The 115,343-nt window shown below is 32.3% G+C and carries 90 protein-coding genes; 60 read left to right on the top strand and 30 right to left on the bottom strand.

What is annotated here, in order from left to right; translation table 11 throughout:
- The first annotated feature begins 47 nt into the window (after window positions 1-47).
- From Q4548_RS10515 to Q4548_RS10475, 9 genes are all read left to right on the top strand, one after another.
- Window positions 48-827, top strand: coding sequence for a tetratricopeptide repeat protein (locus Q4548_RS10515; protein ID WP_303454665.1), 780 nt, complete (start codon window positions 48-50; stop codon window positions 825-827).
- Window positions 827-1,306 (top strand): 6,7-dimethyl-8-ribityllumazine synthase, encoded by a 480-nt coding sequence (gene ribH / locus Q4548_RS10510; protein WP_303454664.1) that lies wholly within the window; start codon window positions 827-829, stop codon window positions 1,304-1,306. Before Q4548_RS10515 ends, ribH begins: the two co-directional genes overlap by 1 nt.
- A gap of 73 nt (window positions 1,307-1,379) precedes the next feature.
- Window positions 1,380-1,664, top strand: a complete 285-nt coding sequence (locus tag Q4548_RS10505) for a hypothetical protein (RefSeq protein WP_303454662.1) — start codon at window positions 1,380-1,382, stop codon at window positions 1,662-1,664.
- A 13-nt stretch (window positions 1,665-1,677) separates the two neighbouring features.
- A complete protein-coding gene (gene mutL, locus Q4548_RS10500) occupies window positions 1,678-3,567 on the top strand; it encodes a DNA mismatch repair endonuclease MutL (RefSeq protein WP_303454661.1) in 1,890 nt (629 codons plus the stop codon).
- A 4-nt stretch (window positions 3,568-3,571) separates the two neighbouring features.
- Window positions 3,572-4,288, top strand: a complete 717-nt coding sequence (locus Q4548_RS10495) for a rhomboid family intramembrane serine protease (RefSeq protein WP_303454660.1) — start codon at window positions 3,572-3,574, stop codon at window positions 4,286-4,288.
- 1 nt (window position 4,289) lies between these two features.
- Complete coding sequence (locus Q4548_RS10490; protein ID WP_303454657.1) at window positions 4,290-5,132, top strand: rhomboid family intramembrane serine protease; 843 nt, start codon at window positions 4,290-4,292, stop codon at window positions 5,130-5,132.
- Window positions 5,133-5,137: 5 nt separating this feature from the next.
- Window positions 5,138-6,145, top strand: a complete 1,008-nt coding sequence (locus Q4548_RS10485; protein ID WP_303454653.1) for an endonuclease/exonuclease/phosphatase family protein — start codon at window positions 5,138-5,140, stop codon at window positions 6,143-6,145.
- A gap of 46 nt (window positions 6,146-6,191) precedes the next feature.
- Window positions 6,192-6,503 carry a hypothetical protein gene (locus Q4548_RS10480; RefSeq protein ID WP_303454650.1) on the top strand — a complete coding sequence of 104 codons (312 nt, stop codon included), beginning with the start codon at window positions 6,192-6,194 and terminating at the stop codon, window positions 6,501-6,503.
- A gap of 21 nt (window positions 6,504-6,524) precedes the next feature.
- Window positions 6,525-7,319 carry a carboxypeptidase-like regulatory domain-containing protein gene (locus tag Q4548_RS10475; RefSeq protein ID WP_303454647.1) on the top strand — a complete coding sequence of 265 codons (795 nt, stop codon included), beginning with the start codon at window positions 6,525-6,527 and terminating at the stop codon, window positions 7,317-7,319.
- On the opposite strand, the gene Q4548_RS10470 is transcribed toward Q4548_RS10475, so the two are convergent.
- Window positions 7,309-7,986 carry a DUF2461 domain-containing protein gene (locus Q4548_RS10470; protein WP_303454645.1) on the bottom strand — a complete coding sequence of 226 codons (678 nt, stop codon included), beginning with the start codon at window positions 7,984-7,986 and terminating at the stop codon, window positions 7,309-7,311. The genes Q4548_RS10475 and Q4548_RS10470 overlap by 11 nt on opposite strands.
- Before the next feature lie 193 nt (window positions 7,987-8,179).
- On the opposite strand from Q4548_RS10470, the gene Q4548_RS10465 reads away from it, so the two are divergent.
- Genes Q4548_RS10465 through Q4548_RS10455 form a run of 3 tightly spaced genes read left to right on the top strand, consistent with a single transcriptional unit; the run spans window position 8,180 to window position 10,887 of the window.
- A complete protein-coding gene (locus Q4548_RS10465; protein ID WP_303454642.1) occupies window positions 8,180-9,511 on the top strand; it encodes a cytochrome ubiquinol oxidase subunit I in 1,332 nt (443 codons plus the stop codon).
- Between the two features lie 3 nt (window positions 9,512-9,514).
- Complete coding sequence (cydB, locus tag Q4548_RS10460) at window positions 9,515-10,588, top strand: cytochrome d ubiquinol oxidase subunit II (protein ID WP_303454639.1); 1,074 nt, start codon at window positions 9,515-9,517, stop codon at window positions 10,586-10,588.
- A gap of 2 nt (window positions 10,589-10,590) precedes the next feature.
- Window positions 10,591-10,887 carry a hypothetical protein gene (locus Q4548_RS10455; RefSeq protein WP_303454636.1) on the top strand — a complete coding sequence of 99 codons (297 nt, stop codon included), beginning with the start codon at window positions 10,591-10,593 and terminating at the stop codon, window positions 10,885-10,887.
- Here Q4548_RS10455 and Q4548_RS10450 read toward each other — a convergent pair.
- From Q4548_RS10450 to Q4548_RS10405, 10 genes are all read right to left on the bottom strand, one after another.
- A complete protein-coding gene (locus Q4548_RS10450; protein WP_303454634.1) occupies window positions 10,884-12,182 on the bottom strand; it encodes an RNA polymerase sigma factor in 1,299 nt (432 codons plus the stop codon). The genes Q4548_RS10455 and Q4548_RS10450 overlap by 4 nt on opposite strands.
- Entirely contained in the window at window positions 12,125-12,583 is a 459-nt protein-coding gene (locus Q4548_RS10445) for a DUF1569 domain-containing protein (protein WP_303454631.1), read from the bottom strand. The genes Q4548_RS10450 and Q4548_RS10445 overlap by 58 nt, the downstream gene beginning before the upstream one ends.
- 12 nt (window positions 12,584-12,595) lie before the next feature.
- Window positions 12,596-12,937, bottom strand: a complete 342-nt coding sequence (locus Q4548_RS10440) for a YciI family protein (protein WP_303454628.1) — start codon at window positions 12,935-12,937, stop codon at window positions 12,596-12,598.
- A gap of 163 nt (window positions 12,938-13,100) precedes the next feature.
- The gene (locus Q4548_RS10435) at window positions 13,101-14,849 is read right to left on the bottom strand and encodes an ATP-binding protein (RefSeq protein ID WP_303454625.1); all 1,749 of its coding nucleotides are present in this window, start codon (window positions 14,847-14,849) and stop codon (window positions 13,101-13,103) included.
- 9 nt (window positions 14,850-14,858) lie between these two features.
- Window positions 14,859-15,884, bottom strand: coding sequence for an SIR2 family protein (locus Q4548_RS10430; RefSeq protein WP_303454623.1), 1,026 nt, complete (start codon window positions 15,882-15,884; stop codon window positions 14,859-14,861).
- A 175-nt stretch (window positions 15,885-16,059) separates the two neighbouring features.
- Window positions 16,060-17,877, bottom strand: coding sequence for a cytochrome-c peroxidase (locus Q4548_RS10425; RefSeq protein ID WP_303454622.1), 1,818 nt, complete (start codon window positions 17,875-17,877; stop codon window positions 16,060-16,062).
- A 69-nt stretch (window positions 17,878-17,946) separates the two neighbouring features.
- Window positions 17,947-19,509: a hypothetical protein gene (locus tag Q4548_RS10420; protein ID WP_303454618.1), complete on the bottom strand. Its 1,563-nt coding sequence runs from the start codon at window positions 19,507-19,509 to the stop codon at window positions 17,947-17,949.
- A gap of 261 nt (window positions 19,510-19,770) precedes the next feature.
- Window positions 19,771-21,603 (bottom strand): cytochrome-c peroxidase, encoded by a 1,833-nt coding sequence (locus tag Q4548_RS10415; protein ID WP_303454616.1) that lies wholly within the window; start codon window positions 21,601-21,603, stop codon window positions 19,771-19,773.
- A gap of 86 nt (window positions 21,604-21,689) precedes the next feature.
- Window positions 21,690-23,258, bottom strand: coding sequence for a hypothetical protein (locus Q4548_RS10410; protein ID WP_303454613.1), 1,569 nt, complete (start codon window positions 23,256-23,258; stop codon window positions 21,690-21,692).
- A 291-nt stretch (window positions 23,259-23,549) separates the two neighbouring features.
- The gene (locus tag Q4548_RS10405) at window positions 23,550-23,900 is read right to left on the bottom strand and encodes a 4Fe-4S dicluster domain-containing protein (RefSeq protein WP_303454610.1); all 351 of its coding nucleotides are present in this window, start codon (window positions 23,898-23,900) and stop codon (window positions 23,550-23,552) included.
- A gap of 76 nt (window positions 23,901-23,976) precedes the next feature.
- Between Q4548_RS10405 and Q4548_RS10400 the strand changes: the two genes are divergently transcribed.
- From Q4548_RS10400 to Q4548_RS10390, 3 genes are all read left to right on the top strand, one after another.
- Window positions 23,977-25,035 (top strand): acyl-CoA reductase, encoded by a 1,059-nt coding sequence (locus Q4548_RS10400; RefSeq protein ID WP_303454607.1) that lies wholly within the window; start codon window positions 23,977-23,979, stop codon window positions 25,033-25,035.
- An 84-nt stretch (window positions 25,036-25,119) separates the two neighbouring features.
- Window positions 25,120-26,178 carry a 3-phosphoserine/phosphohydroxythreonine transaminase gene (gene serC, locus Q4548_RS10395; protein WP_303454605.1) on the top strand — a complete coding sequence of 353 codons (1,059 nt, stop codon included), beginning with the start codon at window positions 25,120-25,122 and terminating at the stop codon, window positions 26,176-26,178.
- Window positions 26,179-26,208: 30 nt separating this feature from the next.
- A complete protein-coding gene (locus tag Q4548_RS10390; RefSeq protein ID WP_303454602.1) occupies window positions 26,209-27,159 on the top strand; it encodes a D-2-hydroxyacid dehydrogenase in 951 nt (316 codons plus the stop codon).
- Between the two features lie 67 nt (window positions 27,160-27,226).
- Here the strand turns inward: Q4548_RS10390 and Q4548_RS10385 are convergent, their stop codons facing one another.
- Window positions 27,227-28,150, bottom strand: a complete 924-nt coding sequence (locus tag Q4548_RS10385; protein WP_303454600.1) for a family 16 glycosylhydrolase — start codon at window positions 28,148-28,150, stop codon at window positions 27,227-27,229.
- A 201-nt stretch (window positions 28,151-28,351) separates the two neighbouring features.
- On the opposite strand from Q4548_RS10385, the gene Q4548_RS10380 reads away from it, so the two are divergent.
- Entirely contained in the window at window positions 28,352-29,014 is a 663-nt protein-coding gene (locus Q4548_RS10380; RefSeq protein ID WP_303454742.1) for a YggS family pyridoxal phosphate-dependent enzyme, read from the top strand.
- Window positions 29,015-29,067: 53 nt separating this feature from the next.
- Here Q4548_RS10380 and Q4548_RS10375 read toward each other — a convergent pair whose 3' ends face one another.
- The 3 genes from Q4548_RS10375 to Q4548_RS10365 all read right to left on the bottom strand — a co-directional run bounded on the left by Q4548_RS10375 (window position 29,068) and on the right by Q4548_RS10365 (window position 33,335).
- On the bottom strand, window positions 29,068-31,020 hold the full coding sequence (locus tag Q4548_RS10375) for a M1 family metallopeptidase (RefSeq protein WP_303454596.1): 1,953 nt from the start codon (window positions 31,018-31,020) through the stop codon (window positions 29,068-29,070).
- A gap of 148 nt (window positions 31,021-31,168) precedes the next feature.
- Window positions 31,169-32,374 (bottom strand): multidrug effflux MFS transporter, encoded by a 1,206-nt coding sequence (locus Q4548_RS10370; RefSeq protein ID WP_303454594.1) that lies wholly within the window; start codon window positions 32,372-32,374, stop codon window positions 31,169-31,171.
- 85 nt (window positions 32,375-32,459) lie between these two features.
- A complete protein-coding gene (locus tag Q4548_RS10365; protein WP_303454592.1) occupies window positions 32,460-33,335 on the bottom strand; it encodes an AraC family transcriptional regulator in 876 nt (291 codons plus the stop codon).
- Window positions 33,336-33,543: 208 nt separating this feature from the next.
- Here Q4548_RS10365 and Q4548_RS10360 point away from each other — a divergent pair, with 208 nt between their 5' ends.
- The 7 genes from Q4548_RS10360 to Q4548_RS10330 all read left to right on the top strand — a co-directional run bounded on the left by Q4548_RS10360 (window position 33,544) and on the right by Q4548_RS10330 (window position 39,825).
- Window positions 33,544-34,641 carry an exonuclease domain-containing protein gene (locus Q4548_RS10360; protein ID WP_303454590.1) on the top strand — a complete coding sequence of 366 codons (1,098 nt, stop codon included), beginning with the start codon at window positions 33,544-33,546 and terminating at the stop codon, window positions 34,639-34,641.
- Window positions 34,631-35,452, top strand: a complete 822-nt coding sequence (locus Q4548_RS10355) for an ion transporter (protein ID WP_303454587.1) — start codon at window positions 34,631-34,633, stop codon at window positions 35,450-35,452. Before Q4548_RS10360 ends, Q4548_RS10355 begins: the two co-directional genes overlap by 11 nt.
- 6 nt (window positions 35,453-35,458) lie before the next feature.
- Window positions 35,459-36,361 (top strand): tRNA (adenosine(37)-N6)-dimethylallyltransferase MiaA, encoded by a 903-nt coding sequence (miaA, locus tag Q4548_RS10350; protein WP_303454585.1) that lies wholly within the window; start codon window positions 35,459-35,461, stop codon window positions 36,359-36,361.
- 335 nt (window positions 36,362-36,696) lie between these two features.
- Window positions 36,697-37,146 (top strand): DUF4870 domain-containing protein, encoded by a 450-nt coding sequence (locus tag Q4548_RS10345; RefSeq protein ID WP_303454583.1) that lies wholly within the window; start codon window positions 36,697-36,699, stop codon window positions 37,144-37,146.
- A gap of 16 nt (window positions 37,147-37,162) precedes the next feature.
- Window positions 37,163-37,495, top strand: a complete 333-nt coding sequence (locus Q4548_RS10340) for a PadR family transcriptional regulator (protein ID WP_303454581.1) — start codon at window positions 37,163-37,165, stop codon at window positions 37,493-37,495.
- Window positions 37,496-37,499: 4 nt separating this feature from the next.
- Window positions 37,500-39,086, top strand: coding sequence for a PspC domain-containing protein (locus tag Q4548_RS10335; RefSeq protein WP_303454579.1), 1,587 nt, complete (start codon window positions 37,500-37,502; stop codon window positions 39,084-39,086).
- A 13-nt stretch (window positions 39,087-39,099) separates the two neighbouring features.
- A complete protein-coding gene (locus Q4548_RS10330) occupies window positions 39,100-39,825 on the top strand; it encodes a head GIN domain-containing protein (RefSeq protein WP_303454576.1) in 726 nt (241 codons plus the stop codon).
- A gap of 66 nt (window positions 39,826-39,891) precedes the next feature.
- On the opposite strand, the gene glmS is transcribed toward Q4548_RS10330, so the two are convergent.
- Together glmS and Q4548_RS10320 are read right to left on the bottom strand one after the other, a co-directional pair.
- Window positions 39,892-41,736 (bottom strand): glutamine--fructose-6-phosphate transaminase (isomerizing), encoded by a 1,845-nt coding sequence (gene glmS / locus Q4548_RS10325; protein WP_303454573.1) that lies wholly within the window; start codon window positions 41,734-41,736, stop codon window positions 39,892-39,894.
- Window positions 41,737-41,742: 6 nt separating this feature from the next.
- Window positions 41,743-43,731: a DUF4954 family protein gene (locus Q4548_RS10320; RefSeq protein ID WP_303454571.1), complete on the bottom strand. Its 1,989-nt coding sequence runs from the start codon at window positions 43,729-43,731 to the stop codon at window positions 41,743-41,745.
- A gap of 103 nt (window positions 43,732-43,834) precedes the next feature.
- Between Q4548_RS10320 and Q4548_RS10315 the strand changes: the two genes are divergently transcribed.
- The 3 genes from Q4548_RS10315 to Q4548_RS10305 all read left to right on the top strand — a co-directional run bounded on the left by Q4548_RS10315 (window position 43,835) and on the right by Q4548_RS10305 (window position 47,022).
- Window positions 43,835-45,052 (top strand): NupC/NupG family nucleoside CNT transporter, encoded by a 1,218-nt coding sequence (locus Q4548_RS10315; RefSeq protein ID WP_303454569.1) that lies wholly within the window; start codon window positions 43,835-43,837, stop codon window positions 45,050-45,052.
- A gap of 78 nt (window positions 45,053-45,130) precedes the next feature.
- Complete coding sequence (locus Q4548_RS10310; RefSeq protein ID WP_303454566.1) at window positions 45,131-46,030, top strand: UDP-2,3-diacylglucosamine diphosphatase; 900 nt, start codon at window positions 45,131-45,133, stop codon at window positions 46,028-46,030.
- 2 nt (window positions 46,031-46,032) lie between these two features.
- Entirely contained in the window at window positions 46,033-47,022 is a 990-nt protein-coding gene (locus Q4548_RS10305; protein WP_303454563.1) for a glycosyltransferase family protein, read from the top strand.
- A gap of 51 nt (window positions 47,023-47,073) precedes the next feature.
- Here the strand turns inward: Q4548_RS10305 and sucC (Q4548_RS10300) are convergent, their stop codons facing one another.
- Together sucC (Q4548_RS10300) and sucC (Q4548_RS10295) are read right to left on the bottom strand one after the other, a co-directional pair.
- A complete protein-coding gene (gene sucC / locus Q4548_RS10300; RefSeq protein ID WP_303454560.1) occupies window positions 47,074-48,270 on the bottom strand; it encodes an ADP-forming succinate--CoA ligase subunit beta in 1,197 nt (398 codons plus the stop codon).
- Between the two features lie 303 nt (window positions 48,271-48,573).
- Entirely contained in the window at window positions 48,574-49,770 is a 1,197-nt protein-coding gene (sucC, locus tag Q4548_RS10295) for an ADP-forming succinate--CoA ligase subunit beta (protein WP_303454558.1), read from the bottom strand.
- A 135-nt stretch (window positions 49,771-49,905) separates the two neighbouring features.
- On the opposite strand from sucC (Q4548_RS10295), the gene Q4548_RS10290 reads away from it, so the two are divergent.
- From Q4548_RS10290 to Q4548_RS10270, 5 genes are all read left to right on the top strand, one after another.
- Window positions 49,906-50,568, top strand: a complete 663-nt coding sequence (locus Q4548_RS10290) for an ABC transporter ATP-binding protein (protein ID WP_303454554.1) — start codon at window positions 49,906-49,908, stop codon at window positions 50,566-50,568.
- A 4-nt stretch (window positions 50,569-50,572) separates the two neighbouring features.
- Window positions 50,573-51,307 (top strand): 5'-methylthioadenosine/adenosylhomocysteine nucleosidase, encoded by a 735-nt coding sequence (locus tag Q4548_RS10285; RefSeq protein WP_303454552.1) that lies wholly within the window; start codon window positions 50,573-50,575, stop codon window positions 51,305-51,307.
- A 160-nt stretch (window positions 51,308-51,467) separates the two neighbouring features.
- Window positions 51,468-52,724, top strand: a complete 1,257-nt coding sequence (locus tag Q4548_RS10280; RefSeq protein ID WP_303454549.1) for a dihydroorotase family protein — start codon at window positions 51,468-51,470, stop codon at window positions 52,722-52,724.
- On the top strand, window positions 52,724-53,368 hold the full coding sequence (locus tag Q4548_RS10275; RefSeq protein ID WP_303454547.1) for an alpha/beta hydrolase: 645 nt from the start codon (window positions 52,724-52,726) through the stop codon (window positions 53,366-53,368). Before Q4548_RS10280 ends, Q4548_RS10275 begins: the two co-directional genes overlap by 1 nt.
- A 427-nt stretch (window positions 53,369-53,795) precedes the next feature.
- Complete coding sequence (locus Q4548_RS10270) at window positions 53,796-57,074, top strand: carboxypeptidase regulatory-like domain-containing protein (RefSeq protein ID WP_303454545.1); 3,279 nt, start codon at window positions 53,796-53,798, stop codon at window positions 57,072-57,074.
- A gap of 131 nt (window positions 57,075-57,205) precedes the next feature.
- Here Q4548_RS10270 and Q4548_RS10265 read toward each other — a convergent pair whose 3' ends face one another.
- Both Q4548_RS10265 and Q4548_RS10260 read right to left on the bottom strand, forming a co-directional pair.
- Window positions 57,206-57,367 carry a YqaE/Pmp3 family membrane protein gene (locus Q4548_RS10265; protein ID WP_303454543.1) on the bottom strand — a complete coding sequence of 54 codons (162 nt, stop codon included), beginning with the start codon at window positions 57,365-57,367 and terminating at the stop codon, window positions 57,206-57,208.
- A gap of 40 nt (window positions 57,368-57,407) precedes the next feature.
- Window positions 57,408-58,172: an MBL fold metallo-hydrolase gene (locus Q4548_RS10260; RefSeq protein ID WP_303454539.1), complete on the bottom strand. Its 765-nt coding sequence runs from the start codon at window positions 58,170-58,172 to the stop codon at window positions 57,408-57,410.
- 90 nt (window positions 58,173-58,262) lie between these two features.
- Here Q4548_RS10260 and Q4548_RS10255 point away from each other — a divergent pair, with 90 nt between their 5' ends.
- Genes Q4548_RS10255 through Q4548_RS10240 form a run of 4 tightly spaced genes read left to right on the top strand, consistent with a single transcriptional unit; the run spans window position 58,263 to window position 61,202 of the window.
- A complete protein-coding gene (locus tag Q4548_RS10255) occupies window positions 58,263-59,702 on the top strand; it encodes a TonB-dependent receptor (RefSeq protein WP_303454537.1) in 1,440 nt (479 codons plus the stop codon).
- Between the two features lie 13 nt (window positions 59,703-59,715).
- Window positions 59,716-60,258, top strand: a complete 543-nt coding sequence (locus Q4548_RS10250) for an RNA polymerase sigma factor (protein ID WP_303454535.1) — start codon at window positions 59,716-59,718, stop codon at window positions 60,256-60,258.
- A gap of 33 nt (window positions 60,259-60,291) precedes the next feature.
- A complete protein-coding gene (locus Q4548_RS10245; RefSeq protein WP_303454533.1) occupies window positions 60,292-60,765 on the top strand; it encodes a hypothetical protein in 474 nt (157 codons plus the stop codon).
- 2 nt (window positions 60,766-60,767) lie between these two features.
- Entirely contained in the window at window positions 60,768-61,202 is a 435-nt protein-coding gene (locus tag Q4548_RS10240) for a hypothetical protein (RefSeq protein WP_303454530.1), read from the top strand.
- On the opposite strand, the gene Q4548_RS10235 is transcribed toward Q4548_RS10240, so the two are convergent.
- Both Q4548_RS10235 and Q4548_RS10230 read right to left on the bottom strand, forming a co-directional pair.
- Entirely contained in the window at window positions 61,199-62,248 is a 1,050-nt protein-coding gene (locus tag Q4548_RS10235; protein WP_303454527.1) for a chorismate-binding protein, read from the bottom strand. The two genes, Q4548_RS10240 and Q4548_RS10235, sit on opposite strands and share 4 nt — an antisense overlap.
- A gap of 10 nt (window positions 62,249-62,258) precedes the next feature.
- Entirely contained in the window at window positions 62,259-62,672 is a 414-nt protein-coding gene (locus tag Q4548_RS10230; RefSeq protein ID WP_303454524.1) for a PaaI family thioesterase, read from the bottom strand.
- 79 nt (window positions 62,673-62,751) lie between these two features.
- Here Q4548_RS10230 and Q4548_RS10225 point away from each other — a divergent pair, with 79 nt between their 5' ends.
- Window positions 62,752-63,264 carry an IS1096 element passenger TnpR family protein gene (locus tag Q4548_RS10225; protein WP_303454522.1) on the top strand — a complete coding sequence of 171 codons (513 nt, stop codon included), beginning with the start codon at window positions 62,752-62,754 and terminating at the stop codon, window positions 63,262-63,264.
- Here the strand turns inward: Q4548_RS10225 and Q4548_RS10220 are convergent.
- Window positions 63,261-64,187 carry a GYDIA family GHMP kinase gene (locus Q4548_RS10220; RefSeq protein WP_303454520.1) on the bottom strand — a complete coding sequence of 309 codons (927 nt, stop codon included), beginning with the start codon at window positions 64,185-64,187 and terminating at the stop codon, window positions 63,261-63,263. The two genes, Q4548_RS10225 and Q4548_RS10220, sit on opposite strands and share 4 nt — an antisense overlap.
- Complete coding sequence (locus Q4548_RS10215; RefSeq protein WP_303454517.1) at window positions 64,187-65,458, bottom strand: hydroxymethylglutaryl-CoA reductase, degradative; 1,272 nt, start codon at window positions 65,456-65,458, stop codon at window positions 64,187-64,189. Before Q4548_RS10215 ends, Q4548_RS10220 begins: the two co-directional genes overlap by 1 nt.
- A 353-nt stretch (window positions 65,459-65,811) precedes the next feature.
- On the opposite strand from Q4548_RS10215, the gene Q4548_RS10210 reads away from it, so the two are divergent.
- Together Q4548_RS10210 and Q4548_RS10205 are read left to right on the top strand one after the other, a co-directional pair.
- Window positions 65,812-67,596 (top strand): peptide MFS transporter, encoded by a 1,785-nt coding sequence (locus Q4548_RS10210; protein ID WP_303454515.1) that lies wholly within the window; start codon window positions 65,812-65,814, stop codon window positions 67,594-67,596.
- Between the two features lie 55 nt (window positions 67,597-67,651).
- Window positions 67,652-68,122, top strand: a complete 471-nt coding sequence (locus Q4548_RS10205) for a DUF255 domain-containing protein (RefSeq protein WP_303454513.1) — start codon at window positions 67,652-67,654, stop codon at window positions 68,120-68,122.
- On the opposite strand, the gene Q4548_RS10200 is transcribed toward Q4548_RS10205, so the two are convergent.
- Genes Q4548_RS10200 through surE form a run of 4 tightly spaced genes read right to left on the bottom strand, consistent with a single transcriptional unit; the run spans window position 68,112 to window position 72,315 of the window.
- Entirely contained in the window at window positions 68,112-70,118 is a 2,007-nt protein-coding gene (locus Q4548_RS10200) for a ComEC/Rec2 family competence protein (protein WP_303454511.1), read from the bottom strand. The genes Q4548_RS10205 and Q4548_RS10200 overlap by 11 nt on opposite strands.
- Window positions 70,119-70,145: 27 nt before the next feature.
- Window positions 70,146-71,252, bottom strand: coding sequence for a lipid-A-disaccharide synthase (gene lpxB / locus Q4548_RS10195; RefSeq protein ID WP_303454509.1), 1,107 nt, complete (start codon window positions 71,250-71,252; stop codon window positions 70,146-70,148).
- Complete coding sequence (locus Q4548_RS10190; RefSeq protein ID WP_303454508.1) at window positions 71,253-71,543, bottom strand: hypothetical protein; 291 nt, start codon at window positions 71,541-71,543, stop codon at window positions 71,253-71,255. It lies immediately after the preceding gene.
- Entirely contained in the window at window positions 71,536-72,315 is a 780-nt protein-coding gene (surE, locus tag Q4548_RS10185) for a 5'/3'-nucleotidase SurE (RefSeq protein ID WP_303454506.1), read from the bottom strand. The genes Q4548_RS10190 and surE overlap by 8 nt, the downstream gene beginning before the upstream one ends.
- A gap of 135 nt (window positions 72,316-72,450) precedes the next feature.
- Here surE and Q4548_RS10180 point away from each other — a divergent pair, with 135 nt between their 5' ends.
- The 4 genes from Q4548_RS10180 to Q4548_RS10165 all read left to right on the top strand — a co-directional run bounded on the left by Q4548_RS10180 (window position 72,451) and on the right by Q4548_RS10165 (window position 80,233).
- Window positions 72,451-74,553, top strand: a complete 2,103-nt coding sequence (locus tag Q4548_RS10180) for a carboxy terminal-processing peptidase (protein WP_303454504.1) — start codon at window positions 72,451-72,453, stop codon at window positions 74,551-74,553.
- 6 nt (window positions 74,554-74,559) lie between these two features.
- Window positions 74,560-75,594, top strand: coding sequence for an ABC transporter permease (locus tag Q4548_RS10175; protein ID WP_408068632.1), 1,035 nt, complete (start codon window positions 74,560-74,562; stop codon window positions 75,592-75,594).
- A 108-nt stretch (window positions 75,595-75,702) separates the two neighbouring features.
- Complete coding sequence (locus tag Q4548_RS10170; RefSeq protein WP_303454499.1) at window positions 75,703-78,618, top strand: glycoside hydrolase family 2 TIM barrel-domain containing protein; 2,916 nt, start codon at window positions 75,703-75,705, stop codon at window positions 78,616-78,618.
- 283 nt (window positions 78,619-78,901) lie between these two features.
- Complete coding sequence (locus tag Q4548_RS10165) at window positions 78,902-80,233, top strand: PhoH family protein (RefSeq protein WP_303454497.1); 1,332 nt, start codon at window positions 78,902-78,904, stop codon at window positions 80,231-80,233.
- A gap of 63 nt (window positions 80,234-80,296) precedes the next feature.
- Here the strand turns inward: Q4548_RS10165 and Q4548_RS10160 are convergent, their stop codons facing one another.
- Complete coding sequence (locus Q4548_RS10160) at window positions 80,297-80,548, bottom strand: type B 50S ribosomal protein L31 (protein WP_303454495.1); 252 nt, start codon at window positions 80,546-80,548, stop codon at window positions 80,297-80,299.
- A gap of 120 nt (window positions 80,549-80,668) precedes the next feature.
- Between Q4548_RS10160 and Q4548_RS10155 the strand changes: the two genes are divergently transcribed.
- The 18 genes from Q4548_RS10155 (at window position 80,669) to Q4548_RS10070 (ending at window position 114,895) form a co-directional block, all read left to right on the top strand.
- Complete coding sequence (locus Q4548_RS10155; RefSeq protein ID WP_303454492.1) at window positions 80,669-81,697, top strand: glutaminyl-peptide cyclotransferase; 1,029 nt, start codon at window positions 80,669-80,671, stop codon at window positions 81,695-81,697.
- Window positions 81,698-81,702: 5 nt separating this feature from the next.
- Window positions 81,703-83,148 carry a hypothetical protein gene (locus Q4548_RS10150; RefSeq protein WP_303454489.1) on the top strand — a complete coding sequence of 482 codons (1,446 nt, stop codon included), beginning with the start codon at window positions 81,703-81,705 and terminating at the stop codon, window positions 83,146-83,148.
- Window positions 83,141-83,824, top strand: coding sequence for an SDR family oxidoreductase (locus tag Q4548_RS10145; RefSeq protein WP_303454486.1), 684 nt, complete (start codon window positions 83,141-83,143; stop codon window positions 83,822-83,824). The genes Q4548_RS10150 and Q4548_RS10145 overlap by 8 nt, the downstream gene beginning before the upstream one ends.
- 6 nt (window positions 83,825-83,830) lie before the next feature.
- Entirely contained in the window at window positions 83,831-84,421 is a 591-nt protein-coding gene (locus tag Q4548_RS10140; protein ID WP_303454484.1) for a SprT-like domain-containing protein, read from the top strand.
- Window positions 84,422-84,433: 12 nt separating this feature from the next.
- Complete coding sequence (locus Q4548_RS10135; RefSeq protein ID WP_303454480.1) at window positions 84,434-85,855, top strand: DUF389 domain-containing protein; 1,422 nt, start codon at window positions 84,434-84,436, stop codon at window positions 85,853-85,855.
- 36 nt (window positions 85,856-85,891) lie between these two features.
- Complete coding sequence (locus Q4548_RS10130; RefSeq protein ID WP_303454478.1) at window positions 85,892-86,383, top strand: TlpA disulfide reductase family protein; 492 nt, start codon at window positions 85,892-85,894, stop codon at window positions 86,381-86,383.
- Between the two features lie 432 nt (window positions 86,384-86,815).
- On the top strand, window positions 86,816-89,452 hold the full coding sequence (locus tag Q4548_RS10125; protein WP_303454476.1) for a hypothetical protein: 2,637 nt from the start codon (window positions 86,816-86,818) through the stop codon (window positions 89,450-89,452).
- A 294-nt stretch (window positions 89,453-89,746) separates the two neighbouring features.
- The gene (locus Q4548_RS10120) at window positions 89,747-92,896 is read left to right on the top strand and encodes a T9SS type A sorting domain-containing protein (protein WP_303454474.1); all 3,150 of its coding nucleotides are present in this window, start codon (window positions 89,747-89,749) and stop codon (window positions 92,894-92,896) included.
- Window positions 92,897-93,081: 185 nt separating this feature from the next.
- Window positions 93,082-97,182 (top strand): two-component regulator propeller domain-containing protein, encoded by a 4,101-nt coding sequence (locus tag Q4548_RS10115; RefSeq protein ID WP_303454471.1) that lies wholly within the window; start codon window positions 93,082-93,084, stop codon window positions 97,180-97,182.
- Window positions 97,183-97,460: 278 nt separating this feature from the next.
- Entirely contained in the window at window positions 97,461-99,038 is a 1,578-nt protein-coding gene (locus Q4548_RS10110; RefSeq protein WP_303454468.1) for a sulfatase-like hydrolase/transferase, read from the top strand.
- A 3-nt stretch (window positions 99,039-99,041) separates the two neighbouring features.
- On the top strand, window positions 99,042-101,408 hold the full coding sequence (locus Q4548_RS10105) for a glycosyl hydrolase family 95 catalytic domain-containing protein (protein ID WP_303454467.1): 2,367 nt from the start codon (window positions 99,042-99,044) through the stop codon (window positions 101,406-101,408).
- Between the two features lie 154 nt (window positions 101,409-101,562).
- Entirely contained in the window at window positions 101,563-102,192 is a 630-nt protein-coding gene (locus Q4548_RS10100; protein WP_303454465.1) for a hypothetical protein, read from the top strand.
- Window positions 102,193-102,263: 71 nt separating this feature from the next.
- Complete coding sequence (locus Q4548_RS10095) at window positions 102,264-103,697, top strand: T9SS type A sorting domain-containing protein (RefSeq protein ID WP_303454462.1); 1,434 nt, start codon at window positions 102,264-102,266, stop codon at window positions 103,695-103,697.
- Between the two features lie 352 nt (window positions 103,698-104,049).
- Window positions 104,050-107,220, top strand: coding sequence for a TonB-dependent receptor (locus tag Q4548_RS10090; RefSeq protein WP_303454460.1), 3,171 nt, complete (start codon window positions 104,050-104,052; stop codon window positions 107,218-107,220).
- A gap of 9 nt (window positions 107,221-107,229) precedes the next feature.
- Entirely contained in the window at window positions 107,230-108,915 is a 1,686-nt protein-coding gene (locus Q4548_RS10085; protein WP_303454458.1) for a RagB/SusD family nutrient uptake outer membrane protein, read from the top strand.
- 32 nt (window positions 108,916-108,947) lie between these two features.
- Window positions 108,948-110,234, top strand: coding sequence for a S9 family peptidase (locus Q4548_RS10080; protein ID WP_303454456.1), 1,287 nt, complete (start codon window positions 108,948-108,950; stop codon window positions 110,232-110,234).
- Between the two features lie 170 nt (window positions 110,235-110,404).
- Complete coding sequence (locus Q4548_RS10075) at window positions 110,405-112,222, top strand: alpha-L-fucosidase (RefSeq protein ID WP_303454453.1); 1,818 nt, start codon at window positions 110,405-110,407, stop codon at window positions 112,220-112,222.
- Window positions 112,223-112,270: 48 nt separating this feature from the next.
- The gene (locus Q4548_RS10070) at window positions 112,271-114,895 is read left to right on the top strand and encodes a sialate O-acetylesterase (RefSeq protein WP_303454451.1); all 2,625 of its coding nucleotides are present in this window, start codon (window positions 112,271-112,273) and stop codon (window positions 114,893-114,895) included.
- The last annotated feature ends 448 nt before the right edge of the window (window positions 114,896-115,343 follow it).

The raw sequence follows: 115,343 nt of genomic DNA, 5'->3' as shown, positions 1-115,343 counted from the left end.
TGTCCAACTCAGATTTAAAACTAATTATTAAAAACACCATATATTTCATGGCTACATATCAAAAAAGAGGTTACAAGAAGACGGTTGAAGTTGAAGATGCAGAAGTAATCGTAGACAACGAAGGAAACTCAGAGCACAGTACTACTGCAGAAGTATTTAACACATTAGACGAAACTGCAAATAAATCAGAAAAATGGATTGAAACCAACAGCAAACCGTTATTTATTGGGTTGATTGCTATTGTTGTCCTTATTTTTGGATACATGGGTTACACACAATTTGTACAAGCTCCAAAAGAAAAAGAAGCAGCAAATGCTTTGGTTTTTGCAAAACAAGAATTTAAAAAAGCATCTGACAGTGAAGATACTTCTTTGTTTAACGTTGCATTAGAAGGTGCCGAAGGTAAGTACGGATTGTTAGATATTGCAAGTAACTACGGAGGTACAGATGCTGGAAATTTGGCTAAATACTATGCTGGAATTTCTTACATGCAATTGAAAGATTACACCAAAGCAATTGATTTTTTAAAAGAAGTAAGTACTAAAGACCCAGTATTAAATACGGTAATTACAGGAAGTCTTGGAGATGCTTATTTAGCAAATGGTGATAGCAACGAAGCGTTGAACTATTACTCTGATGCTGCTCAAAACACAGAAAACAAAGCAGTTGCTCCTGTTTATTTGATGAAAGCAGGAAAATTAGCTTTGAGTTTGAAAGACTATAGCAAAGCTGAAAAGAACTTTGAGAAAATTCAAAAAGAATACCCTACTTCTACTGAAGCTAAAGACATAGAAAAATATTTAAACCAAGCTAAATACGCTAACTAATGGCTACAACAGATTTATCTGCATACGATAAAGAAAGTTTACCAAATGTAAAAGGGTTTAGATTTGGAATTGTTACTTCTGAATGGAATCCTGAAATAACAGAAAACTTAACTTTAGGAGCTATAGACACTTTGTTAGACAATGGTGTGGCAGAAGAAGATATTATTACCTGGAAAGTTCCTGGTAGCTTTGAATTGATTTACGGTTGCAAAAAAATGTTAGAAAGCAGAAATGTAGATGCTATCATTGCTATTGGAAACGTGATTCAAGGTGAAACCAAACATTTTGACTTTGTTTGTGATGGAGTTACTCAAGGAATCAAAGACTTGAATATTAAATATGATACTCCCGTTATTTTTTGTGTATTGACAGACAATAACAAACAACAATCTATTGACAGATCTGGAGGAAAACTAGGAAACAAAGGTATTGAATGTGCAGTGGCAGCAATTAAAATGGCAGAGCTAAACAAACGATAATTCCCTTTTAAATATCAAAACATTATTGTCGAATTTTTCGTAAATTTGACAATAATGTTTTTTATTTTACACTATGTTCAAAACTCCCTTTAAGCCAACAGGTCATTACGTTTTTGATTACAAACCTCGTTATTACGACGAGCGTAAAGAGCGTTTGGAAGCTTTGGAACAACGTTATAAAAACGAAAGATCCAAAGACAATAACGACGATGAGTATCAAGTTACATTGTCCAAAAACAATTTAAAAGGTGAATGGTCTAGAACCCGATCTAACGTAAAAGCAGATCAAAAATCTAACTTTAGACTTGCTTTGATCATTACAATACTCGCAGGTATTGCGCTCTATTTACTAAAATAACCCCAAATTTTTAATGCCTGACATTATACAATTATTGCCTGACCATGTAGCCAATCAAATAGCAGCTGGTGAGGTGGTTCAAAGACCTGCATCCGTAGTTAAAGAACTTTTAGAGAATGCTATAGATGCTGGTGCAAAAAATATTCATCTAATTTTGAAAGATGCTGGTAAAACCATTATTCAAGTTATTGATGACGGTAGTGGTATGTCTGAAACAGACGCTCGTCTTTGTTTTGAAAGACATGCAACTTCTAAAATTAGAGAAGCCGAAGATTTGTTCAACCTAACCACCAAAGGTTTTAGAGGTGAAGCGATGGCTTCTATAGCTGCCATTGCTCAAATAGAAATGAAAACCAAATTAGCGGATAAGGAGTTGGGAACTTGTATCAATATTGAGGCTAGTAAAATTACCAACCAAGAACTGGTTACCATTCCAGCAGGAACCAATACAGCGGTAAAAAACTTATTTTTCAACATTCCTGCTCGTAGAAACTTTTTAAAGTCTGATGCAGTAGAAACACGTCATATTATTGATGAATTTCAAAGAGTAGCCTTGGTTCATTTTGACGTTGCTTTTGTTTTGAATCATAACAATTCAGAAATTTTCAACCTTCCTTCAGGAAATTTAAAACAACGTATCGTCAATATTTTTGGTCATAAAACCAACGAACGTTTGATTCCTATTGATGAGGAAACAGACCTTATTAGTGTGCATGGTTTTATTATGAAACCTGAATTTTCTAAGAAAAAAAGAGGAGAACAATTCTTTTTTGTCAACGATCGTTTTATCAAAAGTCCTTATTTACACCATGCCATCAACGCTGCTTTTGACGGATTGTTAGAAAGAGGAAATCATCCAGGTTATTTTTTATATTTAAAAGTCCCTACACATACTATAGACATCAACATTCACCCTACCAAAACAGAAGTAAAATTTGACAATGAAAAAGTATTGTACGAAATTATTAGAGCGGCTGTAAAACATAGTTTGGGACAATTTAACATGATGCCCTCTTTAGATTTTACCAAGGACAAAAATCTAGAAACACCTTACGAATACAAAGATGCTCCTATAAAAGCACCCAAAATAGAAGTTGATCCTGATTTTAATCCTTTCAAAACAGAGAATTATTTCAATCCTTTTGAAGAAACTAAAAACAAACCATTGGCTTCATCAAACAATACTAAAACCAATTTTAGAGAAAATCATGCTTCTTCTAAAAAGAAAGAAGGGAATTGGGAAGCTTTGTATCACGGAATAGAATCCATAGCCAATACAGAAATTGATACTCAAAAACTGGCTCCACAATTGTTTGAAACAAAAGAAAGCAATCTTGTTAGAGACACTTTTCAAATTCAGAACAAATACATTTTATCCAATTTAAACACAGGTACTTATTTGGTTCACCAACATTTGGCACACCAAAGAGTTTTGTATGAAAATTTTTTAGCCAATATCACCGTTAAAGAAGCTTCTAGTCAACAATTGTTGTTTCCTATAAATATTAATTACAGTGCTCAAGAAATTCACATTCTAAAAAACATCAAAGAAGAATTAGAAAGTACTGGTTTTTTATTTGAAAGTATCACCAAAGATGCTGTTGTGGTTTCTGGAATACCAACAACTATTACAGAAAGTCAGATTAGCATGGTTTTTGAACAACTGATAGAAGATTTTCAACAAGACATACAAGAAAACAGTTTTAGCCAGTTGGATATGATTGCAAAATCTTTATCAAAAACTCTGGCAATTAGAACTGGAACCAAATTATCTGACACCGAACAAGAAAATCTAATTCAGGATTTGTTTGCCTGTAAAGAAGCAAACATCTCCCCTTTTAGAAAAAAAATATACACTAAAATTGACACCAAAAAATTGGATGCAATTTTTAACTTAGATTAACAACATGATTAAAATTCAAGAAACCATAAAACACCTCATTATTGTCAATGTTCTGTTTTTTGCAGCAACCGCATTGATTCAAAAATTTGATTTGTTTGAACTTTTTACCCTACATTATTTTGACCATCCTAAGTTTAGATACTGGCAATTTGTAACTGGTATTTTTATGCATGCGGGTATTGGCCATTTGTTTTTTAACATGTTGGGATTGTATTTTTTTGGTACTCCTATGATTCAACTTTGGGGAGAAAAAAAGTTTTTATTCTTCTATTTCTCCGCAGGAATTGGAGCTAGTTTGATTTTTTTACTAGAAAGAAAACTTGAATTTAACAACACTTTAAGTTCTTTGATGAATATGGGAGCTAGTAAAGAAGAAATCTACAGTTTGTTTAACGAAACCAAAATTTATAAAGACACCGCATTACAAACTGCAAACTCTATATACGGAACAAGACTGTTAGGAGCTTCTGGAGCTATTTTTGGATTGTTAGCTGCTTATGCATGGTATTTTCCAAATGCTAAAATTTATCTGTATTTCTTTATTCCTGTAACGGTAAAGTATTTTATTCCTATCATTATTATTGCAGATTTAATTTCTGGACTGACAGGTCAACCTATTTTAAGCCCTGTAAACACTGCCTATTTTGCACATGTTGGTGGTGCTCTTATTGGTCTGATTATTGCCATTGTTTGGAAAAAGAATCAACATAGAATTTATTAACATGAACCAAATTTTTTCACAACTCAAACAAAAGTATCAGACAGGAAGCCTTGTTGAGAAGCTTATTTTTGTGAATATTATAGTTTTTATACTCACCTATTTTATTGGAGGTGTGGGTAGTTTTTTTTACAACCAGAACAACTTCTTTTTAGATTGGTTTTCTTTGCCCGCTAATTTGTCTTACTTTATAGAAAGACCATGGACAGTGGTAACATATGGATTTTTACATGGAGATTTTTTTCACTTGCTGTTCAATCTGATTTACTTGTTTTTTATAGGAAATTTGTTTTTGGATTACTTTACACCAAAAAAACTATTAAATTTCTATTTGATGGGAACTATTTTTGGAGGGGTCTTATTTTTAGTTTCTTACAATTATTTTCCTGCTCTGCAAAACACACGTGCAACCTTGGTAGGAGCTTCTTCTGGAATTATGGCTATTTTGGTAGGATTGACAACGTATATGCCTAATTATGAATTGAAGTTTCGATTTATTGGTTTTGTAAAACTTTGGATTGTTACACTTATCTTTATTGGAATTGATTTGATCAGTCTTTCTGACAATAATACTGGTGGGCATTTGGCACATTTGGGTGGAGCTCTTTATGGTTTTCTTGCTATTTATTATGGAACCAGTTTTAAAATCAGCAATCCATTTAAAAAATTATTTCAAAAGAAAAGTCCTTTAAAAACAGCTTACAAGTCTAAAACCAACAAGAAAGCTGACACAACGCATGACACTCAACAAAAAATAAATGTAATATTAGATAAGATCAGTAAGTCTGGATACGAATCTTTATCTAAAGACGAAAAAGATTTTCTATTTCAACAAGGAAAAAAATAACATTGATGAAACGTTTAAATATTGTAGAAAAAATTCTTTTTTTTTTCAACACTATCACTGCACTTTTATTGCTTCTTACCTACGCAATACCAAATTTAGATCCAGAAAGATTTCCTATTATTAATCTTTTAAGTCTGCTGTATCCTGTATTTTTAGGGTTGAATTTCTTTTTTGCAATTTTATGGCTCATCAAACTAAAACCACAATTCTTACTTTCCTTATTAGTAATTGGTATTGGTTACAAACAGATCAACTCTTTCTTTTCATTCCATAAAAAAGAAGAACTAAAACAGACTGATGTAAAACTATTGTCATACAACGTTCGTTATTTTAATAGAGCACAATGGATTCCTTCTCCAAGTATTCAACCAAAAATTTATGATTTCATCAACAAACAACAGGCAGACATCGTTTGTATTCAAGAACACGACCACACACAAAACCCTAAAATAAAACTCCCAAAAGTAGGTCAAAAAAAAACAGGTCAAAATGAATTGGCTATTTATTCTAAATACAAACCCATACACACTGGATCTTTAGATTTTAAGAACACCGCCAATAATGTACTTTATGTAGACTTGCAAGTTAGAGATCAAATAGTCCGAATTTATAATGTACATATGGAGTCTTTTGGCTTGAAAACCGAAAAAAAATATTACGGAGACGAAGACAATACAGCACTATTGAAACATTTTAGAAATGTATTTGTAAAACAATCTGAACAAATAAAATTATTAAAAAACCATATTGACAATTGTCCTTACAAAACCATCATTGCAGGAGATTTTAACAACACTGCTTTTTCTTGGAATTACCACTATTTGATGGAAAACCGAAAAGATGCGTTTGTTGAAGCTGGTTCAGGTTTTGGGAAAACCTTTAATTATATATTTCCTTTAAGAATTGATTTTATTTTGCCCGATAACAACATGGAAGTTGGTTCTTTTGCCAACTACAATGTGAAACTTTCTGATCATTATCCGATAATGGCTAGAATAAATTTGAATAATTAGTATATTTGAGAGTATGAATAAACATATTTTTTGTGCATTAATTTGTATGTACAGCTCATTTTTGTTTTCTCAAGAAGAGACTTTAGAAGAGCCTTCAAAGAAATCCATATTTACAGATTTTAGAATACCCATCAGAGAAAATGTTGTGGAATCGGATTTGAGATACGATGGATGGAAAACAGATCCTGAGATGTATGCATTTAGATGCAGAGACAAAAAAAGAATACGATTGACACTTTGGTATTTTAACAAAGGTGACAACAGAACAAAAGGTTCAGAATTTGTAAACATTACACCTGCAGTAGGGAAATGTCAAAAAGAAGACCTTCAGTATTTTGACTCACCAGAAACAGAATAAAAATTTCATAAACACCCTATAATGAAAAAATTTTACATCACTTTTATAATTTGCATCTTATCCATCTCGTTTGGTTTTTCTCAAGACTTAATGAAATTCACCTTGAAAGGAAAAATATCAAACGCTATTGATAGTACCGCAATAGAAGGAACCACCCTTTTGAATATAACTAAGGTAGATGGAACCATATCTAACAAAAATGGATTGTTTGAAATTGACCTTCAAGAAAGTGATACTTTATTGATCTCTCATATTGGATTTGAGTCTATCAAATTAAAAATTACTCGTGATTTGTCTAAAGGGACAGAGTTGAATATTGAACTACATCCTAAAATAGAAAACCTAGAAGAAGTGCGAATTCACAAATTGATAGGAGTTTTAGAAATAGACATTAAAAATGTACCTAAAGACAAATACAATAGGATTCATATTAACGGACTTCCCCAAACTTATGAAATTCGAAAAAACAACAATTCTGTTTCCGGTCTTAGTGTTGGACAAGCGCTTACAAATCCTGTAGATTTTGTGTACAATCTATTTGGAAAAAAGCCTAAAAAATTGAGAGATTTAAAAGAGTTGAAAGAGAAAGATGCAACCCGAGAAATTTTAACCAACAGATTTGATAGAGAAATAATCTTAGATTATTTGCAAATGGACACTACAGAACTTACCGAAACACTTTCTGAATGCAATTATTCTGCTTATTTTATTAGCAAAGCTACAGATTTACAATTGATAGAAGCTGTTTTGGAATGTTACGAAAATCACAAAGCGGTAAGAGAAGGAAACACCTCTAAACAAGAAACTAAAAAATAGATTCTCCGTTTAAATCAGTGGTCAACACATCGCTCATATAATCTAAAAAGGGTCTTACAGCTCTAAATGCATACAGAACATCATCATAAAAATTCACAGACAAAACTTCTTCGTCTGTGAATTTTTTTAGCAATAAGAAATCTTTTTTTCTTAGTAACTCTATCGCTTCATGTTCTTTATCAAATCCTTTGGGAGCTGTTTTTAGAGTTTCACCATTATGAAAACCACTAAATATTTTTTGAATCTCAACTGTATTAATAATGCTATTTAATTCACTGGCATCTGTTTCGATTTCCTTTCTAATTCTATACAAATCCTCTTTGTTTGGCTGCCAAAAACCACAAGCTATAAAAGAAGCTCCTGGTGCTACCTCTACGTGATATGCACCTCTTAACATTTCTGTAGCTCTTTTGTAACTACAACTCCTATAAATCTTATACGGTGATTTGTCTTTAGAAAAACGTACATCTCTATAAATACGGTATGCTTTCATTTCTTCTATATCATCATTTTCTTTCAACCCGTCCATTACTTGTGCAAAAAAAGATTTCATATGCGCATCTTCCCGATCAAACCAAGCTTTATTTTCTGCAAACCATTCACGAGTATTGTTTTCTTTTAACGAGTTTAAAAACTTAAAAATGGAAGCATCTATTTGTATCGACATAGTATTGTGATTTAGATTTTTATAAAAGTACAAAATCTTATAAAAAAAGTTGATTTTATGTAACCAAAGTAGCATTTAAAAAAACCAAAACCCGTAAATTTATTGATATTATTTTAAACAAGAAATCCCTTGTTTTATAAACCTTTTCTGTCTAAAATAAATTTAATTTTTAACACTCTAAGTCTATTTCCACATGGAAGACATGATTTTTTACGATCGACTGCAATTTGCCTTTACGATTACATTCCACTACATTTTCCCACAGCTTACCATGGGACTTTCTTTGATTATTATTTTATTCAAAGGGTATTATCTAAAATCCAACAACGAAATTTACAACGATGCTGCTAAATTTTTCATGAAAATTTTTGCCATCAATTTTACCATGGGAGTGGTTACCGGAATTCCTATGGAGTTTCAGTTTGGAACCAACTGGGCAAAGTTTTCTGAATTGACAGGAGGTATTATCGGTCAGACTTTGGCTATGGAAGGAACGTTTTCTTTTTTCTTAGAATCGTCTTTCTTGGCACTTTTTATTTTTGGTGAAAAGTTAATGGGACAAAAACTGCATTTTTTAACCGGATTTTTTGTCTTTTTAGGTTCTTGGGCAAGTGGATATTTAATTTTAGCCACCAACGCATGGATGCAACATCCTGTAGGATATGAAGTTTTAGCAAACGGAAAATTTGTCTTGACTCATTTTTCAGAACTTTTTAGCAATCCTTGGTTGTTGCCTGCTTTTTTGCACAATCAAATGGCTTCTTTAGTTACTTCTTCTTTTGTAGTTGGTAGTATTGGTGCATTTTATTTGTTGATTAAAAAACACGAAGCTCACGGAAAATTATTTTTAAAAACAGGAGTAATTATCGGATTAATTTCAAGTCTTTTGGTCGCTTTTCCTACGGGAGATTTAAATGCTAAAAACGTTGCCAAATACCAACCTGCAGCTTTTGCTGCCATGGAAGGAATTTTTGAAACCGAAGAAGCAGGTGCTGAAATTGTATTGATTGGACAACCTAATATGGTAGAAAAAAAACTAGACAATAAAATAGCGGTTCCTAACATCTTAAGTTTTTTAACCTATCAAGAATGGGACAAGCAAATTATAGGAATGGATCATTTTGACAAAAGTGAATTACCAGACAACATCCCTGCGCTGTATTATTCTTATCACATTATGGTAGGACTGGGAACTATTTTTATTGGAATTATGGGAATTTCCATGTTATTCTTATACCGAAAAAAATTGTACAGTTTTAAACCTTTGTTGTGGACTATCTTATTCTTAGTCCCGTTTCCTTTTATTGCCAATTTAACAGGTTGGTATGTTGCAGAATTGGGGAGACAACCTTACTTAGTTTATGGATTGTTAAAAACGGTTGATGGAGTTTCTCCTACCGTATCTTCAGGAAACACTTTATTTACCTTGTTAGGTTTTGTAGCACTTTACATGCTTTTAGGATTATTATTTTTAGTCTTGGTAGGAAAAACCATTTACCACGGACCTCAACATCAAAAACACTAAACTATGGAAATCTTTTGGTTTATTATTATAGCATTATTTCTAGCCATCTTTTTTATTTTGGATGGTTATGATTTTGGAACAGGAATTATTCATTTATTTTTTGCAAAAACAGACAAGGACAAAGAAGTAATTTCTAAAGCTGCTGGTTTATTTTGGGATTCTAATGAAGTCTGGTTGGTAGCTGCTGGTGGATTGCTTTTTATGGCTTTTCCTACTTTATACGCTTCAGCTTTTAGTGGTTTTTATTTACCGTTAATTATTGTGCTTTGGTTGATTATTTTTAGAGCCATTGGTTTGGAGTTAAGAAGTCAAATAGATCATCCTATTTGGAGAACTATTTGGGACAAAGCTTTTGGAGTTTCTAGTTTATTACTAGCACTTTTCTTTGGTGTTGCGCTTGGTAATGTTGCCAGAGGAGTAAATCTAGGTGGTGTAGAAAATGGTGTTTCTGCTTACGAAGCTCATTATTTCTTTTTACCACTTTGGAACCCTAGTTTTAGTCCTTCTACCACTCACCCTGGAGTGATTGATTGGTTTACCATTGTGATTGGAATTATTGCTGTGGTTACGTTGGCTATTCATGGTGCCAATTGGATTATTCTAAAAACAAATGCAAGCATCAACAACAAACTAAAATCGGTGATTTTTAATTTGAACATTGCCTTGGCTGTATTGACTATTTTTTCTGTCAGTATTTGGCATATTATTGAACCTCATCCTTTAGCTAATTATTTAGAATATCCTGCTTTTTTAATATTTCCTATGGTTTATTTTATTGGGTTGATTGGGACTTTTTTTATCAAAAAATTCAAAAAAGAAGTTTATGGTTTTGCTTGTTCTAGCATTATGATTGTAGGTGGAATTACCTCTACCCTAGCAACAATGTTTCCTGTTTTATTACCTTCTACCAACGACACCAATCCTGGGTTAACTATTTACAATACAGCTACAAGTCAATACGGAATGTCTGTTGCTATTCCTTGGATGATTGTGGGAATTGTACTGATTATTATTTATTTTTTGGTTCAAAAGAAATTAAATGCAGGTAAGATAGACGATATGGATTACGGACACTAGTTATGACAGAAACATCTATTTCTTTATTAAGCATATTGGTTGGAATTTTAGGAGCCGTTTTTTTAGGCTTTCTAAAATCCAACCTCTCTTTGGGTATTACAGCCAATATTATTATTGGAGTTTTTGCCAGTATTTTTGTCATCAAAAGTTTTGGTAGGCTTGGCTTTACGCCCAATGATATTATGATCCATCAAAAAGTAAATTATTTTTTGTTGGGAGTCAATCTATTTATTTCTATTGTTTCGGGAATGTTAGGTCTTTTTGTGATTGCCAACATCAAAAGAAAATTGCCTAATTAAACGGTTGCTTGTTTTAACTTTTCTTGCAATAACATTTTTTCCTGTTCATTTTTGGTCAATTTTATAGCCAATTGTAAATGAAATCTTTCTTTTTGATTGTCTAGCCCTCTATACAATTCTGCCAAAAGAGCTTGATACAGTGGATTTCCTTTCAAATCAATTTTGATGGCTTCTTTTAAAGCAGTTATTTTATCCGTAGCCATCGCTAAGGCATAGGTTCTGTTCAAAGCAATGATAGGTGAATATTCTATTTGCAAAAGTCTATTGTACAATTGTAAAATACCATTCCATTTTTCTACCTGATCTACCTTTGTTCTAGTATGCCAAAAGGCAATACCTGCTTCTAAATGATATTTTGATATTTGAGCTCCTTTAGAAGAAAGATTCAAATAGAATTCTCCTTTTTCTATCAGTTGATGATCCCACTTTGTTTGATCTTGTTTCTCGTAAACAATCTGTACTCCTACTCCATCAAACCTCGCATTAAAACGAGAGGAATGAAAACAAAACAATCCCATTAAAGCATTTACTTTGGGCAAATTGGTGCTTTTATTTTCTGATAAAATGTACAGCAAACGCATGGCTTCTACACATAACTCTTTGCTAAACGTGTTTTTAGCGGTAGATGAATAATACCCTTCGTTAAAAAGCAAGTATAAAATAGACAATACATTATCTAGTCTGGTTTCCAAATTTACATGAGATGGAAAAGACAAGTCAATCTTATTTTCTCGTAACACAGCTTTTGCTCTATACAATCTTTTGTTGATGGTATCTTTGCTGCTTAAAAGTGCATTGGCGATTTCATCAATACCAAAACCACAAAGAATTCTTAAAGCCAATGCTATTTGAGATTCATTACTATTGATAGGATTGCACACCGCAAACAACATTTGTAGTTGACTGTCTTGTATGTTTTCTTCAGACAAATCTAACTCCCATTCTGTACTGTTTTCTTGTGTATTTTGGAGCTCTACAGCAATTTTGTCTGTAAATAATTGAGTTCTTTTTAAATAGTCTTTGGTTTTATTTTTGGCGACTACATACAACCAAGCGGTTGGATTTTCTGGAATTCCTTTGAGTCCCCAAGTTTCCGAAGCCAATAAAAAAGTATCGGTTGCAATGTCTTCTGCAACTTCTATATGAACCAGTCCAAACAATTTACAGAGTACAGAAATTATTTTTCTGTACTCTGTTTTAAATAATTGTGGTATGAGTTCTTTTTCTTGCATAAAGGTTACGCTCCAAACTGCTGTAAATGATGGTCTAAATGTTTGTAAAACATATTGTTCCATTCACTAACACTTAATATTCCAAAAGAATGAGATTCTTTGTTATCAAAATAAGAAGCTCCCAATTCTTGAGTTTTTCTAATGTAATCCACCAAACGTATTTTTTCTGCTTCAAAATTTTTAGTTTCTTTGATGACAAAAGCAGGAGCTGTTTGTCCGTTCTTTTTATAAGGAACTTCGTTGGTTACTATTTTTTTGATGAACGATTTTAAAATAAACTTCATAAAAAAATTAGGTTGTTCATGTTTGTCCTCATACACCATTTCGTAAGTAACATTACAGTGTGCCAACATTTGTGAAACGTTCATTTTTCCCCATAGCACTTTTGTTTCTGGTTGTAAATGGTTGATTCTTTCAATTACTTGTTCTGAAACTTCTTTGGTAAATATATTGGGTAAAGCCATCTTGTTTTTTATTTAATTGATTACCATTACATCTCTAACCTCAACTTTTCCTCCCATCAAGAGCGTTGGACAACCTTCGGAAAGTTGTACAGCACCAGACAAATCCTCTGCTTTTACAATAATATACCCGCCTACAATTTCTTTTACCTCAGCATAAGGTCCATCGCTTACCACTCCGTTGGCATTTACCGTTTGACCTTCGTACCCCAAAGCATTGGTGCTAACAAATTTTCCTTGTGCTGCAATACCTCCAATCCAATCTTGCCATTGCTGTATCATGGCTTGCATTTGTTCTGGTGATGGTTTTGGCTGATTGCTTTGCTCGTTTCTAAAAATCATCATAAATTCTGTCATAATTACTATTGTGTTTTGGTTTATACTTTTATAACGATTGAGGTTTTTAAAATAGGACAGAGTTTCTTTGTTTTTTTAATTGTATTGTCCTTATGATGTGAGTCCGTTTTCAACATGTGACAAATGATGATTTCTATGCCAAGTATACCTCCTATGGTTATTGTTATTTCGATTGCTTTCTTAATCCAATTACTGCACTTGAAATATCTTGTTCTGCCTTTTCATTACTCCATTCTTCCCAAAATTTAATTGTTGCACTTTGCGGTTTAATTGTTGGCTCATCTATTATTACTCTTGTTGGTAGAAGCGAAGAATCTCCAACTATTAATGCTTCTCCAATATCAAGAATTGGTAAAACATCGGTTAAACCAGAAAGATTATCAGGAAGAAGCCTTTTTATAACAGCTTGGTCTTCTGCATTTGATAGCCTTAATGAAATAAAGTTATTACATTGACTTAAAACAGTTCTGTTTACTTCTGCTGGACGTTGACTAATAACAGTTAAACTAACTCCGTATTTTCTACCTTCTTTAGCAATTCTTTCAAAATTCTTTAAACCTAATTCAGAAGCGGAATCTTGACTAGTTCGTTCTGGAATGTATAAATGAGCCTCATCACATAATAAACAAATTGGATGTCTTTTATCATTAGTTGTCCATTGTTGAACTGTAAATACGATTCTGGCAACTAATCCTATAACTAATGGTAAAACATCTGAAGGAACTTCTGAGAAATCAATAACTTTTACTCCTGCTTTTTTGTCATTGTTATTTGAACCTTGCATTAATAAATTACACAATTTATTTAACCAATCAATTTCAAGTTCGTCATTTGAAATTTGAAACATAAAACCAAGTCTTTTATCTTGACTTTTAGCCTCTAACCGTTGAATAAATCTGGTTAGTTTTCCATTAAAAGGGCCATCTTTTTCTGTATTTGCTCTTGCTCCGGGAACTCTTTCTGTATCTAATCTTTTTATTTCATTCAATACATTTTCCATTTTGTATGGAATAGGACTATCAATTGTGATGCTATCTTTAAAAGTTGTATCTCCAATACTTTCTAAAAACTTAATTTTTTCGTTAAAAACTGTTTTTGAAAAAACCATAGCTTGATTAGGGGCATTACTATCACTTCTATCTAACAACATAGCTAACATCTCTTCATATGTTAAAAGCCAGTAGGGAAGCATAAGTACATTATTTTCAAGGTTTCCTGTCTTACCTAAATCGGCTGGATTTGCAATTTTTAAATGTTGAATTCCATCAGATTTAAAACCTTCACCACTATATTCTCCGTGTATATCAAATAAAAGAGAATTAGCCATTGGAAGCTTTGCAATTTGTTCTACTAATTTGGCTACACACCAAGATTTCCCGGAACCTGTGCTTCCAACAATTACTGCGTGCCTTTGAAAAAGTTTATCTCCATCTAAAAATGCTTCTGCATTTTCATCAATTGAGTATTTACCCAAAGATAGGGGTACATCATAGTTTTCTTGTGAAGATATTGTTCTCATAAATTTGGTGATATTTTCCCCATCAATGGGAAAACAATTTGCTTCAATTTCAGGCACTGTGTCTAAAGTCCTTTTAAATACATTTTCTTTTTCTCCATGTTTATCGATTAATGTTCCAATTAAATTTACTTTCAGGATGTTTTCGGTAAGTAAGAAATTTGTCATTCCTAAATCCTCGTTTACTGGGTTTTCATCATCTGAAACTTTGCGAGTAATCCGACTGATTATACCAATTAAATGTTGTCCAGCTTTTGAACTTTTAACTGCAATTAAATGATTTACTTGAAGTTTACGAAGTTTATCCAATTCATCAACTTTTACAATAATTGTTGCAGTATCAACACTAAAAACAGTCCCGATGGTTGCAGATTCTTCAAATGTAAATATTGCCATAGTGATATTTTATGAAATTATTAGTTTTATATATTCTCCCAATTCCCAATAACTAGTATCTTTAATTGTTACTTCTCCAAATTTGGAAGAAAAAATTCTTGTATCTTTTAAATTGACTTCTTCAATAAGCATATAGTTTTTACAATTATTATCAATAATTGCTTGCTTAGTTTTTGGGGTAAGTTCTTTAGTTATTACTATGATAGGTTTATTGTTCTTTATTTGTGTAATAAGTTTAGGCTGAACGTGAATGTCATTAAAACCATAACCAATACAAATGAAACCATTAGCTTGTTCAATTTCAGTATCCGCTTGTGTTAAAATAGTTCTGTAAGGTTCGTTATGTGTTTCAGAGTATTTGCTCAAACCTGGGGTAACTATCAGTGGTCTGTAATCTTGAGGAATATTTCGCCTATTTGGTAATTGAATATTTTCATCTTCTTTAGATTTAAACCAATCTAAAGAACCGTGAACTTTCCAGATATTCACTTGTCCTTTATAACCTTTTAAAGATCCTAAATTATTTGATTGAATACTGTTAGAAAAATGCCCAATAGGGTTTTGAGAATAGCCAGTACAAATAACAGCTTTAGCTAGACTTGAAGCGTATTCAGCAAGTCGGTCATAGTTTGTCGTAATAATACTAACTTTTTTACCTGCTGTATCTAAAAAATGTTTAATTAGATTAGCCAACGGAAAATTAGTGTGATTAGTTATAAAATTTTCATAAGCTTCTAAGTCAGCTTTATTTACTAACTCCCAAGTTTTATTTACAATTTCTGAAAGTACATTTTCTCCTAATTGAAGTTTTGTTAGTGTTGTCTCTAAGTCACCTGTTTTGTCAAATTCGTCAATAAATTCGGTGAACTGACTTCGGTCATTAGAATCAGAAAAACTAATTGATTTTTTTATATAATCTCCTAAAACCCACATTGAAGGAAGTTTAAAAGGAACAGAAGCTCCACTACCAAGAATTATAAGAGGAATGTTATTTGTCCAAGATTGGATTTGTTTTAGTATTACTTCTTTTTCCATTTAACATTTTTTTTAAATACAAAACATGATATCTTATAGAATTTACAAGTATCATTTCTCTACTAAAATAACACAAATCCACTCCTAAATAACAATTGTTAAAACAATACTTACAAACAAAAAAAGGAACAGAAGTTTCCTTCTATTCCTTTTCCTATATGGCAAAACTGTTTACTTAATAAACTATCTCTTCTTGCACATCCGTTAACGTTTTCATAAAAGCAATCAAATCTTTTATTTCTTGTGCTGACAAGTCTAAATTGTCAAAAGGCAAGGTTTGGTTGGGAACGTGAAAACCTAAACCTGCTCCTCCTCCTTTGTTGTAAAAATCTAGCACTTCTTCTAAAGTATTGTACACACCATTGTGCATATAAGGAGCTGTCAACTCAATATTTCTAAGTGTGGGAGTTTTAAACATTGTTTTATGATATTCTTGTTGGTACATGTGGTAAAATCCTAAATCGGGATCTAATTCTTGATTGTTTTTTGTTTTAGGAACACCAATGGCTTCTTTTTCCGTATCGCTATAAAAAGGAGGCACCGTTCCGTTGGTTAGCGGAATAAAGTGACAAGTTGCACACAAAGCTTTCCCCATAAATAGATTAAATCCTCTTTTTTCGGAAACTGTAAATGTGTTTTCTTCTCCTCTAATGTTTTTATCAAATTTAGAACTAAAACCGTTTAAAGTAGCTACGTAAGAAGCAATAGCTCTTACAATATCGTGGTTGCTTTCAGGTACTTTTCCATAGGCTTTTTTAAACAAGTTTACATAAGTAGTATCTACCAATATTTGATCAGAAAACTGATGAACTGTACTATTAAATTCTTTATCGTTTTGAAAAACATTGCTAATTTGCTCGTTTAAATTTCCTGACTTTCCATCCCAGAAAAATGCTTTTTGAAAAATAGAATTGATCAATGTTGGCGAATTTCGAGTCAATGGTTTTCCTGAGTTGTCTAAAGAAAACTGAAGTCCATCCGCATAGCCTTTTTTAGGATTGTGACAGCTAACACAAGACAGATCTCTTGTTTTTGAAATGTTAGCATCGTTGAACAATTTTTTTCCCAAAGCAATTTGATTGAAAGTAGCATTTTGATTTTTTGGAGAGGCAAAATGATTGACATCCCAACTATTTTCTTCAAAAAAAGTAGGAGCATCTAAATTAAAAGGATATACACCATTGGGTTGCCACAAATCGCTCTTTTTTCTAATAGTTACCCAAAGTCTTGTGATAGGATTTAGATGATTTTTGATAAAATCGAACTTGTTAAAAGTAGCAATATTCTTATGATAATCTATGGTTTGAATAGCTTGATGTATCGATTTTACAAAGGTTGTATCTAAATTTTGATCTTTACTTCGTATAATTGTTTGAATGCTTTTTTGATAAACAAACAACAAACTTTGTAAAGACGTTTTTGCCTCTGTAACACCCCACTGACTTACAGGAGTATCAAAACCCGCCATAGAAAAACTTACAATTCTAAGCAATTGCTGATGTGTGGACAGAAAAAAACGCTTGGCATCTAACTGATAGTACACCATTTCTTTTCTTACTTTTTCTAACGTTCCTTTGATAAAGTTTATATTATCCTTCCATTCTTGAGATGTTGTTTCTCCTAAAAAAATAGATTCTTCTAATGTTTGCAATCCTACGGGAGGCAATATTTTTCCACTATTTTCTCTAAAAACAGGCAAAGCAGGACCATTTACCCGATGTCCTGATTTGGGATTTAGATAAGACAAATAAGGCTCACTTTTTTTAAACGCTGTTCGTATGTTTTTAAAAACAGTAACGTTGTGTTTAGAGGTTCTGTCAATACTATCTAAATTAGCTAGCAATACAAGTGTACTGTCTAAATTATTTAGATAATATTGTTGAACCATGCTCCAATCTACACCCTGTTTAGGCTGTTTTTTTTGTTTGTATGAACATGCTGTAAACGTAAAAAGCAACATACTTAAAAGTCCAAATAATTTTAATTTCATCATGTAAAGGGGTTAAAAAAATAGTTCCCAAAAGAGAATTTTGGGAACTATTGTCTATTTAAAATTATTTAATTACTGAGGCAATCCTCTTAAAATTAGAATTTGAGAAGCTCTATCAGCCTCACCAGGTCCATCATGACCGTCTAACGCTTTAAAAGCATTGTCTTGCCAGTATTTTACCTGAATATTTAATAAGAAAGTTCCTGGTACACCTACTTTTTCAGACACGTCTGTTAACGCACCAAACTCTCCGCTTTCTACAATACTTAAACTATTATTTCCTAAAGATTTAACTTTTAGATCTAATACCGTTTTTACATTATCACCCGCTAAATCTGCTTGATAAATAGCCGCAGAGTGTCCTCTGTTCCAAGTTCCTCCATTAGGATCTTCTTGAATGTACACGTAGTTTTCTGTAACACAAATATTATCAGGACTTTGCAAAGGTCTTAAATATCCTTCTTTTCCTAAATCGCTATCGTTACCACTAATAAGTTTGGTTAATTTACCTGTTAACGGAGAATCTTCATCCAACTCTAATTTGTATACAGTTCCTTGATCGTTTACGGTTCCTCTACCTGCTCCTTTACCTGTTACAGCAAAATAAATATTACGAGCATTGGCATCGCTTCCTTTTTGGTAATCTAAATCTTCCATTCTTACAAAAGAAGTAGCAAACAACGTGTTTTTGTAATAGTTAGATGTTTCGTTAGTGCTTAAATTTTTAGCATTTGGAATTTCTAAAAATTCAATATCGTATGATTGTTTCAAATCAAAATCACTTTCATCATGTCTTTCTGCATCAGGAGCACTAATTACTCCACCAGTACCATCAGAAATTTGTTTTGTTCTTAACACATACACTTTTCCATTGGTTCTGTCTGCATCTCCATTTTCTGAAAAATACAAGATTGGTTGTCCACCATCTAAATCATTTCCTCCTAAAATTACTGTTTTTCCTGGGTAAGTATTTTTAGGTAATGGCACAGCATTTTCCCATAAGAAATGTCCTAATGCTTTGTTTCCGTAATCTCCTGTTGGGTTTGGAGTTTCTACTCTTGGATCCAACTCTTTTACCACATTACTAATAGATTCTTCAGAAGCAGACAAAAACACGTCTTTATCTCCACCGTGAATCTCTTTTTCCCACATGGTTCCAGAACATTGTCTAGAATAATCTGCCACCCCAGAGTTTAACAAATAATCACCCGAAAGAGGATTTAAATTATTGTCTAAACGCAAACGAGCTGTGGCTTTTGCATCTTCACAGTTTACTACATAAATAAATCCATCACCAGATGCTTCATGAATCAATCCTGCACCATCAACTGTACTCGCAATTTGAAAGTTTGATTCTCCGATAACATCTACAGAAGTTAACAAAGAATAAGCTTTTACTGAAGAAGAAAATTCTGGATAAATGTTTACCAACGGCTCAATAAGAGATTTGTTGTAAAACATTTCATTGTCTTCTAGAGTTGGAGTTAAATCTTGTCCATCTTGTCCGTCTTTTCCATCTTGACCGTCTATTCCGTTTTCTCCATTTAAACCATCTAATCCATCTTCTGAACAGCTAGTAGTTAATGTAGCTAGTGATATACACGCTAGTAATAAGGGTAATTTTAAAATTTTCATTATTTGTTGTTTTTTAAAGTTTGGTGGCAAATCTAATTTTCAACAAATGCTAAAAGGGGTAAAATAGTATCATTAAGTGTACTATTGCTTCAATTTATCGTTCTTATTATACAAAAAATAGTACTATACATACATTAACACTAAGCTAACATTCAGGTAGTTTTATATTTACAAAGTAGTTTTTAAAAAAACAATACAAAACAAAAAAGAGAAATCAGTTTTTAAACCCATTTCTCTTTTAAGTATCCTTTTATATTGTAATTAATACATTTCTTGGGGTACATCGGTTAAGGTCTTCATAAAAGTAATAATGTCTTTTATTTCTTGTTCAGACAAATCTAAGTTGTCAAAAGGCAAGGTTTGGTGTGGCACATCAAAGCCTAAACCAGCTCCACCTCCTTTGTTGTAAAAATCCATCACCTCTTCTAAGGTATTGTACACACCGTTGTGCATGTATGGAGCGGTTAAAGCAATGTTTCTAAGGGTTGGCGTTTTAAACATTCCATTATGAATCTCTTCTTCAAACACCCAGTAAAAACCTTTATCTTCATCTAACTCTTTATTTTTTCCTGTTTTAGGAACTCCTATAATTTCTTTTTCTGTTTCACTAAAAAACGGAGGTACCGTTCCGTTGGTTAAAGGCATAAAATGACATGTAGCACATAAGGCTTTTCCCATAAACAGGTTGAATCCTTTTTTTTCTGAGGGGGTAAATGTGTTTTCTTCTCCTCTAATGTTTTTATCAAACTTAGAACTAAACCCTTTTAAAGTAGAAACATATACCGAAAGTGCTCTTACTACTTCTTTGTTCTTTTTAGGAACCACTCCGTAGGCTTCTTTAAACAAACTATAATAGGTAGTGTCTTTTAAAATATTTCCTGAAAATTGATGTACTTGAGAGTCAAACTCTTTTTTGTTGGTAAACACGGAATTTATTTGACTTTCTATATTGGTGGCTCTACCATCCCAAAAGAATGCTTTTTGATAAATACTATTGATTAATGTTGGAGAATTACGCTCTAATTCATGTCCCATATTGTCTTTTCCTAAAGCCAAACCATCAGAATATGCTTTTGATGGTAAATGACAGGTAGCACAAGCCATATTTCCTTTGCTAGATAAATTTTTATCAAAAAATAATTTTTGTCCCAAAGCAATTCTTTCTTTGGTTGGATTTTTATCATTTGCTGCCAAAAAATGATTCACGTTAAAGCTATCTTCTTCAAAAAAAGTAGGAGCATTAAAATTGTACGGATAATATTTAGAATTACTTTCCCACAACTCACTTGTTTGTCTAATAGCTACCCAATTTCGGGTAATAGGATTTAAATAGTCTTTTATAAATGTATAACGATCAAAAGTTTCAAAGTCTGAATCTTGATGAATAAAGTCAATCGCATCTTTTATGTTCTCTACAAAAATACTGTCTAATTTTTTGTCTTTTTGTTGAATGATGGATTGAATAGACAACACATAAACATCTTCTAAACTTTTAAGAGACAAAACAGATTCTTGAATACTTGTTCCTGTGGTAGGAGTATCAAACCCAACCATAGCCAAACTAACCAAACGCATAATTTGTTGATGCGTTCCTATAAAAAAACGTTGCGCATTTAATTCTCTTTCATTTATACTATATCTTAAATTCTCAAAAAATCCTTTTTGAAAATAAATTTCTCTTTCAAAATCAGCTTTATGAATTTCATCTGCATAAATCGTTTCTTCTAATTTTTGCAAACCCATCGCTTGAATAACCTTACCACTATCATCCTTATAAAAAGGCAATGCGGGTCCATTAGCTCTATGTGTGGTTTCTGGATTTAAGACTCCTGCATAAGCTTCTGCTTTTTTAAACGAATTTCTTACGTTTTGAAAAAGTGTCTTTGTTTGTTGTGTTCCTAATCCTACTTTGTGTAAAGAATCTAACCAAACTAATGCTTCATCTATGTTTTGCAAATAATACGCATCTGCTTTTTCCCATAACTGATGGTAAGGTCTTGAGGATTCTACTGTTTTTTGATTTGAATTCTTTTTACAAGAAACAAATACAGATAACATTAAAATGTAGATGAATGGATGATAAATAAATTTCATGAAAATTAATATTGATAAAGACAAAAAGAGTCTTTGTCAGCTTTAACACCGACAAAGACTTTATATTATTAAGTATGTTCTAAAAACTATCTAGGCAATCCTTTGATGATGACAATTTGAGATCCTTCTAAGTAAGGTTCTCCTGAACCAATCCATGGGTGCTCTAAAGATTGAGTACCTCCATCAACACCTGCAAATTCAGTACTCTGCCAGTAGTGAGGTTGTAATGCTAACATAAATGTATCTGGTTCACCTACTTTGTCAGAAATATCTATTAAAGAACCAAATTCACCACTTACTCCAGTTGATTTATCAATTGCTAAATCTTGACGTACTACCAATTCTAATACTTTTTTAGGATTGTTTCCATTTAAATCAGATTGATAAATGTATGCTGCATGGTTTCTATCAAAAGAGTTAGGATCTTCTTGAGTATAAATATAGTTTTCTGTTACACAAATGTTATCAGGGCTTTGTAACAAATCTAAATTACCGTCTCCATTGTTAATTCCTGAAGTGTTACCACTAATTACTTGTGTTAACTTACCTTCTAATGGGTTGGTAGCATCTAATTCTAATTTATAAACTGTTCCCCAGTCATTGTAAGTACCTTTACCTGGTCCACGTCCTGTTACAGCAAAAAACACATTAGATGCATTTGCTTCAGCACCTTTTTGGTAATCTACATCTTCTACTCTCATAAAATGAGAAGCATTTACATCCTCACAAGCTGTTTCCATTTCTACTTGAGTTAAAGAAGCTCCGTTTACAATTTCTACAAATTCTGCATCGTAAGTCTCTTGAAAATCAAAATCAGATTCATCATAAGTTGTACTTGCAGCAGCATCTATTACATTACCAGCTCCATCAGAAACTTGTTTTACACGCAATACATAAATTTTACCACCCGTTAAATCTGCATCTCCATTTTCTGAATAATACATAATTACTTGACCTTCAGAATTAGAAGAATCATCATCTCCTCCAATAATAACTGTTTTACCTGCATATGTGTTTTTAGGCAATGGAACTGCATTTTCCCATTCAAACTCTCCCAATGCTGGTAAATTAAAATCAGCCGTTGGAGTTGCAGTTTCTACCAAAGGATCAATTCCTTTTACTTTAAAGTGAAAAGCTTCAGAAGCAGATAAGAATAAATCTTTATCTCCACCGTGAATGTCTTTTTCCCACATAGTACCAGAACACTGACGAGCATAATCTGCAACGCTAGAATTCAATAAATAAGTAGCATCTGTTATATTAAAATTTTGATCTAATGTTAGTCTTCCTACAGCAAAATGATCTTCAAAGTTTACTACATACTCATACCCAGTATCCGTCTTTAATAAACCTGCACCATCTGCACCACCACCAATTCTAAAATCTTCTCCTCCAAAATTTAATACATCGCTAGAACTTACCAAAGAATAAGTCTCAACAAAGTTAAACTGAGAATCCATAGCCACTAATGGCTTTAAATTAGATTTGTTTTCAAAAATGGTTTCAGTAGTTGGAGGTGTAAAATCCTGACCATCGGTTCCGTTGGTACCGTCTACTCCATTTTCTCCGTTAATTCCGTCAATTCCATCTTCTCCACAAGAAATTGCCATGGCAGCAATTAAAGCTAATGATGATAATTTTAATAATTTTTTCATTTTAAAAAAGTTTGTTTTGTTTTTGATACCACAAACTTAATTACACATCAAAACAAACCATGTAAGCTCACATTTAACAAATCCTACTCTTATTGTTAGTTGAATGTAAAGTTTGTTAACGAAACCTTACCCTAACAAATTTACAATTGTTATAAACTCAAATTGAGCAATACTTTAGCCATGTTAACCACCAATCAAATAGTATTTAGATTGAATAAAAACATTTACATCTGGCACAAAAAAAACTCCAAATAAAAATATTTGGAGTTTTGTAAGCTTAAAATTTTAAAGTTAGTCTTTGTGTAAAAATGATTGTTTTGCCAACAATTCATCTTCAGACTCTACTACTTCTTCATCAGGCACACAACAATCTACTGGACAAACAGCAGCACATTGTGGCTCATCATGAAAACCTTTACATTCTGTACATTTATCTGGTACTATATAGTATACTTCATCAGAAATAGGCTCTTGTTCTTCATCCGCATTTCCAGAGTTTCCGTTAGGTAGCACAAAATCTCCTTCCAAAGAAGTACCTTCAGAATATTTCCATTCCTCAGCTCCTTCATATATTGCATTATTTGGACACTCTGGTTCACAAGCCCCACAATTAATACATTCATCCGTTATTATAATTGCCATCGTTCTTTTTTCTTTAAATTTGTGCCACAAAAATAATACTTTTTGCATTCATTCAAAAACCACAAACTAACTTATAATGAGTTTAGATAAGAGAAAAAAAGCATTTGTAACTTTAGGGAAATTTTTACAACAATTTAAAAAAGATCAAATTGTAAAAAAAGACAACGTTCCACACAACGATTTGTTTTTTGATGCTTTTGCATTGCAAATAAAAAGAGCCGAAGAATACAACAGTTGGTTTACCCAAGAAAACGTTTTGTTTTCTATAGAAAGCTGGAGCAATGCTTTGACAGAATCCAATATAGAAAAGTGGCTTGAATCTTATAAAATTCCAGATACAGCTAACAAAACCATTGCCGTTATTATGGCTGGTAATATTCCGTTGGTAGGTTTTCACGATTTTTTATGTGTAGCCATCACAGGAAACAAAGTTTTAGCCAAACTATCTTCTAACGATAAATATTTTATTCCTCTAATAGCCAAATATTTGGAATATGTAACTCCTAGTTTTAAAGGATCTTTTACGTTTACCGAAGAAAAATTACAAAATTACGATGCTGTAATTGCCACAGGTAGCAACAACACTGCCAGGTATTTTGATTATTATTTTGGAAAATATCCAAATATTATAAGAAAAAGCAGAAATGCTGTTGCCATTTTAGACGGAAATGAAACGCACGAACAATTAGAAGCTTTGAGTGATGATATTTTTAGATATTACGGATTAGGGTGCAGAAGTATTTCTAAAGTTTTTGTTCCTAAAGGGTATGATTTTGACAACCTATTTAAAGCGGTTTACAAACACAAAGAAATCATCAACTATACCAAATACGCAAACAATTACGATTACAACAAAGCAGTCTTCTTAATGAGTCTTTTTAAAATTCAAGAAAATGGTTTTTTAATGCTCAAAGAAGATGAAAGTTATGCATCTCCTATTGCTTGCTTGTTTTATGAAACTTATGATGATTTATCTAGCCTAAAAAAGAAGCTAAAAGCAGATTCTGAAAAAATTCAATGTATTGCAACCGAGCTTTCTATTGAGGATTCTGTAAAATTAGGTACCACACAAAGACCTAAATTATGGAATTACGCAGATAACATAGATACTATTGAATTTTTGTTAATATCATAAAAAATCAATAAAAATAAATTGTTAAACTTAGAGCTAGAGACCTTAGAATTTTTAAATTTGTCCTTTCCAAAAATGAAACATAGAATGAAAAAACATAATTTTAGTGCAGGTCCTTCAATACTACCTCAAGAAGTATTTGAAAAAGCAAGTCAAGCAATTTTAGATTTTGAAAACACAGGACTGTCATTAATTGAAATTTCACACCGTAGTAAAGAGTTTGTAGCTGTTTATGATAAAGCAGTAGCTTTGGTTAAAGAAATTTTAAATGTACCAGCAACTCACGAAGTATTGTTTTTACAAGGTGGAGCTAGTATGCAATTCTTAATGACTGCTATCAACTTAATGAAAGTTGATGGAGGAAAATCTGCATACATCAATACAGGTGCATGGAGTAACAAGGCGTTAAAAGAAGCTAAAAACTTTGGAGAGGTTGTAGAAGTTGCTTCTTCTGCAGATACCAACCATAATTACATTCCTAAAGGATTTAACATTCCTAGCGATGTAGATTATGTACACTACACATCTAACAACACAATTTTTGGAACTCAGTTTAAAGAAACTCCAAAAACAGATGCTGTTTTAGTTGCAGATATGTCTTCTGATATTTTTTCTAAACCTGTTGATGTTTCTAAATTTGGAATTATCTATGCGGGTGCTCAAAAAAACTTAGGTCCAGCAGGTGCTACTTTGGTAATTATTAAAAAAGACATTCTAGGTAACACAGGTAGAACGATTCCTTCAATGTTGGATTATCAAATTCATATCAAAGGAGAAAGCATGTTCAACACGCCTCCTGTTTTTGCTATTTATGTTTCTATGTTAAACTTAGAATACATGAAATCAATTGGTGGTTTAGAGGCTATTGCTAAGAAGAATGAAGAAAAAGCAGCTTTGCTTTACAACGAGATTGACAACAATCCTTCTTTTGTAAACAACGTGGCTAAAGAAGATCGTTCTTTAATGAATGTAGTTTTCTTATTAAACGATGCTTCTAAAGATGCTGAATTTTTAGCTGCTTGTACAGAAGCTGGAATTAGCAACGTAAAAGGACACCGTTCTGTAGGAGGATTTAGAGCTTCTATTTACAATGCCATGCCTATTGAAAGCGTACAAGTTTTAATTGACGTAATGAAGAAATTTTAACGCTTATTTTAAGCAAAAAACAATAATTAAATGAAAGTTTTAGCAAACGACGGTTTAGCACAATCTGGTGTTGATGCCTTAGAAAAAGCAGGATTTGAAGTAATTTTAAACACAGTTGCTCAAGATCAATTAGAAAACTACATTAACGAAAACAACGTTGATGTAATCTTAGTAAGATCTGCAACTACTGTAAGACAAGAATTAATTGATGCTTGTCCTTCTTTAAAAATCATCGGTCGTGGTGGTGTAGGAATGGATAACATTGATGTACAATATGCAAAAGATAAAGGATTACACGTAATCAATACTCCAGCTGCTTCTTCTCACTCTGTTGGAGAATTGGTATTTGCTCACTTATTTGGTTTGGTACGTTTCTTACAAGATTCAAACAGAAACATGCCTTTAGAAGGTGATACTAAGTTTGGTGCTTTAAAGAAATCTTACGCTAAGGGAGTTGAGTTGAAAGGTCAAACTTTAGGAGTGATTGGTTTTGGTCGTATTGGTCAAGCTACTGCTAAAATTGCTTTAGGATTAGGTATGAAAGTAATTGCTTTTGATCCTTTCTTTGAAAAAGTAGATTTAGATTTAGAATTCTTTGATGGACAAAAAGTAAGCTTTACCATTAATACAACTTCTAAAGAAGAAGTATTAAAGAATGCTGATTTTGTTACTTTACACGTACCTGCTCAAGATGGTTACGTTATTGGTGCTCCTGAATTTAAAATCATGAAAAATACAGCAATCATTATCAACGCTGCTCGTGGTGGTGTAATTGATGAAGTTGCTTTGATTGAAGCTTTAGAGGCTGGTGAAATTTCAAAAGCAGCATTGGATGTTTTTGAAAGCGAACCTAAACCATCTATGAAAGTATTAATGAATCCTAACATTTCATTAACTCCACATATTGGTGCAGCTACTTTAGAAGCTCAAGACCGTATTGGAACTGAATTAGCTTCTCAAATTATTTCTATATTGAAGTAATTAGATATCGCATAAACATAAAAAAGCCCTTATTAATTTTAATAAGGGTTTTTTGATTTATAAAGTTTTATTTACTTACTCCATAATACGATTCTGCATACTCTTTACTTCTTTTTTCCAACGGTTTTCCTTTACTCCAATAACGAAAATATTTTACTTTAAATTCCTCATTTAATTTACTTTTTTCAGATGGTAAAGCACCAAACCACTTGTTAGACTCATTGTTAAAATTAATTTCTAAAGGTTGGTACCAATGTGTGTTTTCTGCCTCTCTAAATAAAACTCCATCAATATAAAAACGGATAAATTCTTCATCCCACTCAATTCCCCAAACATGATAATCATCTTGTAGACTAAAAGGGACTTTGTATTTTTTATTTCTACTAAAGTGCTCTTTAACACCACCATATTTTTCTGGAGATCTAAAAACATGAATGTTAGAATTCAAATCATTTTGTTGATTTCTAGTAACTGGAGAGTTTTCACAAAAATCTAGCTCTGTCCACCAATCTTTAGTTCCTAAAGAAGCCCAAAAACCAGATACCCAAGTGTCGTTCATTAATTTCATTTCCGCCTCAAAATAGCCATACAACACTTTTTGTTTGCTTTTTATAAAGCCAGCAGTATGGGTATATCCTTCTGGTAAAACTTCTTCTTTATTATGTTGATTGATTTTAAACACCAATTCACCACCTCTTAAACTTACATTAGATCCATGAAAATAAGTAGGTTGCCTTCCTTTCCATCCTGGATTGTTAGGATGCCATTTTTTAGTATCTAAACTTTTTTTATCAAATTCATCACTCATCAATGCTGACAATACCCACTTATTTTTATTCTCCTGATCAAATAAAGGATATTCATTGTTTGTTCTTTTGGGTGCCTTAGAAAAATCAATTTGATTTGTAAATTTTTCTTTTGGTTTGGTTTGTGAAAAACCTGTAGTAATTACGAATACACTCAGTACAATTAGTAGTTTATTTTTTTTCATTTTGGTATAATATGTTAAAATTGTTAAAGTACAGTAAGCTTAGAATACAACACCACACATAGTTTACGAACTAAACTTACAATTTTGTAAAATTCTAAAAAACAACTAGTCAAAGCTTGAACTATTTTGCATATAAATTGTACAATTTTATGGTAATGATTAAAAATGAATTCTTATATCTTTGTAGAACAACTAGACATTATGACAATTTCTCAAAACTTAACAAACATTCAGAAAACAATCCCTAAAGGAGTAACTTTAGTAGCTGTTTCTAAAACCAAACCTGTTTCTGATATTCAAGAAGCGTATGATGCTGGTCAACGTGTTTTTGGTGAAAATAAGATTCAAGAAATGGTTGCTAAGTATGATGAACTTCCCAAAGATATTTCTTGGCACATGATTGGACATTTACAAAGTAACAAAGTAAAATACATGGCTCATTTTGTGGATTTGATTCATGGAATAGACAGTTTCTCTACTTTGCAAGAAATCAACAAACAAGCCAAGAAACACAATAGAATTATCAACTGTTTGTTGCAATATAAAATTGCTCAAGAAGATTCTAAATTTGGATTGTCTCAAGAAGAAATCAATAATATTTTAAACTCCTACGACTATAAAAATATGGAGAACATAAAAATTGTTGGTTTGATGGGAATGGCGAGTTTTGTGGACGATGAAATTCAAATTAGAGAAGAATTTAAGTCCTTAAAAATCTTTTACGATCAATTAAAAGATCAACACACACAATTTAGCACTATTTCTATGGGAATGAGCGGAGATTACCCGTTAGCCATTCAAGAAGGAAGCAATATGATTCGTGTAGGAAGTGCCATTTTTGGAAATAGAAATTATACCAAATAAAAAAAGTTCCAGAAAATTCTGGAACTTTTTATTATTATTTGTATTTGTGATATTTAATCTTTGTAAACGTCACTTGGCCACTTATCATTTGAACCATTTAAATCTGGTAAAACTTTATCAGGATCAATTTCTGCAGATTTCAACTTTTTATCTGTTTTCAATAAATAATTCCAACTATCACCTCTTTGCCAAATTTCTACGGGAATGTCTTTAACTTCAGAAGTGCCATCTTCATAAGTCACTTTTAATTTAACTGGCATAGGAACATCTCCTCTATTCTCTAAAACAATAATATAATCTCCTTTATAGCCTTGTACGTAGTTGATGGCCAAATCTACATTTCCAGTTCCATAAAACCAACCTTTCCAGAACCAGTTTAGGTTTTCTCCTGCACCATTTTCCATCGCATTGAAAAAATCTGAAGGTTGTGGATGTTTGTAAGACCAATTTTTAATGTATTGCTTGAATGCATAATCAAAACGTTCTGGACCTAAAATATACTCACGCAACATTACCAATCCTAGTCCTGGTTTTCTGTATGCAGTATTTCCTAAATTACGAGTATTTACAATATCTGGATACGTATCAATTCCTTCTCTATTTTTTGAATTGTAAAAACTCATACTTTTTCTTCCTCTATTCAATGTATTTGGGTACTCTTCATTGTTAAAAGCTTTTGCACTGTAGTAGTTGATAAATGTATTAAAACCTTCATCCATCCAAGGGTACAAACGCTCATTAGAACCAACAATCATAGGAAACCAATTGTGTCCAAATTCATGATCCGTAACTCCCCACAAACGTGCTCCTTTGCTTTTAGAACTACAAAAACTTACTCCTGGATATTCCATTCCTCCAACATTAGAAGCTACATTTACAGCATTAGGATAAGGATACTCAAACCATTGGTTTGAATAATTTTCTACAGAAGCTTTGGTATATTCTGTAGAACGTCCCCAAGCTTCGTTTCCTCCTACTTCTTTAGGATATACAGATTGCGCTAAACTTTTTTTACCACTAGGCAAGTTGATTTTTGCAGCATCCCAAACAAAAGCTTTGGAAGTAGCAAATGCAACATCTCTTGTATTTTTCATAGTAAAATGCCAAGTAAGTGTTCCTTTATTTGTTGGTCTAGTTTTAGCAACATCGTTTACTTCTTCGGGTGTAATGATGTAAACTCGATCATCACTTTTAGAAGCTTCTTCCAAACGATTTCTTTCTGTAGATGTCAACACTTCTTTACTGTTTAACAACGCTCCAGAACCTACTACAATATGATCGTAAGGAACTGTAATTTTGTAATCGTAATTACCATAATCTACATAAAACTCTCCAGCTCCTAAATAAGGTTCTGTATTCCATCCTTTTACATCGTCAAACACGGCAACTCTTGGGTACCATTGCGCTATAGAATATACAGTTCCGTTTTCTGTATCCAATCTTCCCATTCTGTCCATTCCTGCTTTAGGAATTGCAAAAGTAAAGTCCATACTTACCGTTGCTACACCTTTTTTGGCAGGAATAGGCTCTTTAAAAAACACCTGCATTCTGGTATCAGAAATAATGTGTTTTGAAGACACTCCTCCTCTTTTGGTTGATTTAGCTTCTAAATTGGTAATGGTACAACCTCCATCTACATCTCCTGAATAACGATTTCCATTGATTGGAGTTGTTAACGTTCCTCTAGATGTTTCTTTAAAACGATTCTGTTCCACATACATCCAAATATAATTTAAATCGTAGGGACTCGTGTTATGATACGTCAAGGTTACATGCCCTGTAATCGTATTTTTTTCGTCATCTAAAGTTGCTTCAATGCTATAATCTGCCTGATTTTGCCAATATTGGTCACCAGGTTCTCCTAAAGCAGATCTATAAGGAGAGCTTTGACGGTACAATACTGGATTGAAATCACTTTGGTTGTTAGGTATTACCTCTTGAGCCGATACTGTAAACATCTGAAAAGTAAGCAGACTGAATATAGACCATTTAAAAATTCGTTTCATAAATTGGGATATATATTTTTATTAAAGCGAATAAAATTAACGCATTCATGCAAAGTAATCAAAAGAAAAGCTTAATTAAAAACATGTTTTTAGGCATGTTTTCATTAAGCTTTTCGAAACTAGAACTAATTACTATAAAAACTTACTTCTAAGACTCCATCATCTTTTTGTATTTGATGAAGAACAAATTTCCAATTAAAGAACAGCAAAACATTGCCAAACCTATCGGAATTAAATTATCTGAATGAAAAACGGCTATCAATGTACCAATACTAAAACCTAGTAAGAATCTAAATATTCCCAATGTAGCATTTGCAGATCCGCTTGTTTCTGGGTTGATATTTAGCAAAATGGCAGATCCATTTCCAAAAATCAATCCCAAGCTTCCTATAAAAAAGACAATCAACACAAATACATTCCAAAACGTATCAAAACCAAACACAAGTGTTGTTACCAATAATAAAGCGGTTACTAACTGCATTATCAATCCAACTCTCAATAGTTTTTGAGGTTCATAAAATTTTAAGAGGTAGGTATTTACTAATGACAAAACAATATTTAGTAAAATATTAGAGCCAAAAACAAGTGGAAAATTCTCAACAGATACATGTAGATATTCTATGTAAACAAAAGAAGCACTTGTAATAAAAACGTACAATCCTGAAATTGGGAAAGAAATCGTCATTAAAAAAATTACTGATTTTTTATCAGATAAAAACACTTTGTACTTTTCTATCAACTGCTTTCCGGTAATTTTTTTTGTTATTGATTCTTTCTTTTTAGATTCAGGCACCCCAATATAAAAGATGCTAAACAAAACAATAGCAAACAAAAACAAGAAGTAAAAAACACCATGCCATCCATGATAATGGGTGATAAACGCACCTATAACTGGGGCAAATAAAGGAGCCAACATCATAATCATAGAGGTGATTGTAATCAGTCTAGCAACTTCTTTTCCTTTGTACCAATCTCGGATAAACAAATTAGAAGTTACGGTAGCAAAACCTCCTCCAAAAGCCTGAACAATTCTTAAAAGCAGCACAACTTCTATATGATGACAAAAAGTAATCAACAAAGCAGAAAATCCGTAAAGTCCTATTCCTATCAAAGCAATGGGTTTTCTTCCAAAAGCATCAGACAAAGGACCTCCAAAAAAGTTACCAATAGCAAAACCTAAAAAATATAAAGTTATTGTCAACTCAATTATATTGATTTCTACTCCAAAGAAAGTAGCCATCAAAGGCATTGCTGATAAAAAAGAATCTATTGCAAATGGAGACAATGCAATTAATGCAGCCATTAAAATGGTGATAACCGTATGGTTATTTGTATTTATTTTAAAGCTTTTCATTTTTATAGTTGCATTTTAAAGTGTGCAAATTTAGACTCTAAAGAGAACAACTAAGCAATACAAAATTTCGAAAAAATGATACTTTTTAAGGTAGTTTTCTAAAAGCCAACGGAGTAATTCCTTGGTTATTCTTAAAGAATTTGATGAAATTTGTTGCTTCTTCAAATCCCATCTGATGTGCTATTTCTTCTACAGGTAAATTTGTTTGTACCAAAAGTGATTTGGCTCTTAACACTTGGTAATTCATCAGTACTTTCTTAGCGGTCAAACCTGTAGCTCTTTTCACACATTCTGACAAGTAAATTGGAGTGATGTTTAATTGGCTTGCATAATCAGAAATACTTTGATAACTCACCGTTTCTTTCAAAATCATTTCTTCAAACTTACTCGTAATTTCTTCGTAACGCTTCAACTTTACATTTCCGGATTCTCCTTTTAAAATCCTTTTAACATAATTTAATAAAATAGTTAAATACGACTGAATAATTTCTAAGCAATGAGCTTCGTTATTCTTGTGTTCTCTATGAATAACTTCTAAAATCTGCTTGATAAAAACTTGTTCTTCTTTACTGATTTTATAATATGGATAGGAACTCAATTTGAAAAAAGGAAAATCATACTGAAAATTGTATTGATGTTTGGCGGGTGTAAAAAACTTTGGAGAAAAGAAAATAATATATCCAATAGGTCTTTCAACCCGATGAATGGAAAGTGACTGCATGGGAGAAGTAAACGTAAGTGTGTCTTTAATTCCCTGAAAAGTGGTGTGCCCTATTTGAATTTTGTTTTTATTTTCTTCATAAAAAGAAATTTCAAAAAAACGTTTGTAGTGAGGAAAACTCTCAATTCTTTTGGCATAGTTCAATTCATCAAGCCTAAGAATATAAAAATAAGGAGAAATCATTTTTTTTGCCAAGTCCAATTCAGGCAACAATTCCTCTATTGTTTCAAATATTTTCACTTTTCAATTTTTGATATTTACAAAAATAGCAAAACTAAAATTTGTATTTCTGTTCTATCAATTTAATCCACAGATACAAACTCTTATCAAAACGTTATTTTTGTATAATTAAATGTTACAGAGGTCGTTTCTTTGATTTGACAAGGATATGCTATATTTGTGGTGAACAGCAACACTAAAAAGACTTGTTCTTAAAATGATTTCAACAATGTACGCAATTTTGGACATAGAAACTACCGGAGGAAAATTCAACGAAGAAGGAATGACAGAAATTGCCATACATAAATTTGACGGAAAAAAAGTTGTAGACAAATTTATTACTTTGGTCAATCCTGAAATCCCTATCCAACCTTTTGTAGTACAATTAACGGGAATTAACAACAATATGTTGCGTAATGCACCTAAGTTTCACGAAATAGCCAAGCAGATTGTAAACATTACCGAAGATTGTATTTTAGTAGCCCACAATGCCAATTTTGATTATAGAATTTTACGATTGGAATTCAGTCGTTTGGGTTACAATTTTGTGAAAGATACTTTGTGTACCGTTGAACTTAGCAGAAAATTAATTCCAGATCAAGATTCTTACAGCTTGGGCAAGCTCTGCAAGAGTTTAGGAATTCCCATGAGTGATCGCCACAGAGCTAATGGAGACACTATTGCAACGGTCAAACTTTTTAAAATGCTTTTGAACAAAGATATTGGTAAAGAAATTATCAAAGCCAATGTAAAGGTTGAAGGTAAAGTAAAAGTTAAAAGCAATGTGAATAGTCATTTTCAAAAATTGTTAGAGAAAGCTCCAAGAAAAACTGGAGTTTACTACGTTCATAACAAAGAGGGAGATATTTTATATACTAGTAAGAATAAAAATATTCGCAATGGTGTAAATCAATTGTTGTTACGAAAATCTAACAGAGCTAAAAGTTTACAGAAAAAGATTTTTGACATTAGCTACGAAGAAACAGGAAGTTTGCTTATTGCTGCCATTAAAAGTTTACAAACTGTTAGAGAAAACAAACCTAGGTTCAACACTAGCACATCTCAAAACATCCCAACAGTTGTGTTTAATATTGAGAATGCTCTTTTTATTGATTTGGGAAGAAATACTGCCGAAAAATCTATTTTCTTGTTAGAAAATGGACAATTGAAAGGTTATGGTTATGTAGAATTGGCACATCAAATTACGCATATAGACATTGTAAAGAATCTGATTACTCCTATTGAAGATAATTTATTCAACAGAGATCAATTCAAAAAATATTTAGACAAAGGCAAATTCAAAAAAATAATTCGTTTTGAATCCTAAAAAAAAACAGCAACACTGGAAAGAACGTTTGCATGAAATAATTTACGAGGCGGATACTCCCGCAGGTAAATTGTTTGATGTTGTATTGCTAATTTTAATTTTCATCAGTGTTTTGGTTGTAATGCTAGAGAGTGTAGGCTCTTTACAAACAACGTATGGAACTTATTTTCATATCATTGAATGGATCATCACCATTCTTTTTACCATTGAATATTTGTTGAGAGTTGCTACAGTTAAATCTCCATTAAACTATATTTTTAGTGTGTATGGATTGATTGATTTGGCCGCAACATTGCCCAAATATTTAGGTCTTTTTATTTTAAACACAGAAGCACTTTTAATTCTTAGAGCACTAAGATTGCTACGCGTTTTTACCATTTTAAAATTGGTGAGATATGTAGGAGCTTCTAATGATTTGCTCAAGGCAATCAAAGCGAGTAGGGCTAAAATTGGTGTGTTTGTGTTTGCTGTTTTAATTCTTTCTATCGTTTTAGGAACTATTATGTATTTGATAGAAGGGAATGCAAACAGTGGTTTTACAAGTATTCCAAGAAGTATTTATTGGATTATTGTAACCATGACTACCGTAGGTTATGGAGACATTGCTCCTGTAACGGCTTTAGGACAATTTTTTGCTTCTATTGTAATGATTATGGGATACGGAATTATAGCTGTTCCTACAGGAATTGTTTCTTCTGAATTTAGCGATCTTAAAAAAACACCTACAAATACAAAAGTTTGTAGCAATTGTAACGAATCTAAACACGGTGACAATGCAAAATATTGCCACCAATGTGGATACATATTATAAGACCTTATGAATTATTTAATCACAGTTGTAGGTCCAACAGCCATTGGAAAAACAGCATTGAGCATTCAATTGGCCAATCATTTTAAGGCAGAAATCATTTCTTGTGATTCTAGACAATTTTTTAAAGAAATGACCATTGGTACCGCAGTTCCAGAACCCGAAGAACTAGCTGCTGCAACACACCACTTTATCCAAAATAAAAGCATAAAAGAAACATACAGCGTAGGACATTTTGAGCGTGAAGCTATAGAAAAACTGAACGAGTTATTTACTCAACACAACGTGGTTGTAATGGTGGGCGGAAGTGGTTTGTACGTAGATGCTGTATTAAATGGATTGGATGATTTTCCTAATGTAGATCCCAAAATTAGAGAAGAACTTAACACTAGACTAGAAACAAAAGGGTTAGATGATTTACAATCTCAACTAAAAATATTGGATCCTGAAACCTATGATCAAATTGCTATAGACAATCCACATAGAGTTATTAGAGCTTTGGAAATTTGTATTGGTAGTGGACAGACATACAGTTCTTTTAAAAACAAACCCAAATCTCCTAGAAATTTTACACCTATCAAAATAGGTCTAACCGCAGATAGAGAAATTATTTACGAACGCATCAACCGTAGAGTAGATATTATGATGGAAAAAGGATTGCTAAAAGAAGCTCAAGAACTACATTCCTTAAAACACTTAAACGCTTTACAAACGGTTGGATATAGAGAATTGTTTGATTTTTTTGATCATAAAATAACTCTAGATTTTGCTATTTCTGAAATCAAGAAAAACTCTAGACGATTTGCAAAAAGACAATTGACTTGGTTTAAAAAAGATGAAAATACATTGTGGTTTGATTTTCAAACAGAAATTCAACAGATTAAATCTACTCTTGAAAAGTTACTGAAATAACCATTTCTTATTTTTAAACGTTTTCATTAAGTCTTCTATTTTAGAAGACTTTTTTTACTTCATAAACGATCCTCTCCTACTTTAAGTTGGTTTAAAACTTCTGATATTAACCTTCTTAAAATCCATTTTCTCATTGTATTCAAAAAAGAAACAATCTTTTTTTATTTTTTTTCAGAATATTTAACTGTGAATCAAACCCTTATAAAACCTAGAGAGATAACGCTTTTTTAGGCTTCAAAAAACAACCGAAACAAAAACCAAACAGTACTTTGTTTTGCATAGTACTAAATTATTACATAGATTTGTCACATCAAAACAAATCAAAATTGTAAACCATGAAAAAAAATAGTGAAAACACCAGCGCTTTTTTAATTCACTTAAGCGCATTTGCCAACTACATCTTTCCCTTTGGAGGAATCATTGTTCCCTTGATTTTGTGGCAAACAAAAAAAAGTGAAAGCAATTATTTAGATGAACAAGGAAAAGAAGTCGTTAATTTTAACATCAGTTACTTGCTGTACCAGTTTGTATTTGCTACAATAAGTGTTCTGATTGTTATTTTTTCTTTTTTTAAACACATTCCTTTTTTAGAACATTTAGAACATCTAGATTCCATTAATTTTGAAGCTTTCATTGAAGAACGTCATTTTATAATTCCCTTATTTATTTTTTCAATTTGTGGATTTTTTGCAACCTTAAAATTTATACTCATCATTACTGGAGCATTAAAAGCACACAAAGGAGAAAAATATGCCTATCCTTTTACCATCTCTTTTATCAAATAACAACAAATAACTCTCTATGAAGATTGAAAACACAAAAGCACAAATGCGAAAAGGAGTTTTGGAATATTGCATTCTTTCCATCTTACAAAATGGAGATGCCTATACTTCAGAAATTCTATCAACCTTAAAAAGTGCAGAAATGATTGTAGTAGAAGGAACTATATACCCTCTATTAACACGACTAAAAAATGCAGGTTTGCTCAGTTACCGTTGGGAAGAATCTACTTCTGGACCTCCAAGAAAATACTATGTACTAACAGAAAATGGGGTCCTGTTTTTAAAAGAACTAGATACTACCTGGTCTAATTTAATCAACGCTGTCAACCTAATTACAAGTCAAAAAAACTAACAACATGAACAAAACTATCAATATAAACTTAGGAGGGTTCTTTTTTCACATAGACGAATCTGCCTACCAAATTTTAAAACGCTATTTAGAAGCCATTTCTAACTCTCTAAGTGATGACCCACAAGGGAAAGACGAAATTTTAGCCGATATAGAAGCAAGAATTAGTGAACTTTTATCTGAAAAAATTCAAGACAAAAGACAGGTTGTTAATGAACAAGACATTCAGAGCATTATCAAAATTATGGGAGAACCCGAAGATTATGCAGATACCGAAGATGCCTATACTGAACATAATTCTTCGTACCGAACAAAAGGAAATCCTGTAAAAAAATTATTCAGAGATGGAGAAGATAAATTTTTAGGAGGTGTTGCTTCAGGAATTGCACATTATTTTAACACCGATCCGATATGGATTCGAATTGCCTTGATTCTATTATTAGCCGCAGGTGGTTTTGGAGTCTATACCTATATTATTTTATGGATTTTACTTCCTGAAGCAAAAACTACAGCAGAAAAATTACAAATGCAAGGTGAGCATGTAAACATCAACAATATTGAAAAGAAAATTAGAACTGAATTTGAAAACGTTAGTAATAAAATTAAAAACACAGATTACAGCGGAGCAAAAATTGGTTTTCAAGCTTTTTTAGACAATGTAGGGATCATTCTTATTCGTTTGTTTAAAATTTGTACTAAAATTATAGGTGTATTTTTAATTATTATTTCTTCTATTTTAATGGTCTCCTTGGTTCTAAGTGCTTTTTCATTTAGTTCTTTAGAAATGTTAGGAATCAATCACGATTTAAGAGAATCTCTTCCTTTCCTATACCAATCAAGCATTCCTAGTTGGCTATTGTCTATCGCTATGCTTATCTCCTTCGTAATTCCATGTTTGCTACTCTTCTTTTTAGGAATTAACATTGTGTCTAGTAAAACAAAACCTCTTAATAAAATTGCATTTACATCATTATTTATTTTGTGGATTTGTGCCATTTTAAGCTTGGTATTCTCTGGTCTTGAAAATTATTCGTTAAATGCTGTTGAAGGTTCTAAAGTAAAAACAGATACGATAGAAATGCTACCTAGTGACACATTGTATGTAAAAACGATGAATAACGACAATTTTATTTTTAAAAGTCAATTGATGAGAAATTCCAATCAAGAGATAATTTCTGACAATAATGTTCAAAAAATTTACAGTAGTAATATTTACATCAACATTAAAAAGAGTGAGTCAGATGAACCTTATTTAAAAATTAGAAAAAAATCTGAAGGAAATAGTTTGACTAGTGCTCTAGAAAATGCAGAAAAAATAAGTTACGGTTATCAGTTTACAGACAATCAAGTGATGTTTGATAGCTACTTTTTAAGTCCGATGGATAGTAAATTTAAAGACGAAATGGTTTCTGTTGATTTGTATCTACCCGAAGGAATGACTCTAGTTTTAAACGAATCTTCTAAAAATTTTATTCACAACTACAAAACCACAAAAAGGTTGAAATTTTGGCAATTGATCAACCACCATTTTACCATGACTCAAAAAGGGCTAAACTGTACCGATTGTGAATTAGACCAACATGAAAATATTTAAAAATCAACAAACTATGAAAACTATTTTAACAAAACTAACACTTATTTTAGTACTTGTAGCCTCGCTATCAAGTTGTGCTTTTGATACTAGAGAAAAACTAAAAGGTAACAAAAATGTTATCAAAGAACTTAGAGAAGTAACAGAAACGTTTGACAATTTAAAAGTTGCTCAAGGAATCAATCTTTTTGTAGGAATGGATTCAGAAGCTACCATTAGTGTAGAAGCCGATGAAAATGTTATAGAACACATTAAAACTGAAATTTCTGACGGTTTATTAAATATTTACATCAAAGGTTTTTCTATCTATTCTAGCACTAAAAATGTTTATGTTACTTTGCCAAATCTATCTTCTATAAAAGCAAGTAGCGGAAGTTCTGTAATTTCTGAAAACTTATTGATGAGTGATGATTTAAACATTAAAAGTTCTAGCGGTTCTGAAATACAATTGGATGTGGATACAGAAAACATACAAACCACAGCAAGTAGCGGTAGTTCCATAAATATTAAAGGAAAAACAATAATTTCTATGGTAGAATCTAGCAGTGGTAGTTCTATTCAAGTTTCCGATTTAAAAAGTAAAAAAACAACAGCTATTGCCAGTAGTGGTTCAAACATTGATCTTTATTCATCTCAAGAATTGATAGCAAAAGCCAGTAGTGGATCTAGTATTCATTACAAAGGAAATCCTGAAATAGTGAACAAAAAAACATCTTCTGGAGGAAACGTTTCTAAAAAATAAACCTATTCTAAAAATAAAAGCTACCTAATTAGGTAGCTTTTATTTTTCTATATATTGATCTGATACTTATTCTACTGTTACCGACTTTGCCAAATTTCGTGGTTGATCTACATTACATCCTTTAAAAACCGCTACATGATATGAAAACAATTGCAACGGAATTACAGACACAATAGGCTGTAACATGTCTGAAACTCTTGGCACTTTAAAAACAAAATCTGCCACGTGAATCATATCACTATCATCTTCATTAATTACTGCCAAAATAGGTCCCTTACGCGCTTTAATTTCTTGTGCATTGGACACCAATTTATCGTAGTATTCATTATTTGTCGCCACAATAACTGTTGGTAAAGATTCTTCAATCATGGCAATAGGTCCGTGTTTCATTTCTGCTGCCGGATATCCTTCTGCGTGTATGTATGATATTTCTTTCAACTTTAAAGCACCTTCTAAAGCTATCGGAAAATTGATTCCTCTTCCCAAGAACAAAAAACTGGTAGTTTGTGTATAATTCTTAGCGATGGATTTTATATGCTCGTTCGTAGAAAAAATCTTATTTACCTCTAAGGGTAGTGTTTTGATTTCCTCTACCAATGCACTTGCTTTTTCCTGAGAAATGGTATTTCTTTCCACACCTAATTGAATTGCTAAAAGTGAGACAACAGCTACCTGAGCCGTGAATGCTTTTGTAGAAGCTACACCAACCTCAGAACCCGCATAAGTATAAGCTGTAAAATCACATTCCCTAGCCATAGATGATCCAAAAACATTGCAAATACAGAAAGTAGTAGCTCCTTTAGATTTGGAATAACGCAAAGCTGCCAAGGTATCGGCAGTTTCACCAGACTGAGAAATTGCCATTACAATATCACCTTCGGTAATGATAGGATTTCTATATCTAAATTCCGAAGCATACTCTACCTCTACAGGAATTCTAGCCAATTCTTCTATAATATATTCTCCAACAATACCTGCGTGCCATGAAGTACCACAAGAAACAATGATAATTCTATTGGCTTTGATCAATTTATCTTTTAAAACGTCTAAGTTTTCAAAATTGATATTTGTATTTTCCGTATTTAAATGACTGTATAACGTATTTTTTATGGTTTCTGGTTGTTCAAAAATCTCTTTAAGCATGTAATGCTCATACTTACCTTTGCTGACTTTGTTTAAGTTCAAGTCAATATTTTTAACTCTATAAGGTTTTTGAACACCATATATGTCTGTAATCTTCAACTTTTTTCCTCTTTCTAAAACCACCACCTCATCGTCATTCAAATAAACCAACGATTGTGTGTGTTCTACAATAGGAATTGCATCTGATGCTACGTAAAATTCTTCATTAGTTTCTGTAACCCCAATTGCCAATGGACTTCCTTTACGAGTAACCACCATTTTATTAGGCTCTTTTTTATCCATTACCGCTAAAGCATACGCTCCATTAATACCTTGCAATGTTTTTTTTAGAGCATCTTCTATATTCAAATGATTTTTCTCTTGCACAAATTGAATATAATTCACCAGGACTTCTGTATCCGTTTGACCTATAAATGTATATCCATGCTTGATCAACTCGTCTTTTAAAAACTTATAGTTTTCAATAATTCCATTGTGAACAATAACAATTTCTCCATTGTTAGATTTATGAGGATGTGCATTTTGTTCTGTAGGCTCTCCATGAGTTGCCCAACGAGTATGTGCAATTCCCATAGACAAACCCTTCACACGCTCGTCTATACTTTCTTCTAAATTAATTACTTTTCCTGGTTGTTTGTAAATTAGAAAATCACCATTTAAAACAGCAATCCCTGCACTATCGTATCCTCTATACTCTAATTTTTTTAATCCATCAACTAAAATTGGTGAAGCCTCCTTATTCCCAATATACCCTACAATTCCACACATATTTTTCTATTTTATTCCTTTAACTAAAGTAATTAATTTGTGAGCTCTATTCTTTTTATCTTCTATATGCTCTAGAATATCTACAACCGTTATATTGGTTTCAAAAACACCTCTAACACTTTTAAAATCTGCTAATTTTTCTTCTTGATTTCCATCGGCACCAAAACCTACATGCGTGTGCAAATCAAACTCTTTACTTGCATCTTTGTATAGAAAATCTCCCAACTCAATAACTGAGCTTTCCCATTTTTCTATAATTTCAATAAATTGATCTCCCGTGATTTCTTTAAGATTAACTTTATAAAATCTTTCTAACAAATCCAAAGCCCAATTTCGCTCGTACTCTCTATATTTTTTATGGATTTTATGCAGTTCTTCATTAATTACCTCAGACGATGTAATTTCTTTATTTTCTACTTTTTGGATAAACTCATCCATTTTAGAAATAGGACACAACATTCCAGCAACATCAATCCATTTTCCTTTTCCAATTTCCGAAGTGGGTTGCAACGCATTTCTCAACTCTTCAATAGTCGTAATATTCTTCTTTCTTAATGTACTGACTATAATATTTCCAATAAAATTATGAATCAACTTAGTGTACAGGCCTATTCCTTTATGCAAACTAGACTTTTTAATAGCCATATCTTGATATGTATATTCATCTAGTTTATCTCCAGAAAACACTAAAATATCTTGTAAGTGCTTTAATCCTTTGGTAACTTTTAGCATTGTGTAAGGACTAACCGTATTAAAATTCACAATGTCCAATCTATTTTTTTCAGACCTGCTATCTCTTTTCGGCCATTTTTGAGCATCACGTATAATTCCAACGCTTTTTAAATTGGCTCCAGGTGCTAAATATGATTTGTTCTTACTTTCTATCAAATAAGAAAATGGAAAATCAGAAGAATCTACATTTTGATAATGTCGTCCCATCACCAAAGTAAAAGGACCTATTTTAGATGGCCAAATTACGTAAGAATTACTAGTTGTTTTAGCTCCACGCTCCATAATTCCCTGATGCACTGGACCTAACTTATACATATGATTGCTCTGATTAGAACCACTACCAGCATTCATAAAAGAAAACAAACCAGCTATTAGCAATGTAGATTTATGATGTGTTACGGTATATGGACCTGCAAAAATAGAGCATGCTTCTCCGTTATAACCTTGAGAATTTGCAAAAAAGACAGAATGATCTACAGAATAATGTTTGTCTATTTTACATCCTTGTCCTACAAAACAATTAGACAATATAGAAGCATTGTCTATAACGGAATCACTAGAAATGATAAAATTCATTATTTTCACATCTGTTCCTATATATATAGGGGCATCTGGCTTGGAGTTGATACTTCCGTTGATCAACTTAGAAACAGATCTTATTTTTGTATTGCTCCCTATAAAAACCCCTTTGATGGTTTCTGTATTCAGAATCATAACATCGTCTTCTATAATTCCTACATTAGAAACAACAGATTCTATATACCCATCTATCATGGACAACAATTGTTCTACCAACAACGTTTTATGACGATACAATGCCAAGAAATAAGCTACTTGGGCAGATAAATGATTGTAAATAGGAATTCTTCTTCCTCCTCCTTCATTGATAACATCTACCAAAACACCGTTTCCAAAAGTACAATCTCCTTCAACGGCAATTATTCCAACATTAAAAATTAAGACATTGTCTCCTATATGATAATTCGCAATATAAGATTCCACATTTTTAATAAACGGATTGTCTCCAATACGACAATTGTGAAGATGTACGTTCTCAATAACATTGTGACTACGAACACCACCATAAAAAGTTCTTTCTCCCTCAATATTACCAATATAGTTTTCTCCAGAAAAAACTACATTCTTAATTTTAGAGATATTCGTAGTTGGTTTAATATACAAACTATCCCAAGCATCCGAAGAACAACCTTGAATTTTTAATTGTTTCACCAACTCGCTGGGAATAATGATATAATTTTTCAAGATTTATAAGGTTTTATTAACCAAATATAGAAAATAAACTCTGAAAGATACTGGCTCGCATGTTAAAAAAATCTATTTTTATCATGTCTAAAAGTACACATTTATGGAGCATTACATTGGGGTCATCGGAATCCTATTTTTACTACTTGTCGCTTATCTTCTGAGCAACAACAGACTAGCAATTTCTATCAAAACAATTCTATGGGGACTAGGTTTACAACTTGCTTTTGCATTATTAATACTAAAAACTAGAGTAGGTCTTCCATTTTTTAAATTTTTTGATAGTTCTATAAAAAAACTACTAGAATATGCTGACAAAGGTGGTGATTTTCTATTTTCATCTTTTATTACTGGACAAGTAGAAGCTCCCATCATAAATTTTGCTGTTAGAGTCTTACCTACAATCGTTTTCTTCTCTGCTTTGATGGCTTTTTTCTATCATATTGGAATTATGCAGTGGATTGTTAAGTTAATTGCTAAAGTTTTTCAAAAAACAATGAAAACGAGTGGTAGTGAAACTTTAAGTGTTGTAGGAAGTATTTTTGTAGGGCAAACTGAAGCTCCTTTGCTTGTAAAACCTTACGTAAAAAACATGACCAAATCTGAGTTGATGACTATAATGGTAGGTGGTTTTGCAACAGTTGCTGGTGGTGTTATGGCTATTTATGTAAAAATGCTACATCAAATACCCAACATTGCAGGTCATTTAATGGCTGCTTCCATTATGAGTGCTCCCGCAGCTATCGTAGTTGCTAAAATCATGTATCCTGAAACTGAAAAATCAGAAACAGAAGGAACTCTAAACACAAACATAGAAAAAACAGCCAACAATAGTATTGAAGCTATTGGAGACGGAGCTATAGATGGATTGAAACTTGCTGCTAATATTGCTGCAATGTTAATTGCCATTGTTGGAATGGTGGCTTTGATTAACGGAATGTTACACTTTATCAACACTTCTTTGTCTGAAATTTTTGGTTATATGTTTCAACCTTTGGCCTTTTTGATGGGAATCCCTTGGAGCGAATCACATGTATTTGGTACGTTGTTAGGTGAAAAAATTGTATTGACAGAGTTGATTGCATATAAAGATTTAGCAATTCTTAGAAGCAACAATGAAATTTCAGATCGTTCTGCTACTATTGCTAGTTATGCTTTGTGTGGTTTTGCCAACTTTGCTTCTATCGGAATTCAAATGGGAGGAATTAGCGCTATTGCTCCAAATAGAAAAAAAGACATTTCTAAACTAGTCTTAAAAGCTATGGTAGGTGGTGCAATTGCCTCATGGATTACGGCTTGTTTGGCAGGACTTATTCTTTAAAATCAATTATTTAACTTTTAGTTAAGTTCCTTTTAACAGTTTTGGCATAGGTTTGTACGCTAAAGTATTTACATTACTATGCCTTCAACAAAAAAGAAACAAAAAAGAAAAGTAGATGTCGTTGTTGTTTCTGACATACACTTAGGTACCTATGGCTCTAGAGCTAAAGAATTACTAAACTACCTAAAAACTATTGAGCCTAAAAAACTCATTCTAAATGGTGATATCATAGATATATGGCAATTTAAGAAACGATACTTTCCTAAACCACATATGAAAGTGATAAAATACATCACTTCCTTAGTTTCTAAAGGAACTGAAGTATATTATATCACAGGAAATCATGACGAAATGTTACGCAAATTTGTTGGTTTTGAAATTGGAAACTTTCAGTTGGTTAACAAATTGGTATTAGAACTAGATGGTAAAAAGGCTTGGTTTTTTCACGGTGACGTTTTTGACGTTACTATGCAGCATTCCAAATGGTTGGCAAAGCTAGGAGGTATTGGATACGATTTACTAATTATGATCAACACACTTGCCAACTGGATAAGTGAAAAAGTGTTAGGCAGAGGTAGAATTTCTTTTTCCAAAAAAATAAAAAACAGTGTAAAATCTGCTGTTAAGCACATCAATAGTTTTGAAGACACCGCAGCAGAAATTGCTTTTTTAAATGGATACGATTACGTGGTTTGTGGTCACATTCACCAACCGCAACAACGAATCATAACCAACAGCCAAAACGAATCTTTGATGTACTTAAACTCAGGAGATTGGATTGAAAACCTAACTGCTTTAGAATACAAAAACAAAAAATGGACGATCTATCAATATCAAGAAGATATAGAAGCTCAGAAATTAAACCCAACAGATCACGACAATGAAAATGATTTAGGAAAAGCGGATTTAAAAAACAAAGACCTTTTTCAAGCATTGATCAAAGAAATTAACGTTATTGATGAAAAAAACATCCGATAACTATGAAGGTACTCTACGCAATACAAGGTACAGGTAACGGACATTTAAGTAGATCTAGAGATATTGTACCCATTCTACAAAGAAAAGTAGATTTAGACATATTGGTAAGTGGTGTACAAGCCGATGTAAGTCTTCCTTTTGAAATAAAGTATCAACTACATGGTATGAGTTTTATCTTTGGAAAAAAAGGAGGTGTTGACTTAAGAAAAACTTATAAAAATTCTGATATAAAAAAATTCAGAAAAGAAATAAATCAAATCAATATTGAACAATACGATTTGGTGATCAATGATTTTGAACCTGTTTCTGCATGGGCTGCCAAACTACACAAAATTCCTTGCGTATCTATGAGCCACCAAGCTGCCGTAAATGCCAAAGAAAGCCCCAAACCCAAAAAGAGAGATTTTGTAGGAGAACGAATTTTAAAGCGTTACGCTCCTACCGATTCTTATTATGGTTTTCATTTTAAGAAATACAACCAACATATTTACACACCTGTTATTCGTAATGAAATTAGGAAATTACAACCTTCTAAAAACAATCATTACACCGTTTATTTGCCTGCTTATGGAGATAATAAGCTTATTGATTTTTTCAGTAATTTTAAACAAACAACTTGGCAAATATTTTCTAAGCATACCCAAAAGGCATATTCTGTAGGTTCTATTTTTATTGAACCCATCAACAACGAGCGATTTTTAAAAAGTTTTGAAACTTGTAAAGGTGTTATTTGTGGAGCTGGATTTGAAACTCCTGCAGAAGCTTTGTTTCTAGAAAAAAAACTATTGGTAGTTCCAATGAAAAATCAATACGAGCAACAATGCAATGCTGCTGCTTTGATGGAATTAGGAATTCCGATCATCAAAAAATTAAAACCTTCTAACATTCAAATAGTGCACGAATGGCTAGAAGAAGAACAATATATTGACGTTTTTTACCCTGACGAAACGGAAAAAATTATAGATTTGATTTTAGAAAAATTCAGACCATAAAAAAAGCTCTCTATAATAGAGAGCTTTTTATTTATATAAATTCTTGGATTCTTAAGCCAATACTTCTTGTACTTTTTCAGCAGCTTCTTGAAACTCTGTAGCAGAAATTACATTCAATCCTTCTTCAGCATCAATCAACGCTTTTGCTTCTACTGCATTGGTTCCTTGCAAACGAACAATAATTGGAACGTTTATTTTGTCTCCCATATTCTTGTAAGCATCTACAACCCCTTGTGCTACACGATCACAACGAACAATACCTCCAAAAATGTTTACCAAAATAGCTTTTACATTAGGATCTTTTAAGATAATTCCAAAAGCAATCTCTACTCTTTCTGCATCTGCAGTTCCTCCAACATCTAAAAAGTTAGCTGGCTCTCCTCCTGCTTGCTTGATCAAATCCATAGTTCCCATTGCCAATCCTGCTCCGTTTACCATACATCCTACATTTCCATCTAAGGCAACATAGTTCAACCCTGCTGCTTTTGCTTCTACTTCTGTTGGGTGTTCTTCACGAATGTCACGCAATTCGATAAAATCTTTATGACGGTACAATGCGTTTTCATCTAAAGAAACTTTTGCATCTACTGCTAAAATTTTATCATCTGATGTTTTTAACACTGGATTGATTTCAAACATTGCAGCATCTGATTTTTCATAAGCTGTAACCAAAGCAGAAATAAATTTGGTCATTTCTTTAAAAGCAGTTCCTGACAATCCTAAATTAAATGCAATTTTACGTGCTTGAAATGGTAAGATTCCTGTAGCAGGATCAATTTCCTCAGTAAAAATCAACTCAGGTGTTTTTTCAGCAACTTCTTCAATATCCATACCTCCTTCTGGAGAATACATCACCATATTTTTACCTGTAGCTCTGTTTAACAACACAGAAACATAATACTCTTCTGTTTCACTCTCACCAGGATAATAAACATCTTCTGCTATTAAAACTTGATTTACCAACTTTCCTTCTGCCGAAGTTTGAGGTGTTACCAACATCATTCCAATAATATCATTAGAAATTGATTTAACCTCGTCTAAGTTTTTAGCCAACTTAACTCCACCTCCTTTACCACGTCCACCAGCGTGAACCTGAGCTTTAACAACGTACCAACTTGTACCTGTTTCTTCTGTTAATTTCTGGGCTGCTGTAACAGCTTCTTCTGGTGTAGATGCAACAATTCCTCGTTGAATTCTAACTCCAAAACTATTCAAGATTTCCTTCCCTTGATATTCGTGTAAGTTCATTATTGTTGTTGTTTTGTATTTATGAGAATCACAGAGCAATAATAACAATTCTAGCAAAGACTTTATCAAAAAAAAAGGCAGAAAATTATATTTTTTTTAACAACTAAAAATTTTAACTTATTTTTGGTATTTGTCAAAAAAAATGAAGTGTTGAATTGTGTGCATTTGAAAACGAAACAACACTTCTACTAGTTTTTAATTACAATTTAAACTTATCTTAAAATTGAATCGACTATCTGCATAGAAAAGCCTTCTCATTTTCATGAAAAGGCTTTTCTATTTTTTATAAATTAACTTAATTCCTTAAGCCAATACTTCTTGTACTTTTTCAGCAGCTTCTTGAAACTCTGTAGCAGAAATCACATTCAATCCTTCTTCAGCATCAATCAACGCTTTTGCTTCTACTGCATTGGTTCCTTGCAAACGAACAATAATTGGAACGTTTATTTTGTCTCCCATATTCTTGTAAGCATCTACAACTCCCTGTGCTACACGATCACAACGAACAATACCTCCAAAAATGTTTACCAAAATAGCTTTTACATTAGGATCTTTTAAGATAATTCCAAAAGCAATCTCTACTCTTTCTGCATCGGCAGTTCCTCCAACATCTAAAAAGTTAGCCGGCTCTCCTCCTGCTTGCTTGATCAAATCCATAGTTCCCATTGCCAATCCTGCTCCGTTTACCATACATCCTACATTTCCATCTAAGGCAACATAGTTTAAGCCTGCCGCTTTTGCCTCGACTTCTGTTGGATGTTCTTCACGAACATCTCTATAATCAATATAATCTTTATGGCGGTACAATGCGTTTTCATCTAAAGAAACTTTAGCGTCCACTGCTAATATTTGATCATCTGCAGTTTTAAATACTGGGTTGATTTCAAACAAAGAAGAATCTGAACCTTCGTACGCTTTGTACAAAGCCATTGCAAACTTGGTCATGTCTTTAAAAGCTGCTCCAGACAATCCTAAATTAAAAGCAATTTTACGTGCTTGGAATGGTAAAATTCCAGTTGCAGGATCTATTTCTTCTGTAAAAATTAACTCAGGAGTTGCTTGAGCAACCGCTTCAATATCCATCCCTCCTTCTGGAGAGTACATAATCATATTTTTACCTGTAGCTCTGTTTAGCAACACAGACATATAATATTCCTCAGGCTTAGAAGGTCCATCATAATATACATTTTCAGAAATCAATACTTGATGTACTTCTTTCCCTTCTGCCGAAGTTTGAGGAGTTACCAACATCATTCCTATGATTTGTTCAGCATACATTTTAACTTCCTCTATAGATTTAGCGATTTTTACACCACCTCCTTTACCACGTCCACCAGCGTGTATTTGTGCTTTTACTGCAAAAACAGTACATCCTTTTTCCGCATGGATTTTGTTTGCAGCCTCCAATGCTTCTTCTGGAGTTGTAGCAACAAGCTCCATAGGTACTTTAACTCCAAAACTTTTTAAAATCTCTTTCCCTTGGTATTCATGTAAATTCATAAAAATCTGTCTTAAAATATTATGTTCATCTCAAAAGTATAAATAACCCCTAACAATATTTAAAAATGATAAGTATTTAACAAAAAAGCAAAATTCATATCTTTTTTAGTATTTTCGTTCGGTTAGATTTCACCTATGATAATTGCAAAAAACATCCAAAAAACCTTTAATCAAACTACTGTATTAAAGGGAATTGACCTCCATATTAAAAAGGGAGAAGTAGTGGCCATTGTAGGTCCATCTGGGGCAGGAAAAACCACATTGTTACAAATTTTAAGCACTTTGGACAAACCCGATCTTAATTCTGAAAGCGAATTAAGCATCAACAACACCTCACCTATACATTTAAACGATAGAAAAATATCTGACTTTAGAAATCAACATATTGGATTTGTTTTTCAATTTCATCAATTGTTACCTGAATTTACAGCATTGGAAAATGTTTGCATCCCCGCATATATTGGGCATAAAAACAACAACAAAACACAAAAAAGAGCTCTGGAATTATTAGACTTTTTAGGAATTAAAAACAAGGCAAACAACAAACCTAGTCAACTTTCTGGAGGAGAACAGCAACGTGTAGCCGTAGCCAGAGCATTGATCAACCAACCTGCTATTGTTTTTGCTGACGAACCTAGTGGTAATTTAGATACTGAAAGTGCAACCAACTTACACGATTTGTTTTTTCAACTACGAGATCAATTCAACCAAACATTTGTAATTGTAACTCACAATGAAAAATTGGCAAATATGGCAGACCGAAAGCTAGTACTAAAAGACGGAAATATAGTAAACTAAACAGATGATTGGAATTATTAGTGCCATGCACGATGAACTAGCTGAACTTTTACATGTTTTAAAAGATAAAAAAACAACCATTTTAGGGAACCGAGAATACTACACTGGTAACATTAACAACACTCCCGTAACTATTGTGTTTTCTAAATGGGGAAAAGTTGCTGCTGCCATTACAACCACTCAGTTGATTGCTACTTTTCAACCTTCTGAAATTATTTTTACAGGTGTTGCAGGTGGTATTGATGCTGATTTAAATATTGGAGATCTTGTGTATGGAACACAATTGGTACAACACGACATGGATGCAAGTCCTTTATTTCCAAAATTTGAGATTCCATTGTTAGGAAAATCTTTTTTCAAAACCTCTGAAAACCTAAAATTACATCAATGTATTGTTGATTTTAACGAGCATTATTTTACTCACATTTCCGAACAAGAAGCCAATGACTTTAATATATCTAAGCCAAAACTAGTTTCTGGATTGATTGCTAGCGGAGACGAATTTATCAGTGATGTTCAGTCTATTGAAATCTTGAAAAAAAACTTACCCAACTTGCAATGTGTAGAAATGGAAGGAGCTTCCGTAGCTCAAGTTTGCGAAGAATATCAAATACCTTTTAGCATACTCAGAATTATTTCTGACAAAGCAGATGCTAGTTCCCCAATTGACTTTCCTTTGTTTACAAAGAAGATTGCTAGCAAATACGCAAAAGGCATCCTTCAAAATTATTGCAGTTAATTTTAGTTTCTGTATCTTTGACCAACATTTAAACAATGACAAGAAACGCAAAACAACCTTTCGCGATGCTACTTTCTGCTCAATTGAGCACAATTGTTTATTTCCTTACAACAACCATTTTTCCTTTTCCTTTTCCATATAAATTGACGAATTTAAAAGCATGAATGTACTATTAAAATCAGCTACTGTTTTTGACCCTAAAAGCGACCATCATTCTCAAAAAAATGATATTTTAATCACCAACGGATACATCTCTGAAATCAACAAATCTATTGTATGTCCAGAAAATCATACAGAAATTGAACTTGACGATCTAACTGTTTCCAACGGTTGGTTTGATGCAAGTGTAAGTTTTGGAGAACCTGGTTATGAAGACAGAGAAACTATTGCCAACGGAATAGAAGTAGCAGCTAAAAGTGGATTTACTCAAATAGGTTTGAACTCTAATTGTTACCCACTTACAGATTCTAAATCTATGGTAAATTACTTAAAAACAAAAGGATTGGGCTCTCCGGTTAACATTCACCCTATTGGTAGTTTGACCAAAGAAAGCAAAGGACAAGATATTGCCGAATTGTACGACATGCAACAAGCAGGTGCCATTGCTTTTAACGATTATAAAAAAGGGCTCAAAAACGATAATCTTATCAAAATAGCTTTGCAATACACACAAAGTTTTAATGGTTTGGTGATGAGTTACCCTAACAACTCTAATATTGCTGGTGAAGGTGTGGTAAATGAAGGAATCAACAGCACACATTTAGGACTGAAAGGAATTCCAGCGCTAGCAGAAGAATTACAAGTAAGTAGAGATTTATTTTTAGTAGCCTATGCAGGAGGCAGATTGCATATACCTACAATAAGTTCTGCAAAATCTGTAGCGTTAATCCGAGAAGCAAAAGCAAAAGGTCTCAACGTAACCTGTAGCGTAAGTGCCGATCATTTGACACTTACCGATGCTGAATTAGCAGCTTTTGATGCCAACTATAAAATTACACCTCCGTTAAGAACCCCTACAGATGTGAAAGCATTGATTGAGGGTGTAAAAGATGGAACGATTGATTTTATCACTTCCGACCACGACCCTATAGATATTGAAAATAAGAAAATAGAATTTAGCAATGCAATGGATGGAAGTATTGGTTTGGAAAGTTTTTTCAGCAGCTTGCTAGAAATTTTACCTTTAGATCTATTGATTGAAAAAATCACAAATAAACCTTTAGAGATTTTTGGATTGCCTGTAACAACTATTCAAAAAGGAGAAAAAGCCAATTTAAGTTTATTTACAACTTCTGGAAAGGGTATTTTTAGCAAAGAACACATTTTTTCAGCTTCTACAAACAGTGCATACTTAGGAAAAAAGACTTTGGGAAAAGTTTACGGAACTTATAATAATGGAATTTTAACACTTGCCTAATGACAGATTTATCTTTAGAATACTTAATTAGAGAACCCAAAGTAGCTTCTAAAAAAGCTCCCTTAATCTTATTGATTCATGGTTATGGTAGCAACATGGATGACTTGTTTTCATTTGCACCAGAATTACCAGAGCAGGCTTTGGTTGTAAGTGTACAAGCTCCTACTCCATTACCTTTTGGAGGTAATGCTTGGTATAGTATTACTTTTGATGCTGATGAAAACAAATTTTCTGATCCAGTAGAAGGAAAAGCTTCCGTACAGAAATTACGTATTTTTCTAGATGAAATTATTGAAAAGTATCCTGTAGACACTAACAATATCTTTTTTACAGGGTTCAGTCAAGGTGCTATTTTAAGTTATGCCTTTTCTTTTACATTTCCAGAAAAAATACAACACGTTGTTGCATTGAGTGGTCATTTTAATCACGATTTTTTAATACAACCTCCTACAAAAAACAATATTGATTATTTTGTATCTCACGGAACTGTAGATCAAGTAATCCCTATAGGTTGGGCTAAAAAAGGTCCCGAATTGTTAAACAGTTTAGGAATTAAAAACATCTATAAAGAATATCCTGTAGGACACGGAGTTCATCCCAATAACTTTTATGATTTTAAAAACTGGATTGCCAAACGTATATAATAAAAAAACGCTCAACTTAAGTTGAGCGTTTTTATTTTAAAAGAAATAATAAGTCTTTTTAACAAGCTTCTAATTCCAAACAAAAAATCAAAAGCCATTAAATTTTAATTTAAAAATTTGGAAATCATTACTACATATATCTGCTTTACGTTTGGAGTCCAAAATAGCATCTTAAAATGAATTTTCAGTTTGATATTTGAGTCTAAAATCTATTTTTCACTAAAACAACTTCGTTTTTAACACTATTATTCTCAATTTAATTTCAAAAAAACAATCAACCTGATAAATTTAGACTCATAATTTCATTAAATCCACAACAGACCTGAAACACACTTATCTATCTGTAAATTAGGTTTTTATTAACAATTATTTATTATTAATCGTTGAAAAAAGATGTAAGATTGTATAACAATTTCAACTATTAATTATGACTAAAACATTACAATTTTTATTCATTTCTCTTGTGATTTTATGCACTTCAGAAATGATGGCTCAAGTAACCACTTCCAGTATAAGTGGTAGAGTTACAGACAAGCAAGAAACTATTATGGGAGCAACTGTTATTGCAACTCACACACCTTCTGGTACAGTTTACGGTGGAGTTACAAATGACGAAGGACGTTATAATCTACCAGGTATGCGTGTTGGGGGACCCTATACGGTAGAAATATCTTATATTGGATATGGAAAAAACACGACTAACAACATCACCATTGGTTTAGGTGCAGCTTATCTTCATAACGTTGTTTTAACAGAAGAAAATGTTTCTCTAGATGAAGTTGTTCTTTCTGCTAGAAGATCCAAGTTTTCGGCAGATAAAACAGGAGCAACAACAAATATTTCTAACCAACAGATATCTTCTATGCCAACTATTAATAGAAGTATTTCTGACATTGCACGTATTTCTCCATATGCAGATGGAATGAGTATGGCTGGTGGAGATGGTCGTTCTACAAACTTTACTGTTGATGGGGCTAACTTTAACAATAACTTTGGGTTAAGCTCTAGCTTACCAGGGGGAGGTAATCCTATTTCTATAAATGCTATTGAAGAAATTCAAGTAGTAGTTTCTCCTTTTGATGTTAGACAAACCAATTTTATTGGTGGGGGAATAAATGCCATTACCAAATCAGGAACAAATAAATTTAAAGGTTCTGTGTACGGTTTTTTCAATAACCAAGAAATGCGTGGAAACAGAATCAACAAAATGGATCTTGGAGAACGTAATGAGGAGTCTACAAAAACTTTTGGGGTAACTTTAGGAGGTCCTATTATTAAGAATAAATTATTCTTTTTTGTAAATGCTGAATCTGTAGTAGAACCCGGACAAGTGGTAAACTGGAGACCTTCTCAAGACGGTGTTGCCAATTTGGATCAATATCTTTCTCGTACTAGTATTGCTGATATGGAGTTAGTGAAACAACATTTAATAGACAATTATGGTTACAATCCAGGTTCTTACACAAATTATCCTGCAGATGAAACCAACAAAAAATTACTTGCTCGTATAGACTGGAACATTAACGATGATCATAAATTAAGTTTTAGATACAACTACGTTAAGAATCAAGGATGGAACGCTACCAACGGAAACTCTAATAACGCAGGATCTCGTAACAGAGCTATGGATCGTATTTCAGCAAATTCGATGGCTTTCTCTAACTCAACTTATTCAATGGATAACATTGTTAGTTCATTTTCATTGGATTTAAACAGTAGAATTTCAGATAAATTATCAAATCAATTTTTAACAACGTATTCTAAAATACAAGATGCTCGTGGTACCAACTCTTCTCCATTCCCGTTTATTGATATTATGAATGGTCTTGATGGGTCTGGAAATCAAATTGACGAACCTTATATTTCTGCTGGTTACGAATTATTTACTTGGAACAATGCAGTAAACAACAACACATTTACAGCTATTAATAATTTAACTTATTATTTAGACAATCATACCATTACTGGAGGAGTTAGTTATGAACACCAATTGGCAAACAATTCTTACATGAGAAACGGTACTGGTTATTACCGTTATGCAAGTCTTGATGATTTTCTTAATCAAGCTGCACCAAGAGATTTTGCTTTAACTTATGGTTACGATGGTGAAGAAAATCCAAATGCTGAAGTTGCTTTTTCTCAATATGGAATTTATGCACAAGATGATTGGAACATCAATAAAAACTTTAAATTATCATACGGAATTCGTGCAGATTATTTAAAATATGATGACAATTTAATCACAAACAACGCTATTTTAGATTTAGACTATAATGGTACAAATATAGATACAGGTAAATGGCCAGATGCGAATGTATTATTTTCTCCAAGAGTTGGTTTTTCTTGGGATGTTAAAGGAGATAACTCTTTTAAACTTCGTGGAGGAACAGGTGTTTTCTCAGGAAGATTACCATTGGTATTCTTTACAAACATGCCAACCAATTCAGGAATGGTACAAGGAAGTTATCAAGCTAATACAAGATATAATGCAGATGGTTCTGTTAGCTCTGTTGATCCTGCTTTAGCTGGCTTAGCAGGTCCAATGATTACAGATGTAGATGAAATGATTGATAGATTAAATCTACCAAATACCATCACTCCAGAAGATGGTGTTTTACCAAGTGCTGTAAATGCAGTTGCTACAGACTTTAAGATGCCACAAGTATGGAAAACATCTTTAGCGTTTGACTACCAAGTACCAACATCTTTTCCTATGCAAGTTACTTTAGAAGGAATTTATACAAAAACATTGAATGGTGTAATGCTTAAAAACTATAACCTAATGCAGCCAGATGCTACTTGGGAACGTTTTTCTGGTTCTGATAACAGGTATATCTATCCTGCAGATATTACTTACACTTCAAAAGATGCATTTGTTTTATCAAACACTAATGAAGGTTGGGGAGCTATTGGTAACATTACCTTAAAAGCACAACCAGTAAAAGATTTAAACCTAATGGCAGCTTATACTTACACAGAATCAAAAGAGATTTCAGGTATGCCAGGTAGTAATGCATATTCTGCCTATTCTGGTTTAGATGCTGTAAACGGACCACATTTACCAGAACTTCAACGTTCTCAATATGTAGTTCCTAATAAAGTTATATCATCAATCTCTTACAAACTGCCTTGGACTAGTAATAGCTTAAAATCTGCTACATTTTTTAACTTATTCTATTCTGGACACTCACCTGAAGGATATAGCTTTACCTATTCTAATGACATGAATGGTGATGGAATTTCTACAGATTTAATTTACATTCCGAAAGAAAAAGGAGACATCAATTTTATTAGTGTTGCAGATGAAGATGCTTTCTTTGATTTTATGGAGCAAGATAGTTACTTAAAAGCCAATAAAGGTAAGTATGCCGAAGCTAATGCAGCACGCAGCCCTTGGGTGCATAGTTTTGATTTAAGACTAGCACGTGAGTACTATATCAACGTTGGAGAAACTAAAAACACTTTACAATTTACGTTTGATATTATAAATGTAGGAAACATGTTAAATTCTAAATGGGGAGTGGAGAAAAACAATAGTATTTCTAACAATGGACAAGTTCTAAGATACGAAGGAAAAGATTCAAATAACACTCCTTCTTATTCATTTAATAAGGTTGATGGTGAGTACCCTGAAAGTACTTATGATTATGACAGTTATTATGGTAATACTTGGAAACTTCAAATAGGAGCAAAATATTCTTTCTAAATTAAAAAATTAAATACAATAAGTATATAACTAAAAACGCTCAACATAAGTTGAGCGTTTTTTTTTGATTGAATATGTGAACTATTGTCTTTTCGTTATATTTTATTAAATATTGAAATTTACAAAAAATACTAATCCTGTACCACAACCCAAAGAGAGTGAAACACAGCAGGAACCCAAAAAACAAAACATAAAATAATATTAATTACAATGTGTTTGTCTGCTCCTCTTTTTAGGTATACTGCCAATGGAGGCAGAAAAAAAGATAAAATAATCAGTAAAATTTTATTCATAATTTCTTGTTTTAAAAGTGACTTCTAATTTTTTATAACTTTAAATAATTTCAATAGTCAACCCATCATAAGCCAAAAACACATTTTCTGGCAAGTTTTTACTAACTTCTTCATGAAACCCCAATCTGTGACTGATGTGTGTAAAATAAGCTTGCTTGGGTTGTAATACTTTTACCATTTCTAACGCTTGCTCCAGGTTTAAATGTGTTGGATGTTCTTCTATTCTCAACGCACTCAAAACCAAAACATCCAACCCTTTGAGTTTTTCCATTTCGGAATCTTCAATAGTTTTTACGTCTGTTAAATATGCAAAATTGTCTATCCTGTAACCTAAAATAGGCAACCATCCATGCCCAATATGAATCGGTATAACTCTTTTAGTTTCTAAAAGGAAGGGCTGATCATCAATAATATTAGGAATAACAGCAGCAGCTCCAGGATATCTATTTTCGGTAGTAAAAATATAATCATATCTTTTTGCCAAACTTTCCATCACCCTTTGTATTGCATACACAGGCATTGGTCCTTTTTTATAGCAATAAGGTCTTATATCATCCAGTCCCGCTATGTGATCTGAATGTTCGTGAGTAAATAAAATTGCATCAATGTCTCTAATATTATTCTGCAACATTTGCATTCTAAAATCTGCTCCACAATCTACCAAAACGCTCCCACTTTCCCATTCTATAAAAACTGAAGAACGCATTCTCTTATCTTTAATATCTGTAGAAAAATTAACGGGTTCGTCCGATAATAACATCGGAATACCTTGCGAAGTTCCTGTGCCTAAAAACGTAACTCTCATGGTTTAAAATCTTATATCAAAAATACGAAAACACAGCTAGTTAAAACTCTAAATTTGGTATATTTGGTAGGTAATATAGAAATAATCAATATGCCAGTATCACACAAAGGAGATATTATAGTAGAAAACATCTTAACAAGTAAAACCAAAGCGCTAAAAATCAACCTTAATAAGAATATTTACGGAACATTTTCAGAAATTGGTGCAGGACAAGAAACAGTTCGTCATTTTTTTAGAGCAGGTGGATCTTCTGGAACAATTGCGAAAGCGATGAGTGCTTATGACAAAGATTTTTCTGATGCTATTTATGGAATTGAAGATGACAAAAGGTATGTGACTGAAAGTCGTTTGAAAAAAATGCTGAATCATGAGATACAGTTGATTGAAAACAGATTGGATAGAAGTAAACATCCTAGTAAAATGTTTTTTAGTTATGCCAACACGGTTGCTACTATAGATTTTGCAAAACAATTTAAAGGTCATGGTTGGGTTGGTATTCATTTTCAATTATCTCCACACGAACCTCATAATGAAATTGTATTGCATCTAAGGTTCAAGCAAAATGATGCTACATTACAACAAGAAACTTTGGGTAGATTAGGTGTGAATTTAATTTATGGAGCTTTTTATCACAATGACAATCCTAAAGATTTGATTAGTTCTTTATACGATAATATTGAAATTGATGAGCTAGAAATAGACATGATCAACTTTTCGGGTCCTCGTTTTACCTATGTAGACAATAGATTGATGAGCTTGCAATTGGTGAAAAACGGTATGACCAATGCTGTTATGTTTAACGATACTGGAAAGAACTTATTACCTGCTCAAGAATTATACAAAAAAAACATTTTGGCTTTACGCGGGAGATTTAGACCTGTAACCAAAGTAAATATGGATGTGTACGAAGAATCTCAAAAATTATTTTTTGCAGACAAAAGAGTAGATCCTGCAAGAACCAAAACCATCTTTGAAATTACTTTATCTAATTTAAAAAATGAAGGAGAAATTAACGAGAGGGACTTTTTAGACAGAGCAGATTTGCTATGCTCTTTAGGACAAATAGTAATGATTACCAACTTTCAGGAATATTACAAATTAGCAGAGTACTTTGGTGAGTTTACCAATGAACAAATTGGCTTTGCCATGGGTGCTGATAGTATTATGAATATTTTTGACATTAAATATTACAACAATTTAAAAGGTAGTATTTTAGAAGGTGTAGGAAAATTGTTTTCTCATAATTTAAAAATATACCTTTACCCTATTCTATGCGACAAAGAACATACTATTATTGATAGTAATAATTTAAAAATAAACCATAGAATTAAAGAATTGTATGCTTATTTTAAATCTTCTCATAAAATTATAGATATTACAAACTATCATATAGAGCATATGAAAATTCAAGCTCCTGATGTATTTAAGAAAATACGAACGAATGAGAAAGGATGGGAAGCTATGCTGCCGGAAGGAATTGCAGAAACCATAAAATTTAAAGGCTTATTTGGTTATAAAAAACAAATATAACGCGTAAAGTAATTTGACTGAAGAAGAACAACTCATTAGAGATCTTAAAGATCCTAAAAAGCTCAAAAAAGCTTTTGACCAATTAGTAAAACTATACAAGGAAAGGTTGTACTGGCACATTCGTAAAATCGTAATCAATCACGATGATACAGATGATGTTCTGCAAAATACGTTTATAAAAGTTTATAAAAACATTAGTGGTTTTAAAGAGGAAAGTAAATTATTTTCTTGGATGTATCGAATTGCCACCAATGAAGCCATTACTTTCTTGAATCAAAAGGCTAAAAAATCAAACATTCCTATTGAAGAATATCAAAAGGAACTTAGAAGCTCTGTTCAAGATGATGAATTGTTTGATGGAGATACCATTCAAGTCATTCTACAAAAAGCCATTGCAGAATTGCCTCATAAACAACAATTGGTTTTTAACATGAAATATTTTGATGAATTAAAATACGAAGAGATGTCAGAAATACTTGAAACATCTGTAGGAGCTCTAAAATCTTCGTATCATCATGCAGTAAAAAAAATAGAAGCATTTATAAAAAAATATTAAACCTTTTTTACAAAATAGCATCTAACGTTTAACATGGATACAGAAAACATACATAACGAAGATTTTTTAAAAGGAATTACCAACGGTAAAAACCCCTTTAAAACTCCTGAAAATTATTTTAAGACTTTTTCAGAGGACATTCACACATCTATTATAGAAGAACAATTTCCTACACAAACTGGGTTTTCAGTTCCTACTAATTACTTTAAAGAGTTTAAAGTTAATACCAAACCATCTAGAATTATTCAATTAATTCCATACATAAGCATTGCTGCTGCTATACTCGTTGGATTTTTTATTTTCAACAACAACAGCCAAAATCTTCAACTAAGTGATGAAGAGGTTATTCAGTATTTAACATATCAAGATGATATTGAGTACAACGAAATTATCAACAACATAGATATCAATATAAGTGCTTTTTTAGACTCTAACCTAGACAACACTCTTGTTAACATAGATCAATTATCTTTAGAGTTAAACGAATATGATATTGTAGAATTTTAATTATGAAAAAAAACATCACATTTATAGCATTCTTTTTAATTGGATTTTGTTTTTACGCACAACAAAAGAACAAAACTGACAAAAATGATATTAGAGCCGCTAGAATAAGCTTCATTACCGAAAAATTATCTCTAAGACCCAATCAAGCAGAAAAATTTTGGCCTGTATACAACACGTACAAAAACGAAACTTATGCTTTGATTAAGGCTAAAAATGAACTTCAAAAAAACATCAATTTCAACTCTTTGTCAGAACAACAAGCAGAGCAACTGTTTCGTGTAATTATAGATAAAGAACAGCAAATTTATGACAGAGCTCAAGAATTTCATCAAGACATAACCAAGGTTATTGATTATAAACAAATTTTAAAATTAAGAAATGCTGAAACTAATTTCAAGAAAAAATTACTAGAACACATTCAAAAAAAGAAAAATTAAATTAAAATTTTTTTCATCACTTTACTTTTTGCAACTGTTTCTAACCATTCGTTTTCAGGATTACTTTCAGATGTAATACCTCCGCCTATATATAAATTTGCGATGTGATTGTTTTCAATTGTAAAACACCTAAGATTTACAAATAAAGAAGTTTTTCCTTCTCTGTTTACCTCACCTAAGTAGCCTGTGTAAAAAGATCTGTGGTAATCCTCATTTTTTAAAATATACTGTTTGCTTTCTTGTTTTGGCAATCCGCAAACTGCTGGAGTTGGATGCAACAATTCAACAATTTTTTTCACATCCTTAACATTTTTTAACGTTCCTGTAATAGTAGTTTTTAAATGCAACAGATTCCCTGCGTTTACGGTTTCTACATCAGACAACAGTAATTTATCTACACTATTCTGTAAGTTGATTTTTATAAAATCTGCTACCATTTTCTGTTCTTCCAACTCTTTGTTCCCCCACGTAACATCTGTGGTTCCTTTGTAAGATTGTGTTCCTGCCAATGCCATGGTATGAAAAGTATCTCCCTTAACTTTTAACAACGTTTCTGGAGTAGCACCCATCCACAAACCAACAGCAGGATGAAACCAAATATATCCATATGCATTAGGGTATTGGTACAACAATTTTTCAAAAGCCAATACACTATCAAAATCTTTCAACACTACCTGTTCTTTTCTAGAAATAACAACTTTAGAAATTGATGTATTCTTGATAGTTTTAATTGCATTCTCCACCAAAGATATGTGCTTAACTTTGGAGATTGCATCTATAATTTCAACTTCTGAAATCTTCTGTGTTTTAAGGTTTATCCCCTCCTCCATTTTATCTGTAAAAACAATATCTGGCTGCAACAAATAAGCAGTTTCTATATCGTCAAAAGGAGCAAAAACATAACCACTTAAACTAAAATCATCAAAAAGATGCAAGTCAACTGATTGCTGAACAAAAAGAGTTACAAGTGTTTCGTTTGGATTTCTAAAAGCAACAAACGGCAAATTATGCCCTAAAGCTTTCTTAATTTCTTTTAATATTTTCAATTTAAAACAACTACTTAGATAATACAATATTTGTGATTTTGCACAAAGAGATTAGAACTCCTTCTTCATCGGTTATGGCAACTTGCCATAAATGAGTTGTTTTTCCTCTGTGCACGCATGTTGCTTTGGCAGTAACCAAACCTTGTCTTTTGCTTTTTAGGTGATTTGCAGAAATTTCTATTCCTTTTACTATAAATTTTTCAGGATCTATAAATAAAAAAGAGGCAGCACTTCCTACACTTTCTGCTAAGGCCACCGTTGCACCTCCGTGTAACAATCCCATGGGTTGGTGTACTTTACTCGTTACAGGCATTGTAGCTACTAAATAATCTGAACCAATCTCAGTATATTCAATTCCTAATGTTTCCATTAAGGTATTTTTAGAAAATTTATTGACTTGTTCTAACGCTTTTTTAAAATCCATTATTTGTATTTTAATTCCTGTAAAATTACGTATTTATTGACTTTTATAACTATTTTTGCCACATAAAGTACCTATTTAGATGATATATAAAATAAGAGTTGTTTTAGACACTAAGGAAGACGTTATCAGAACCCTACTAGTTGATTCTTCTACTACTTTAGAAGAATTTCATAAATTAATAGCCAAAGTTTTTGGTTTCAACGGTCAAGAAATGGCCTCTTTTTTTAGATCTGATGACGAATGGAATCAAGGTGAGGAAATTCCGTTATGCTCTATGGACGATGCTCCAGATGCTTTGTGCATGTCAACCACTACCTTAGAAAAAAATATAGAAGATCCCGAAGAAAAATTGATCTATTTGTATGATTATATGAATATGTGGACTTTTTACTGTGAATTGATTGAGGTTACTAAAACGACTGAAAACGAAATCCCAAAACTTATTTTATCTATTGGTGACACTCCTGAAAAAGCTCCTGAAAAAGAATTCAAAGCCGATAAATCAGACGATTTTGACTTAGATGATGATGATTTTGACACTCATTTTGATGAATTTGACAGCTTAGACGATTTAGATTTAGACAATTATTAAGTTAAAATCATATCTGTATACAATACAATGGTATCAAACCCTTTATTTGTAAAATAAGATTCTACATACAATTTTTGTCCTGTTACCAAAACAAAATCACCTCCCCATGCTCCCAAACTTTTGATTGCACCTGTGTAATCGGAAAACAATTTTTCCTTTACAGGTATAAGTTGTAGTAATTCTCCTATCAACTTTTCATGTTCGTTTAGCAACAACTCAAAATCTTCTATATTTTGAGTTGTCAAAAGCTTTTGTGTAATTTTATCTACCTTGGTAATAAGCTCTTTTTTATCTACAGACAAAGAACGATACATTTGAATACCTTCCTTACTATCTTGCTTATGATTCAAATACACAAAAAATAACTGATCTTTAAAAACGGGATTGAACCTCACTTTTTCAACCATTGGAGCAATCCCATTTCGTTTGTAGGTAATCGGAAATTTATTTTGAGCACAGGCAATGTCATAACCGCTACCTCCAAATGATTTTTCCAACAACTCAAAAGCATTGATTTTAGCCCATTGCGCAACGTTATTAATCAAAGTAGACGAAGTTCCTAGTCCCCATTTATTAGGAAAAGACAATTGTGTAACCACTTGTAATCCGTTACTATTTCTTAAGAAATCTGGATTCAAAATTTTGGCTGTTCTTAAAATTTCTTGAAGTGTTTTTGCAATTTTTTCACTGTTTAAATCTATTGAAGTGTGATTTAAAATAAGAAATGTTTCCAAATCAAACGTAGCTTGAAACCAACATTCATTTAAAACATTAAAACTTTTCCAAATTAATTGATTAGAATTCGTCGATTGAACCTCTAAAGATTGTCCATATTTCGTAGGCAGAGCCAAGGAAACAGCACCATCTAACACCAAATATTCTCCTGAAACCAACAACTTTCCGTTGCTATAAAACTGCTCCATTATGCCCTTATTTTTTCTAAAACTTCTGCAACTCCACTATAACTCACAATCTGTCCTTTCAAGGCTACTGTTACTTTTTCTTTCTCTTCTGCACTTGCCTCTAACTGATTTAAAATATTCACCAAATGCATTTTCATATGTCCTTCTTGAATTCCCGTTGTTGTCAAAGCTCTCAAAGCCGCATAATTTTGAGCCAAACCAGCCACAGCTACAATTTGCATCAATTCTTTAGCGGATGGATTGTGCAACATTTCTAATGATAACTTAGACAAAGGATGTGTACTTGTCAACCCTCCAACCGTTCCTAAAGCCAAAGGAATTTCTATAGAAAAAGTAAAAACACCATCTTCTATTTTACAAGAAGTCAAACTTTTATACGTTCCAGATTTTGCAGCATAGGCATGCACTCCAGCTTCTACGGCTCTAAAATCATTACCGGTAGCAATTACTACTGCATCTATTCCGTTCATCACTCCTTTGTTATGCGTTACCGCTCTGTGAGGTTCTACATTTGCAATTTCCACTGCTTGTTTCATTTTTTTGGCAAACAAAGCACCATCAGTAGGATGCAATTTTTCTACTTCACAACTTACAGAAGCTTTTACCAAACAATTAGGAACATAATTAGACAAAATACTCATCACAATCTGAATATCATCTTTCTTAAATTCTTCGGCCATCACCTCCAAACAAGAATTGATAAAATTAGCTCCCATAGAATCTTTGGTTTCAAAAGTGACATGAAGTTGGTAATAATTCTCCAAATCATCTGTTTTATCCCTCAATTCAATGTTTAATATTCCCCCTCCACGCTTTCGCATGTTTTTAGTTATATCTTGTGTTGCAGCAATTAGATCCTCTTTTTTAAACTTAAAGTAAGATTGCAGGTCCGACGTATTTCCTTCGTACATAAAATGAACTTGCCCTACTTTTACTGTATTGATAACTTCCGTTTTAAAACCTCCTTTGTCAGACCAAAATTTAGCAACCAAAGAAGCTGCTGCTACTACAGAACTTTCTTCAATAGCCATAGGAATGGTATACAAACGTCCGTTGATTACAAAATTAGGAGCCACACCAAAAGGCATGTAATAGTTAGAAATTGTGTTCTCTATAAAATCATCGTGCAACTGTTGCAGTTGTTCGTCAGAGTTCCAATACAAACTTAAAATTTCTCTTGCATTTGTATTTTCTTTTAAAAAATTAAATGCTATCCATTCAATTTTTTCTTCCTTGGTTAATTTGGAAAAACCTGAGACTAATTCTGCCATTTATTTTATCAATTGATTCAAGAAACAAATATACATTTATACATTCATATTTTACGACTATCTGTCTCTTCACCCTTTTTAAGCTCAAAACATTTTGTTAACTCCAAAAAGCAGCAAAAATATAATTCTTGATGGAGTAGGTTTAAAAACTCATAATGACATATTAGAAAAACTTGAGGAAGCTAAAACATCAATGCTAAATTTGAAGTCAACCTTATATATGGTTACAACTTAAATTCCCTATTCAAAACTTAATTAAAAACGGTTCTTTAATAGAGCAGTTTTTTTTATGCTTTTAAACAAGTCAAGCACTAAACAAAAAAATGTACTTTTGAACTTTTAAATTTAAATGTATGGAATTTGTATATGGTGGTAGTAAAACCAACCAAAAAGAAGTATTAGGACACCCTTCTGGTTTATTTGTATTGTTCTTTACTGAAATGTGGGAGCGTTTTTCATTTTATGGTATGAGAGTGCTATTGGTTAATTTTTTAACAATGGCGATTACAGGAGTAGATAATCCAGGTTGGGGATGGAGTGCAGAACAAGCAGGTGCGCTATTTGGTACTTATGCTGGTTTGCTTTACCTAACCCCTTTGATTGGTGGTATTGTTGCAGACAAACTTACCGGATACAAATGGGCTGTAGTTATTGGAGCAGGTATCATGACCTTGGGTCATGCTTCTATGGCTTTAGAAACAGAGGCTTCTTTATATATCGGATTGACACTTTTGGTATTAGGTACAGGTTTTTTCAAACCCAATATGACTTCTATTATTTCCGAAATGTATAAAAAAGCTCCTCAGAAAAAGGATGGTGCATACACTATTTATTATATGGGAGTAAACGCTGGAGCCTTTTTTGGAATGATGCTTTGTGGATATTTAGCAGAAACTCAAGGTTGGGCTTATGGTTTTGGTTTGGCAGGTATATTCATGCTTTTTGGTACCATACAATTTTGGCTTTCTTCTCCTCTATTTGGTAAAATAGGCGAAGTTCCTAAAAAAGAAATAAAGCCAATCATTAGTACCGAAGAGAAACAAAAACCTAATGAAAAAACAAATCCATTTACTACTTTAGATAAAATTTTAATTGTTATTTGTTCGGTTATAGGACTTTTGTATTTGTTAGACGATCCTAGTTCTAAAATTGCAAATTTTCATTTATTACCAACAACTCTTATTGGAGATTCCACAAATTTATCTGGTGCAACACAATGTGTTTTAATAGGATTAGGACTTTTCCTTTTCTTAATTATTAGTAGAATTCTTAGATATGAAAATATTGTAAAAGACAGAATGGTTGCATTGATCATTTTTGCTGTTTTTACCATTTTCTTTTGGATGTCTTTTGAACAAGGTGCTACCTCATTGATTATTTTTGCAAGAGATTATACTCAGCGTGAATTGATTGGAAATTATGCCATTGCCTATAATATTATCAATACGTTATTAACCGTAATTCCTTTGGCTATTATTTCATGGGTATTGTTCTTGTTATACAAACAAACTCACAAACTTATTAAAGTTTCAAATATTATTTTAATTGTTAGTTTCTTAGCAATCTGGGTAATTGTTGGAGGAATGATTTATGGTCAATTTAAATCTGAAACAACCATCGTAACTGTTTCTTGGTTTAGTACCTTAAACTCCTTTTTCATTATTGCATTTGCCTCTTTCTTCTCTAAATGGTGGGAAAGTAAATACAATCCAAGTTCTGCTCAAAAATATAGTTTAGGTCTAATTTTATTAGGAATAGGCTTTGCATTTTTAGCATTTGGAGCCAATACAATTCCTTCTGATACTGTTGCAGGAACTTTCCGAGTTAGTATGATTTGGTTGATTTTTGCTTATTTATTCCACACTATGGGTGAACTCTGTTTGTCTCCTGTTGGTTTGTCACAAGTAAGTAAGCTTGTACCAGCAAGAATGATTGGTTTTATGTACGGAATGTGGTATTTAGCCATTGCTATAGGTAACAAAGTTGCGGGTTCTTTAGGTGGACAAATTGAAGCGATTACAGAAAAATACGATCTTTCTACGTTCTTCTTAATCTTTACTTTTGTTCCTATTATTGCTGGAGTGATTATTGCTTTTTTAAACAAAACTTTGGTACGAAAAATGCACGGTATAAATTAGCAACACTGTAAGTAGATTGTAAAAACATCGACTTAATACCAAAACAAAGAGAGCAATGAAACAATTATTATTTACACTACTTATCATACCGGCATTCCTTTTTGCAAACAATCCTGAACCCAAAAAGGTAAATTGGATTAGTTTTGAAAAAGCTATAGAATTGGCCAAAATCAATCCAAAACCCATAATTATTGATGTGTATACAGATTGGTGTGGTTGGTGCCATAGAATGGATGCAACAACATATAGTAATGAGAAAATTGTAGATTACATTAATGACAATTATTATGCTGTAAAATTTAATGCTGAACAAAAAGAAGTTATTGAATACAAAGGTGAAACTTTTAACTTTATAGACGATGGTCGTAACGGTGTTCACGAACTGGCATATGTTCTTTTGAGAGGAAATTTAGGATATCCTTCTACGGTTTTCTTAGATAAAAACACAAACTATATAGAAGTTGTTCCTGGTTTTTTACAACCAACTCAAATGGAAAAGAGTCTAAAAGCAAATTTTAAGGAATAATAAAAGCTCCTTTTTCAGCTATCACATACGAAGGCACTTGTAATTTTTTACAGGTGCTTTTCCATTTCAATACATTGTTTGCGTAGTTAGATGCATCAATCACTACTTTTTTAGGTTGTATTTCCTTTAACAATCGTTCAAAATTAACTTTAGGATTTTCCGTAATAATTAAAATCATATTTGACTCCTTTACAACGCTCTTTAAGTTTTTTTGAGAAACCACTAAATAACGATTTTCACGGTATTTAAAAATCTTGTTTTCTATAATTTTTGTATCCTTTGTTTGGTTTCTTACTTTGTTTGACGTCAGGTTAAAACAATCTCTTGCAGTCAAGGAATCTTTTCCTATTACATACAGTTTTGTTCCTTTTCTGAGTGTAATCAAGGAGGTGTAATTATTATAAATCAACAGTTCTTCTTTTTGTACTGCTTGATAATTTTGATACAAACATGTCAACTGAAAAATAACAATAGTCCCTAAAAACAATGCAAAATTTCTACTCTTACTTGTAGACATCCATAACCACAAACCTAGAGCTACCAGATAATAACACATTATGTAAGAAACACTAAAAAACACTTCTCTAACAATCAATGTGTCAATTGCAGATAATTGCTGAATAATGTTTAGATAAAAGATTATAAATGTATCAAATGCTTTCTCTACCCAAAATAAGGAGTTCACAAATAGTAATTTTAACAACACAATCAATCCTCCATAGAGCACAAGTGGCAACAGAGAAACAGCAAAGAAGTTGGCGATTAAAAACTGAAAAGGAAATTGATGAAAATAATACAAACTCAAGGGTAAAACTCCTAATTGAGCAATGATGGAGACCAACAAAACATCCATAAAATATTTAGCTATCTTGTTTTTCAAGTTTATTCTTTTAGCCAACAAAGGATAAAAAACCACAATACTAATCACTGCCGCATAGCTCAATTGAAAACCAACATCCAATAAAAAATTCGGTTTTACAAGCAATAAAACTAGCATGGAACTAATGATTGGCTCTAATAACAAGTTCTTTCTATACACTAATTTAGATACCGAAATAAAGCTAAACATGGTAACACAACGAACCACGGAACTAGACAGTCCTGAGAAAATTGCAAAACACCACAAACAAGTTAAAACAAGAAAAACATACACATAATTCCCATATTTTATTCTTTTTAAAAAACCAAAAGTAAATAGCAACAATAAATACAAAACCCCAACATGCATTCCAGAAATAGCGATCAAATGCACCACACCAGCATCGGTAAAAGAGGTTTGCATTTCATCAGAAATAGACTCTCTATCTCCTAACAACATCGCCATCATTAGCCCCTTGGTATTCTCAGAAATTTTTGCTTTTTGAAGCTGCTCAACAATCCGATTTCTGAATCGCTGAATTCTCATTAAAACTGAAATTGAAGTCCCTTTTAAAAGGTAATTTTCAAGTCTTATTTTTCCATAAACATCTTTATTCTCTAAGTAAGATCGATAATTAAAATCATAAGGAGATGTAGGTAAATTAATATTATTGATGTTACTTTTACACAACAATTGATCTCCTATTTGAAGAGAGTCTTTTGCGTTTTTGGGGATTTCAACGAGAATTTTTCCATAACTTTTTTGATGATGAATCGCATTGACATTTGCATAAAATCGAAAGTACTTCTTACTTGATTTTATTTTTTGGCTAAGCGTTAGCTCTATATTTTCTTTGCCAAAGTTTTGGTGACGGTAATGATTTTTAACATTCAAATCATTGTTTAAAAACTGAGAACACCAAGAAGCACAACAGCCAAATAAAACAATGAATACAAAAAACAAACTTGTGTTGCCAAACCTACTTTTCTTTTTGTTTAGCACTATCAACACAACAAAAAGTAGCATTAACAAACCAAAGGAAAGTCCCAAAACAAGCGTGTTATTAATAGGGAATAAAATCCCAAACAACACACCTAGCAGTACCTGAAAAGGTATGTATGTGTAAATCAATTTCATAGCATTCTAAAGCTATGAAAAAATAATTTAGTGTCCTAAAATACTGTTTGCCAACTTTTCTGAAGCTCCTACTCCACCCAATTTTTCATGCAATTCTTTATAGTCAGATAGCATTTTAACTCTTCCTTTTTCTGATAAAATAAGTTGTAATTCTTTTGTCAATTGTTGTTGATTGCATTCCTGCTGAATCAATTCTTTAACCACTTCTCGATCCATAACCAAATTGACCAAAGAAATATAGTTCAACTTTACCAACTTACTGGCAATATAATACGTTAAACCACTGGTTTTGTAACAGACAACTTGTGGCACTTTAAACAATGCAGTTTCTAAAGTTGCCGTTCCAGAAGTAACCAATGCAGCTGTAGAAATTGACAACAAATCGTACGTTTTATTGTTGATAAACTTTACATTAGAACTTCCTATAAATTGTTCATAGAATTCATCACTTTTACTTGGAGCACCCGCAATAACAAACTGATATTCTTTAAAAACATCTACCACAGACAACATTACACTCAAAATTTTTGTGATTTCTTGCGTTCTACTTCCTGGTAATAAAGCTATAATCGGTTTGATGCCCAAATGGTGTTCTTTCCTAAAATCTGACTCAACAACTTTTGCTCTTTGGTGAATGGCATCTAACAATGGATTCCCAACGTAGTTTACAGGAAAATGATGTTTGTTTTCATAATAATCAATCTCAAAAGGAAAGATAACATGCATTTGATCTACATCCCTTTTTATTTTATGAATTCTACTTTCTTTCCAAGCCCATATTTTAGGTGAAATATAATAATGAACTTTGATTCCGTTCTTTTTAGCAAACTCAGCTATTCTTAGATTAAACCCAGGATAATCAATCAAAATCAACATATCTGGCTGAAAAGCAATCAAGTCTTTTTTACAAAAATCGATGTTCTTAAAAATGGTTCTGATATTTTTCAACACCTCTAAAACCCCCATAAAGGCCAACTCTCGGTAATGTTTTACCAAAGTTCCTCCTACACTTTGCATCAAATCACCTCCAAAAAAACGAAACTCAGCTTGAGGGTCTTTTTCCAACAATGATTTCATCAAATTGGATGCATGCAAGTCTCCAGAAGCCTCTCCTGCTATCAAATAATATTTCATTTAAGCTATTTTTAAAAAAGCAAAAAACAAGGCCAATAGCACAACCGCCATTAAAACACCTCTTGCTTTGTAAATTTGATTTCTTTTGATCAACAAATGAAAAACCAATACGTTGGGCAACGTTCCTAGTGTAATCACTTTGGTAATCAAGCCACTTTCAAATAATTTCACAAAAACATTTTCTATAGATTGTTTAGGAAACATAATTGTAACGTATAAAACAGCTCCTATAGCACTTACAACCAAACCGAGAACGGTTCCTATTAGTATTTGTTTGTAAATATTATTCATTTAATTTCCAAGTATTCAGTTTTTGTATCATGTGATGAGCTGTTAAATCAAATTGAATGGGCACCAAAGATATGTAATTTTGTTCAAGCCAATATTCATCTGTATCTTCTCCTGCATCCAAATTTTCAAACTCCCCGGTCAGCCAAAAATATTCACGTCCCATTGGACTCATTCTTTTGTCAAACTTTTCTTTCCAATTGGCTCTTGCTTGTCTACAAACCTTTACTCCTTTGTATGGATTTTCAGATTTTTTAGGAAAATTTACATTCAGCACCACTCCATCTGGCAATCCTTTTTCTAAAACTTCTTTCGCTATTTTGTAAACATAATCTTGAGCTTCGCTAAAATCTACATCTTTAGAAAAATCACACAAAGAAAACCCTATAGAAGGAATCCCCTCAATACCTGCTTCTATGGCAGCACTCATAGTTCCTGAATAAATAACACTGATAGAGGAATTGCTTCCATGATTGATTCCCGAAACACACATATCTGGTTTGGTGTCTAATACTTCATTAATAGCCAGCTTTACACAATCTGCAGGAGTTCCTGTACAAGCAATTTCTGCAATTGCATCTCCGTCTATCTTCTGTGGTTTTAACTCTAAAATAGCATCAATTGTAATTGCGTGCCCTTTACCACTTTGAGGTTTGTCTGGTGCTACAACATACACATCTCCTAATTTGCACATTTCGGCAATTAAAACTCTAATTCCAAGAGCAGTAATCCCATCATCATTCGTAACTAAAATTTTTGGCCTGTTTTTTGTCATAATTGGTCAATTGTAATACAAATTTAACATAATATGTTCAGGAAATAACATCTAGAAAAATTCAGTTTGATAATTAATTTAATTGCCTTTAAAAACTTACTTTAGTAGTCTTTATATACAGAATCACTCGTTTTTATGAAAAAAAAACTCAATCAATTTTACATCTTAGCATTAATTGCAGGAGTATCAATATTTTACAGCTTTAAAACAAACAAAGGAGAACAAATCCCTCCAAAAGATCAAATTCTAATTGAAGCTCTAAGAGTGATTTTAGAAAAAGGTCATTACGAACCCAAATTGATCAACGATACTTTTTCGGAAGCTATTTTTGATAATTTTATTGAAAACTTAGATCCTTACAAAAGATATTTTTTAGCTCCAGATATTGCACATCTTAAAAAATATTACCACGATATTGACAATCAAATTATACGTGCAAAGTTTGACTTTTACAAAGAAGCTACGACTATTTTTGCACAGCGATTGAAAGAGTCTGAATCTTACTATCAAGAAATTTTGAATAAAAAATTCAATTATTCTGTAAAAGAATCTATCTCTTTAGATGAAAAATCATCAGAATTTCCAATCAATGAAAATGCGAGAAAAGATGTATGGAGAAAACATTTAAAGTTTTCTACCATTAACAAGTTGAACGATTACTTAAAAGAAGAGGAAGACAAAGTAAAAGACGACAAAAACTACAAGTCTATCAGTTTTGACGAATTGGAGAAAAAAGCGAGAAACAAAACTTTAGAAAGTATCAAAGATTTGTTTTATTATGAAAACCAAACTCCAGATGATGACCGATTTGCTATTTTCTTAAATTGTATTACAGCACAATTTGACCCACATACCAGTTATTTTGCTCCAGACATGAAAAAGAGATTTGACTCTAGCATGGCGGGTTCTATAGAAGGAATTGGTGCTAGACTATCTGACGAAAGAGGATACACAAAAATTGTAGAATTGATTCCTGGAGGACCTGCATACAAGCAAGGTGATTTAGAGGTAGGAGATTTTATTGTAAAAGTAGCACAAGGAGAAAAAGATGAACCTACGGATATTGTAGGAATGCGTTTGTCTGATGCCATTGAATTGATCAAAGGAAAAAAGGGAACAACTGTAGTATTAACCGTAAAAAAAGTAGACAATACCTACAAGAAAATTTCTATTGTAAGAGATATTGTTGAGTTTGAAGACACGTTTGTTAAATCTTCTATCACTATAAAAGATGGAAAAAAATACGGAATTATTCACTTGCCTAAATTTTATATCGATTTTAGCAAACAAAAGCAGAGAAATTCTGGAATTGACATGCGAAAAGAAATTGAAGCACTGAAAAAAGAAGGAATTAAAGGACTGGCTATTGATTTGCGTAACAATGGAGGTGGATCATTAAGTACTGCCATAGATATTGCTGGATTGTTTATAGACAAAGGACCTGTGGTACAAGTAAAATACAAAGATAATGATCCTGATATTAGAGAAGATACAGACAGCAAAATAGTTTGGGATGGTCCTTTGGTTATTATGGTAAACGAATTGTCTGCTTCTGCTTCTGAGATTTTAGCTGCAGCTATGCAAGATTACCACAGAGCAATTATTATAGGTAGTAAACAAACTTATGGAAAAGGAACCGTACAAAACATTCTCCCTATCAATCAATACATAAATTACAGTGAAGATTTAGGTGCTTTAAAACTAACCATCCAGAAGTTTTATAGAATTAATGGTGGTTCTACTCAATTAAAAGGAGTTAGTTCGGATATTGTAATGCCAGATCGTTATCATTATTTGAATATTGCCGAAAGTGAATTAGATGCTCCTCTAAACTGGGATCAAATTGCAAAAGCAAACTACAATCCAAAAGAATATTATTCTAATTTTTCTCAAGTAGTTATAGATATGCAAAAACAAATCAACAGCAATCCACAGTTTAACAAAATAGATGCTTATGCCAAATGGTTGAAAAACAATCAAGACAATGTAACTTATTCTTTAAATTTAAAAAATTACCAAGAAGATCAAGACAAATTGAATTCTGAGGCAAAACAATACAAAGACATTTTAAAATACAATTCTCCATATGAATTCTCTTTTCCTAGTTACGAGAAATTATTGGTAAAAAATGATAGTATTTTAAGAGATAAAAGAGTTGCTTGGCACAAAAATTTACAAGAAGATATTTACATCAACGAAGCTATAGAAACGTTAAGCAAACTAAAAGTTGTAAAATAATTGAGTATTTCTATCAAAACATTTTCTAAAAATATATTAGCCAACCTTTGTGTTGGCTTTATATGTTTGGGGAGTTTGATTGCTTTGTTTGCTTATTTTATAGCACCAGATGCTACTGCCAATGCAAATACGATGCATGTAACCATACAAACCAAACCACCTGGTTTTACTACCTATGTTTTGCAAGAAATACAACCAACTAACGATCAAACTTTGTGGGATCGTTTTTTAAATGGTAAAAACACCTTTGTAAAAGAAACTCCTATACAAGACGATTTTATCATCGGTAAAAAAAAGATTCAATACAAGCCTCAACTACAAGAAGAGTTTCTATCTGTTTCCAAAAAAGAAAACTTAAATATTGTCAAAAAAACATTTTGGTTAGGGACAGATAAATATGGGAGAGATTTGCTAAGTAGATTGATTGTAGGTGCTCGTATTTCCTTTTCTATTGGAATTGTTGCTGTTAGTATTTCTTTACTTATCGGTTTGCTTTTAGGGGCTATGGCTGGATATTTTGGTGGAATTGTAGACAGCATCATCATGTGGTTTATCAACGTTACTTGGTCTATCCCTACCATTTTATTAGTCATTGCGATTACTGTAAGTTTGGGAAAAGGATTGTGGCAAATATATTTAGCGGTAGGATTAACGATGTGGGTAGAAGTTGCTAGAGTGGTAAGAGGACAAACCAAAAGCATTAAAAACTTGCAATACATAGAAGCTGCCAAAGTACTTGGATTGTCTGATTTACAAATCATCATCAAACATATTTTGCCTAACATTATCGGTCCCGTTATTGTTATCTCTGCCTCAAATTTTGCTGCTTCTATTTTGGTAGAAAGTGGTTTGAGTTTTTTAGGTCTTGGAGCACAACCACCTACTCCATCTTGGGGAATTATTATTAAAAATCATTACAATTACATTGTTACAGGTAAAGCCTATTTGGCTGTAATTCCAGGAGCTTTGATTGTTATGCTTGTACTTTCTTTTATGATTATCGGAAATCTTTTGAGAGATCGATGGGATGTTAAAAATTAAGCTTTTTATTATTTGAACCATATTTGCTCTTATTGAATCATACGTTGCCTTTATCATCTTTTTCTTGTTTTATTTTTAGCTTTTAAATAAAGAAAACATAAGGCTATCATGAAACAACTCTTTTCGCTTTTTTTACTTTTATCACTAAATTTTAGCGCTCAAAATTTACCTGTAGGTTTTCCTACAACAGACAGAACCAAATTGAACTTAAATCACGGTTGGAAATTTCATTTAGGAGACTCCAAAGCTAAAAACTATTTAAAAACCATTGATGATTCCAATTGGGAAATTGTAAATGTACCTCACACTCTAAAGCTAACTTCTTTAACTCTAGACGGTCTAGATGATGACAAAACACAACTAATTTTTCATAGAAATGTTGGTTGGTATCGTAAAAACATATCAGTAAAAAAATCTCAAAAAAAAGTATTCTTAGAGTTTGAAGGAGCCCATCAGGTTACTGATTTATGGGTAAATGGAATTCATGTGGGTCAACATGCTGTTGGTGGTTACACTCCTTTTCATTTTGACATTACAGACTATGTACAAAAAGGAACAAACAATCAAATCACCTTGATGGTAGACAACAGAAGAAATGAAACCATTCCTCCTGATCCAGGACCTTTTGACTATGTAAAGTTTAGTGGTTTGTATAGAGATGTATACCTAGTAGAAACCAATTCTGTACATGTTACTTTTAACTGGGAGAGTTTAAACTCGGGTGTTAATATTACCACTCCTACTATTGATGTTGTCAACAAAAACGCAACAATTAACATAAAAACCTCAATAAAAAATGAAAGTAAGCAAGAAGTTGATTGTCAAATAAAAACTTTGATTATAGACCACAGAGGACTGGTGGTTTTGAAATTAGAAGATGAAATAAAAATAACAGAAGGACAAGAATTTCAATTCAATCAAATAGGTAGTCTAGAAGATAATGTACACTTTTGGAATATTGAAAACCCTTATTTATATCGTGTAAATAGCATTATATCTGTAAACAATAAAAATATAGATTTTGTTGAAAACAAAATAGGTTTGAGAAAGTTTGAATTAGATCCAATAAGAGGTTTTTTATTAAACAACAAACCTATCAAATTGATTGGAGCCAACAGACATCAACAATTTCCGTACATTGGAGATGCAGTTCCAAACCAATTACACAAAAAAGATATTTTGCAATTTAAAGAATATGGATTTAACATTATTCGTACTGCTCACTATCCACAAGACAATTCTTTAATTGAAGCTTGCGATGAGTTGGGTGTTTTAGTTTACGAAGAAGCTCCTACTTGGGTCTCTATTTCTCAAAATGATGCTTGGTGGAATAATTTAGAAAAAGCCGCACGTACTTTAGTCAGAAATCACAGAAATCACCCTTCAATTGTTATGTGGGGAGCAGGTGTAAATCACAGAGGTTATGTTCCAAGAATTCACAACACCATCAAACAAGAAGACCCAACAAGATTAACAGCTTCTCAAGGTGCCCGTTGGACAGGATGGCAAACTTCTGGTTTGACAGACATCAATGCAAATATGCTTTACGGACCATTTATTTGGGATCGTACTGAACCTATGTTTGCTATGGAAGGTAGACATGGTGCAGCGGCTGTAGCTCCTTACAAAAGAGATCCTTTAATGACAGGATTGATTTCTTGGACAGCTCATGCTTATTACACTTTTCATCCTACGCATGCAAAAGCTAAAAGCGCTATTGATAGAACCAGAAGCGGTATGATGACTATTTTTAGATACCCAAGACCTGAATTGGATTGGTACAAAGCCGAATTGAGATCAGAGCCTTTTGTGAAAATTTTGGAAGACTGGAAAGAAACCACCAAAGACATAACCGTATATAGCAATGCCGATGAAGTTGAATTGTTTGTAAACGGAAGTAGTCTTGTCAAAAGTAAAGCGAGTAAAGATACGGTATACAACGGTTTAGACCACGCTCCTTTTATATTTAAAAACATCTACTATCAAAAAGGGAAACTAACAGCAAAAGCTTATTTTAAAAATGGAAAAACATTAATTACAGAAAAAAGAACACCTGAAAAACCCACTGCAATTCAACTAAAAATAGATACCAATAACAGAACTTTTACTGCAGACGGAAATGACATTATAGTAGCGTATGCAACTATTGTAGACAAAAACGGAACTATTATTACTGATGCAGAAAACAAAATTACATTTACGGTAAACAAAGATGCAACCATTGTTGGTGATCAAAAAAACATCAATTCCAACCCAATGTTTCCAGAATACGGTGTTGCACCTGTTTTGATTCGCGCTGGTGAACAAACCGGTTTGATTACTTTAAAAGCAAAATCAAAAGGCTTAAAATCAGCCAAAGATACTGTCCGATTGATAGCTAAAATAAACGATGAAATATTAAAAAACGCAGCAACTATATACGATTACAAAAAAGAAAGAGTAGATATAGGAGCTGAAGGACAACTTACACAATTCGGATGGAATCCTTGGAATGGCAACGAAAATAACATCAATAGCTATTCTTTCAAATCTTTTAAAGGAACTGTTGCGGAGCTTAAAAACTCATCAGATGATGGCATTTTACGCTGGTTAGGAGAAATGAACGTTATTGGTAAATATGGGTTTGCTTATGGTGATGGTGTTATTTCTATTCATAAAAAAGGGCTTAATTTGGTGCTCAGAAATCTACCAAAAGGAACTTACAAATTGACAACATGGCACCATGCACCTAGAACCAATTCCGATTTGATGGATCCAAACCAAGAACAAATGAAAGCCAAATCTATTTACAAATTGCCTTATGAAAAAAAGGTCTTGGTGACTAGTACACAATCACTAGAAAAACACCCTATAACTTCTAAAATAACAGAAGGAAAAAACATGCAATGGGATTTGCCAGGAACTTCCGAAATCATCATTAGTTCAGACGGAAAAAAGGAAATAATCATCAATTACAATGGTACAGGAAACAAAGGAATTTGGCTAAATGCTATTGAACTAACAGAGTGGAATGTGAATTTATAACCATACAATAAAAAATGCTTCTAAGAAACACATGTTTTTAGAAGCATTTTTTTCTTACATCATTATCTTATCATTAATTCTAATCTCAAAATGTATTTTTTGATTTTATTCACAAATAGCTCTCTCAATATTTTCATTTTACAAACCTTATAATGAGCTATTTAAAACACGTTAAAGTCAATACAAAAAACATATCAACCATAAGCTAACTTAAAAGCCACTATTTGATGATTGATTTCACCAAAAAAGATTCCTACATTTAAGTAAATTAAATCACTTCCACATGGCTAAAAAACAACCAAAAAAAATATTTGTTTTAGATACTTCTGTGTTACTTTTTGATCACAACTCCATCAAAAACTTTGAAGACAATAATGTAGTGATTCCCATCACCGTTCTAGAAGAATTGGACAATTTTAAAATAGGTAATGACACTAAAAATTTTGAAGCTAGGTCGGTCATTCGTTTTTTAGATAAAATTTCAGAACATCAAAATCTAAACGAATGGATTAGTCTAGGCAATGGTTTGGGTGAGTTGTTCATTTCTATGCACGACAATGTTTCTGGTATCAATGCAAAAGACACTTATGGTTCTAGTAAAAATGACCATAAAATTATTGACACTGCTTTGTTAATGAAAGAGTCGTACCCTAACACCAAAGTGACATTAGTTACCAAAGACATCAATCTAAGAATAAAGGCTAAAGCATTAGAATTAAAAGCAGAAGACTACAAAACAGGAAAGGTTGTAGACATTAAAAAAGTCTCAAAGGGATCTATCAATTTAGACGATTTAGAATCAGATGTAATCCGAGAATTGTATCAAAACAATTCCATTCCAGAGAACGGAATTTTAGGAGATCAAAAAATGGCTAATGGTTATTATATCATCAACAACAACCAAGATTCTGTGTTGGCACGTTTCAACCCAACAAACAATAGTATTGAGCGTGTAGAAAAAAGTTATGCTTACGGAATAAAACCTAAAAATGCAGAACAAACTTTTGCCATAGATGCTTTGTTAAATGAAGAAATCAAGCTAGTAGCTTTACAGGGTGTTGCAGGTACAGGAAAAACCTTGTTAGCACTGGCTACAGCTTTGGAACAAAAAACAATTTACAATCAAATTATTTTAGCAAGACCTATCATTCCACTGAGCAATAGAGACATTGGATTTTTGCCTGGAGGAGCAGAAGAAAAAATATCTCCATACATGCAACCTTTGTTTGATAATTTAAAATTTATCAAGTCGCAATACAAGGCTGATTCTAGAAAAAGAAAAGCATTGGATGAAATGGAAGAAAATGAAGAATTGGTTTTAACTGCTTTGGCTTTTATTAGAGGTAGAAGTTTGGCCAATGTAATTATGATTATTGATGAATCTCAGAATTTAACACCGCACGAAGTAAAAACTATTATTACCAGAGCTGGTGAAGGAACCAAAATTATATTTACAGGAGATATCAACCAAATAGACTCTCCTTATATGGATGAACACAGTAACGGACTGACCTATTTGATAGACAAACTAAAAGGACATGCCTTGTTTGCACACATCAAACTAGAAAAAGGAGAACGTTCTGAATTGGCAAATTTAGCCAACGATCTTTTATAAAGCATGAAAAAGCTGTTGAAGTAAAATTCAACAGCTTTTAAATATAGTAACAAAAAATAAAAATTACTTTTTGAATTTTGCGTATTTTGTCTTGAACTTATCGATACGTCCTGCAGTATCAACCAATTTAGATTTACCTGTATAGAAAGGATGAGATGTTCTAGAGATTTCCATTTTTACAACTGGATACTCAACACCATCAACTTCGATAGTTTCTTTTGTATTTGCTGTTGAACGAGTTAAAAATACATCATCGTTAGACATATCTTTAAAAGCTACCATTCTATAATTTTCGGGATGTATTCCTTTTTTCATAATTATATGTATGTTTTAACTGTGTTTATTTTTGAGACTGCAAATTTAAGCATATTTTTGAATAATCAAAAAATATAAAAGAAATAATTTTAAATAAACCATCTATTTTTTACAAAACCTATGAATTTTAATAGATTTATCATAATTCTGACTGGTATTAGCTGTTTATATGCCTGTCAAAAAGACATTGACTTTGATTTGAATGCTCCACAAAAGCTCCAAATTCATCAAAAACTAGAAGCATCTATCTCTATGCCTCTAGATGCAGAGAGCAATATTATTTATTTTTTAGACGATAAGAACGTTGGTTCTCAAGAAAATTTATCTCTAGACATTCATGCATATCGTTTAGGAAAACACATTTTAAAAGTTGCAGTGATTGAAGAACAAGATACCATTTTCAAACAAAAAACAATCACCTTTTTAGCATCTAAAAAACCAGAAATACTAAATTACAAAGTCATCAACTCCTACCCTCACGACAGAGAAGCTTTTACGCAAGGATTGGAGTTTAACAACAACGAACTGTACGAAGGAACAGGACAGTACGGAAAATCTGTTTTGCGAAAAGTAGAACTGACAACGGGTAAAGTTCTTAAAGAACAAGAATTGGCTTCTAAGTTTTTTGGAGAAGGAATTACCATTTTTAACAATCACGTCTATCAGTTAACTTGGCAAGCTAAAATGGGGTTTATTTATGATGTAGAAACTTTTAAAACTACCAATACCTTTAACTACCAACAAAGTAGCGAAGGATGGGGATTGGCTCATAACGACACACATTTGATCAAATCTGACGGTACCGAAAAAATATGGTTTTTAAACCCTACTACGGGTAAAGAAGAATACTATATAGAAGCATATACCAATGAAAGACGTGTAGAAAAAATCAATGAATTAGAATACATAAATGGTAAAATATATGCCAATGTTTGGACAAAAAATGCTATTTTAATTATCGATGCAAAAAATGGTGCTATTGATGCTATTATTGACTTAAACGGTCTTACTTCTGAATTAGATAATAAAACTATTGCAGAATCTACCGACAAAGTTTTGAACGGAATTGCTTACAACCCGAACACCAAAAAACTGTATGTAACTGGTAAAAACTGGGACAAATTATTTGAAATAGAAATTGTAAAATAAGCTTTATGAAGTTGTTGTCTATCTTATCAAAACTAGGAATTATCTGTTTGTTGATTGCTCAATTTTCTTGTAGAAAGGACTTTGATACCATAGTGAGTAACGGAAATTTAAGCTTTTCTGTAGATACGCTTTTTTTAGATACCGTATTTAACAACTTAAGTACTAGAACCAATATTTTAACGGTCTACAACCAAAGCAACAACGATATTCTTATTCCTAAAATACAATTTTCTAAATCAGATTCTAAATATAGAATGAATGTAGATGGAGTTTCAGGAACAACGTTTGAGGATGTTTTACTATTACAAAAAGACAGTATTTTTATTTTTGTAGAAGCTACGGTTGATGCTCCTGATACAAACGATGAAATGCTATACCAAGATCAAATCTTATTTGACCCTAACGGAAATCAACAAGATGTAGATTTGATAACAGTTGTAAAAGATGCTACGTTTTTGTTTTCTACTTCTGGAACCGATTTTGAATTGACAACCTCCCTTTTTACCAACACCAAACCTTATGTAATTTACGGAAACGCCATTGTTCCCGAAAACGGAAGTTTGACTATTGAAGCAGGAAGTACACTCCATTTTCATGAAAATGCTAGTTTGACCATTTCTAAAGGAGCAACTTTAAATATTGAAGGAACACTAACAGATTCAATTGTTTTTAAAGGTGACAATCTGAGTTATATTTACGATCAGGTACCAGGGCAATGGGACGGAATAAAATTAAAAGAAAACTCAACCGCCAACATTCACTATTTAAAAATCCTCAACCCAACTACAGGAGTTGAAATTGTAAACAATAATACTATTGATATTCAAAATACTGAAATCTACAATGCTGCTACCTATAGCATAGCTGCCGAAAATGCAAATTTAACCGCTAGCAATTTGGTTTTGGGGCAAGCAGGAAAATCTAATTTAATTTTGCAAGGAGGAACCTATACTTTTAACCATGCAACACTAGCGAATTATTGGAGCAAAGGTGTAAGATTTCAAGAAAATGTAGTTGTATCCAACTACAAAACAAATGAAACAAATGAGGTGATTGAAACCCCTTTGAATCAAGCTAATTTCAACAATTGTATCATCTCAGGAAACAGAACTACTGAAATTTTGATGGACAAAAAAGAAGATTTTTCTATTTTTAATGTACATTTTAAAAACTGTTTGCTAGACCTAGAAAAAGATGATGATTTTTACAATACAGATGACACAAACATCTACACAGATGTTTTACTAAACAAAAACAAAGATTTTAGAAATACAAGTATCAATGATTTGAGAATTGGGTTAGAAAACGAAGGAATTGACCAAGCAGAGACTACAATAGCACAGGCAACACCTACAGATATTCTTGGAACAGACAGAACCGTTGCTCCCGATATTGGAGCTTATCAACACATTGATTTTAAAACTTTAGAACCTACAAAAGAAGATGAATAAAACCATAATTATTACCGGAACCAGTAGAGGAATTGGTTTTGAATTGGCACAATTATTTGCCAACAACAACTATTCAGTTTTAGCCCTTTCAAGAAACACAAGTACATTAAAAGCCATCAATCATCCATATATTACAACTTTTGGAGTAGACTTAAGCCTTGAAAAAGACGTAGATCTTGTAGCAGATTACCTTCAAAAAAACAACATACAACTTTGTGGATTGATTCACAATGCAGGAAAATTAATCAACAAACCTTTTCAAGAAATTTCTCAACAAGAATTTCATGAAGTATATCAAGTCAATGTTTTTTCTGTCGCTTTGTTGACTCAAAAAGTAATTCCGTTTTTAACTCCAAAAAGTCACGTTGTGACCATTAGTAGCATGGGAGGTGTCCGAGGAAGTCTAAAATTCCCAGGATTGGCAGCATACAGCTCCTCCAAAGGAGCAGTCATCACTTTGTCAGAATTGTTGGCTGAAGAATACAAAGAACAACAAATATCTTTCAATGTTTTGGCATTAGGATCTGTACAAACAGAAATGTTAGAAGAAGCTTTCCCAGGCTACCAAGCACCTGTTACTCCTGAACAAATAGCTCAATACATTTATGATTTCACCGTTAATGGACATCAATTTTATAACGGTAAAGTATTAGAGGTTTCTAGCACTACTCCTTAATTCTCTATGATAAACCAACTGATTTCATACATTCCCGATGCTGCAAAAGAGTCTTTAGATCATTTGCTAAAAGAATACCCTTTTCATCTAAAAATAACACGAGGTAGAAAAACCAAAAGAGGTGATTTTAGAGCTACCAAACCAATTCCAAGCATCACAATCAATAATAACTTATCCAAAGAGCAGTTTTTAATTACATTGGTACATGAAATTGCACATTTGTATACATATCATGAATATCCAAAAGCAAAACCTCATGGAAAAGAATGGAAACATTGTTTTCAAAAGTTGATGCTCCCTTTTTTAAACACACAAATTTTTGAAGATTCTCTTTTAAAATTACTTGCACAACATTTTAAAAATCCAAAAGCAACTACAGATTCTGACCCAAAACTGGCCGTACAATTACAGTTAAAAAAGAATCCTTTAGACATGGATAAATGTTTTATATTTGATTTAGAGCCCGGAACTTTGTTTCAATTCAACCAACGTGTTTTCAAAATTCTTAACAAAAGAAGAACTCGTTATGAATGTTTGGAAGTAAAGACAAAAAAACGATTTTTAATCAACGGATCCGCCTCTGTACAAGTGATTTAAAAAAAGAAACTTATGGAAAAGTCAAATACCAACGAAGAAGATTTAGATCAAAAGAAAAAGGAAGTACAGGAAGGATTTAACGGTTTCTTTTCTGCCACTAAAGATTTTATTCTGAACCTATTAAACATTAGAGAAGATACTGATAAGGAACTTACAATTGCCAAAATAAAATCTGGAATTGCAGTAAAAAGTCACACCGCTTGGGTATTGATTTTCTCCATTTTTATAGCTTCTATTGGGTTGAATGTAAGTTCTCCCGCAGTAGTGATTGGAGCCATGTTGGTTTCACCGCTAATGGGGCCTATTTTAGGATTGGGATTATCTATCGCTATTAATGATATCGATACTCTTAAACGCTCTTTGATCAATTTAGGAGTGATGGTTGGACTTAGTATAACAACTTCTTTTATCTTTTTTAGTTTTCCTATATTTCAGGAAGCTACTCCAGAAATTATTGCTCGTACTGCTCCCGATATTAGAGATGTATTGATTGCTTTGGCTGGGGGATTGGCACTGATTATTGCTTTGAGTAGGAGATCTGAAATGACCAACACTATTGCCGGAATTGCAATTGCTACAGCTTTAATGCCACCTCTGTGTACTGCAGGTTATGGACTGGGAACTTGGAATCTGGATTATTTTTTAGGAGCCATGTTTTTGTTCATCATCAATGCTATTTTTATTGCTTTGGCCACATTTGTTGTCGTAAAATTTTTACGCTTTCCTGTGGTTAAATACATCAACCAAGCTAAAAGAAAAAGAATTGCACAAATTGCAGGTTTTATCGCTACTTTAATTATTGGTTTTAGTGTATATCAATTCTATTTGTTGTTTAAAGCGAATGAATACAAACGAAATGCTGAAACTTTTATCAGTCAAATGCAAGAAAAAACAGGAGCTGGAATTATAGATACTCGTATAGATTATGACACAAAAAATATTAAAATAGTTGTTTTAGGTAACAATATAGACAACTCTCAAAAAAATATTTGGGAAAATGAAATGCCTAAATTTGGACTTTTAAACTCTTCTTTAACCATTCAGCAAGATGACAAATCTGCCTATCTAGAAGACGAAATCAACACTATAAAAAATTCGTATTTAAAAAATCAAAACTTGATTGCTACCAAAGACGAAATCATTCAACACAAAGAAGCCTTACTAATAGAAAAAGATTTAGAACTTCAAAAAATTTATAAAAAACAAATTCCGTTTGTACAAATAAGTCAAGAAGCAAAAACCATTTACGAAAACTTAGAAAAACTAAGTTATGCCAATAAACTAGAAACCAATTTTAGTACTATAGATACGCTTATTGTTTTTGAGGCTACTTGGAAAAAAGACCTCCTTCCAAACCTTAAACAAAACACACAATTAAAAAATTGGCTACAAACAAGACTGCAAAACAACAAGATTGAATTGGTTGTAAAATAAATCAACAATCAAATACTTATAAAAACACACCGAAACATGCAAAGAATATTTTTTCTACTTCTAAGTATCTTCTTTTTAAACACACAAGCTCAAGAAAAAAAACTGTGGGCAAAATCAGTTATCAACCAAAAAGCTCCAAAATTGGTAGTAGAAAAATGGTTGTCTGAAAAACCTGAAACTAAAGGAAAATTTGTCTTAATTGATTTTTGGGCTACCTGGTGTGGACCATGTAAAAAAGCCATTCCTGATTTGAATTCATATCAAAAAGAATTTAAAAATGATCTAGTTGTTATTGGAATTAGTGACGAACCTGAATATAAGGTAACAAGAATGACACATCCAAAAATAAATTATTACAGTGCAATTGACACGCAAAAAAACATATACAATGAACTTGAAGTAAATGCTATCCCCCATTGTATTTTAATAGACCCTAAAGGAATTGTTCGTTGGGAAGGCTATCCTTTATTGAAAGGTCACGAATTGACTGCTCAAACGATCAAAACAATTATTTCAACATACAAATAGTTCTTCTGAGTCTGACCTATTATTTCTTTTCAATATATCTCTTAAATTTCAATACTACTATTAAAAAATCTCATCAACTCTAAATTGGTAACAGAAAAAATGGAAACAGAAGAACCAATAGGATGTGGCACTTTCTACATTCATCATACCAAATCACCTTTCGTGTTGGTGGTTATTAATTCATTAGAAATTACGATTATAAAAACACCCCTAGAACTCCTAAATTTGAATTTTATAGATTGTATAATTCCGCTAAAGGAACAAATAATTGTTTAGATATAGAAGAAGCTAAATAGAATTTGTGATCACCCTAACCCTTCCATTTTTGTACAACATCTCGAAAGATTCAAGCTACTATTAGCCCTAAAATATCAATTATATTTGCTTAAAAAGAAACCTCACTCTATTGATCAAGGCATATTATATTAAAAGATGAACAAAAAATTAAATTCGAATCCCATTATTACAAGATTATCCAAAATATTTATCTTCTTAAGTTTGAGTTTTTGTTTTTCTCAAAATCAAACAACCTCTGTTAATCAAACTTCTTTTGACAATTTTACCAACTCCTATAACTACACATATTGGAATCATAATTGGCTTTCTCCAATTTCTACAGACAGAAGTTTTACCAACTATACGAGTAGCTACTCACTAAACATCAACTACACGAAATTATCGATAAACAGTCTACTTATCAACAATGACAATTTTTCTCAAAAAAAAGGATTTTCACTTTTAGACTCAGCTATTTTCCCCACAAATTATACAGGAGATATTGACTATGCAATTCTTCAAAACGGTGTTGTTATTTATGAAAAAAGTAACTCCCCTACTAATGTAGGTGTTCATGATAGTCAAATGGCAGAATATGGAGTTTGGTCTAATAGACGATTTATAAGTACCAACTTTAATGGAAATCCTCCTATAAACAAATACTACACAGGTATTGATTTCACGAATTGGCATAACCGATTTAAAATCACATTTCACGTAAAACCAACAAAAGATTTCAACAATGGTCAGCTACAATTAGCTATTGAAATCCCTTCAGAATACACACAATATTACAATTATGAACAACTACATGCCTATGCAGTAGATAACAAAGGATTTGTTCTAAAAGGAGGAATGAATGCAAAGTCTATAAATATTAGTGGAAATAAAATTACCGTAACCACCAAACAACAAAATTTAATAAAAGACAGAGCCTACCAAATAAGTATCATCTGTTCTGTAATTACAGAAAATCTCTCTACACAATTTACAGAGGCTTTTGAAGAGGAACAAAAAACAGTTATCACAGCATCACAAACAAATCCTGTCTCACAAGAAATAACAGCTATTTCTTATGATGCCAATGAAGCGATACATTATATTGATATTCCTAGGTACAATATGGGATATACCAATTGTGCCACCGTTGATGAAATTCAAAGTATTGATTTAAAGCTAACCAATAAAACAGCTAAAAACAAAACCTCAAGGTTATGTTTCAGACAATTTCCCGCAATCAATACAGTTGGTTTTAATTCTATGATATGTAACAACAATGGCTCTCCGTCCGGATTACCTATACAAGTTTCTAAAAATTGGCACGAGGTTACCTCACAATTCTACTCAGGCTCATGGATTAAAGAATATACAGAAATCGTAATTCCAGCAAACACTACACTTCACTTAAAATACAAAAGAACAGGAGCTAAATGGGGTAAAACCTATACGGCTTCTTCCCATCAGCTATCTGTTGTAGGATCAGGTGTTCCTAGAGGAAGTTGGCTTCAGGCTGCTTTAGGAAGTTTTGGAGAAACAGTCACACATTCTCCTGATTACGAATTCGGAGCTAGTATTGGAGCAGATCTTCGTCCTTTTTTAGTGACTAATGAAGCTTATGGTGGCTCTTCAAAACAATGTAGTTGGACCGGTAATGTTGGTGGATTTGATATGCTCATCTACGAAGATGGAAATGGAAAAAGAAATCATCATGCACAGGTAAAAACACGTTTTAAAGCCTATTCACCCAATCTAACAGAAACCCATATTTCGTCAATATCTGAAGACAAGAAATTAAAATTTGATAACACTTTTTACCTAAATAGATCTGATGATTTCACAAGAGTTTATTACAAAATAACTGTTGAAGCACTAGAAAACACGACTTTTAATCGATTTGATATTTTTCAATTAGGAGGTGACAGTTATAATTATTACAATGCTCAAAAAATCATTTACGGAAACGACACTGGAATGATTGGCCAATTTACTCCTACAAATGATGGATCCAATAAATATACGACAAGTGAAATTGCCTTAACAGGAGAAAACCCATGGATATGGGCAGGAGATGGACTGTATCAAAACGGAGCAAAAGCAGGTATTGAAATAGACACTAACAACGGAATTATTATTAGAGAGTATACCGCTAATTTTGGAGGAGTTGAAAACAATACACCTTATATGATGGAAAGATCAAGCTCTAGAGGTTTTTCATCTAGCGTAAGAACAAACCCAACTTCCTATTGTTTGGTAACACCTCCCCAGATAACTTCATTCACAAAAGGAGATAAAATAGAATTATTGGTAGAAATTGTGGTATTGCCCAAACAAGAAGCTGACTATTATGGTCCAAATAAAAATTTCTCAAATGCTTTGGCAACTTATGGAAATTCTTATGAATTGTTATTTAGAGAATCTCTTGGAAACAGAATTAATGCAACATCTTCTACAAATCGAGTTAGCACGACATACCCCTTAACCGTTGAAACTTCAAACAATACAGCACATGTAACTATTACAGGAGGTAGAGGTTATGTCCCAATTGTATTTTCAGGATTGAGCTCTGTTACTGATCCTGTTTTATGGAAATCTTCTGGAAATTCGTCTCGATGGGAAATTGTAGATCAATCTGTACATGGCAAATATTTTTGGCAAGTAAACTACAATACAGAAACTAATTTATTTGACCTAGTATACAATGTCAACCAAGATATTAAAAAAGACAAAACAGCTATTATAAGTTATTATTTAGGCCCTACCCCTACCCCAAAAACAAGCCCTAAGAAACCTTAAAATTTCTCACTTCATTTTCTCAATCAATAGAAAATATTTATGAACGAAATCAAAGACAGAAGAACAGAATATCTAATTGAAGTTTTTGTCGATACTACTTCCCTAGATAAAAGAGAGCTAATATGGACAAAAAACCATTATGAATTACAGAATAGTTAAAGATCTCTTTTTATGCATATTAGAATTTACTCGTACAACATATCGAAAGATTCAAGCTACTAACATCCCTTAATTATCAGTTAATTTGTTTAGTTATAACTTCTAGTACCTTAATGAATAACTATCAAACTGAAAATGAACAAAAACTTAAGAGGTAACCATTCCATTACAAAAGCATTACAAACACTTATCTTTTTAAGTTTGAGTTTCTGTTTTTCTCAAAATAATTTAACCTCCGTTAACCAAGCTTCTTTTGACAATTTCACCAATTCCTATAACTATACTTATTGGAACAACAACTGGAAAACTTCTATCTCTGGTGATCGAAGTTTTACAAACTACACGAGTAGCTATGCGTTAAACATCGACTACACAAACTTATCAATAAATAGCCTGCTTGTAAATAATGATCATTCTTCGCAAAAAGAAGGGTTTTCACTTTTAAACTCCGCTATTTTCCCCAACAATTACACTGGAGATATTGACTATGCAATTCTTCAAAGTGGTGTTGTTATTTATAATAAAAACAACAGTCCAACAGGCATAGGTGCTCGAGATAGTCAAATGGCTGAATATGGAGTATGGTCAAATCGACGATTTGTTAGCACCAACTTTAATGGAGATGCTCCTGTAAATACTTACCACACGGGTATAGATTTTACGAACTGGCATAACAGATTTAAAATCACATTTCACGTAAAACCAACTGAAGATATTAGCAATGGTCAGCTACAACTAGTAATTGAGATTCCTTCAGAATACATACACTATTATAATTCAGGACAACTACATGCATACGCATTAGACAACAAAGGGTTTGTACTAAAAGGAGGAATAAATGCAGAAACTGTAAGTATTAATGGAAATGAAATTACCGTAACGACAAAACAACAAGATTTAGTAACTGACACAGCTTATCAAATAAGTATCATCTGTTTTGCTATTACAGAAAATCTCTCCACACAATTTACTGAGGCTTTTGAAGAGGAACAAGAAATAACAATTACTGCTTCACAAACAGCCCCTGCCACTCAAGAAATAACAGCTATTTCTTATGATGACAATGATGCGATACACTATATTGATATTCCTAGATATGGTATGGGATATAATAATTGTGCAACAACAGATAGGCTACAGAGTATTGATTTGGCATTTACGAACACTACCTCTGAAGATAAAATTACTAAAGTATGTTTCAGACAACTTCCCGCAGTGAATGTAGTTGGTTTTAACTCTATTATTTGCAACGCGAATGGAGACCCTTCAGGTTTGCCCTTACAAGTTTCTAAAAATTGGCACGATGGTACCTCACAATTCTATTCAGGGGCATGGATTAAAGAATATACAGAAATAGTGATTCCTGCAAACACAACACTTAGCTTAGTTTACAAAAGAACTGGTGCAAAATGGGGAGAAACCTATACTGCATCATCCCATCAATTATCAGTGGTTGGTTCTGGAGTTCCAAGAGGTGGATGGTTAGAAGCTGCCTTAGGAAGCTTTGGAGAAAACATGACACACTCTCCTGATTATGAATTTGGAAATGCTATTGGAGCAGATCTTCGTCCATTTTTAGTGACTAATGAAGCCTATGGTGGTACATCTATAGAATGTGGATGGACGGGGAATGTGGGTGGAATAGATATGCTGATCTATGAAGATGGTAATGGAACTAGAAATCATCATGCACAGGTAAAAACACAATTTAAAGCCTATTCACCTAATTTAACGGAAACCGCTATTTCTGCTATTTCTGAAGACGAAAAGTTAAAATTTGATTATACCTTTTACCTAAATAGGTCTGATGATTTTACCAGACTTTATTATAAAATAACTGTTGAAGCACTAGAAAACACCACATTTGATCGGTTTGATATTTTCCAATTAGGAGGTGATAACTACAATGTATACAATGCTCAAAGCATTGTGTATGGAGATGATACTGGAATGGTTGGTCAATTTACGCCAACAAATGATGGATCTAACGACTATACTACAAGTGAAACTGCATTAACAGGAGAAAACCCATGGGTATGGGCAGGAGACGGGTTGTACTATGAAGGAGCGGATAGTGATATTGAAATTGACACCAATAATGGAATGATTATCAGAGATTATTCAGCAACTTTTAATGGAACTGAAAACAACACACCTTATCTAATGGAAAGATCAAGTTCTAAAGGATTTTCAGCAAGTGTAGGAACCAATCCAACCTCCTATTGTTTGGTAACACCCCCTGAAATAACATCATTTACAAAAGGTGATAAAATAGAATTGTTAGTGGAAGTTGCGGTATTACCCAAACAAAAAACAGACTATTATGGTCCTAATGAAAATTTCTCAAATGCATTAACAACTTATGCTAACTCGTACGAATTACTTTATAGAGAATCTCTTGGGAATAAAATAACGGCAACATCTTCAACAAATACAGTACACACAACATATCCTCTTACGGTAGAAACCTCTAACAACACAGCTCAAGTAACTATTACAGGAGGTAGAGGTTATGTTCCAATCGTGTTTTCAGGATTGAGTGCTATTACAAACCCTGTTTTATGGAAATCTTACGATAATTGTTGGGAACTTGTAGACCAATCTCTGCATGGAAAAGATTTTTGGCAAGTTAATTACAATACCGAAACTGAACTATTTGATTTGGTATACAATGTCAATCAAGACATTACTGGAGATGGAACTGCAGTCATTAAATACTATTTAGGTACTACTCCACCTGAATCAAGTATTGGAGTACAATCAAAAATTGATGCTGCTGCTTGGACATCTAACTCCGATCTAGAAATAGATGTAAACTCAGTGAATAAGATAACTTTCGGACCCGTAGTTATAGAAAACGGAATTATTTCTACAGGTACACAAGAAAACTGGCAATGGACAGGCCCTAACAATCTCTCTAAAACAGGTAGAGTTCTTGAGATAACTCCAATTACAGAGAGTAGTTTAGGAAATTATATCGTTACTTATGATCAATTTGGCTGCCCAATTACTCATACTTATACAATTTCAGAAGTGAATCATCTAAGTAATGCTAAAATTGAGAAGTTTAATTTTACTGCAAGTCCAATTCCCGTAAACGCTCAATTATTTTTATCTAAAAAAAGTTTAAAAACAGAAGTTTTTGATATCTCAGGGAGACTATTATTAACGATAGACACATTAACCGATACGATCGACATGAGTCATTTATCAAACGGAACCTTTTTTCTCCGATTTGTATTTACAGATGGATCTATAGCCTATAAAACGATACTAAAAAATTAGTTTACTTTATAAAATTTAACTGATAAACTATTCCGCTTAAAGGAATTTGTAATCCTCAACTATTCTTAAAATAGACGCATACAACTCTATTGGAGTAATAGTGATACAAATAGAAGACGATAGAAAAACCGTAATAAAAACAATTAATTTTGGTTTTATCTAAGAAAAATAAATATTTTACAACTATGAAGAAATTTCGACTAATAGAATATTTTAGTTTTATCCTATTTACACTTTCAATAAATGCTCAAAATTTTGAGAAATTCACTAATAAAGAAGGGTTTAGTCAAAATACTATTAGTAGTATTACGAAAGATTCTTATGGTTTTTTATGGTATGGAACTCCAAATGGACTTATAAAACACGATGGTTATCAGTTTAGAACGTTTACTTCAAAATCTAAGACCAATGGGAAAATTATCAGTAATTCTATCAAGTATCTTTATAATGATTCAAATAACATCTTATGGATTGCAACAAATAAAGGGTTGAATGCTTACCTACCTTCACTAGAAAAATTTGTGACCATTCCGTTAGAAAAAGAAATTTCAATAACTAAAGTAAGAGAAGATTCTGAAGGTAGAATATGGTTCTCTGGAGAAAAAAGTATTTATTGTTGTACTCCCATAAACATAGAAACAGCAAGTTTTAACATCTCAAAAAATTTGTTAAGTCAATTTTCAAGAACACATATCATCAATGATTTTATTTTTAAAGATGCTGACAATATATTATTAGCCACCACCTATGGATTGGAAAAAATTACGCTTGGTAGTAAACGTGACATTAAAGAATTATCTATTGAATCATTGATTCGATACAAAAATTTTGAACCTCTAAATGTTACTAGTATTTTTAAAAAAGAAAGTGTTTTTTGGATTGGTACGAATACTGGAGGGTATAAAACCACTTTAGAAAGTAATGTCAGTTATATTTTAGAAACACTTGGAACAAAACAAAAACAAGAACTATATATTGAAACTATTTATGAAGATAACATAGGTCATATTTGGTTTGGTACCAGAGGTCACGGATTATTTAAATACAATACTGATAAAAAAGAGACTACTCAATACAGTTATAATTCGAAGAAAAGAAAAGGAATTAGTAGCAATTATATAAAAACTATTTTCAAAGATAATTATAATGTTTTATGGATTGGAACTGCACAAGGAGGCCTCAATAAATTAGATTTGAACCAAAAACCATTCTTTAATTACACGAACAATCCTTACGATTCAAACTCAATTCCAGATAATTTAATCAACTCGATACTAGAGGATAGAAATGGAAAACTATGGATTTCCGCATACCACAACCCACTGGTTATCAGTAATCAAATCATAAACAAAGAAACGATTGACAAACTTGAATTTAAAAACATTCAAATTCCCATTGAAAAAAATGATGTTGTCAGATGCCTCTATGAAGACAAAAAAGGTTTTGTTTGGATTGGAACAGATTTCTCTTTAATAGTATACAATCCAACTTTAAAAAAATTCAAAAAAGTAACATTAAAGCATCAAAAAACAATCCTAAAAACAAATTTAACCAGAAAAATTATTGAATTAGATGATGACAATATTCTTTTTGGAGGTAATAGAATTTTAGTGGTAAAAAATCCATGGTCTCAATTAAATAGCAACAACAATTCTATTCTAAACGTAAAATCTTTAATTGATTTAAGCCCAATAAGAGTTCAAACCATACTAAAAGACAATCATAATATTTGGATTGGAACCAATAAAGGATTGCTTCAAACATCTTTTGATGGAGAACAAATAAATATAACAAACAAAGAGAATAATGGATTTAAACTAAGTACTGAAGATATTTTTTCATTACATAGAGAAAAAAAATCCTTATGGATAGGAACCTACGGAGATGGCTTGTATCAACTTTCTTTTGATTCAGAAGAAAATCCAACAGAAATAAAAGATTTAAGAGAAAACGATATTTTATCAAATGACGTAATTTATAGCATCTTAAAAGATACGGATTCAATCATTTGGATAAGCACAGACAAAGGCTTGGTTAAATTTAATACTGAAAACCACAGAACAAACTCTTACGATGTTAGAGACGGTCTTCAACAAAATAATTTTAGAGAAGCTGCTTATTGTAAAGGAAAATCAGGTTATTTTTATTACGGAGGCTTAAAGGGCTTAACTATTTTTAAACCCGAAAATATCAAAGTAAACAAGCAGACTCCAAATGTCTTAATATCTGAATTTTTAATAAACAACAAGCCCGTAAAAATAGGAGAAGAAGTTAGTGGAGAAACAATACTCAAAAAATCCATTACAAAAACAGACTCTATCACAATAAACGAAAAAGAAAGAATAATTTCCTTTAATTTAACTGTTGACCAAACCTCTACTCCTTCTAAAAATCAGTTATCATACACATTAGAAGGGTTTAATAAAGATTGGATTAAGGTAGAAAAAGGGAAGGCAATCGTAACCTATACAAACCTTTCTAGTGGAGCGTATATTTTTAAAACAAAAGCAGCCAATTCAGACGGTATCTGGAGTACTTCAGAAAGAAAATTATTTTTAAAAGTAATCCCCCCTTGGTATAAGACTTGGTGGAGCTATTCTCTTCTTTTAATACTATTCATATCAATAGCTGTTGGAGTTGTATATTACTCTATTCACCATGAAAAGTTAAAACAAATTATTAAATACGATGAAATTGTAAAAGAAAAATTAGAAACCATTAATGATGGTAAAATTCGTTATTTCACAAATTTATCACATGAATTTAGAACACCACTTACCTTAATATCTGGGCCATTAGAACGTATTATTGCTAACAATACAGACCAAGCCAATAACGAATATCTAACAATTATTAAAAAAAATACCACAAGACTAATTCAACTAGTAGATCAGTTAATTACTTTCCGACAAGCTGAAAAAGGACAAGTTAGATTGCATTATAGTAAAGTATCTTTAGGAGATATTATCTATCCAGCTACGGAAGCATTTGAAGGATACGCAATAGAAAAAGATTTAGATTTTTCTCATCAAATAAACAATCCCAATGAAGAAATTATTGTAGATCTTGAAAATATTGAAAGAATTGTTTTTAACCTACTATCAAATTCTTTTAAACATACATCTTCACAAGGTATCATAAAAATTAAAGCAGAAATAGAAATTATTGCAAATAAAAAATGGATTAAAATTGATGTAATTGATAATGGTAAAGGAATAGAACCTAAAGATATAGACAATATTTTTGAACGTTTTTATCAATTAGGTAGTGCCGATGGTGATATAAAAGGAGGAGGTATTGGCTTGTCTTTTTGTAAATCACTAGTAGATTTGATGGAAGGAGAGATTTTCGCAAAAAGTAATCCCGGAGTTGAAACTTGTTTTACAGTAAAAATACCATCAAAAAACAATGAAGATCTTGAAGTATCTCCTGTGAAAAAAAATAACAAACCATTGGTGAATGAATGGAAACCTGTTTCATCAAAGATAGAAGAAAAATTAGTCCCTTCTGATGAGCAGCAAAACAAAGAAAAACCCTCTATTTTAGTAGTAGAGGATGAAAAGGATATTCAAAATTTCTTGAACAATGAATTGTCTTTAAAATACAACGTAACCATAGCTAACAATGGTATTGAAGCCCTTGAAATACTAAAAATTAAAGAACCGCTTCTTATTGTGAGCGATGTTATGATGCCTGAAATGAACGGGTATGAACTTTGTGAAAACCTAAAGAAAAATCCAGAAACTTGGCACATACCCGTATTAATGCTTACAGCTTTGGGAACTATAGAAGACACTATCAAGGGATTAGAGTATGGTGCTGATGAATACTTAAGCAAACCTTTTTCTATAAAACATTTAGAATTAAGAATAGATCGATTTATTGAAAACAATTATAAAATAAAAGAACATTTCTCTAAGAAAAGTGACCTTTCAAAAAATGAATTTCAATTGTCAAAAAGAGATGAACTTTTTATATCTCAAATCGTAGAAATAATTGAAAAAAACTTATCCAATTCAGAATTTGGAGTAGAAGAATTATCTAGAGAAATAGGTTTGAGCTCTGTACAATTTTACAGACGTTTAAAAAAACTTACCGGGCAAGTACCTAATGTTTATATTAGAAATTATAGACTTCAAAGAGCGGCTGAAATGTTAAAAAGTAATGAAGGCTACAATGTATCAGAAGTAAGATATCAAATAGGAATAGAATCCAAATCTTATTTTTCTAAGATTTTTAAGCAATTACATGGTATATCTCCTTCAGAACTCATTAAGAAAAATTAATTTTCTAGTTAAATTATACACTTACAATTTAGAAAATGAAAAACCTCGGAAGAAACTCCGAGGTTTTTTTTTGAACTCTTTTAAACCCCACCTCTTTCTATTAAATATTTAAAAATCAGGTCAAAATAATGATAATTAATAAGTAATAAGTCGTATCCAAACAACAATCCGAAAGAAAAGAGCTATCAAATTATACAATTCGATTATAGTTTTGTTAAAAAATATCCATCATAATTTTAACAAAACTAAAAACTCACCTAGTAAATCACCAATTAAAAATGAAAAACAGAATCATCGTTTTAATCAGTTTAGTACTATTAAGCTGTGGAAATAAAATCTTAAAACAAAGTACGGCAACAACAAAAACATCCATAAGTAAAACCATGAAACCTAATGTTATCTTCATCAAAACAGATGATCAGAGATACAACTCTATGGGATTCACCGGACACCCAATTACCAAAACACCTAATATTGATCAATTAGCTACAGAAGCAGTCTACTTTAAAAATGCCTTTATTACAAGTCCTATTTGTGGACCAAGTAGAGCTAATTTTTTCACAAGCCAATGGGAGCGTACCAATAAAGTTGGTTTTACACATGTTTCTAAAAACTTTGTTCCAAAAAAAATATTTGATAACAGTTATTTAATGCAATTAAAAAAGAACGGATATTTTACAGGTTATTTGGGTAAACATCATACCAATATTGGTCCTATAGGAGAGCGTAACCAATACATGAAAGATAATTTAGATTTTTGCTATATGGCATCAGGTCATTTAGGTTTTCATCTTACACAAAGTCATAGCCAAGAATTTTCAAATTTAAAAAACGAAACACAAATAGAAGGTCTGTATGAAGCTACAGAAACTTTTTTAGAGCCAACAAAAGAGAAAGATTATTTCTTTGACAATGCAGGATCTTCTGTAAAACATTTTTTAAACAGAAGAGATAAATCAAAACCATTTTGTTTGTCTATAAACTTTAATTTACCTCATGCTGCAAGTATTGGAGGGATGGGTAAAAAACCTACAGATCCTGAAATGTATAAAAGTCTGTATCAAGATCAACTAAACGACTTTCCTATGCCTGAAGGCTATCCAATTAAAAAATCTTCGCTACCAGATAATGTATTTAAACAAGAAGATTTAATGGGATATTACAATGTTACCAGTGAAAACTTTTTACGTGACAAAAAAATGAAAATGGCAAGAGCTGTTACGGGTATTGATAATTTTGTAGGAAATCTTCGTAAGCAATTACAAGAAATGGGAGTTGCAGAAAACACCATTCTAGTATTTATTTCAGACCATGGATTGCTTTTGGGAGAACATGGCTTAGGTGGAAAAACATTTTTATATGAAGAATCTATCAGAGTTCCTTTTTTAATTTATTCTCCATTTTTAAAAGGAGGTGAAAGAGTAATAGAAGAAATGGTTGTTGGACAAGATGTGCCTCCAACAATTTTAGATATGTGTGGTTTAGAAACTCCTAACACTTACCAAGGAAAAAGTGTTTTACCATTGATTCAAGGAAAAACAAAAAACTGGCGTAAAGATGTATTTTTTGAAAATTTATTTACACAACAAGGTTATCCAAGAATAGAGGCTGTAAGAACTAAAGAATGGAAATATATCCGATATTTTTCTAAAGATAATGATAGAGATCAATATTTACCAATGGCTTCAGTAAAAGGAGAACAGCCAATATATGAAGAGTTATTCTATCTAAAAGACGACAGCAAAGAACAAATCAATTTAGCTGGAGAGCAATCTAATAAAGCCATTTTAAAAGAACTTAGAGAAAGATGTAATGAACTTGTTACAGATTTAGCTACAGAAGACTTTAAGCAATAAAATATGAAAAAAATAAATTTTGCAATAGCAATATTACTGTTCGTATACAGTATAAATGCTCAAGAAAAACAAACTATTAATTGGTCTAGTTTTATGGCCAAACAAGACATGGTTTGGGACAAAACACCAAAGAAATGGCAAGAAGCTCCTTACTTAGGAAATGGTATGGTTGGGTTGATGTTGTTTCAACCTAATGGTACTGCTAAAAATATTTTAGAGCTTCATGTTGGAAGAGGTGATTATTATGACAACAGACCCCCTCACGAAGGCAACGAAAATACTTGGATTTATAGAGGTCGTTTGCCTATTGGACATTTTAAAATAAAATCTAAAGGAGATATTGTTGGAGTAGACTGGAAATTAGATTTGTATCGTGCAGAATTGTCGGGAACCGTCATCACAAAAAAAGGAACGTATCAAATACAATCTTATGTGCAAAGCAATTACGATTCCTATTATTTTAAAACTTTTAATGAAAATGGTGAAAACGTTAGCTTAGAGTGGTTTTCGGACGAAGCATATTCACATCCGAGAAAAGTTAGTGAAGAAACAATTTCTAGAAAAGGAGATGATGCTCCTGCTTACACTAAAAACTTTGTAAAAGCCCCCTACCCTAAAGCTCCAAATCCACATATCACAAAAGAAAATGACATTACTTTTAGTTTGCAAACATTACATGCTGATTCTGGACAATTAGTAAATGCATGGAAGGAAATTCATGAAAAAAATAGCCTGACTGTTTTGGGAACAGTAAACTTCTCTAAAAATGTAGGTGCTTCTTTCATTAAATCTAAAGAAATACTAGATAAAGCAACTTCAGAAATAAGCGATGGTACTTACGAAGCAAATCATAAAAAATGGTGGAGTAACTATTATCCTCAAAGCTTCTTATCAATTTCTGATGCGTTTTGGGAACAGTTTTATTGGATTCAAATGTACAAATTTGCTTCTTCTACAAGATCAAATGGAATGCTATTAGATGTTATGGGACCATGGTATCAACCAGGTTTCTGGCCTCTAATATGGACCGATTTAAATGTGCAACTTACCTATTGGACTCCTTTGGTAGCAAACAGATTGAACGTAGGAGAATCTTTACCTAATCAAATGGATTTGTATGAACAAAATCTAATCAACAATCTTCCTGAAGGTTGGTGTGATGATTGTTTAAATGCAGGAACCGTTTTTCCTGCTGATATGAAAGCCAAAGTAGGCAAAGGAGTAAGTGATCACATTGTTTGGATGCTGCATGACTATTGGTTATGGTGCGAGTATGCAGATGATAGAACTAGAATGAAAGACGGCTTATTTCCATTGCTTAAAAAAGCGACTAATGTATATTTTCAGTATATCAAAGACAACCCAATACCTAATGAAACTGATGGTAAAATCCATATCAAAAGTAGTTGGTCTCCAGAATATCCTGGCGGAACAGGCAAAGATGTAAATTATACCTTATCATTAATCAAATGGTCTTGTCAAACATTATTAGACATCTCAAAAGAGCATCATTTAAATGATCCTAAAGAAGCTGACTGGCAAAATATGTTAGACAACTTAGTGGATTACCAAAAAGATGAAAATGGGTTAAAAATTGGAGCTGATATTCCTTTTGACAAAGCGCATAGACATTATTCTCATTTATTAGCTTTTTATCCACTATACCTGTTAACACCAGATTCAGATTATGAATTATTAAAGACATCCTTAGATCATTGGCTAAAAACAAGTTTTGATTCAAGTAAAAAGAAAGACAAGGCAATGTCTGTAACTGGATACACTTGTTCTGGAGCTGCCTCTATGTATGCCTCTTTAAAAGACGGAAATACAGCACTTTCATATCTACAAAAATTACCTTTTACAAATGTTTCATCAACCACTATGTATTCTGAAGGTAACAATCCCGTAATTGAAAGTCCGTTTTCTGCAGCAACAAGTATACATGATATGTTGTTACAAAGTTGGGATGGAAAAATTCGTGTTTTTCCTGCGGTTCCCTCTAAATGGAAAGATATTTATTTTAAAGAATTTAGAACGCAAGGTGGACTTTTGGTTACTGCAAATCTTTCTAACAGCAAACCTACTTTGCTAACTATAAAAACCCCTGAAAAGGACAAAAATATAGAATTTTCAATTGATATAAAGTCTCCAAAATTTACAATTATTGACAGCAATGGTAAAGAAGATCGCATCAAATTAAAATTGCAAGCTAATGGATTCTATAAATTAAATTTAAAGAAAGGGCAGTCATTACAAGTAAAAACTAAAAAAACAAAGGAACTCTCTATTGTAAAATCGGCAGATGACGAAGCTAATATTTTTGGACTTAATAAGAAATACGTCAAATTCTTAAACGAATCCGTAAAATAAAAAACAAAAACCTATCACATTGATAATCAAAGTAAACAACATCTAATAAATCAACTATATGATAAATACGAGCACCTAACAATTATATTTTTAATATAATTTCACCAAATAAACAATACAATTCATAAAAAATAAACACTAAAAACTATTAATAATGAAAAAAACAATCTTATTCTTAACAGCAATGATTTTTTCAGTAATGTCATCATTTTCACAAAACACTTGGTATAATACTGGATCTGGAGAAATACATCTTGAACCTTTTAATTTTCACGGAGCATCTTACACTCCAGAACATGTAAATCCAAAAACAACAGGAATCTATACAGAAAAAACAGCTTCAAAATATGTTAGATATGGTAGTGAAGGAAAAAATGCAGATATGTCTAGAAACGGAAGTACCGTTAGATTTAAAACTTTTAAAGTTGCAGTTCCTAAATCAAAAATAGTAGGAGAAAATGCAGATCTAACTGTAAAATTAAAATTATATGTGCCTAATTTTGAAAACATCCCTAGCAATAGTATTTCTTTAATATTAAGAACTAAAAACAAAACAAACACACAACTTCAAGTAACGAAAGTAATTCCTTCAACTACGGCTAACGATTGGCAAGAAATAGAATTTGATTTTACAAATGCACAAACAAGTCCTGATGGTTATGCTGATTCTTACAATTCGTTAGTAATTGTTCTTACTTCAAGAAACAAACCTACTGAAGATTTTGAATACTATCTTGATGACATTACAGCCAACTTTGACATCACTAAGTCTAACAAAAAATAAACTTGTAGCAATCTAGAATTGTATTCTTAAAAACTACAGAAGTTAAAACGATAACTAAACAAATATTTATTATGAAAACAAAGTTACTAATACTTACAGCTTTGATAATGGGAACATTATCATCTTTTTCTCAATCTTATGACTGGTACAATTCAGGTGCAGCTACTTCTATCATTGATATTGCGAGTGGTGGAGAATTTGGAGTTGGATTTGTTTCAGGACAAACAAACCCTGTTAACACAGGTATCTATACAGAAACAACAGCATCAAAATTAACAAGATATGGTAGTGGAGGTGCAAACTCAGCACTTGCTAAAAATGGAAACACATTACGTTTTACAACTTTTGAAGAAGTGATCGATGCATCAAAAGTAGAGAATGGAAGTGTAGATCCTCTAATTGTAAAAATAAAAGTGTATGTCTCCGATTTTGCAAATGTTCCTAACACAAACGTAAAAATGCATTTAAGAAAAAACAATAATGCTAGCAACCAAGTAACTGTTCAAGCTACATTAACAGATAGTGCTGATTGGGTTGAATATACATTTGATTACTCTACCTCAACACATGTAGGAACACTTGAAGACGAATACAATACTTTAGTATTGACTTTTGAAGGTGCTAAACCTGAACAGGATTTTGAATACTTCTTAGATGATATTAAAGCTAATGTTAATATTTCAACTCCGGAAGTCACTTATTATACTTGGTACAATTCAGGAGCATCTACTTCTGTTATTGATCTTGCGAGTGGTGGAGAATTTGGAGTTGGCTTTGTTTCTGGGCAAAACAACCCTGCTAAAACAGGTATCTATACTGAAAATACAGCTTCAAAGTTAACAAGATATGGTAGCGGAGGTGCTAATGCCGCAGATGCTAAAAATGGTACTACACTTCGTTTTACAACATTTGGTGGATCAGTACTTGGCGCTAATGTAAAAAATGGAAGTTCAGATCCACTTATTATAAAGCTAAAAATGTATGTGGGTGATTTTGACAACGTTCCTGGAACACTAATAAGTGCTATTTTAAGAAAAAACAATTCTCAAACAAATCAAATTACTTCAACAGCTACATTAACAGATAGCGCTGACTGGGTAGAATATACATTTAATTTTTACAATTCGTCAGGTACAGTATTAGCTGATGAGGATGAATACAACACTTTAGTAATGACTTTTTCTGGAACTAAACCAGTAGCCGATTTTGATTATTACTTAGACGATATCGTTGCCAATATGAACATTGGAATATCTTTATCAGTAGATGACAATAATATTGAAAATCATGATTTAAAATTATTCCCAAATCCTGTTTCAAATACTCTTTATTTAAATAAAGAAACTGTTTCTGCTGAGATCTACAATTTCTTAGGAAAAAAATTAATGTCTTTTAAAGGATTGAGAAAACAATTTGATGTTTCAGTATTTCCAGAAGGAGTTTATATTCTAAAAACTAATTTTGAAAATGGTAGTTCTAAATACCTACGATTTATCAAAAAATAAGATACTTAAAAACAAAAACCGCCAATAATAATATTATTGGTGGTTTTTGTTTTTAAAGATTATTCATAACATACTACTTATCAAAAAACTTAACACAAGCATTCATTATTATACTAATATTGAAAACTTACTAGCTCGTTTATAACCTCAATATGAGTATAAATTGACAAATATAAGTCCCTCTCTATTTTTCCTATAAAATACTGACTTTATTATTTTCAAAAAAGACAGAAACACCTGTAAACAACTAACAATCAGGTATTTAAAAAACAATCTTATGAATGAAAAGAGTCCTTAAAACAGACAACTTATCAATTTATTTGTAGCATCTAACTATCTAAACAAACTAAATATGAATAAAATATTCGTAATACTCCTTATGTTATTATCAACTTCTATGATTGCTCAAAATAAGGAGATCACAGGAACAATAACTGATAAAGACGGAAATCCTTTACCCGGAGCCACAATTCAAATAAAAGATGTAGCTACTGCAACCATTGCCGATTTTGATGGTAATTTCACATTAAATGCAACTGTTGGACAAGTATTGCTCGCTAGCTATACAGGATACAAACAACAACTAATTGTTGTTGATAAAAAAAATAATTTTATCATACAACTAATAGAAGATATACAAAATTTAGACGAAGTAGTTTTGATCGGATATGGGTCTGTTAAAAAAAGTGATTTAACGGGAGCTGTTGCTTCTGTGAAAGCAAAAGAAATATCAGAATCAGGAGCTATTTCCGTTGATCAAGCATTAGCAGGTAGAGTTTCAGGGGTTGTGGTGAATCAGTCTTCAGGAATGTTGGGAGCTGGAGCAACTATAAAAATTAGAGGATTAAGTTCCATGCAAAATAGTGATCCATTATATATTATTGATGGTGTACCCATGGATAACGCATCTTCACCTAGTATAAACGATGGGGATGAGCAAAGTTCACAAATTAGTCCACTTTCCCTTATAAACCCAGCAGACATACTCTCACTAGAAGTATTAAAAGATGCATCTGCAACAGCTATTTATGGATCAAGAGGTTCTAATGGAGTTATACTAATAACTACCAAATCAGGAGAAATAGGAAAAGGTACCGTTCAAGTTACTACTGAATACGGAGTCTCTGTTATTCAAAAATACATAGATGTTATGGATGCCAACCAATTTGTATTGACACGAATGGAAGCTCAAAGAAATGGTACAGGTGTTTACACAGAAACAAGTACTAAAAGAGATTCTGCCATGTCTGGTTTATATGAAACGCAAAATTGGCAAAAAGAATTGATTAGTCCTGCACATTCTAAAAATGTAAATGTTTCTTTTAGTGGAGGAGACAAAAACATGAAATACTTAATCAGTACAAATGGACTAAATGCTAACGGTCTTGTTCAAAAAACTAATTTCAATCGTTTTACTTCACGTATAAATTTAAGTGCAAATATTTCTGAAAAATTCAAAGTTTCTACAAGTATAAACTATTCTTCTGTTAGTACAGAGAAACAAAGTACCAATACAAATTTTAATGAAAACAACGGTACAAATAGTGTCATTATGAGAGCGTTAACATTCGCACCCTCTACAACACTAGACGATATTTCAGATAATGAAAACTCAGGAATCAATACTCCTTCTCCTCTTACATTTATTGATGCTAATAGTTGGAATACTGAGATTACTCAATTTTTAGGAAGTGTTTCTTTAAATTATAAAATAAATAAAAATCTTAATTGGGATACAAGAGTTTCTCAACAAAAACGTTTTTCAGAACAAGGATTTTATCAGAACAGTTTACAAAAATACTATTCAACATTTAAAAATGGTTGGGCAAAAATAAAAAACTCAACATATACAAGTTTTAGTATTACAAACGCATTGAATTACAACTTAAGATTAAATAGAAAATTTCAAATCAATGGAGTTTTGGGACAGTCTTATGAAACAAGAGAACAAAAAAGTTTCGGTTCCTCTAATTATGGATTTGAAAATGACTTTTTAACTTACTTTGATCCGGGTTCAGCAGAGTTTTCTGAGAAAGACACAGCAACATATATAGAAACCGTAATGCTTTCATTTTTTGGAAGATTGAACCTAACATTTGACAACAAGTTTTTATTTACTTTCACAGGTAGGTTTGATGGTTCTTCAAAATTTGCAGCAAATAATAAATGGGGCTTCTTTCCTTCTGGTGCATTTGCATACAAAATCCATCAAGAACAATTTATACAAGACATAAATGCCATCTCAAATCTAAAATTAAGAATATCATATGGTATTACTGGAAATCAAGGTTTAGCAGCCTACTCTTCATTAGACAGAATGGCATCTAGTCAGCATACTTTTGGAACAGGAAGTGGAGAGAGTTTAGCAACTGTGTTTTTCAGAAGTCAATTGCCAAATGCCGATTTAAGATGGGAAAACACTGCACAATTTAATAGTGGTTTGGATGTTGGCTTATTTAAAAATAAAATAAATATTACCGCAGATTATTTCAGAAAAAAAACAACTGATTTTTTAGTTCCCAAAAACCCTGTGGCAAGTCAATCTGGTTTTACAAGCAATGTCATCAATTTTGGTTCCTTAGAAACCAATGGATTTGATTTGGGAATAAATTACCACGTAATTACCAAAAATGAATTTAGTTGGACTTTAAATGGAACCATGTCTGTTGGTAAAACAAAAATTACTGAAATGACAAGTGATTATGTTTCTAGTGGATATCTAAATGCGAACATAACAGGAGGTACACAAAGATTAATTGTTGGAGAAGCTCTAGGTACTTTTTATGGGTTAAAAAGAGCAGGTATTGCACAGTTTGATGATTTTGTAGAGTTTGATGGATTGTCTCATGATGAGAGAGTAAGTTTATACAATCAAAATAGAATAGCTACCTATACTTATAAAGAAGACTATAGTGGTGGAATTACTATGACAGGTTCAGAAAGACCAGGTGAACAATTGTATGAAAATTATGACAATGAAGACAATGTAATTGATGAAAATGACAAACAAATTTTAGGGAATGCACAACCTGATATCACATTTGGGATCAACAATACATTTAAAATAGGAGCTTTTGATTTAAGTGTGTTTATAGATTCTCAATTAGGACAAGAGGTTACAAATTTAGCAAACACAAGACTTTTCAGTTTCAATGGAAATCAACAATTAGCAGAGGTTGCCAATTCAGCATGGACTCCCGAAAACCAAAGTACTACACATCCTAGATTAGATACACAAAATAATGAAACTACTTATAGTGACAGATATGTTGAAGATGCATCGTTTATCAGACTAAAGAGTGTGAATTTTGGATATAATTTACCTAAGAGAGGGTTAGATTATTTAAATATCAGCTCTCTTAGGTTTTATATAATGGGAACAAATTTAATAATGTCTACAAAATATTCTGGTTTCAATCCTGATGTATCTCTTAGTGGATCTAACAGTTTATTATTAGGTCATGATAACGCAGGTTACCCTGCTTCAACAACTTATAGAATTGGTGTAAATATTAAAATTTAAAAAAAAATTATGAAAACTATATACATACTAGTAATCTTACCTTTTCTTTTGCTAATTTATTCATGTGAGGATTTATTAGAAGAAAACCCTAAGACAACAATCTCAGCTGAAAATTATTACAATAACGAAACCAATATTCGAAATTCAACAGATGCTATTTACAAAGTATTTAATGATGGTAGCTCTAATTCTATATATGGTAGAAACTGGCCAATTCTTGATGTTGGTACAGACGATGTAGTAGGTAGAACTGGACAAACAAATACCACAGATTGGGTACAACACACAATAGTACCAGATCATAAATTTTTTGCATCATGGAATCAATATCAAGGTTGGTGGAAAGGAGTTGCTAGAGCAAATGATGTACTCAAATATATAACTGAAATTGACTTTGATGATGAAAATTCAAAAAATGCAATTATTGGTGAAGCTAGAGCTTTAAGAGCTTTATCTTATTTACATTTAGTAAAAACTTGGGGAGATCTACCCATAATCACAAATTCTATCGAAACAGAATTAGACTTTGATTTACCTAGATCCCCTGTAGATGAAATATACGACCAAGTTATCATTCCTGATTTGGTATTTGCAGAAAACAATTGTGTAGATGACTTACATTATGGACGTGTTACAAAGTGGACCGCAAAAATAATCTTAGCTGATGTCTATTTAACAAGAGCTGGATGGAGAAGAACTTCAGCTGGAGAATTTGTTCAAGGAGATGCAAGTAATTGGGAATTAGCAAGAGATAAAGCCAAAGAAATTATAGACAATTCTCCACACTATTTAATAACAGATGAAATTAAAGATGGAGAACATACCACATTTGCCTGTGGAGTTCCATGGTACGAATCTAGCCCCTATTCTGCTGAAGCCATGTTTGAAATTGGATCAATTAACGAAGCTAATTTTGGTAATTGGCTAAGCGTAGGTTCTAACCCAAATAATGGTGGTTTACAGTTTTGGGGAGGTAATGGTGTTAATACACCATTATCTGATGAAGGAATTACAAAGACAATTAATGATATGAAATTTCCTGGAAACCCACCTGGAACAGGTTGGTACATCCCTACTCCAGATTTATGGGATTCTTATGAAGAAGGAGATCAAAGAAGAGATTTTAACTTAATGACCAGATACACTACTTCAGATGGTGAAAATTATCTCTGTCAGCCTACCTTTAGAAAATATGTAGATATCAATTACTATTTGGGCTTACCAAATACAAGTAATCAAAATACGACTAATAATACTATCATTTATCGTTATGCTGATGCTTTACTTATTTATGCAGAAGCAGCAAATGAAGCAGAAAACAACCCAAGCCTTTTAGCTTACAATGCGATTAATGAAATTAGAAGAAGAGCATTTGATGTTACAGATAATTCATATGATTTAACAGGTTTGAGTAAAGAAGACTTTAGAAAAGCCGTTTGGTTAGAAAGAAGGCATGAATTCGCTGCAGAATGCAAACGTAAATTTGATTTAATTAGAACAAATCGTTTGGTGAGCGAAACAACAGATATCAAAACTGAATTTACAACAGAAATGGGTTCCGCTAGAGATTATACAAACGTACAACCAGGATACGGAACAATACCATTTCCAGACCACGAGTGGTTATACCCTATTCCACAACTAGAAATGGAAAGAAACATAAAAAATGGTTGGGTACAGAACGAAGGTTACTAAAAGTATTTAGAATACCTAAATAATATATTTATATGAAGTATTATAACTTAAGTATTATTCTTATTCTCATTTTTCTGTTTTCAGAAGTCTATTCCTATGGTCAAAATGACACTGAAAAAGGAAAGCATGTGGGGCCTGAATGGATACAAAAAATGTTAATTAATGACGGCGTTTTGTCAGCTCCAAGCCACAGATTTACAAAAAAGTATGATCAATACAAACATTCCTCTAGTATTCGAGGAATGTTTTTTGAAGGTTTGCCCTATAAAGAAAAAGAAACCAAAGTGTTTTGCTGGTACGGTGTTCCTAAAACACTAAAACAAGGTGAAAAAGCACCTGCAGTAGTTTTGGTTCATGGAGGAGGAGGAACAGCTTTCCACCAATGGGTTCAAAAGTGGAATAACCGTGGTTATATTGCAATATCTATCGCTTTAGAAGGTCAAGTTCCTGGTGATATGATTTTGGATAAAAATGGACAAAATAAACATCCAAGTTTTGAGTTTTCAGGTCCCTCTAGAATTGGTTTTTTCAATGACGTCAATGATCATAATTTACAGGACCAATGGTTTTATCATGCGGTTGCAGATATTATGAAAGCAACCAGTCTTTTGACAAGTTTTCCTGAAGTAGATGCTGAAAAAATTGGAATTACAGGAATTTCTTGGGGAGGTATTTTAACAAACGTTGTAACGGGAATTGACAATCGCTACGCCTTTGCTATTCCAGTATATGGATGTGGTTATTTACATGAGACGCCTTTGTATAAAAAAATAATAGACCACCTAAAACCCTCGCAACAAATTTTTTATATGGAAAACTGGGAACCTTCATTGTATGTCCCGTTGCACAAACAACCTACTTTGTTTGTCAATGGAACCAACGACATGCATTTTACAATGAATAGTTTTACCAAAACATTTGCTGCATCTACTAATGAAAAGTATTTGCGTATTGAGTTGGAAATGAAACATGGACATAGTCAAGGATGGGATCCAAAAGAAATCTACAACTTTGCAGACTATGTACTTAAAGATGGTTTAAAGCCTGTAGAAATTTCATATGTGAGTATAAGTAAAAAGAAAAGTGTTTTATATCGGTATACAGGTGAAGTAAAAGAGGTCTATTTATATTACACAACTGATGTTGCTGATTGGGGAGATACCAATTACAAGTGGACGGAAATACCTGTTTCATTCAATGCGACCGAAAACACAATAAAAGCAACCTTACCTAACAACACTAAAGTATATTTTGTGAATACCATTAGTACAGAAGGGTTGATAAGTAGTTCTAAAATGCGATTTGTGTCAGAAAACTAATGTTTTCACATAAAATATATGCATGCGTACAAAAAATAGCGGTAATTCTTGTTTTGAAGAAGCTATTGATTGAAATAAATAAGGAGTTTTTCATCTCTTCGGACATTTTAGTAAGAGGTCTCCTCCCCTTTTCGATACAACAATTATATAAGGATTAAATACATTTACTGATGAATATAAAAAATATTACAAAAAAAAATTGGCTTTTAGGAGTATTTATTTTACTAACTATAACACTTAGTTCACAAGACAAAAAAAATACTCCCAAAGGAAAAGAAATGGACAAACTTTGGGGAGAAACAAATGTCTCAACAGATGCATTAAAAGACGGAAAAGGGAAGTTTTTTGACGAAAGTAATTTTGGGATGTTTATCCATTGGGGATTATTTTCAAATTTAGGAGGCGTTTGGAAAGATAAAACATACTACGGTATTGGCGAATGGATTATGAATCCGAGAATGGCAGGAATACCAATTCCTGAATACAAAAAAATTGCAAATGATTTTAATCCTATAAATTTTGATGCAAAAAAAATAGCAAAACTGGCCAAGGATGCCGGTATGAAATACATTGTGATCACAAGTAAGCATCATGAAGGATTTGCTATGTTTGACACCAAAGTAAGTGATTTTGATATTGTTGATGCAACTCCTTTTGGTAGAGATCTTATGCATGAACTTGCAGATGCTTGTCATGAACTTGGTTTAGGCTTTGGGTTTTATTATTCACACAATCAAGACTGGACAACACCTGGTGGTGGATATGGTCCCACAACTGACGAAAAGGGAAACAAAGTAAATTTTAAAGATTATTTCTATAGCAAATGCAAACCTCAGGTAGAAGAAATATGTACAAATTATGGACAAATTGATTTTGTTTGGTTTGATACACCTGGAGATATGCCTAAGGAATATGTAGTGGAGTTAGCAGAAACTGTTAGAACACTTCAACCAAAAGCAATGATGTGTAGTCGTGTAGGATATGGTATGGGAGATTATGCCAGTAAAGGAGATATGGATGTTCCTACACAAAACATAGAAGGCCTTTGGGAAACATGTGATACAAATAATGATTCATGGTCTTATGCTTGGTATGACAATAATTTTAAGAGTCCTAAAAAAATATTGGATCGACTTATACAAACTATTGGACGAGGTGGTTCTTATTTATTTAATGTGGGACCAAACGGAGAAGGAGTTATTCCAGAAATTGGTGTCACTTTTTTAGAACAAACTGGAGCGTGGATTAACAAATACCCTCAAGTAATTTATGGAGCTGGAGCTTCACCATGGGGACATAAATTGCCTTGGGGAGATGTTACTACCAAAGGAAACTCATTATATTTATCTGTTTTTGATTGGCCAACAGATGGTAAATTATATTTACCTGGATTAGAAGACAAGATTAAATCGATATCTATATTGGGTGATCGTAAAAGTAAGCGCATTGATTATCAAAAAACAAATGGTTGGCTTATTCTAGATATACCAACCACAGCCCCAGACAAACTCGTATCCGTTATTGAGGTAAAACTAAAAAAAGAATCTAGCAAAGTAAAAATAGAATCTCCACTTGGTATTTTCCCTAACACAGACAATGTTTTATTAAGTGAATCTGGGCAAGTTAAAAACGCTGAACAAGGCTCTGTACAATGGATGGAAAAGTTTGGGGAATGGAAACATGTAAAACAAGTAAATAATTGGGAAGAGAATGGCTCTATCTCTTGGGAAGTAAATGTTCAAAAACCAGGGTATTATTATTTAGAACTCTGCTACAGAGGCGAAGATAGACTTGTTTGGAAAACAGAAACGGACGAAGGTATTTCTGTTCAGAATCAACAAGCAGCAACTGAAAAATACATATTCTACAATATGGGAATTCTAGAATTTAAAACCGCAGGAAAACATGTTATATCTACATCCTTAATCGAAGGAAATGGAAAAACATCTAGCTTAAAATCCTTAGTTCTAAAACCTATCAATAATTAAATCTTAAAACTAAAACCTTTAAGAATGTCTTTCTATAAATTACATCACATGAATTCAAAATATAAAAAACTCATTATCAGAAACATTAGCTGTATTCTAATAAGTTTTACTAGTATTTCTATCTCATCTCAAAACACAGCTTTACCAACAGATTTCAAAGATCTTGTATTGTGGCTAGATGCAGAAGATGTGGATGGTGACAACATAACTGAAGGCCTTTCTGAAGATGGGCTATCAGAATCTAAGGTAACTATTTGGAAAGACAAATCAGGCGAAAATAATGATGTTACAGGTACAGCTCTACCAACACTATTAGAAAATCAATTAAACAACAAACCAACAGTTGATTTTTCTGGTTACAAATATTTAGCAACCTCCAATCAGGGTCAAATTACAGCAAACGGTTCTTATACCAAATTAGCTGTATTTACATACAATACTGCAACAGGTTCAAACCATATTATTTCTTCTGAAAATTTAGGAACTGTTTTTTGGGGAGCTACAACCAACAAAGTTAATGCATGGCACATTGGAGGTGGTTCAAACAATCCAGGTTATATGACTTCCGATGCTGCAAATGACTTTACTACATCTTATCATATTGCCGTAATTCGTTATGATAACATCGCTAATGACAGTCAATTAAGTATTATCAATATTGATGGAACGCAACAAGCAGATACTGATAACACTGTTCAAACGCATCAAGCAAAAGCGATTACAATAGGAGGGCATAATGGAGGGGCTTCTTTAGATGGAAACATTGCTGAAGTACTGGTATTTAACCGTGGACTATCAGATACGGAAATTGACTGCATGGAAGCGTATTTAAGTTCTAAATGGGGAATTGCAGTTTCTAGTGTTGCCAATTCTTGTATTGAAGAGAGTACTATCAGTTTAACAAAAACTGCATATCCACAATACAAAATTTTTCAAAGAGACCATTCTGATCAATATGATTTTACACTATCGGGATCTTATACGGGTGATATAACCACCGTAGAAGCTTCTTTTAATGGATCTGATTACACTGTTATTGATGCAGATCCAAACGATGGAACTTGGTCGGGTACTTTGTCTAATCAAGGAATAGGACAAGGTCGTATTTCAGTTAGGTTTTCAAATAATACAGCTATTGAAGATGGTGTAGACGATATTGGAATAGGTGATATTTATGTTGTTGCAGGTCAATCAAACGCTGAAGGTTATGCGCTTGCAAAACAATATTATACCTCGGTAGCACCTACTGCAACAGTTTTTCCAACTGTTTATACACAAGGTGATGTTTGGAATATAGGAAACGACAGTACAGATCCTCATGGAGATTTAGGTTCGGCTTGGCCCATTTTAGGAGGATATATTGCAGAGAACACAGGAATTCCTGTATGTTTTATTACAACAGCATCTGGAGGGACTTCATTGGTAAGTACTGAAACAGTAACAGGAAATTGGCAAAGAGGAGAAAGTGTTTATAATATTATGACAAATCAGGTCACAGAAGCCAACCCCAATAATATAAAAGCTGTGCTTTGGTTTCAAGGAGAAAAAGATTCAAGTAATGGTATTTCTAGAGCCGACTACAATGCAGGCTTAGACCAACTACTAATAGATATTCATACGGATCTTCCTGGATCACCTGATTTAATCCCTGGAGTTATTGGTCCATGGATTCCTGCTGAAGTAAATTCTACACAAATTCGATTAGGAATCATTGATGCATGGAATGATAACGAAAATATTTTACATGGTCCACAAATGTATGATATCAAAATTAGCAATGATGGTATAGGAGACAATCTACATTTCAAAAGTGATGATGAAATACAAACATTAGGATTTAGATGGTGGAAAGCACTAGAAGAACATTATTATTCAGGAACAACAGGTAGAGGACCTATTGTTTATAATGCAGAATTGCTTTCGAATGAAACGGAAATAGTACTTACGTTTATAACAAGTTCATCATTACTACCAGCTTCTGATTTGGCTACAGATATTTGGTTTGTTTACGACAATGGAACTGAAATACCCGTAAATTCTGCAGTTGTAAGCGCAACAGACAAGGTTACTTTAACTTTAGCACAGGCTCCTACTTCCAGTATACTTACCGTAACGTATGCGAAAGACAATACAGCAGAAGGAAAAGCTGTATTAACAGACAGTACCACAGGAAATACTGCAGAAGGAGTTAGTCATTTACCTGCAGATGTTTTTAGTGATTTCTCAGTAGTTACCCCTTCTATTTCATTGGCTTCAATTATAGCTTATGCAGATGACAACATAAATAATGAACCCACTGTAAATGATTATAGTTATATTGGAGTAACTGGAGTTGATGAAAATAATGTAGCACTTGTAAATTCAAAAATTGAGGCTTTAGACGGAACTCAAGTCAATACCGTTTTCAAAATTCAAGAAGTAGTAGATTCAGCTTCTTTAAAAATTGATAACGTAGATCTAACAAAAGTTAAACTATATCCTAATCCTTCCTCAGAAATGGTAAGTATCAATTTAGAAATAAAAAATATTGTGTTGTATAATGCGACTGGTCAAAAAGTATTCACAACAAATGCGAATACTTTTGATATTAGTCAGCTTTCAAATGGAACTTATTTTATAGAAATCACTACTATTGACGGAGCGAAAACAACAAAGTCTTTCATAAAAAAATAGACTAATGTTTTGTCATTATTTTTACAATACTTTTCAGCATGTATAAACCTGATTGTAGTTTCAATAGATCAATATCTTATATATAATTTAAAAGATTACCCCGAACTTATTGAGAGCTAAAATATTTATTTATCTATGGAAACTATTGGATTTCAAAAAATGTATTTCCTCTTGTGTGTTATGAAACTTTGTTCTTTTTCATATCAGTTGTGAATTGATTGTAATTCTTAAAAATAATTCTGCTAAATTATTTTTTGCACGATGCGCATTGATCCAGACAAGAATAGATAATGTGTTAGATGTTTTCATAGTGTCGTCTTTTGTGGTTAAACATTGGGACGAAAGTCAAATCAACTATTTAGGATCAAGAACAAAAGTTGGGTCTAAATTGAAAATTAACTTTCTTTGTGTTTTAAATTACCTAGATGAAAAAAGACATTGAGTTATC

Source organism: Wenyingzhuangia sp. 2_MG-2023 (assembly GCF_030548295.1).
Lineage (GTDB): Bacteria > Bacteroidota > Bacteroidia > Flavobacteriales > Flavobacteriaceae > Wenyingzhuangia.
This window is presented reverse-complemented; position numbering and strand designations above follow the sequence as displayed.

Excerpts from the sequence above, each read along its gene's own strand:
- Q4548_RS10440 (WP_303454628.1), bottom strand. The coding sequence starts at position 12,937 with ATGACAGAATTTATGATGATTTTTAGAAACGAGCAAAGCAATCAGCCA.
- Q4548_RS10080 (WP_303454456.1), top strand. The coding sequence starts at position 108,948 with ATGAAGTATTATAACTTAAGTATTATTCTTATTCTCATTTTTCTGTTT.
- Q4548_RS10130 (WP_303454478.1), top strand. The coding sequence starts at position 85,892 with ATGCAAAGAATATTTTTTCTACTTCTAAGTATCTTCTTTTTAAACACA.
- Q4548_RS10465 (WP_303454642.1), top strand. The coding sequence starts at position 8,180 with ATGGAAGACATGATTTTTTACGATCGACTGCAATTTGCCTTTACGATT.
- Q4548_RS10420 (WP_303454618.1), bottom strand. The coding sequence starts at position 19,509 with ATGAAAATTTTAAAATTACCCTTATTACTAGCGTGTATATCACTAGCT.
- Q4548_RS10400 (WP_303454607.1), top strand. The coding sequence starts at position 23,977 with ATGAGTTTAGATAAGAGAAAAAAAGCATTTGTAACTTTAGGGAAATTT.
- Q4548_RS10180 (WP_303454504.1), top strand. The coding sequence starts at position 72,451 with ATGAAAAAAAAACTCAATCAATTTTACATCTTAGCATTAATTGCAGGA.
- Q4548_RS10120 (WP_303454474.1), top strand. The coding sequence starts at position 89,747 with ATGAACAAAAACTTAAGAGGTAACCATTCCATTACAAAAGCATTACAA.
- Q4548_RS10145 (WP_303454486.1), top strand. The coding sequence starts at position 83,141 with ATGAATAAAACCATAATTATTACCGGAACCAGTAGAGGAATTGGTTTT.
- Q4548_RS10490 (WP_303454657.1), top strand. The coding sequence starts at position 4,290 with ATGAACCAAATTTTTTCACAACTCAAACAAAAGTATCAGACAGGAAGC.
- Q4548_RS10445 (WP_303454631.1), bottom strand. The coding sequence starts at position 12,583 with ATGGCTTTACCCAATATATTTACCAAAGAAGTTTCAGAACAAGTAATT.
- Q4548_RS10255 (WP_303454537.1), top strand. The coding sequence starts at position 58,263 with ATGCCAGTATCACACAAAGGAGATATTATAGTAGAAAACATCTTAACA.
- Q4548_RS10435 (WP_303454625.1), bottom strand. The coding sequence starts at position 14,849 with ATGGCAATATTTACATTTGAAGAATCTGCAACCATCGGGACTGTTTTT.
- Q4548_RS10165 (WP_303454497.1), top strand. The coding sequence starts at position 78,902 with ATGGCTAAAAAACAACCAAAAAAAATATTTGTTTTAGATACTTCTGTG.
- Q4548_RS10225 (WP_303454522.1), top strand. The coding sequence starts at position 62,752 with ATGATATATAAAATAAGAGTTGTTTTAGACACTAAGGAAGACGTTATC.
- Q4548_RS10480 (WP_303454650.1), top strand. The coding sequence starts at position 6,192 with ATGTACAGCTCATTTTTGTTTTCTCAAGAAGAGACTTTAGAAGAGCCT.
- Q4548_RS10140 (WP_303454484.1), top strand. The coding sequence starts at position 83,831 with ATGATAAACCAACTGATTTCATACATTCCCGATGCTGCAAAAGAGTCT.
- Q4548_RS10415 (WP_303454616.1), bottom strand. The coding sequence starts at position 21,603 with ATGAAATTTATTTATCATCCATTCATCTACATTTTAATGTTATCTGTA.
- Q4548_RS10155 (WP_303454492.1), top strand. The coding sequence starts at position 80,669 with ATGAATTTTAATAGATTTATCATAATTCTGACTGGTATTAGCTGTTTA.
- Q4548_RS10230 (WP_303454524.1), bottom strand. The coding sequence starts at position 62,672 with ATGGATTTTAAAAAAGCGTTAGAACAAGTCAATAAATTTTCTAAAAAT.
- Q4548_RS10505 (WP_303454662.1), top strand. The coding sequence starts at position 1,380 with ATGTTCAAAACTCCCTTTAAGCCAACAGGTCATTACGTTTTTGATTAC.
- Q4548_RS10105 (WP_303454467.1), top strand. The coding sequence starts at position 99,042 with ATGAAAAAAATAAATTTTGCAATAGCAATATTACTGTTCGTATACAGT.
- Q4548_RS10335 (WP_303454579.1), top strand. The coding sequence starts at position 37,500 with ATGAACAAAACTATCAATATAAACTTAGGAGGGTTCTTTTTTCACATA.
- Q4548_RS10170 (WP_303454499.1), top strand. The coding sequence starts at position 75,703 with ATGAAACAACTCTTTTCGCTTTTTTTACTTTTATCACTAAATTTTAGC.
- Q4548_RS10265 (WP_303454543.1), bottom strand. The coding sequence starts at position 57,367 with ATGAATAAAATTTTACTGATTATTTTATCTTTTTTTCTGCCTCCATTG.
- Q4548_RS10310 (WP_303454566.1), top strand. The coding sequence starts at position 45,131 with ATGCCTTCAACAAAAAAGAAACAAAAAAGAAAAGTAGATGTCGTTGTT.
- Q4548_RS10390 (WP_303454602.1), top strand. The coding sequence starts at position 26,209 with ATGAAAGTTTTAGCAAACGACGGTTTAGCACAATCTGGTGTTGATGCC.
- Q4548_RS10425 (WP_303454622.1), bottom strand. The coding sequence starts at position 17,877 with ATGATGAAATTAAAATTATTTGGACTTTTAAGTATGTTGCTTTTTACG.
- Q4548_RS10200 (WP_303454511.1), bottom strand. The coding sequence starts at position 70,118 with ATGAAATTGATTTACACATACATACCTTTTCAGGTACTGCTAGGTGTG.
- Q4548_RS10285 (WP_303454552.1), top strand. The coding sequence starts at position 50,573 with ATGATTGGAATTATTAGTGCCATGCACGATGAACTAGCTGAACTTTTA.
- Q4548_RS10515 (WP_303454665.1), top strand. The coding sequence starts at position 48 with ATGGCTACATATCAAAAAAGAGGTTACAAGAAGACGGTTGAAGTTGAA.
- Q4548_RS10375 (WP_303454596.1), bottom strand. The coding sequence starts at position 31,020 with ATGAAACGAATTTTTAAATGGTCTATATTCAGTCTGCTTACTTTTCAG.
- Q4548_RS10070 (WP_303454451.1), top strand. The coding sequence starts at position 112,271 with ATGAATTCAAAATATAAAAAACTCATTATCAGAAACATTAGCTGTATT.
- Q4548_RS10245 (WP_303454533.1), top strand. The coding sequence starts at position 60,292 with ATGGATACAGAAAACATACATAACGAAGATTTTTTAAAAGGAATTACC.
- Q4548_RS10345 (WP_303454583.1), top strand. The coding sequence starts at position 36,697 with ATGAAAAAAAATAGTGAAAACACCAGCGCTTTTTTAATTCACTTAAGC.
- Q4548_RS10210 (WP_303454515.1), top strand. The coding sequence starts at position 65,812 with ATGGAATTTGTATATGGTGGTAGTAAAACCAACCAAAAAGAAGTATTA.
- Q4548_RS10495 (WP_303454660.1), top strand. The coding sequence starts at position 3,572 with ATGATTAAAATTCAAGAAACCATAAAACACCTCATTATTGTCAATGTT.
- Q4548_RS10315 (WP_303454569.1), top strand. The coding sequence starts at position 43,835 with ATGGAGCATTACATTGGGGTCATCGGAATCCTATTTTTACTACTTGTC.
- Q4548_RS10135 (WP_303454480.1), top strand. The coding sequence starts at position 84,434 with ATGGAAAAGTCAAATACCAACGAAGAAGATTTAGATCAAAAGAAAAAG.
- Q4548_RS10190 (WP_303454508.1), bottom strand. The coding sequence starts at position 71,543 with ATGAATAATATTTACAAACAAATACTAATAGGAACCGTTCTCGGTTTG.
- Q4548_RS10240 (WP_303454530.1), top strand. The coding sequence starts at position 60,768 with ATGAAAAAAAACATCACATTTATAGCATTCTTTTTAATTGGATTTTGT.
- Q4548_RS10215 (WP_303454517.1), bottom strand. The coding sequence starts at position 65,458 with ATGGCAGAATTAGTCTCAGGTTTTTCCAAATTAACCAAGGAAGAAAAA.
- Q4548_RS10410 (WP_303454613.1), bottom strand. The coding sequence starts at position 23,258 with ATGAAAAAATTATTAAAATTATCATCATTAGCTTTAATTGCTGCCATG.
- miaA (WP_303454585.1), top strand. The coding sequence starts at position 35,459 with ATGAATTATTTAATCACAGTTGTAGGTCCAACAGCCATTGGAAAAACA.
- Q4548_RS10280 (WP_303454549.1), top strand. The coding sequence starts at position 51,468 with ATGAATGTACTATTAAAATCAGCTACTGTTTTTGACCCTAAAAGCGAC.
- cydB (WP_303454639.1), top strand. The coding sequence starts at position 9,515 with ATGGAAATCTTTTGGTTTATTATTATAGCATTATTTCTAGCCATCTTT.
- Q4548_RS10360 (WP_303454590.1), top strand. The coding sequence starts at position 33,544 with ATGTACGCAATTTTGGACATAGAAACTACCGGAGGAAAATTCAACGAA.
- Q4548_RS10450 (WP_303454634.1), bottom strand. The coding sequence starts at position 12,182 with ATGGAACAATATGTTTTACAAACATTTAGACCATCATTTACAGCAGTT.
- Q4548_RS10075 (WP_303454453.1), top strand. The coding sequence starts at position 110,405 with ATGAATATAAAAAATATTACAAAAAAAAATTGGCTTTTAGGAGTATTT.
- Q4548_RS10115 (WP_303454471.1), top strand. The coding sequence starts at position 93,082 with ATGAAGAAATTTCGACTAATAGAATATTTTAGTTTTATCCTATTTACA.
- mutL (WP_303454661.1), top strand. The coding sequence starts at position 1,678 with ATGCCTGACATTATACAATTATTGCCTGACCATGTAGCCAATCAAATA.
- Q4548_RS10385 (WP_303454600.1), bottom strand. The coding sequence starts at position 28,150 with ATGAAAAAAAATAAACTACTAATTGTACTGAGTGTATTCGTAATTACT.
- Q4548_RS10095 (WP_303454462.1), top strand. The coding sequence starts at position 102,264 with ATGAAAACAAAGTTACTAATACTTACAGCTTTGATAATGGGAACATTA.
- Q4548_RS10405 (WP_303454610.1), bottom strand. The coding sequence starts at position 23,900 with ATGGCAATTATAATAACGGATGAATGTATTAATTGTGGGGCTTGTGAA.
- Q4548_RS10340 (WP_303454581.1), top strand. The coding sequence starts at position 37,163 with ATGAAGATTGAAAACACAAAAGCACAAATGCGAAAAGGAGTTTTGGAA.
- surE (WP_303454506.1), bottom strand. The coding sequence starts at position 72,315 with ATGACAAAAAACAGGCCAAAAATTTTAGTTACGAATGATGATGGGATT.
- Q4548_RS10085 (WP_303454458.1), top strand. The coding sequence starts at position 107,230 with ATGAAAACTATATACATACTAGTAATCTTACCTTTTCTTTTGCTAATT.
- Q4548_RS10455 (WP_303454636.1), top strand. The coding sequence starts at position 10,591 with ATGACAGAAACATCTATTTCTTTATTAAGCATATTGGTTGGAATTTTA.
- Q4548_RS10260 (WP_303454539.1), bottom strand. The coding sequence starts at position 58,172 with ATGAGAGTTACGTTTTTAGGCACAGGAACTTCGCAAGGTATTCCGATG.
- Q4548_RS10205 (WP_303454513.1), top strand. The coding sequence starts at position 67,652 with ATGAAACAATTATTATTTACACTACTTATCATACCGGCATTCCTTTTT.
- Q4548_RS10470 (WP_303454645.1), bottom strand. The coding sequence starts at position 7,986 with ATGTCGATACAAATAGATGCTTCCATTTTTAAGTTTTTAAACTCGTTA.
- Q4548_RS10485 (WP_303454653.1), top strand. The coding sequence starts at position 5,138 with ATGAAACGTTTAAATATTGTAGAAAAAATTCTTTTTTTTTTCAACACT.
- Q4548_RS10475 (WP_303454647.1), top strand. The coding sequence starts at position 6,525 with ATGAAAAAATTTTACATCACTTTTATAATTTGCATCTTATCCATCTCG.
- Q4548_RS10150 (WP_303454489.1), top strand. The coding sequence starts at position 81,703 with ATGAAGTTGTTGTCTATCTTATCAAAACTAGGAATTATCTGTTTGTTG.
- Q4548_RS10330 (WP_303454576.1), top strand. The coding sequence starts at position 39,100 with ATGAAAACTATTTTAACAAAACTAACACTTATTTTAGTACTTGTAGCC.
- ribH (WP_303454664.1), top strand. The coding sequence starts at position 827 with ATGGCTACAACAGATTTATCTGCATACGATAAAGAAAGTTTACCAAAT.
- Q4548_RS10305 (WP_303454563.1), top strand. The coding sequence starts at position 46,033 with ATGAAGGTACTCTACGCAATACAAGGTACAGGTAACGGACATTTAAGT.
- Q4548_RS10160 (WP_303454495.1), bottom strand. The coding sequence starts at position 80,548 with ATGAAAAAAGGAATACATCCCGAAAATTATAGAATGGTAGCTTTTAAA.
- serC (WP_303454605.1), top strand. The coding sequence starts at position 25,120 with ATGAAAAAACATAATTTTAGTGCAGGTCCTTCAATACTACCTCAAGAA.
- sucC (WP_303454560.1), bottom strand. The coding sequence starts at position 48,270 with ATGAACTTACACGAATATCAAGGGAAGGAAATCTTGAATAGTTTTGGA.
- glmS (WP_303454573.1), bottom strand. The coding sequence starts at position 41,736 with ATGTGTGGAATTGTAGGGTATATTGGGAATAAGGAGGCTTCACCAATT.
- Q4548_RS10220 (WP_303454520.1), bottom strand. The coding sequence starts at position 64,187 with ATGGAGCAGTTTTATAGCAACGGAAAGTTGTTGGTTTCAGGAGAATAT.
- sucC (WP_303454558.1), bottom strand. The coding sequence starts at position 49,770 with ATGAATTTACATGAATACCAAGGGAAAGAGATTTTAAAAAGTTTTGGA.
- Q4548_RS10380 (WP_303454742.1), top strand. The coding sequence starts at position 28,352 with ATGACAATTTCTCAAAACTTAACAAACATTCAGAAAACAATCCCTAAA.
- Q4548_RS10110 (WP_303454468.1), top strand. The coding sequence starts at position 97,461 with ATGAAAAACAGAATCATCGTTTTAATCAGTTTAGTACTATTAAGCTGT.
- Q4548_RS10275 (WP_303454547.1), top strand. The coding sequence starts at position 52,724 with ATGACAGATTTATCTTTAGAATACTTAATTAGAGAACCCAAAGTAGCT.
- Q4548_RS10125 (WP_303454476.1), top strand. The coding sequence starts at position 86,816 with ATGAACAAAAAATTAAATTCGAATCCCATTATTACAAGATTATCCAAA.
- lpxB (WP_303454509.1), bottom strand. The coding sequence starts at position 71,252 with ATGAAATATTATTTGATAGCAGGAGAGGCTTCTGGAGACTTGCATGCA.
- Q4548_RS10270 (WP_303454545.1), top strand. The coding sequence starts at position 53,796 with ATGACTAAAACATTACAATTTTTATTCATTTCTCTTGTGATTTTATGC.
- Q4548_RS10090 (WP_303454460.1), top strand. The coding sequence starts at position 104,050 with ATGAATAAAATATTCGTAATACTCCTTATGTTATTATCAACTTCTATG.
- Q4548_RS10370 (WP_303454594.1), bottom strand. The coding sequence starts at position 32,374 with ATGAAAAGCTTTAAAATAAATACAAATAACCATACGGTTATCACCATT.
- Q4548_RS10100 (WP_303454465.1), top strand. The coding sequence starts at position 101,563 with ATGAAAAAAACAATCTTATTCTTAACAGCAATGATTTTTTCAGTAATG.
- Q4548_RS10290 (WP_303454554.1), top strand. The coding sequence starts at position 49,906 with ATGATAATTGCAAAAAACATCCAAAAAACCTTTAATCAAACTACTGTA.
- Q4548_RS10430 (WP_303454623.1), bottom strand. The coding sequence starts at position 15,884 with ATGGAAAAAGAAGTAATACTAAAACAAATCCAATCTTGGACAAATAAC.